The following is a 115,343-nucleotide window of genomic DNA, read 5'->3' as shown; positions in this document are numbered from 1 at the left end:
ACGCCGCCACGGCACCTGCCCCCGTTCAACTGATCGTCCTGAGTTCCGGTGGGATCATGGGTGCGTTCAAGGCTGTTGCCCCCGATTACGAACAGCGCGCCGGCGTAAAGCTGCAAGGCGAGGTAGCCCCATCGATGGGCGCGACGCCCCAGGCGATTCCAAACCGACTGGCCCGCCACGAGCCGGCAGACGTGGTGCTGATGGTGGGTGCGGCGCTGGACAAGTTGATCAAGGACGGCAAGGTCGATCCGAAAACCCGTGTCGATCTGGGTAAATCCTACATCGCCATGGCCGTACGTCATGGCGCGCCACACCCTGACATCAGCACCATGGAAGCCTTCAAGCAGACCCTGCTGGACACAAAAAGCATTGCCTATTCGGACAGCGCCAGCGGCGTTTACCTGTCCCGCGTGTTGTTTAGCCAGATGCACATCGCCGATCGCATTCAGAGCAAAAGCCGCATGATTCCCGCCGAGCCCGTCGGTGAAGTCGTTGCCCGGGGAGACGCTGAAATTGGGTTTCAACAGCTGAGCGAGCTCAAGCCGGTGGACGGCATCGACATCATCGGCCTGATCCCCGACCAGGCGCAGCAGATGACCCTCTACTCCGCCGGCGTCGTGACCATGAGCAAACACCCTGAGCAGGCCAAACAGTTTCTGGAGTTTCTGAGTTCTTCGGCAGCCGCCCCGGCCATCAAAGCCAGCGGGCTGGACCCGATCGCGAAGTAACGAGGATGCCGCAGACCCTTCAGTTGGCGGATGACCTGTGGGAGCGACCGGGGTGGCGCTCCACCTTGCTCGCGAAGAGGCCCGTACATCCGCTAAATAACTTGGCGATTGGAAGAAGGTCTTCGTGAGCAAGCTCACTCCCACAGTGACCGTGTTCGCCGAAGCCCTATCAGCTGCCAGATCACTTGTGGTAGCTAGCTTGCTCGCGAAGAGGCCATTACATCCGCTAGATATTTGGTGGAGGGAAGATCGTCCTCGTAAGCAACCTCACTCTCACACTGGACTGCGTCGTAAGCGCACTGGATGGGCTTATGTGAGCACCAGCTCGATCAACTCACCGCGCACGTCATCACCCTCAATGTGCAGCACGCCAACCGTGATCGGCAGTTTGAACCGTCGTGGTCCGGCGCTGCCCGGGTTGATGAACAGCACGCCATCGCGCATCTGCTGCAAGGGCCGGTGGGAGTGGCCGGTAACCACGACGCGCACCTCATCCGGCAATGATTTCGGCACATCGGCCAGTATGTGGGTGGTGTAAATCGCTACATCACCGACACGCAAAACTGCTTCATAAGGCACGTCGCACGCCCAGGCGTCATCGGTGTCGTTGTTGCCTCGCACCACCGTCAGTGGCGCGATGGCCTTCAACGCTTCGAGAATGTCCGGCTTGCCGATGTCGCCGCCGTGGATCAGGTAATCGCAGCCCTGCAACGCCTCCAGTGCCTGAGGGCGCAACAGGCCGTGGGTGTCCGAGATCAAGCCGACCTTTACGCTCATTGTTCAGCTCCCGGATGCCGACAGGGCAGCCTGTTTCGATTGCACGCGCTTCATGCTGATCATCGCCAGCAACGCAACCACGGCCACCAGTCCGGCGAAGAACTCGCCCACATGCTCCAGACCAAACACCCGCACGCTGAAACCCACCGCCACCACCGGCACGGAAATCGACACGTAAAGCACCACGAAGAACGCGGACGTCACCGCTGCCTTCTGATCAGGCGGGCTGCTGGCGGTCACCGCGCCCATGCCGGCGCGCAGGATCATGCCCTGGCCGATGCCTGCCACCAGACCCGCCGCGATCAACAGACCCAGCTGCGACGTGGCGATGCTAAGCCCCAGACAGATCATGCCGACAATCAGCCCGACGCAACCGAGGGTCATGTGCCGGTCCTTTGGCAGCACCTGCAGCAACGCCTGGCCAATGATCGACGCCACAAAAAACAACCCGATTACAGCGCCAATCAACAGCCCGCCTTGCTCGTGCATGACGTGAATCATCACCGACGGCACCATGCTGGTGAACAGACCTGCCACGCTAAAACCCGCCAACCCGGCGATGGACGCGGAGATAAACACGCTGCGCACTGAGGCTGGAACCGATGGCTTCTGAATACCCAGTTTCAGAATGGCCGGACGCTGCACGGTCTCCCGAATCAGCGCGATACCGACCGTCGCCAGCACGAGCATTACCAAGTGCACGTAAAACACCAGATGCAACGCATCCGGCAGAAATTGTGAAGTAAAGCCGGCCAGCAAAGGCCCGATGCCAAGGCCGAACATATTGGCGGCCGTGGCCACCAGCGTGGCGTTCTTCCAGGTTTTGGGGGCCAGTTCAATGACGGCGACAGTTGCCGTGCCGGTCATGATGCCCGCGCTGAAACCGGAAAAAAGCCGTCCGATCAGCAAACCGCCAATCGAATCGCTGAACAAAAAGATCACCGCGCTAATCGCCCCCATCGCCAGCCCTGCCAGCAACAATGGCTTGCGCCCCAACTGATCGGACCAACTGCCGACCGCCAGCAATGCTGCGATGACGCCCGCCGCGTAGATCGAGAAGATGATCGTTAGCCAGCTCGCGTCAAAGCCGAGCCGTTGTTGATAGAGGGCATAGAGCGGCGTGGGCAGCGTGGTGCCGACCATGGCGATGAGTAACGCGCAGGCGGCAAAGATGAAGTCGCGCGTAGAAGAAGAGGAAGCAGGCAAGGACATGAGCGCTCCGGGCACCGGTATAAACAAGACAGGAGTGTCGCTGATACAGACCAGGCAAGGTAGACCTGAGAGCGTTACCGAGGTTCATGCTGAGGCAATTTTGAAGTATGCGTGAACATATTCATCATCACGTTAAACACTTTGACTTTGCATGCGTCACGCCTATCAGCGCGGATCAGAGGCCCGATTGAGCCATACTGACAAGATAACCAAGACGAAATCGCAGATTTGGAAAACTGCAATACCGATTATCACAAAAGACTTTTACTGAGTAGAAGAAGAACTAAAAGAATGAACTCGTCCGCTGTTTGGCTAACCCGGGAAAGTTCTTTAGAGTCCCGCCCTTAATACTCGCTCAACAGTGAAAAACTTGTGAATAACGATCTACAACTTGTTAAATCAGCATTAACGCGATTCGGCGTCATGCTGGCGCTTACGCTCTTCAGTATCGGCATGGTGTTCATCGACATCTTTATCGCTAAAACGGACATTCTCGAAACCTCGTTCACCGAGGTCAGTCAGGAAGTGATGCTGGCAATCATCGCCGGTCTGTTCTGGCTTTCGGCGCGTCAACCTGGGCAACGTGGCGTTGGCATCCTGATTGGCGGCTTTTTCGCCTGCATGCTGATTCGTGAGCTGGACGGGTTGTTTGACCCCATCAGTCACAGCTTCTGGCTGTGGCCCGCGCTGCTCACCGCTGGCACTTGCGTCTACAAGGTCTTGGGTTACAGGAACGCGTGGCGCGACGTCGTCTCGGGGCTCGCCCGTTTTTCCCTGCGTCCGGCGTTCGGCTTCATCATGGCCGGCCTGCTGGTGCTGATCTTCTCGCGACTCTTCGGCATGGGCTCGCTGTGGCACGGCATCCTTCAGGGCGGCTACGCGCGGCTGGCGAAAACCACCGTCGAAGAAGGCGTCGAGTTGCTGGCCTACAGCATTTGCCTGGGCGGCGCGCTGGACTACTTTCTGGAGCTGCGACGCGATCTTTCGCGCTTTGATGAGCTCACCGAACTGCAGATTTCCGTGCCCGTCAAAACCAGACGTCGCGCTGTCGCCGAGGCAATGGAAACCAGCGTCTGACCCTGGCGTCGGCGCATCGACGGAGGGTCTTCAGGCACTCAGCCAGCGCCCGATAATTTAGCTGTCGGTTCGCCGACGCGCGCCGACATCGGCATCCCTTTCGCGCCCTCCATCGTGCTAGCCTTGGCACTCTTTGGAGGGATGCGACTGCCCCGCAGGTTGTCCCGGATTTCAGGCAGCCAATCGCCCATGAGCAAGAAAACCCCCGTCACCATTTCCGACATCGCACGCCGTGTGAACATGACGCCTGTCACTGTTTCCCGGGCGCTGAACAAACCCGATCTGGTCAAGCCCGCCACCCTGGCGCGCATCCTGGAAGTGGCGCAAGAACTCGATTACGTCCCCAACGCCTTTGCCCGCAGCCTCAAGCGCAGCGAGAGCATGATCATCGGGGTCATTACCGCGTCGGTGGACAACCCGTTCTACAGCGAGATGATCAAGGCGATCTCCCGCGAGGCGAAGACCCGTGGCTACACCATCATGCTGGTGGACACTGACGGCTCCGAAGAACTCGAAGCCAAAGCGGTGGATACGCTACTCAGTTATCGCGTGGCGGGCATAGTGCTGTCGCCGGTGTCAGACGAGCCGGCGTACCAACCGGTCTATCTGAGCCGGCTGAGCAATGGTGACATCCCGGTGGTGCAGCTGGACCGCGCGCTGCCTTCCAGCCCGTTCAGCCATGTGGTGCTCGACAACTATCACAGCGGTCTGAAAGGCGCGCGTTACCTGCTGGCGCAGAGCCCGGCGATGCGTCGCATGCTGGTGCTGACCGGCCCTGCGCATTCGCGGATCTCCGAGGAACGCCTAAAGGGCGTGAAGGCGGCGATTGCCGAGAGCGGCAAGCCGGTGAAGCTGGATGTGTTTGCCGGGGATTACACGCTGGAACCGTCGCACCAAAGCACGCTGGATTACCTGCGCGACCATCCAGTACCAGACGCCATTTTCGGCTTCAATCAGCTCATAACGCTGGGCGCCATGAAAGCCCTGCGCGACCGCGATATCGCCCACCACAGCGTGGCCATCTGCGGTATCGACCGGCTGCCCTTCGCCGACATCTTCGGCATCCCCATCGCCTGCATCGCCCACGATGCCTCGCTGGCCGGAAGCAGTGCGGTGAAAATGCTGATGGAGCGAATCGAGGATCGGCATTTGCCGAAGGCGCAGGTGGTGATTGTCGGGGAGCTGGAGAATGGCGTTGGCCGGGGGCAGTCGTCCTGACACCGCGCTATCGCGAAGCGAACGGTGCTCATGTGGGAGCCGTCCCGCCGCAAATGCGTCGCGATGTCGCGCAGCAAACACGGTCCATGTGGGAGTGAGCTTGCTCGCGAAAGCGTCAGTCCAGCCATTGCATCTCTAGCGGCTGGAAGTCAGCCTTCGCGAGCAAGCTCGCTCCCACAATAAACACGCATTTAATATCCACACAGGTGCTGAATCCAAGCCTTCAACGGCTCGTGTAACCCCCATCAATCGGCAGCGACACGCCAGTGACCATCGACGCCGCGCTGCTCAGCAGGAACAGGATCGGCGCTGCGACTTCTGCGGTTTCGGCGAAGCGGCCGAGGGGGATCGCCGCCAGCGCCGGGTCGCGTTTGCTTGGCTCGCCCCACGCCATCTGCGCCATGGGCGTCAGCGTCACGGTGGGGTTGACGCTGTTGACGCGAATCCCGTAGCGGCCCCATTCGCCACACTGCACACGGGTCATGGCGTCCATCGCGCCCTTTGACGCGCAGTAGCTCAAGTGGTCGTCCAGCGCCACCAACGAAGCCTGGCTGGACACGTTGACGATGCTCCCGGCCACGCCTTCGGCGATCATTTTCTTCGCCACTGCTCCCGCGATCATCGCCGCCGCCCGCACGTTGACCGCCATGACCTGATCGAATGCCGCAGCGCTGACCTCGGTCGCGGATTCCAGTACGGAAATCCCCGCGCAGTTGACCAGGCCGTGCATCACTGGCAAGTCCGCCAGCACTGCGGCCAATGACGGCTGATCGGCCACGTCTACGCGCAAGACCTGACAGCCTTGTCCTGCCAGTTTTTCCAGAGCCGCTGCATCGCGGCCCAGGGCATAGACCTCGGCGCCGCTGGCCAGCAACTGCTGCGCGACCTCCCAGCCGATGCCGCTGCTGGCGCCGGTGACCAGAATGCGCTGGCCGCTGAAATCAAATTGAGCCGTGTTCACAGTCACGCTCCCTGCAAGCGATGCATGATCGGTTTCAGCGCCGGGTACAGCGCCACGTAATCGGCGAACAGTCGCGAGTACAGCGCGACGTTCTCGGCTTGAGGCTCGGCCCGTCGCTCGAGTTGAACCCAGCCTTTGTGGACCTGCGCCTCATCCACCAACCCGACCGCGTGGGCCGCCAGCAAGGCTGCACCGAGCGCCGCCTCGACCTCCTGAACGATGGTGTAGACCGGAAAGTTGGTCACGTCGGCGACGATTTGCATCCACAGGTCCGAGTGGCTGGCACCGCCGACGACGATCAGCCGAGGGTCCAGAGACTGCGCGCCCCGGGTGCCCGCTTCGATGTTGTGCCGAAGGGCGAAGGTCACGCCTTCAAGCACCGCGCGGTAAAGGTGGATTCGGCTGTGATAGAGGCTCAGGCCGACAAAACTGCCGCTGGCTTTAGCGTCCCACACCGGACTGCGCTCGCCCATCAGGTACGGCTGGAACAGTACGCCGTCGCTGCCGGCCGGGATCTTCGTCGCCGCACGTTCGAGAATGACGTGGCTGTCTTCGCCGCTTTCCCTGCCTTGCTGCTCTTCAGCCTGACAGAACTGCTCGCGAAACCAGCTGACCGAGGCGCCGGCGGTGATCGCGCCGCCGAAGATGTAGAGGTCCTTGGCGCCGTTGAAGACGTGGGGAAAACTGACCAGACCGTGGCGGGCATCGACCTGCTGATTGAGGTAGCCCCAGCACATGCTGGTGCCGATCATCGCCACGTGATTGCCGGCCTGAGTAACGCCCGCGGCGAAGGTCGCCATGGCGGCATCGACGCCACCACCGAGCAGCGGAATGCCAGGAGCAAGCCCAAGGCGGTCGGCCCATTCGGGCAACAGGCCGCCGACGACATCACCGGAGTGAACCAGCCGCTCGGGCATCATCGACGCCGGAATACCCAGCGCGTCGAGCATCTCTGCCGACCAGCCCCGGGCCTTTACGTCGTAAACACCACCGATGTTGCCGGCAGAGCTGTGGTCCACCGCGACCTCGCCGGTCAGGCAGTAATTGATGTAGCTGTTGGGCGGCAGCAGGTAACGGGTGTCGGCCCAGACCTGCGGCTGTTTGTCCTTGAGCCAGAGCATTTTGGTGAAGCCGTAATAGCTGTCCACCGAATTGCCGGTGATCGCATACAGCCGCTCGAGATCGACGTGCTGATTGACCCACTCGACCTGTGCCTCGGCGCGGCGGTCCATCCAGATCAGGCACGGGTACAAGGGTTTGATCTGTGCATCGACCGCAATACCGGAGCCGCCGTACAGGCTGCTGACACAGAGGGCTTTGACGCTGTCCATCGGCAACGCGCTTTTGCGCATGCAGGCGGCGACGCAGATTTCCACGGCGTCGAGCCAGACCTGCGGCCATTGCTCGGCCCAGCGCGGTTTGGGTGTGTCGACCTTATAAGCGTGGCTGTGCTGCGCGACGATCCGGCCTTGGCCATCGACCAGCAATGCCTTGGTGCTTTGGGTGCCGATGTCGACACCGATGACGTAATCCATCTGGGTGCGCTCTCTTGTTATTGGTTTACTTGAGGCGTGCCACGGTTCCCTGTAGGAGCAATCGGAGGTTACGACGGTCGCGAAAGCGATTTGTCAGATAAAACCGCATCGCGACCTGCGATTGCTCCTACAGAAAGAGTTGTGTCAGTTGACGGGTTTGAGCAGCACCTTGATCGACTTGGTCGAGTCCGCCAGGGCAAACGCTTCGGCGTAGTCGTCCAGACCGAAGTCGTGGGTGACGATGCCTTTTGATGTCACCAGCCCGCGCTCGAACAGGTCGATGGCAATCGGGTAGCAATACGGGCCCAGGTGAGCGCCGCGCACGTCGAGTTCCTTGCGATCGCCGATGATCGACCAGTCAGCGCTGGTCTCGGCGCCGAACACGCTGAACTCCACGAAGCGGCCCAGCTTGCGGATCAGATCAAGGCCTTGGGTAACGCCGATCGGCACGCCCGTTGTCTCGATGTAAACGTCGCAGCCGTAGCCGTCGGTGAGGCCGTTGATGATCTCTTTCGCGTTGTCGCGGCTCGGATTGATCACCACGTCGGCGCCGAATTTTTTCGCCAGTTCCAGGCGCTCGTCGACCATGTCGATGACCACCAGTTTCTTCGGCGTTTTCAGCGCAGCCACTTGCACCATGCACAGGCCCAGCGTGCCGGCGCCGGCGATCACCAGCACGTCGTCGAGCTGAACATCACCACGGTTAACGGTGTGAATCGAGCAGGCCATCGGCTCGATCAACGCCGAATCCTCCAGCGAAACCGACTCGGGGATGTGATGCACTATCGCGGTCTTCGGGATGCGCATGTAATGCGCCATGCCGCCCTCGGCGACGTCTTTCTGGAAGCCGAAGATGTTGTGCACTTCGCACATCCAGTACTTGCCGGACTTGCAGAACTTGCACTTCTCGCAAGGGACGATCTGCTCGGCGATGACCTTGTCACCCACCTTTACGCCGAAGTGCTCTTCAGCGCCCTCGCCCACCGAATCGACGTAGCCGAAGAACTCGTGGCCCGGCACGACGGGGGCCTTGACCCACGGGCTCTCGCCGCCCCAGAACATCGCAGCACCCGAATGGCATTTGCAGTCACTGGCGCAGATCCCGCAGGCACCGATGCGAATCACCAGTTCATTGGCCCGCGCAACGGGCTTGCTGATCTGCTCCAGACGGTAGTCTTTCGGAGCATGGCAGACGACGGCTTGCATGGTGGTTTTTGTGTTTTGTTCCATGTCGGGTTACCTGTTTTGATGTTTGGATGACGGCTGAGATAGCCGATATCGTTTCAAATTCATCAGTGACTGGGCCGGCCCTATCGCGAGCAAGCTCACTCCTACAATGACCGCGTCGCCCTGTAGGAGTGAGCTTGCTCGCGATGAGGCCAAATCAGTCACCACCAAAATTATTTATGCCGCTGCCGACTGATGAAGATCGCCAGCAAAATGATTCCGCCCTTGATCACGCTCTGCACATAAGGCGAGACGCCCAGCATGTTCAGGCCGTTGTTCAGCACGCCCAACAGCATCGCGCCCACCAGCGTGCCGATGATCACGCCGCGCCCGCCGGCAATCGACGCGCCGCCCAGGACTACGGCCGCGATGGCGTCCAGCTCGAAACCGACGCCAGCGTTCGGTTGCCCGCTCATCAGCCGCGACGACAACACCAGCCCGGCAATCGCCGCCGTCAGCCCGCTGATCGAATACACCAGCAGCTTGAACCGCGAGGCGCGCACGCCGGACAGACGCACGGCTTCTTCATTACCGCCGATGGCATAAACGTAGCGACCGACACGGGTGTGTTGCAGCAGCACCCAGGCGAAAAAGTATGTCGCCAGCATGATCAGAATCGGCACCTGAATGCCGAACAGCGTGCCGCGTCCGAACCAGGCGAACCAGTCCGGCATGCCCGCAATCGGGTAGCCGTCGGTGTACATCAGGCCCAGCCCGCGCGCGATGCCCATGGTCGCCAGAGTGACGATGATCGGCGGCATTTTCAGGTACGCGACGAAGATGCCGTTGCCCACCCCGAAGCCCACGCCAATCAACAACCCGATGAGGATCGCAATCGGCGCCGGCACGCCCGCGACCATCAGTCCGGTGGTCAGCGTGCCGGACAAGGCCATCACCGGACCCACCGACAAATCGATGCCGCCGGTGAGGATCACGCAGGTCATGCCGACCGCGATGATTGCGTTGATCGACACCTGGCGGGCGATGTTTTCCAGGTTCGCGCCGGTGAGAAACTTGTCGCTGGCGAAGATCATGAAGACCGTCACCACCACCAGACCGACGAAGGGGTAAAACGCTGGCGAACGGATCAATCGAGCGAAGTTAAGCTGCATCCGGTTGGGCTGCGCGGTCATGGTTTTAATGGAGGTGCTCACTGTTCAGACTCCCGGTGGCGTGGCGCATCACTTCCTGCGGATTGATGGCCGAAGCCTCAAGCACGTTGACGATAGCGCCCTTGTTGAAAACGGCCACGCGGTCGCACATACCGATGATTTCCGGCAGTTCCGAAGAGATCATGATGATCGCGAAGCCTTGTTCGGTGAGTGTGCGCATCAGGGTGTAGATCTCCGCCTTCGCGCCGACGTCGATGCCTCGGGTCGGCTCGTCGAAGATCAGGATGTCGCAGTGGTGATTGATCCAGCGCGCGATTACGACCTTCTGCTGATTGCCGCCGCTGAGATTGATGACCCGGCTTTCACAGCTCGGCGCCTTGATCGACAGCTGCTTCATCAACTGAGCGGTGGTGGTGTCCTCCTTGTGCCGATCAAGCAGGTGCGCCGCGCCTTCGTACTTGCCCAGGTTGTTCAGGGAGATGTTCTCGCGAATGCTGAAATCCACGATCAGCCCTTCGCTCTTGCGGCTCTCCGGCAACAGGCCGATGCCACTGGCCAGCGCTTGCGCCGGATCATTAAGGTGCGCCGGCTGACCCCGCAGCAGCACATCCTTGCTGACCACCGGCAACGCGCCTATCACGCCCAGCGCCAGCTCCGTGCGCCCGGACCCCACCAGCCCGGCAAAACCGAGAATCTCGCCCTTGTGCAGATTGAAACTGTTGTGCGGGCCGTTGCGGGTGAGCTGGATATCACGCACTTGCAGCACCACTTCGCCTTGAGCGCGGGACTGCTTGGGCGGAAAGCTCGCTTCCAGACGCCGCCCCACCATCATCTCCACCAGCGTGTCGATGTCGCTGTTGGCGACGGTCAGGGCGCCGACATTGGCGCCATCGCGCAGCACGCTGATGCGGTCGCAGACCTGAAAAATCTCTTCCAGATGGTGAGAGATGAAGATCACCGCCACGCCCTGGCTTTTCAGTTCGCGCATGATGTCGAACAACAGCTCGGCCTCGGACGGCGTCAGGGTGGCGGTGGGCTCGTCGAGAATCAGCAAGCGCGCTTCAAGGGCCAGCGCCTTGGCGATCTCGACAAACTGCTGCTCGGCGACGCTCAAGTGCTGCACCGAACAATCCAGATTGATCTTCACGCCGAGGCGGTCGAACAGCGCGATGGCTTTCTCGCGCATCTCGCCTTTTCGCAGCAAGCCGAAACCGTTGACGATCTCGTGACCGAGGAAAATATTCTCCACGGCATTGAGATAGGGGATCAGGCTGAACTCCTGAAAGACAATGCCGATGCCGGCGGCAATGGCCTCGTTGTAGGTCGCGAAATGCTGCTCCGCGCCGTCAATGAGAATGCTGCCTTTGTCCTGATGCTCGACGCCTGCGAGGATCTTCATCAGGGTCGATTTGCCCGCACCGTTTTCGCCGAGCAGCGCGTGAATTTCGCCGCGCTCGACCTGCAGGTTGATCGACTTGAGCGCCTGCACGCCGGGGTAGCTTTTACAGATGTTTTCCAATTGCAGAAGGCAGCTCATGGGCACCTCGTCGCAGCAGAACATCGCTGCGCAACTCACATCAATCCGTGGCGCCCGCCTGGGCAAACAAAACTCAGGCGAGCGGCGCCACCCCCCTTACCAGGTGAAAGTCTTGGCCTTGGCCTGATCCACCAGCAGGATGTCGACCGGAATGGTCGCCGGGACTTGTGAGCCCCACTTCTTGGCGAGCGCCAGACCGAGGGCCAGACGTACCTGGTCGCGAGGGTACTGAGCGGAAGTGGCGATGAACTTGCTGTTGGGCTTCTGGATTTCCTTGATGGCTTCGGGCGCGCCATCGACGCTGGTCAGCTTGACGTCCATGCCACTGGATTCGATGGCCGCCAGGGCGCCAAGGGACCCGTTGTCGTTGACGCTGAACAGGCCTTTGAGATTGGGCTGCGCCTGCAGCATGTTTTCAGTGACGGTCAGCGCTTGATCACGCTCTTGCTTGCCGTTCTGAATGCTGACGATCTTGATGTCTTTGTACTTGCCCAGGGCTTCCTTGCAGCCGCGCACGCGCTCAAGAATCGGCACCACCGCGATGCCGTCGAGAATTCCGACGTCGCCCTTCTCGCCGATGTTCTTGGCCAGGTAATCGCAAGCCTGCACGCCAGCGTCGAAGTTCTTCGAGCCGACGAACGAGTCCAGCGGGCCATTGGCTTGAGCGTCGACGGCAACCACGACCACGCCTTTGTCGTGGGCCTGTTTGACCGCGGACTGAACGCCAACCGAATCCGTCGGGTTGATGATCAGGATATCGATGCCCTTCTGCAGCATGTCTTCGATGTCGCTGATCTGCTTGGACACGTCATGGCGCGCGTCAGTGACCAGCAGCGTTGCACCGATGCTGGCAGTGGCGTCCTGAAGGGCGTCCTTCATGGTCACGAAATAGGGGTTGTTGATCTCTTGAAACGAAGCGCCGATTTTCAGCGGACCGGTCTTGGCGGCGTCGGCGGCTTGAACGTTGATGGCGGTGCCGCAGGCGACAGCCAAGGCGAGGGAACAGAGAGCGGCGGAAAAGCCCTTCTTGAGGCGAGTTGTCATAGCGAAAAATCCCGTTGTTTTTATTGTTTAAGCGGAAATGTCATCGTTAACATTTTCGAAATTAGCAGAGAAACAAGGGGTCCGCAATATCCGCCAGCGATCGTTGGTAAGCCCGTGACGAGTACCGTTGGGGGAGTGCCCGGGACTGGCCCGGCGAGGACGACCCCATGGGATTGAAACCTTCGTCGCGTTGACAAAATTTGCGGGCCCTGTCGATAATCCTGCAAACGTCATACGACAACCGATGACACCATAAAAACAACATTAGAATCAGGGCTTCCCACGATGACTGAATTCAACGCCCAGGCCCCGCTCAATCGCATTTTGCTGACGGGCGCCGCTGGCGGCCTCGGTAAAGTCCTGCGCGAAAGCCTGCGTCCGTTTGCCAAGATCCTGCGCCTGTCCGATATCGCCGACATGGCACCGGCCGCCGGCCCCCACGAAGAAATCCAGATCTGCGACCTGGCCGACAAAAAGGCGGTTCACCAGTTGGTCGAAGGCGTTGACGCCATCGTTCACTTTGGCGGCGTCTCGGTCGAGCGGTCCTTCGAAGAAATCCTCGGCCCGAACATCTGTGGCATCTTCCACATCTACGAAGCCGCGCGCCGGCATGGCGTGAAGCGAGTGATCTTCGCCAGCTCCAACCACGTCATCGGTTTCTACCGTCAGGATGAAGTCATCGACGCCAGCGCTGTGCGTCGCCCGGACAGCTACTACGGCCTGTCGAAATCCTACGGTGAAGACATGGCCAGCTTCTATTTCGATCGCTACGGCATCGAGACCGTCAGCATCCGCATCGGCTCCTCATTCCCCGAAGCGCAGAACCGCCGCATGCTTTCCAGCTGGTTGAGCTACGACGACCTGACCCAGCTGATCGAGCGCGGCCTGTTCACCCCGAACGTCGGCCACACGATCGTTTACGGCGCGTCGGACAACAGCAAGGTCTGGTGGGATAACCGCCTGGCCAATCACCTGGGCTATCAGCCGAAAGACAGTTCAGAGCCCTTTCGCGCCAAGGTCGAAGCGCAGCCGATGCCGGCGTCCGACGACCCCACCATGGTTTATCAGGGCGGCGCGTTCGTGGAGTCCGGGCCGTTTGGCGACGAGTAAGGATCGACGACGACCAGGCCGACTGCGAGGTCGGCCTTCCATAGTAAAAATCCGGGAATGATCATCATGGACGCAGAGCTGATTCTCGATGCACGCAACGCCACGGGTGAATCGCCGGTCTGGAACGCTCAGGAACAGGCACTCTACTGGGTCGACATTCCGGCCCGTCGCCTCCATCGCTGGAGCCCGCAAGACGGTCGCACCACGCACTGGGAAGCACCGGAAATGCTCGCCTGCATTGCTCGCTACGAAGACGGCAGCTGGCTGGCCGGCATGGAAAGCGGCCTGTTCCGCCTTCATCCTCAGGACGATGGTACCGTCACCACGCAACTGCTCAGCGGCGTCAAACACGCCAGCGACAACATGCGCTTCAACGACGGTCGCTGCGATCGGCAGGGCCGTTTCTGGGCCGGCACCATGTTCATGGACATGGCAAAAGCGTCGCCGGTGGGTTCGCTGTATCGCTACAGCGCCGGCCAGGCGGAGCCGCTGACTGCGCAGCTTACCGACATGATCGTGCCCAATGGCCTGGGGTTCAGCCCGGACGGCCGCATCATGTACCTCTCCGATTCCCACCCTTCCGTGCAGAAAATCTGGGCCTTCGATTATGACATCGACACCGGCACGCCTCGCAACCGCCGACTGTTCGTCGACATGAATCACCACGCCGGTCGCCCCGATGGCGCAGCAGTCGATGCCGACGGCTGCTACTGGATCTGCGGCAACGATGAAGGCGTGATCCATCGTTTCACCCCCGAGGGCAAGCTGGATCGCTCGCTCAAGGTGCCCGTGAAAAAGCCCGCCATGTGCGCCTTCGGCGGATCGGGTCTGGACACCCTTTACGTCACCTCGATACGCCCCGGCGGCGACATCAGCGACCAGCCGCTGGCCGGCGGCGTGTTCGCGTTGCACCCTGGCGTCCAGGGCCTCGAAGAACCCCTGTTCAAGGGCTGAACCACACACTCGGCCCCGCTCTGCCGCTCAACCGGTCTGGACATCGTCGAGCGGGTAAAACGCACTGCCATCCAGATGGCCCGCCACGTGGCTTAAAGATCGCAAAGTGGCCCTGACATATCTCGCGACACAACAACGTTACACTCAGCACCCCCTCTGCTCGTGGCCTCTTGCGTCGATCTGTTTCATAAATGGACGAAAAAGTGAGCTTTTCCCGCGAAAATAAACATTTTGAAATATTCTTTCCGTGCACATGGATAAACCTGTGCTAGCTGCTAGGCTTCGGCCTCGCCCGGCTGAAACGGTACATCTCAAGCAGTAGGTCCGATGGGCTTCTCCGTTCCTCGGTCTACGTCATGAGGTTGCCGCCAGATGCCCTACACCACTTTTTCGGAAGCTCAGGTCCAGAGCTTGATCAAGGCCATCGACAGCGACGGATACGCTGTCTTGCCCGGCTGGGCCAGCCCTTCCCAACTCAAAGCACTGCAAGCGCTGGTCGCCCGCACGGTTGCCGACTGCGGCAACGATTACGTGGCACTCTCGGGCCGACAGGCAGTGCAAGGGACGCCGCTTCATGAATGGGGTACATCTCGGGATTTCATCGATTTATGTCGGCGCATTGTGGCGGGCGTCACCGGTGATCGCTCCAGCGAAAATGGCTTGACCCAGACATTACGTTGCCTGACCGGTAGCGGCGGTCGTCGCGAATCGCTGATCTTCCACTACGACTCGTTTGTGCTGACCACCATCATGCCGGTCTGCATGCCCACCAGCGGAGAACGCGGCGACCTGCTGATGCTGCCGAACCGTCGGCCGATCCGCCGCACCTACTTCGCCAACCTGCTGGACAAGGTGCGAGTGGACAACCGCTGGGTGCAGCGCCGTCTCAGGAGCAAAGTCGCCAGGGATGAAAAGGCGTTCACCCGCATCGCCATGCAACCCGGCCACCTGTACCTGTTCTGGGGCTATCGCTCGCTGCACACCAACATGCCCGTGGCCGAAGACGCCCTGCGCGCCACGGCGGTGTTTCACTATCACAACGTCCACGGCAGCAGCTCGCTGGCCAGCCGGCTGCGAAGATCCCTCGGCACCTGGAAGGGGCAGGGTCTGCAGGAGGATGCACCGCAGATGTGAGGTGATCCAATGGCGCAGGAATCTCTTGGGCTTATGACCTTCAGCCCATGACATTAACCTCACGCATAAACTCTCCTTCTATATTTATGCCAAATTGTGATTAGCGGACCGCCGATTTATATCCTTATGATCTGAGCCACAACAGCTCAGATCGAGGTTACGGACATGGCGATTCAGATCAAACCCGTTGCGGGGAAAATCGGTGCCGAGGTGAGCGGCATCAAACTCTCCGCCGATGTCTCCGCGCAGGATTTTGATTTCATCAATCAGGCGCTGCTCACGCACAAGGTGCTGTTCTTCCGTGAGCAGTTTCTCAACGACGAGCAGCACGAAGGCTTCTCCCGCCGTTTCGGCGATCAGGTCCCTCACCCCACCGTACGTTCCGCTGAAAAAAGCAGTGCCATCCTGCATCTGGACGCGAAGGAAACCCGCGCCAACTCCTGGCACACCGACGTCACCTTCGTCGCCAACTACCCGAAAATCTCGATCCTGCGCGGGGTGGTCATCCCGCCCTACGGCGGCGACACGGTATGGGCCAACACGGCAGCCGCCTACGCTGACCTTCCCGACAGCCTGAAAACCCTGGCCGACGGCCTGCGCGCACTGCACACCAATGTCTATGACTATGCGGCGCCCCGAGACACCGGCGAAGCGGGCGTGAAACGCTACCGCGAACAGTTCACCGCCGAAGTCTATGAAACCGAACACCCACTGGTGCGCGTGCACCCCGAAACCGGCGAGCGCAGCCTGCTGCTCGGCCACTTCGTCAAACAGATTCAGGGCGTCAGCAGCAACGACTCGAAACAGCTGATTCGCCTGTTCCACGATCGCATCACCCATCTGGACAACACCGTGCGCTGGCGCTGGAACGAAGGCGACGTGGTGATCTGGGACAACCGCGCCACCCAACACATTGCCGTGAACGACTACGGCCAGGCCGAGCGCGTGGTGCGTCGTACCACTGTGGCGGGCGACATTCCGGTCGGCGTCGACGGACGCGCCAGTCAGGCCATCAAACCCACACCCGAAACCCTCTCGCCCAAAACAGAAGCCGACAAGAAACACCTGGCTGCCTGATTGCACGTCACCTACTTTCCAAGGAAGAACCGTCATGGCAAACGCCAAGCGAACATCTCTATTCAGCAAAACAAGCGTAGCTACCGCACTGGCGGCGCTGCTGATGATGCCCTTGGCCGAGGCCGACGTTCTGCGTATTGGCGTGGCCAGCGCCGGTGGCGGTGATCCGGTCACGTTCAGCGGCTCGCCGTTAGGCATCGTGCGCAACCAGCAGCTCCTCGAAAAAGCCTTCGCCGGCACCGACACCGAAGTGCAGTGGTTCTTCTTCAAGGGCGCCGGGCCGGCCGTCAACGAGGCGCTGTCCAATCAGCAACTGGACTTCGCTTACGAAGGCGACTTGCCCGCAGTAGTCGGCCGTTCCAATGGCCTGGACACCAAATTGCTTGCGGCCATCGGCGTGCGCTCGAATGTGTATCTGGCCGTACCGAAAGGCTCCGACATCAAGACCGTCGAAGACCTCAAGGGCAAGAAGGTCGCTGTGTTCCGTGGTACCAACGGCCATCTGGTTTCGATCAAATTGCTTGCCGATCACGGCATGACCGAGCGCGACCTGAAAGTGATCAATCTGGACAGCGGCAGCAGCCAGGCCGCGCTGGCGTCCAAAGGCGTCGATGCCGCATTCGGCGGTCGCGAGCTGTTCAAGCTGCGCGATCAGGGGCTGGTCGACATCATCTTCGACAACCCTGACAACAACGTGCGCTACACGCGCCAGTGCGCCCTGGTGGTTCGTGGCGATTACGAAAAACAGCACGCCGACAACGTGCAGAAAGTCGTCAACGTGCTGGTCGATGCCGCGCGATGGGAGTCCGAAGCCGGCAACCGTGACGCCGTGCTCAACGAGTGGGCGAAGACCAATGAACCGCTGGCCTCGCTCCAAGCTGACTTCGATCGACTGGATTTGCGCGACAGCGCGTCACCGCTGGTGGATGAATTCCTGCGCGACCGTTATCAAGCCGTCGCCGATCAGGCCAAGGACGAGAAAATGATCCGTCGGCCAGTGAGCGTCGACGGCTGGTTCGACACCCGCTATCTGGACAACGCGCTGAAAGCCAAAGGCCTCGAGCACTACTGGACCGCCTACGGCGCAGACGGCAAAGCCGCGAACACAGCGACGGCGTCTTCGGACAAACCCGTCAACAACGGAGGCTGACGCCATGGCCCGAGCCACCGCTGAAGCGCTTGATCGGCAGCACTTCCCGGCGAAAACCCTGGCGCCGGTCAAGCGCCTGCCCCGTTCACCGTCGCGTGCCCCTCGCCGCGTCCCGGTTGTCAAAACCACCACGGCCTGGCGAACCCGCGCCGCAAATGTCGCGCTGGCCTGGCTGCTGCCCGTCGCGCTGCTGGGGCTGTGGTACCTCGGCACTGAACGCGGCTGGTTGTCGGAGCAAGTACTGCCGCCGCCCGCGTTCGTTTACCAGACGCTGGGCGATCTGGTCAGCAGCGGCGACTTGTGGCTGAACGCTTCCGCCAGTCTGCAGCGCGTGCTGGTGGGCTTTCTGATTGGCTCGGCGCTGGGCATCACCCTGGGACTGGCGATGGGTTTGTCGAAAACCGTGGAGGATTACCTGCTGCCGACCTTCAACGCGCTGGTGCAGATTCCGGTACTGGGCTGGATGCCGTTTGCGCTCTTGTTGTTCGGCATCGGCGAGCCACTGAAATACGTGCTGATTGCCCACGCCGCCCTGGTCCCGGTGACGCTATGTACGCTGCAAGCCTTCCATGAAGTGCCCAAGCGCTTGCTGGAGGTGGGCCGCGCGTACGGGTTCAGCCAACGCCAGATCGTCACCGATATCGTCCTGCCCTCCGCCGTTGCGCCGATCTTCACCGGCCTGCGCCTGGGCTTCACCAAGGCCTGGCTGTCGCTGGTGGTGGTTGAGCTGTTGGCGTCCAGCGAAGGGCTGGGCTACCTGATTGCCTACGGTCGGCAGTTGTTCCAGCTGGATCTGGTCATGGCCGCCGTGGTGGTGGTCGGCACGATTGGTCTGCTGATTGATCGCGGGTTCGAGTTCGTCGAGCGGCGCCTCAACCGAGGCCGCCCGAGCAAGACCGGGAGACTCGCATGAACACACTGACTATCCCGCAAGCCGGCCAGACCCACCGCTATCGAGGGTGGGTCGTGCCGATCGTGGCGGTCGCCGTGTGGTGGCTGGCGTCGAGTCAGGGCTGGAGCAGCTCCGGCCTGTTGGTCTCGCCGCAAAAGGTCGCGGTCACCGCCTGGGAGCAAGTGACCTCCGCGCAGTTCTGGCGCGCGATTTCCGCCAGTCTTGCGCGCGACGTGAGCGGCTTCTTCATCGGCACCACATTGGGCCTGGTGCTCGGTTGTCTGCTGGGGTTTTCACGGCTGTTTGAGCGCCTGGTGGGCCCGAGTTTCAACACCTTCAAACAGATCTCGTTGTTCGCCTGGATCCCGCTGATCTCAGTGTGGTTCGGGCTGGGCGACGTCGCCAAAGTGGTGTTTCTTTCACTCGCCGCACTGGTGCCGGTGGTGGTCAATACGTGCGACGGCTTGCGCAGCGTCTCCCCCGCGCTGCTGGAAGTCGCGAAGGTCTACGGCTTCACCCGCTGGCAGACCATCATCGGCGTCATGCTGCCGGCAGCACTGCCTTCGATCTTCACCGGCATCTACCTGGCGCTGGTCTATTCGTGGCTGGCGACCATCGGCGCGGAATACCTGCTGGTGTCAGGCAGCGGCATCGGCAACACACTGATCGATGGCAGCGAGCACTTCATGATGGACCTCGTGCTGTTCGGCATGATCGTCATCGGGCTGGTCGGTTGGGGACTTAACGTCCTGGCGCGCCTTCTTGAACGGCGCCTGCAACGGCTGTACGGCATCGCCCCGCGCTGAAGCCATCGTCTTCAGCCTCAATCGACTCTCTCGCTTCGCTAAACCGAATTTCTGAAGGAAAGCCCATGTCCGCCACTCAACCGCTTACCGCGCAGCCCGTCGCCCCGGCCATCTCCCCATCGCAGGGCAATGGCCTGCGTCTGGAAAACATCAGCAAGCGCTTCGCCAGCACAGGAGCCGACACCCAACTGCAGGTACTGGATAACGTCCAGCTGGACATCGCGCCGGGGGAGTTCATCACCATCGTCGGCGCCAGTGGTTGTGGCAAATCAACCCTGCTCAGGCTGATCCTCGGCCTGGACGAAGAATTTGACGGCCGCATCCTGCTGGACGACAAGCCGATCAGGGGCACGGGCCTGGAGCGCGGCATCGTGTTTCAGGATCACCGGCTTTTTCCGTGGCTCACAGTTGAGCAGAACGTCGCGGTCGGCCTTAAAAACGCGCCGCTGAGTGCGGCGCAGAAAAATGAGACCGTGCGCGAACATATTCAGCTGGTGGGTCTGCAGGATTTCACCGGGTCGTACCCGCACCAGATTTCCGGCGGGATGGCGCAACGGGTGGCGATCGCCCGGGGACTGGTCAATCGGCCCAGCGTGCTGCTGCTCGACGAACCCTTCGGCGCGCTGGATGCGCTGACCCGTACGCGATTGCAGCGTGAGTTGCAGCACATCTGGCAGCAGGAAAAGATCACCATGGTCCACGTCACCCATGATGTGGATGAAGCGGTTTATCTCGGTGATCGGGTGGTGGTGATGCAACCGCATCCGGGGCGCATCCGGCGTATCGTCGACGTGGACCTGCCACGCCCGCGCAATCGCAGCGACGCGCGGTTTATCGAGCTGCGGGATGACGTGCTCAGCGATTTCGCGGAGCTGTCTTAGCGGGTGAAGACGGCCTGCGACGCAGACGTTATCCGGGCTTCAATCTGACGCATCCACCGACACACGATTGCGCCCGTTCTTCTTGGACTCGTACAGCGCCTGGTCCGCGCGCTCGATGAGCATCTTGTAGTCGTCCATCGGCGAGGTCATGTCCGCTACGCCCAGGCTGATCGTGCAATGAATGGCTTCGCCTTCCTGCATGACGTCCAGCGCCTCGACGGCGGCGCGCAGACGCTCGGCAAACATGGCGCCGCCCTGCTTGTCCGTATCGGGCAGCAGCACCGCGAACTCTTCGCCGCCGTAACGACCCGCGATGTCAGCGTCGCGGATGTGCTCACGCACCACGTCCGCCACCCGCTGAATCACCCGGTCGCCGCATTGATGCCCATAGGTATCGTTGACGCGTTTGAAGTGGTCGATGTCGAACATCACCAGTGCCGCCGTGGTGCCGTAACGCACATGCCGTGCATGCTCCAGACGCAATGCTTCTTCCCAGTGGCCGCGGTTGTACAGGCTGGTCAGGCGGTCGGTGCTCGATAGCTTCTGCAGCTCGCGGTTGGCCGCCTGCAACTGCAGACGGTTTGTCGCCACATCGGTGACGTCGTAAATCACCAGACACACATGGGTGACCACGCCGGTCGTCGACCGCAGCGGAAACATCGTGGTGTTCTGGTACATGAAGTCTTCTTGCCCGGTGATGGGCTGATAGCTCTTGAAGCGAACCAGAAAAGGGCGCTGCTCCCAGATCGTGAACGCTGGGGTGCCGAGGGTAATCACGCTGTCGATCTTGTTTTTCAGCCAGCGCTCGTTGATCTCCGGGAACAACGAAAAGAACGAACGGGTCGCCGCTTCGTAGGACAGTATCCCGGAACGGTTCTCCATGAAGGTGTTCCAGACCTGCACCCGGTATTCCTGATCCAGCACCACCACGCCGACGTCGATGCTCTGCGTCACGGTGAGCAGCCAGTGCAATTCCTTGAAATCGATACGATCGTTCATGAATCAGCTCATCAGGTGGGCGAGTTTCCGCGACAGCAGCTCGACCGAATCTTCGGTGAACAACATCAACAGATCGAAATGGATGTTATGACCCTCCAGGCTGTAACTGATCTCCACAGCCAGGGTCTTCTTCCAGCGCCGCTCGTTGAGCCGGATCAGCTCTTCAATGCCGCTGTGCAATCCCAGCACTTGCGGATGGCCCTGGGAAAATGCGATGTCGAGCTGCTCTGCAATACCGCTCAGACAGGCGCCGATCAGAATGGAGGACAGGTCCAGCAACATTTCCATGTCGGAATAGTCGGCGTCATCGATCTTCATCAACTGCGCCATGTCGGCGATTTCCGAATCATGGAACAACAACAGCGCCTCGCCGGCTATGCCACCACCAATGTAGCCCTGACACACCGCCGTGAGCCGGTCGTTGGCCTGGGCATCGGCCAGCGCCATGTGCAACTCGCCCACTTCCAGCATGTTGACGTTAGGCACCGGCAGTTCCACGAATACGCCCAACACCCGCGCCAGCAAAGCGGCCGCGCGGCCCATCGCGACGTTCACGGTCTCGCGGAATGCGTCGTTAAAACTGATGTCCGCCTGATCGAGGCCAGATGCCGGAGCCAGCGACTGATCGGCGCCCTCCCCCAACAGGCCCAGCTGCCGGAGGGTCTCCTGCAACTGATCGGGATCGGCCGGTTTTTTCAGGAACGCCAGTGCGCCCAGTTCGAGGGTACGGCGTACCGCCTCCTCCTGAACGTCGCCGGAGACGACAATGACGCTGGTCTGCAGGCTTTCCGCGCGGATGGCCGCCAATGTCTGGTAGCCGTCCATGTCCGGCATTGTCAGATCCAGCAGCACAACGCGGCCCAGGCCCTGACGAATCGCCTCGATCCCTTCACGGCCGTTGGTTGCCGTGGTCACTGAAACATCCCACTCGGGCGGCAGGGCCTTAATGAGCTGCTTCCGCGCCATGTTGGAGTCGTCGCAAATGAGCAAGGGAATCGTGGGCATCTACTTCTCACAGCAAAAGAGTTTCAGGCCTGGCCCGGTGTAAGGCAGCGTGACAAAGGGTGAGCAAAGCGTCATGCCAGACTGTAGCTGATGACACGTCATCAAAGCGTCAAACCTGTGGGTAGATTCTCTACCCATTCCACAATGGGCTGCGTGATATGCAATTAATGTGCACAGCTGATCCGATTCATTTCGGATGGATTGAAAAAATCCTTCCATTTGGATATCAAGAAGCGCAGAAGAGTAACGCAGCGGGTGTGGCGAGAATATGTCAAACGCTCTGGCGCTGGTGAAACAGCGAGGAGGATGGGCTGAAATCAGGGCATAAAAAAGCCCCGACGCGGGCGTCAGGGCTTTTGGTGGCCGCATTGCTGCGGCCTTTCGCATGAACCGGGATCAGTCAGCTGACGACTTTCACACTGTCAGACAATTGTTCCGAAGGCTCTACCGAATGGAATTACTCAGCTTTCAGGCCGTCAGCCGAAACAGCCTTCACGCCTTTGATTTTCTTGGTGATCGCAACAGCGGTGGTTTTCTGTGCTTCGGTAACAGCGACAGTCGACGACAGGGATACCACGCCTTTGTTGGTCTCAACCTTGATGTCGGAGCCTGGAATGCCTTTTTCGGTCAGCAGATCAGATTTGACCTTGGTGGTGATCCAAGTGTCAGAAGTAGCTTCTTTGGTTTTGGCGACTTCGTTGGCAGCTACAGTCATTGGAGCTTGAGCAGAGGTCTGAGCCATGGCTACGTTGGCCATAGTCAGAGTCAGAGCAGTGGCGGTAGCAGCAGCAATAGCGAACTTCTTCATACGGGTAACTCCTGTTTTTCTCAGAATCTGCGCCAATCTCATTGGCTGCAGGGTTACCTATATGTCGCAAGCGGTGTGCCAACCTTTGCCCTGAAGGATATTCGTTATAAATCAATGAGTTATGTTTTCATGGATCCACGGTTGTCGTGCAGATTGCCCGCTTTGGGAAAGTTCCGCTTGCAAGATGCATGTTCTGACCAGCTGCCAAGCGACGGTCTGCACCCCTAAGCCATTAATTGCATTCAAAAAAAAGAGCCCCGAAGGGCTCTTTCTCATCAGCTGCGGTAGAGCGGGTTAAACCCCCGACGCCTTGGCAGCTGCTACGTCTTTTATCGACAGCTTGATGCGACCGCGATTGTCCACGTCCAGCACCAAAACTTCGACTTCCTGACCTTCTTTCAAGATGTCGGTGACTTTCTCTACGCGAGCGTCGCTCAACATGGAGATGTGCACCAGACCGTCTTTGCCCGGCAGGATGTTAACGAACGCACCGAAGTCGACGATGCGCTCAACCTTGCCGATGTAGATCTTGCCGATCTCGGCTTCAGCGGTGATACCCAGAACGCGCTGACGTGCAGCTTCAGCAGCTTCCTTGGTTTCGCCAAAGATCTTGATCGAGCCGTCGTCTTCGATGTCGATCGACGCTTTGGTCTCTTCACAGATGGCACGGATGGTCGCGCCGCCTTTGCCGATGACGTCACGGATCTTGTCGGTGTCAATCTTCATCGCGATCATGGTCGGCGCGTTTTCCGACAGCTCGGTACGCGACTGACCAATGATGGTGTTCATCTGGCCCAGGATGTTCAGACGCGCTTCCAGCGCCTGACCCAAAGCGATCTCCATGATCTCTTCGGTGATGCCTTTGATCTTGATGTCCATCTGCAGCGCGGTGACGCCTTTGGCGGTACCGGCTACCTTGAAGTCCATATCGCCCAGGTGGTCTTCGTCACCCAGAATGTCGGTCAGGATGGCAAACTTCTCGCCTTCTTTAACCAGACCCATGGCGATACCGGCAACCGGCGCCTTCATTGGAACACCAGCATCCATCAGGGCCAGCGAAGCACCACAGACCGAAGCCATGGAGCTGGAGCCGTTGGACTCGGTGATTTCCGATACGACACGGATGGTGTACGGGAACACGTCGGCAGCAGGCAGCATGGCCTGAACCGAACGGCGGGCCAGACGACCGTGACCGATTTCACGACGACCTGCGCCACCCATGCGACCACACTCGCCCACCGAGAACGGAGGGAAGTTGTAGTGCAGCATGAACGGGTCTTTTTTCTCGCCTTCGAGGGTGTCGAGCAGCTGAGCGTCACGCGCGGTACCCAGGGTGGCCACGACCAGCGCCTGCGTTTCGCCACGGGTGAACAGTGCCGAACCGTGAGTCTTCGGCAAAACGCCGACTTCGATGTTCAACGGGCGAACAGTCTTGGTGTCACGACCGTCGATACGTGGCTTACCGTTGACGATGTTTTCGCGAACGGTGCGGTATTCGATCTCGCCGAATGCCGCTTTGACTTCGCCGGCGGACGGGCTGCCGTCTTCAACAGCCAGCTTGGCAACAACCTGATCCTTCAGCTCACCCAGGCGAGCATAACGATCGGCCTTGACGGTGATGGTGTAGGCCTCGGAGATCGCTGCGCCGAACTCGGAGCGAATAGCGCCCAGCAGTTCAGTGGCTTCAGCTTTCGGCGCCCAGTTCCAGGTTGGCTTGGCAGCTTCGGCGGCCAGCTCTTTGACGGCCTTGATGACCGACTGGAATTCATCGTGGGCGAACAGCACGGCGCCCAGCATCTGGTCTTCAGTCAGCTCTTTGGCTTCCGACTCAACCATCAGCACCGCTTCTTCGGTACCGGCAACGACCATGTCCAGGCTCGATGCTTTCAGTTGCTCGTAAGTCGGGTTCAGCAGGTAGCCGGTGCTCTCGTGGAAAGCAACGCGCGCGGCACCGATCGGGCCGTCGAACGGAATGCCGGAGATGGCCAGAGCAGCCGACGTACCGATCATCGCAGCGACGTCCGGATCGGTTTTCTTGCTGGTAGAGACGACGGTGCAGACAACCTGCACTTCGTTCATGAAGCCTTCTGGAAACAGTGGGCGGATCGGACGGTCGATCAAACGCGAGGTCAGTGTTTCTTTTTCGGAAGGGCGGCCTTCACGCTTGAAGAAACCACCAGGGATCTTGCCAGCGGCGTAGGTCTTTTCCTGGTAGTGAACGGAAAGAGGGAAAAAGCCTTTGCTTGCGTCTGCATGCTTGGCGCCGACCACAGTCACGAGAACGGTGACGTCGTCGTCAACGGTGACCAATACAGCACCAGAGGCTTGACGGGCAATACGGCCAGTCTCGAGGGTTACGGTCGATTGACCGAATTGAAATTTCTTGATTACCGGGTTCACGGTTTCCTACCTTCTTTGTGGCTCTTGGGGAACTGGTTTCTTGCGAATTCTTGGGCAGCGAGGGGAATCGGACCCTTCGGCAGTCCAGATACAACTAGAGGCTGGGAGGCCGCCACCCCACTGATAAAACCAGCGGAACATGACGACCAACCAACCTCTATCCGAGTCGTTATTAGCGACGCAGACCCAGACGACCGATCAGGGCGCTGTAACGGCTAACGTCCTTACCTTTCAGGTAATCCAGCAGCTTGCGACGCTGGTTTACCATACGGATCAGACCACGACGGGAGTGGTGATCTTTACCGTTGGCCTTGAAGTGGCCTTGCAGTTTGTTGATGTTGGCGGTCAGCAGTGCAACTTGCACTTCTGGCGAACCAGTATCACCAACAGCTTGCTGGTAGTCGGTTACGATCTGAGCTTTATCTTCAACGCTGAGTGCCATGTGGGCATTCCTTTTATCAAGAAACCGCTCCGGGGAGACGGTTTCAACAGGCCGAGAGCTGACTCTCGTATTTAAATGTGAGGAGTGACCATGCCTGTTAACAGCCACCCTCGTACCGCCGTGCCAGGAAACCCTGCCGCGACGGGTCCGGTCACTCTGACCGAATCAGTCGACGCGGCGCAATGCGCCCGTCTTCACTCACTTCACCGATCCCGATGAAGCGTCCTTCATGATCCTGCACCCGCACCATGCCGAACTTCGGCGCGTCGGGGGCTCTCACTGGCTGACCATGCAGCCAGTAAAACGAACTGTGCTCTGAAAACTGCAGCAGCGGCCAATCCAGCAACCCGCTGTCCGATGGCATCAGGAAGCGATCAACCGCTTCATTCCCGCCTTCGGCATGCACCGCTTCCAGCTCTTCCAGCGTTACGGTCTGGGCCAGCGTAAAAGGACCGGCCTGGGTACGACGCAGCTGAGCAACGTAAGCACCGCAGCCCAGCTTTTCACCGATATCTTCCACGAGGGTACGAATATAGGTGCCTTTTGTGCAGTCGACCGCCAAACGAGCGGTCTCACCTTCGCACGCCAATAATTCCAGGCGCGCAATAGTAACAGAACGCGGTTCACGCTCCACCACTTCCCCAGCCCGGGCTAACTTGTATAACGGCTGACCGTCGCGCTTGAGGGCGGAGTACATCGGCGGTATCTGACTGATATTCCCCCGAAATGCCGGAAGCACCGCTTCGATATCCGAACGACCAACGGTCACAGGCCGCGTCTGCAGGACCTCACCCTCGGCATCGGCCGTGGTAGTGGTCTTGCCAAGCTGCATCAGGGTTTCATAACCCTTGTCAGAGTCGAGCAGGTATTGGGAAAACTTGGTCGCTTCACCGAAGCACAGCGGCAGAACGCCGGTGGCCAGCGGATCCAGACTGCCCGTATGCCCTGCTTTTTCTGCGTTGAGCAACCAGCGCACTTTTTGCAGCGCGGCGTTGGATGTGAACCCCAGCGGCTTGTCGAGCAGGATGATCCCGCTGACGTTACGGCGAATACGCTTGACCTGAGCCACGCCTTATTCCTCCGAACCGTCTTGCTTGGGTGCGGTTTGGTGCTGACCATCTTCAGCCACTGCCCGCTCGATCAATGCCGACAAATGCGCGCCACGGGCAACGCTTTCGTCGTAATGGAAATGCAGTTGCGGCACGCTGCGCAGCTTCATCTCACGGGCCAGCTGCATACGCAGGAATCCTGCAGCAGCATTGAGCACCTTGATGGACTGTGCGATTTCTTCGGCGCTGTCCTGCCCCATCACGGTCATGAAGATTTTCGCGTGGCCGACGTCACGGCTGACGTCAACGGCGGTGATGGTGACCAGCCCTACGCGGGGGTCCTTGATTTCACGACGGATCAGCTGTGCCAGCTCGCGCTGCATCTGATCGCCGATACGTTGGGTACGGCTGTATTCTTTTGCCATGTCTTGTTACCTGTCACTGCTGACCCATGGCAAAAGCCATGTGGTCTGAAAGCGGCAAACGCCCGGCCTGGCGAGAGCCGGACCGGGCGTTGCGTTTAGAGTCCATGGCCGACGCTTGGCATTTTCATGCGGCGCAAGCCATGACTCCTGAAGCTCGCGATTTAGAGGCTGCGAGCCACTTGGACCTTCTCGAAGACTTCGATCTTGTCACCGACCTTGACGTCGTTGTAGCTCTTGACGCCGATACCGCATTCCATGCCGGCACGTACTTCGGAAGCGTCATCCTTGAAGCGGCGCAGGGATTCCAGCTCGCCTTCGAAGATAACGATGTCTTCACGCAGTACACGGATTGGACGGTTACGGAAGACAACGCCTTCAATGACCATGCAACCTGCGATCGCGCCGAATTTCGGCGAGCGGAACACGTCGCGGACTTCAGCGATACCCAGGATATTCTCCCGAACGTCGCTGCCAAGCATGCCGGTGAGGGCCTTCTTGACGTCTTCGATGATGTCGTAGATGACGTTGTAGTAACGCATATCCAGACCTTCCTGCTCGACGATCTTGCGCGCGCCAGCATCGGCACGCACGTTGAAGCCGAACAGTACAGCGTTGGAGGCCAGTGCCAGGTTGGCGTCGCTTTCGGTGATACCACCGACACCGCCGCCCACTACACGCACTTGCACTTCGTCGTTACCCAGGCCATTCAAAGCACCCTGCAACGCTTCCAGAGAACCACGGACATCGGATTTGAGGACGATGTTGAGCGTCTTCTTCTCTTCCTGACCCATGTTCTCGAAGATGTTTTCCAGCTTGCCGGCGTGAGCACGGGCCAGCTTGACTTCGCGGAACTTGCCTTGACGGAACAGAGCCACTTCACGGGCTTTCTTCTCGTCGGCAACCACGCTCATCTCGTCGCCAGCGTCCGGCGTACCGTCCAGGCCGAGAATCTCGACTGGGATCGACGGGCCGGCTTCCTTGATTGGCTTGCCGTTCTCGTCGAGCATTGCCCGAACGCGACCGTAATTGGAGCCAACCAGAACCATGTCGCCCTGACGCAGCGTACCGTCCTGAACCAGAACAGTAGCAACCGGGCCACGGCCTTTGTCCAGACGCGATTCGACAACAACACCGCGACCCGGAGCCGACGGCGTTGCCATCAATTCCAGAACTTCGGCCTGCAGCAGAACGGCTTCAAGCAGCTCGTCAACGCCAGTACCCATCTTCGCGGAGACCGAGACGAAAGGTGTCTCGCCGCCCCACTCTTCGGACGTTACGCCGTGAACGGACAGTTCACTGCGGATACGGTCCAGGTCAGCGCCCGGCTTGTCGATCTTGTTGACGGCAACGACCAGCGGAACACCGGCAGCCTTGGCGTGTTGCACGGCTTCGACGGTCTGCGGCATGACACCGTCGTCTGCAGCGACAACCAGAATCACGATGTCAGTCGCCTTGGCACCACGAGCACGCATTGCGGTAAACGCCGCGTGACCCGGGGTATCGAGGAACGTCACCATGCCACGCTCGGTTTCAACGTGGTACGCACCGATGTGCTGGGTGATACCGCCGGCTTCGCCCGCAGCAACCTTGGCACGACGGATGTAGTCGAGCAGCGAGGTCTTACCGTGGTCAACGTGACCCATGACCGTTACAACCGGCGCACGGGAGAACGTCTCACCTTCGAACTTCAGGGACTCGGCCAGGGAATCTTCCAGCGCGGTGTCGCTGACCAGGGTCACTTTATGGCCCAATTCTTCAGCGACCAGCTGGGCAGTTTCCTGATCCAGAACCTGGTTGATGGTGGCCGGAGTACCCAGTTTGAACATGAACTTGATGATCTCGGCCGCTTTGACCGACATCTGCTGAGCGAGATCGCCCACGCTGATGGTTTCGCCGATCTTCACTTCACGAACGACAGGGCCGGTAGGGCTCTGGAAACCGTGCGCGTTGCGCTTCTTCAGCTTGGCCTTGCCGCGACCGCCGCGACGGAAGCCATCGCTTTCTTCGTCGGTAGTACGAGGAGCAACGCGTGGCGTTGGCGCCTTTTCCTTGACCGATGCACGATGCGGGGCGTTCTTGCGATCGCCGTCACCACCGCCGCTGCGACGATTGTTGTCGTCATTGCGTGGTTTGTCGGGGCGACGCTGTTCGTCTTTCTTGCGATCGGCGACAGGCGCAGGTGCCGCAGCCGGAGTTTCCCGGGCTGGCTCGGCAGCTTGCGGAGCCGGTGCCGGCGCTGCAACAGCCTCGGCAGCGGGGGCACCAGACGAAGGCTGACGGCGCGCTTCTTCTTCGGCACGCTGACGGGATTCTTCTTCAGCCTTTTGACGAGCGGCATTTTCTACCGCACGACGTTCGTCCAGCTCGCGCTTGCGTTCGGCTTCGATTTCTTCCGGGCTGCGCTGAACAAAGACTTTCTTTTTGCGTACTTCAACGCTGATGCTTTTGCTGCCAGCAACGCGCAGGGTACTGGTGGTCTTGCGCTGCAAGGTAATCTTGCGCGGCTCTTCCACCTTGGCCTTGTGACCGCTTTTCAGGTGGGTCAACAGGGCTTGTTTTTCAATATCGGTCACAACTTGTTCGGCGGCGTTGTGCGGCAAACCTGCCTCACGCATCTGCTGTAACAGGCGCTCTACCGGTGTGTCGACCGTCTTGGCCAGTTCTTTCACCGTGACTTGCGTCATGCACTTCTCTCCTCAGGCCGCATCTACTTACTCGAACCAATGGGCTCGGGCGGCCATGATCAACTTGCCGGCACGATCATCGTCAATGCCGTCGATGTCGAGCAGATCGTCAATAGACTGCTCGGCCAGGTCTTCGCGGGTAACTACGCCGCGCACCGCCAGTTCCATCGCCAAATCCTTGTCCATACCCTCAAGCGAGAGCAGGTCTTCGGCCGGATGGGCGTCTGCCAGCTTTTCCTCAGTAGCGATGGCTTTAGTCAACAAACGATCCTTGGCACGAGCGCGAAGCTCGTTGACGGTGTCTTCGTCAAAGCCGTCGATGTTGAGCATTTCTTCCAACGGTACGTAGGCAATCTCTTCCAAGCTGGTGAAGCCTTCGTCTACCAGAACCTGAGCGAGATCCTCATCGACTTCCAGCTCGTCGATAAAGTTGCGCAGGATGTCACCGGTTTCCGCTTGCTGCTTGGCCTGGATGTCCGATTCGGTCATCACGTTAAGGGTCCAGCCAGTCAACTGACTGGCCAACCGCACGTTCTGGCCACCGCGGCCAATCGCCTGGGCGAGGTTATCTGCGCCTACAGCGATGTCCATGGCGTGGGCATCTTCATCAACGATGATCGCTGCCACTTCGGCAGGCGACATGGCGTTGATGACGAACTGCGCCGGGTTATCGTCCCAAAGCACGATATCCACACGCTCGCCGCCCAACTCGCCGGAAACAGCCTGCACGCGCGAACCACGCATGCCGATGCACGCGCCTTGCGGGTCAATGCGTTTGTCCTTGGAGCGAACTGCGATCTTTGCACGCGAACCAGGATCACGAGAGGCAGCCATCACCTCGATGAGTCCTTCGGCGATTTCCGGAACTTCAATCCGGAACAGCTCGATCAGCATTTCCGGCGCGGTACGCGACAGGATCAGCTGAGGGCCACGGTTTTCGGTGCGGATCTCTTTGAGCAATGCACGAACGCGGACACCTACGCGGAAAGTCTCCCGCGAAATGATGTCTTCACGCGCCAGCAGGGCTTCGGCATTGTTGCCAAGGTCGACGATGACATTGTCACGTGTAACTTTTTTAACAGTGCCGGAAATGATTTCGCCCAGACGCTCACGGTAGGCGTCCACGACTTGAGCTCGCTCGGCTTCGCGAACTTTCTGCACAATGACTTGCTTGGCAGTCTGCGCAGCGATGCGGCCGAACTCGATGGAATCGATCTTTTCTTCCACTACGTCGCCAACGTTGGCGCCCGGGTGGGTCAGAGCAACTTTGCTAGGCCATGTCTCGATGGCCGGGTCGTCGAGGTCGTCTTCTTCGACGACGGTCCAGCGACGGAAAGTCTCATATGCACCTGTTTGACGATTGATCTCGACACGCAGGTCTACTTCGTCTTCAAAACGCTTTTTAGTGGCCGTAGCCAGAGCTATTTCAAGCGCTTCAAAAATCACATCGGCCGGTACGCCTTTTTCATTGGATACCGATTCAACAACCAGCAGTACTTCTTTGCTCATCGTACGCCTCGCCTTTCGCAAGCCATTGGATCCGCGGGATCCGCTGTATCTGGCACGTCTTAGTCAAACGTGGGAATAATGTTGGCTTTGTCGATCAGATCGATCGGCAACAGAAACTCGTGATCTTCAACCTGGACCACGACGTCCTGCTCCTCCACCCCGCGGAGAAGGCCTTGAAAGTTGCGTCGACCTTCAAACGGCGAACGCAGCTTTATCTTCACTTGTGCCCCGGCAAATTCCGCAAACTGCTCAATGGTAAACAGTGGGCGTTCCATGCCTGGAGAGGAAACTTCGAGCGTGTATTCGGAGCTGATCGGATCTTCTACATCCAGAATACCGCTGATCTGACGGCTGACGATCGCGCAATCGTCCACCAACACGCCGCCTTCTTTATCGATATAGACGCGCAACATCGAGTGACGCCCTTGAGACGAATACTCGATACCCCAGCATTCATAGCCTAGGGCCACGACCACCGGGGCCAACAAGGCCTGCAACTCTTCTAGCTTGCTCGACACCTGAACCCCCTCGTGCATGCTGCAAATAAAAAATGGGCAGAAGCCCAATCATGAAAACGCCTGCGAAAAGCGGCGTCATAAAGTGTCCAGCTAACAAAAAGCCCCTGAAAAGGGGCTCCGCTAAAACTGGTTGCGGGGGCTGGATTTGAACCAACGACCTTCGGGTTATGAGCCCGACGAGCTACCAGACTGCTCCACCCCGCGACAAAGCTGGGGCGGAAGTATACGACCGATCCAAATTTGGGTCAATCCGACACATCCACCTACAAGAAAGCCCGCAACTGCGGGCTTTCTTGTTAATTGGTACCGAGAAGGGGACTCGAACCCCTACACCCTATGGGCACAACCACCTCAAGGTTGCGTGTCTACCAATTCCACCACCTCGGCATTACAACTCTTTTGCAGCCCCAAAAACAGCTGCGAATGCGGTGTTACTTTTGCTCTGGAGTGGCAGGAACATCAGCAGGTACTGCAGCTGGTTTCTGTTGCCCTTCCAGAACCGGAACATCATCTGCTGCCGGCTTTTGCTTCACTTCCAGTACCGCTGGATTTGGCAAACCTACTTGAGTCAGCTGGTGAGCTTTCTCTTTAGCAAAGTAACCTAACCCTAAGCTAGTCATGAAGAAACAGGCGGCAAGTATAGCAGTAAGTTTACTGAGAAAGGTAGAGGAACCTTGCCCACCGAACACAGTATTTGATGCACCTGCTCCAAATGATGCGCCAGCGTCGGCACCTTTACCCTGCTGCAGCAAAACCAGAGCAACAACGCCCAGAGCACCCAGCAGATGAAGAACGACTACGACTGTTTCCAGCATTTTTTCAGTTTCCCGCGGCGCGAATGATCGCACCGAACTCATCTGCATTCAGGGAGGCGCCACCAATGAGGCCTCCATCGATATCCGGCATGCCGAACAGTTCGACCGCATTGGCCGCCTTCACGCTGCCGCCATATAGAAGACGCACACCTTGTGCGACTTCAGAATTCTCTTTCATCAACTGCGCACGAATCGCTGCGTGCACTTCCTGCGCCTGTTCCGGCGAGGCAGTCAATCCGGTACCAATGGCCCAGACTGGCTCATAGGCGATTACCGCATTAACGAAAGCGCCGACGCCAAGTTCTTCGATGATGCTGCCAAGCTGCTGCCCGACAACTTCAAGGGTCTTGCCGGCTTCTCGCTCCTCGAGCGTCTCACCGATACACAGTATCGGCGTCAGACCTGCCGCCTGGACGGCCTCGAACTTGCGATTAAGCACCTCATTGCTCTCGCCCATTATCTGGCGACGCTCAGAGTGCCCGACAAGCACAAACTTGCAACCTGCATCCGCCAACTGAGTCGACGACACCTCTCCAGTCAACGCGCCCTGGCCTGCCTGATGAGCGCAATTCTGCGCACCGACAGAGATCGACTGCCCTTCCAGGCAATCAACCACAAGACTCACGTGCAGGCTAGGCGGGAAGACCGCCACATCAACGCCACCCGGAAGGGCGAGATTTGCAAGACCCTCGATCAGCTCAGCGACGCTGGCGCGGGTACCGTGCATCTTCCAGTTACCAGCTACCATAGGGCGACGCATGCTGTACCTCGTCGGTCAAAGTGGGCGCAGATGTTACCCAACAGTTTCAACACTGGCAAGCCGAAATCAGGCGCAAACTTCAGCAACCAGTTTTGCCAGTTCATCGGCATACCCGCGAACCAGGATTTCGTCCTCGCCCTCGACCATTACCCGCACAAGCGGCTCGGTACCGGACTTGCGCAGAAGCACACGTCCACGCCCGCGCATGGCGGCGGTCACGCGATCACACGCTTCAATAACGGCGGGATGTTTGACCGGATCAACGCCTCCACCCTCGAAGCGCACATTGACCAATACCTGAGGGCATTTTTTCAAACCTGAACGCGATTGTGCGAGGCTCATGCCTGTACGCTTCATCGACAGCAGCACCTGCAGGGCGGCGATGATCGCATCCCCGGTTGTGGTGTGACGGAAGCAGACGACATGGCCCGAGTTCTCGCCGCCCACTTGCCAGTCACGCTCCAGCAGCTCGGCGATGACATAACGGTCACCGACGTTGGCGCGCACGAACGGGATGTCTAGATCCGCAAGTGCCAGCTCCAGCCCGAGGTTGCTCATCAGGGTGCCGACGACACCTCCCTGCAACTGGCCGCGCTCTTGAAGGTCTCGCGCAATGATGTAAAGCAGTTCATCACCATCGACGATCGCGCCAGTGTGGTCGACCATCAGCACACGGTCGCCGTCGCCATCGAAACCGATGCCCAGGTCAGCGCCATGCTCGACAACGGCGGCCTGCAGCGCTCCCATGTGGGTGGAGCCGCAGTTGTCATTGATGTTGAGCCCGTTGGGGGCCGCCGACAGCACGGTTACCTCGGCGCCAAGCTCACGGAACACGTTTGGCGCCACTTTGTACGTGGCGCCATGGGCGCAATCGACAACGAGCTTCAACCCGTCAAAATCAGTACTGGTCGGAACACTGCTCTTACAGAATTCGATGTAACGGCCCGCGGCGTCATTGATTCGCGACACCTTGCCAAGCTTTTCGGACTCCTCGACGGTCATCGGTGAATCGAGCAGTTCCTCGATCATCAGTTCGATCTCATCAGGCAGCTTGGTGCCCTGCCCGGAGAAAAACTTGATGCCGTTATCGTAGTGCGGATTGTGCGACGCGCTGATCACGATGCCCGCCTCGGCATGAAACGTACGCGTCAGGTAGGCAATCGCAGGCGTCGGCATCGGGCCGAGCAGCATCACATCCGCACCCGCAGCGGATAACCCGGCTTCAAGCGCCGACTCGAACATGTAGCCCGAAATGCGAGTGTCCTTGCCAACCAGGATTCGGCACGCGCCCATTTTCCGGAACGCCATCCCTGCTGCCCATCCCAACTTCAGCATGAAATCAGGGGTGATAGGGAATTGGCCTACACGTCCGCGGATACCGTCGGTACCGAAGTATTTTTTAGTGGTCATGGGTGCTCCAGATTTCTTATTTTGCTGATTCAACAGCAGCAATCATACGCACTACGTCAACCGTCTCCGAGACGTCGTGCACACGTAGAATTTTTGCGCCTTTGACCATGGCCATGGCGGCAAGCGCGAGGGCGCCATGCAGACGCTGATCAACAGGCTTGTCGAGCACCTTGCCAATCATGCTTTTGCGAGAGACGCCGACCAACAGCGGACGGCCCAGCGCATGAAGTGCTTCCATGTGCTTGAACAGACTTAGATTGTGCTCGAGGGTCTTGGCAAAGCCGAATCCTGGATCGAGGATGATCATCTCGGGCGGAATTCCCGCCGCGACGCATTGCTCAAGGCGCTCGCGCAAGAAGGCACTGACCTCACCGATCAGGTCAGTGTAGTGGGGATCATTCTGCATGTCCGTAGGCTCGCCGCGCATGTGCATGAGGCAGACCGGCAAACCCGTCGCCACAGCGGCGTCCAGTGCACCGTCACGACGCAGCGAGCGAACATCATTAATGAGCCCTGCCCCCAGGCGCGCAGTCTCACGAATGACGGCCGGCGCGGAGGTATCTACCGAAATGATCACGTCCAGCTCGGCGCTGATCGCCTCGACGACAGGCGCCACACGCTCCAGCTCTTCGACAGGAGAAACAGATCGCGCCCCGGGACGCGTTGACTCGCCCCCTACATCGATCAAGGTCGCACCCGACAGCATCATCGCTTCGGCATGACGTAGCGCCAGGTCGCGCTGCGCGAAACGGCCGCCGTCCGAGAACGAATCGGGAGTGATATTGAGGATCCCCATCACGTGCGTGCGGGATAAATCAAGAACCCGGTTGCCGCAAGGCAACCGGGTCGGGTGAAGCGCAGAAGTCATGTCAGACCTTAGTGTTCAGCAGCTGGGCCGCCAATTGGCGATTCCGGACGCGGACCTACAGGTGCGATCGGGGTGCCGGAATCTCCGGAACCGCCTTCCCAATCGCGGGGCTCGCGGGGTGTGCGGCCTGCCATGATGTCATCGATTTGCTCGGCGTCGATGGTTTCGTACTTCATCAGCGCGTCGGCCATCGCTTCCAGCTTGTCACGATTATCCGTGAGGATCTGTCTGGCCGTGCCGTAGCACTGATCGATGATGCTGCGCACTTCAGAGTCGATGAGACGTGCCGTGTCACCCGACAGGCTGGAGCTTTGACCGCCACCGCCACGACCGAGGTACCCGCCTTCGTCTTCGTCCGAATACATCAACGGACCCAGCTTCTCGGACAGGCCCCACTTGGTGACCATGTTTCGAGCGATCTGGCTGGCCCGCATGATGTCGTTAGAAGCGCCGGTGGTCACGCCATCGAAGCCCAACGTCATTTCTTCCGCAATTCGACCGCCGTACAGCGAGCAGATCTGACTGATCAATGCACGCTTGGAAAGGCTGTAGCGATCTTCCTCGGGAAGGAACATGGTGACACCCAACGCACGACCGCGCGGGATGATTGACACTTTGTAGACCGGATCATGCTCAGGTACGACGCGACCAACAATCGCATGACCGGCTTCGTGATAAGCGGTGTTGCGCTTCTCTTTGTCGGACATGACCATCGATTTGCGCTCGGCGCCCATCATGATTTTGTCTTTCGCCAATTCGAATTCTTTCATCTCGACGATGCGCTTACCGGTGCGAGCCGCGAACAGCGACGCCTCGTTGACCAGGTTTGCAAGATCAGCACCAGAGAAACCCGGAGTACCACGCGCAATCACGCCTGGCTGAACGTCGTCACCCATTGGCACTTTGCGCATGTGTACTTTGAGAATCTGTTCACGACCGCGGATGTCGGGCAAGCCCACGACCACCTGACGGTCGAAACGGCCCGGACGCAGCAGCGCAGGGTCAAGGACGTCTGGACGGTTAGTAGCGGCAATGACGATGATGCCGTCGTTCATTTCAAAGCCGTCCATCTCAACCAGCAACTGGTTGAGCGTCTGCTCACGCTCATCGTGACCGCCGCCCATGCCGGCGCCACGGTGGCGACCTACAGCATCGATCTCGTCGATGAAGATGATGCAAGGCGCATGCTTCTTGGCCTGCTCAAACATGTCACGGACACGGCTTGCACCAACACCGACGAACATTTCAACGAAGTCGGAACCGGAAATCGTGAAGAACGGCACCTTGGCTTCACCCGCGATGGCCTTCGCCAACAAGGTTTTACCGGTACCCGGAGGGCCTACCATCAGCACGCCGCGAGGAATACGACCACCCAGCCGCTGGAACTTGCCCGGATCGCGGAGGAACTCGACGAGCTCGCCGACTTCCTCTTTAGCTTCGTCGCAACCGGCAACGTCAGCCAGTGTTGTTTTCACCTGATCTTCGGACAGCAGACGCGCTTTGCTTTTGCCAAAGCTCATCGGGCCGCCCTTGCCACCTGCGCCACCTTGCATCTGGCGCATGAAGAACATGAAGACGGCAATGATCACGAGGATGGGGAAGCTGGCAACCAGAAGCTGAGTCCAGATGCTTTGCTGCTCAGGTTGCTTGCCTTCGATAACGACGTTGTTATCGACGAGATCGCCAATAAGGCCGTTATCCTGGATAGCCGGTCGGATGGTCTTGAAAGAGTCGCCATCGCTGCGTTTGCCGGTAATGACGTATCCGTCAACGGCAACTTTCTCGACCTTGCCGTCCTTCACCTGCTGGATGAATTCGGAATAGTTGAGGGTCTGCGGCTCGTTAGGACTGGAGAAGTTGTTCATCACGGTCACGAGAACCGCCGCGATGATCAACCACAGGATCAAATTCTTTGCCATATCGTTCAATTAGCTACCCTCTGAAGCAAGCTCCACGCTGGAGCGTGCCTCGCATGATATTTACCGGCCTAACGTACTACAGATCCTACAGGCGTGGCAGGCGGCGTCTGTAACCCTTTGTGAAACTTTGACTACGCGATGTTGGTTACGCTCCCTTGATTAAGCTATTTGAAAAAAGCTATCGCTTGATCAAAGGCGCTCATCGCTCGCCGATCCCTCTATGCCGCGAAACCCGCGACCCAACAAATACTGCTCCCTGGAACGGTCTCGTGACGACAACGGTTTGCGCATCTGCACCTTGTCGAACAGCTTGCGGATGTCCTTGTGGTACACATCAAAGCCCTCACCCTGGAAGACCTTGATCAGGAAATCGCCACCAGGACGCAGCACGCGGCCGGCCAGATCCAGCGCCAGCTCACAAAGGAACATTGCGCGCGGCATGTCCACGGCGCTCAATCCACTCATATTGGGGGCCATATCGGAAATCACAAGGTCGACCTGCGTATTACCAACAGCCTCGAGGATCTGAGCGAGCACTTCGTCCTGGGTGAAATCCCCCTGGATGAAGGTCACGTCGGGGATGCTGTCCATTTCCAGGATGTCCGATGCAATCAAACGGCCCTGACCACCAATCAGACGACTGGTCACCTGCGACCAGCCACCTGGCGCTGCACCCAGGTCGATCACCGTCATGCCAGGACGGATGATCTTGTCCTTCTCCTGAATCTCGAGAAGCTTGTAACTGGCGCGGGAACGGTAACCGTCCCGCTGCGCCATTTTGACGTACTTGTCGTCGAAGTGTTCTTTAAGCCAGTTATGGCTGGTTTTGGAACGTGCCACGGAGCACCTCAAAAAATTAGGACGAGTCGCGATTAACCGGGCGGTCCCGGACTCGCTCGGGTAAACTGGCCGCCGCTTTTTACAAGATCAGACGCAGAGGTCAGATTATGCCGCTCACTCAAGAGCAGAAGAAACAATACAAATCCATTGGTCACCATCTGAAACCGGTGTTGATGGTGGCGGACAATGGTCTGACTGAAGGTGTGTTGGCCGAACTGGAGCGCGCGTTGGGCGATCACGAGTTGATCAAGATCAAACTCAACATCCTCGACCGCGAGAGCCGCCTGGCAGCCATCGCTGAACTGTGCAAAGTCGGTAAGGCCGATCTGGTGCAGGTGATCGGCAAAATGGCGCTGATTTACCGCAAGAACCCGAAGGTAAACAAGCAGCTTTCCAACGTCCACCGCTTCAACTGATCCTGTCGGGTCAGGGCGAATAAGCGCTGACCTTCCGACTCGGCGCTCACCTGGAAAGATGAGCGCAGACTCGGTCAGACCGGACATGCGACCGCCGGTTCGAAAGGTCAGTCAATGACCTTCGAACCCGCTGGCTGAATCACCACCCGCGCAAAGCGGGTGTCGATCATCAAACGTGACGCACTTCCACGATTTCGTACTCGATCACACCGCTCGGTGTTTTCACAGCGACGACATCGCCTTCTTCCTTGCCAATCAACGCGCGAGCAAGCGGCGAACCCACCGAGATCTTGCCCAATTTGAAGTCAGCTTCGTCCTCACCCACGATGTGGTAGGTGACGCGCTCGTCCGTCTCAACGTTCGCGATTTCGACAGTGGTGCCGAAGATCACTTTGCCGGTGTGAGGGATCGTAGTGACGTCGATGATCACCTGATTCTGGATTCGGCCTTCGATGTCGCGAATACGCGCTTCGACCATGCCCTGCTGTTCGCGGGCGGCATGGTATTCGGCGTTTTCCTTGAGATCGCCCAGCTCACGCGCAGTCCCGATGTCCTGGCTGAGCTTGGGACGAACGACCTTGGTCAGGTGTGCGTGTTCTTCTTCCAGGGCGCGAGCGCCCTGAACGGTCATTGGGTACTTGATCATGCTTTGAGTCCTGCGTGTAGATCCTGCAAGCGGCGCACGGTTTTTTCAGGGCCGAACTTCAGCGCTTCACAGATGGCCTCGCCCGCGGCAATGGTCGTGGTGCAGTAAATCTTGTGCTGCAGGGCATTGCGGCGAATGGAGTAGGAGTCGGCGATCGACTGACGACCTTCGGTGGTGTTGATGATCAGCGTGACTTCGTCATTCTTGATCATGTCGACCACGTGTGGACGGCCCTCGGTCACCTTGTTGACGCGGCGAACTTTCAGACCAGCCTCTTCGATCAGACGTGCAGTGCCGGCGGTTGCAACGATGTCGAAGCCCAGCTCGATCAAGCTGCGTGCAACACCTGCCACCAAAGGCTTGTCGTCGTCACGCACGCTGATGAACGCCGTGCCGCCAGTTGGCAGCACTTCGCTGGCGCCCATCTGGGCTTTCGCGAAAGCTTCGCCGAAGGTGTCGCCAACCCCCATGACTTCGCCCGTCGACTTCATCTCTGGGCCGAGGATCGGGTCTACACCCGGGAATTTGGCAAATGGGAACACCGCTTCTTTCACGCTGAAGAAGTTCGGGATGATCTCTTTGGTGAAGCCGAGTTCTTTCAGGGTTTTGCCGGCCATGACGCGAGCCGCAATCATCGCCAGCGAGACACCGATGCACTTCGAAACGAACGGTACCGTACGCGAGGCGCGCGGGTTCACTTCGATGACGTAGATGTCTTCACCCTGCAATGCCAACTGCACGTTCATCAAACCGACAACGCCGAGCTCGAGGGCCATTTTCTTGACCTGCTCACGCATTTCGTCCTGGATGTGGGCAGGCAGCGAATACGGTGGCAGCGAGCATGCCGAGTCACCCGAGTGAACGCCGGCCTGTTCGATGTGCTGCATGATCGCGCCGATTACCACGTCGGTACCGTCGCAAACCGCATCAACGTCCATCTCGATGGCGCAGTTGAGGAAGTGGTCCAGCAGCACCGGGCTGTCGTTGGACACTTGAACCGCTTCACGCAGGTAGCGCTTGAGTTCGTCTTCTTCGTAGACGATCTCCATCGCACGGCCGCCCAGTACGTAGGACGGACGAACCACCAGCGGGTAGCCGATCTTCGCCGCGGCCCGAATGGCTTCGTCTTCGCTGCGCACGGTAGCGTTTGGCGGCTGACGCAGGTTCAGTCGCTCGACCATTTGCTGGAAGCGCTCGCGGTCTTCTGCACGGTCAATGGCGTCCGGGCTGGTGCCGATGATCGGCACGCCTGCCGCTTCCAGTGCGCGCGCCAGTTTCAGAGGCGTCTGGCCGCCGTACTGAACGATCACGCCTTTCGGCTTCTCGACGCGGACGATTTCCAGCACGTCTTCCAAGGTCACCGGCTCGAAGTACAGACGGTCGGAGGTGTCGTAGTCGGTCGATACGGTTTCCGGGTTGCAGTTGACCATGATGGTCTCGTACCCGTCTTCACGCAGCGCCAGTGCAGCGTGGACGCAGCAGTAGTCGAACTCGATGCCCTGGCCAATGCGGTTCGGGCCGCCACCCAGAATCATGATCTTGTCGCGATTCGTCGGATTGGCTTCGCACTCTTCCTCGTACGTGGAGTACATGTACGCGGTGTCGGTCGCGAACTCGGCAGCGCAGGTGTCGACGCGCTTGTAGACCGGCAGCACGTCCAGCTTGTGACGGTGCGTGCGCAGGTTTTTCTCGGTCACACCGACCAGCTTGGCCAGGCGTGCATCGGAGAAGCCCTTGCGCTTGAGGCGATACATCAGGTCGCGATCAATTGCCGAAAGACCGAGGGTCTTGACCTTCTCTTCGTCCTTGATCAGATCTTCGATCTGCACCAGGAACCAAGGGTCGATCATGTTCATGCCGAAAATTTGTTCAACTGTCATGCCGGCACGGAAAGCGTCGGCGACGTACCAGATGCGCTCGGCACCCGGAACCGTCAGTTCGCGCTTGAGAATGCTCATGCTTTCCGGATTGCTCAGGTCCAGCTTCGGATCGAGACCGCTGACACCCACTTCAAGGCCGCGCAGTGCTTTCTGCAAGGATTCCTGGAAGGTACGGCCGATGGCCATGACTTCGCCGACCGACTTCATTTGTGTGGTCAGACGCGCATCGGCCTTGGCAAACTTCTCGAACGCAAACCGTGGCAGCTTGGTGACAACGTAGTCGATCGATGGCTCGAACGACGCCGGGGTCTTGCCGCCGGTGATTTCGTTCTGCAACTCGTCCAGCGTGTAGCCGACAGCCAGCTTGGCTGCCACTCGCGCGATCGGGAAGCCGGTAGCCTTGGAGGCTAGCGCAGAGGAGCGAGAGACACGTGGGTTCATCTCGATCACGACCATGCGGCCGGTGTCCGGGCAGATACCGAACTGAACGTTCGAGCCGCCTGTTTCGACGCCGATCTCGCGCAGGACCGCCAGCGAGGCATTACGCAGAATCTGGTATTCCTTGTCGGTCAGGGTCTGCGCTGGCGCGACCGTAATGGAGTCGCCGGTGTGGACGCCCATCGGGTCGAAGTTTTCGATGGAGCAGACGATGATGCAGTTGTCCTTTTTGTCGCGGACAACTTCCATTTCGTACTCTTTCCAACCGATCAGCGACTCGTCGATCAGCAACTCTTTGGTCGGCGACAGGTCGAGACCGCGGGCGCAGATTTCTTCAAACTCTTCACGGTTGTACGCGATGCCACCACCGGTGCCGCCCATGGTGAAGGACGGGCGAATGATGCACGGGAAGCCCAGCTTTTCGAGGACCGCATTGGCCTCTTCCATGCTGTGGGCGATACCGGAACGCGGGCACGCCAGGCCGATGGATTTCATGGCCTTGTCGAAACGCGAGCGGTCTTCAGCCTTGTCGATGGTGTCGGCATTGGCGCCGATCATTTCAACGCCGAACTTCTCCAGAACGCCTTCGCGCTCCAGGTCCAGCGCGCAGTTCAGTGCGGTCTGGCCGCCCATGGTTGGCAGCAGCGCATCGGGGCGTTCTTTTTCGATGATCTTGGCGACGGTCGCCCATTTGATCGGCTCGATGTAGGTCGCGTCCGCCATGGCCGGGTCGGTCATGATGGTAGCCGGGTTCGAGTTGACCAGAATGACGCGGTAACCCTCTTCGCGCAGGGCCTTGCAGGCCTGGGCGCCGGAGTAGTCGAATTCGCAGGCCTGGCCGATCACGATCGGGCCAGCACCAAGAATCAGGATGCTTTTAATGTCTGTACGTTTTGGCATGGGTTGTCACTCGAATCCTGTGTCAGTCGGCAAGCCGTCTTGAACATCTCAGGTGCCGGGCGGGCTGTCGGATCTGATCCGGCCCGCCGCGGTCACCTGCTCGCTACAGTCGCAAGGCAGCCTTAGCGGCGCTTGTCCATAGCTGTGATGAAGCGATCGAACAGCGGCGCGACGTCAGTCGGGCCCGGGCTCGCTTCAGGGTGACCCTGGAAGCTGAACGCGTCTTTGTCGGTGCGCTCGATGCCCTGCAGGCTGCCATCGAACAGCGACTTGTGAATCGCGCGAACGTTGCTTGGCAAGGTCGCTTCGTCCACCGCAAAACCGTGGTTCTGGCTGGTGATCATGACCACGCCGGTGTCCAGGTCCTGGACCGGGTGGTTGGCGCCATGGTGGCCCAGATCCATCTTGATGGTCCGAGCGCCGGAAGCGAGCGCCAACAGCTGGTGGCCCAGGCAGATACCGAACACCGGAATGTCGGTCTCCAGCACATCCTTGATCGCTTGAATGGCGTAGTCGCAGGGTTCCGGATCGCCAGGGCCGTTGGAGAGGAAGATGCCGTCAGGCTTGAGCGCCAGCACTTCACTGGCAGGGGTTTGCGCAGGTACGACCGTCACACGGCAACCGCGCTCGACCAGCATGCGCAGGATGTTCAGTTTGACGCCGTAGTCCCAGGCAACCACGTGGTACTTCAAGTCCGCTGCGGCGACTTCGGGACAGCTGTCGGACTGCAGGTTCCAGACCGTGGAGCGCCATTCGTAGGTCTCTTTGGTGCTGACTTCCTTGGCGAGGTCCATGCCCTTCAAGCCAGGGAATGCTCGCGCTGCTGCAATAGCGGCTTCTTCGGAGATGTTGTCGCCGGCCATGATGCAGCCGTTCTGAGCGCCCTTCTCACGAAGAATGCGCGTCAGGCGGCGGGTATCGATGCCCGCGATCGCAACGGTTTTATTGGCCTTCAGATAATCGGCCAGTGGCATCTTGTTACGCCAGTTGCTGGCAACCAGCGGCAGGTCGCGAATCACCAGGCCCGCCGACCAGACGCGGTCAGACTCGGCATCTTCCGGCGTTGTGCCGGTGTTGCCGATGTGCGGGTAAGTCAGGGTGACGATTTGCTGGGCATAGGAAGGATCGGTAAGAATTTCCTGATAGCCGGTCATTGCGGTGTTAAACACCACTTCACCAACGGTTTGACCGTCGGCACCAATGGCTTCGCCGCGAAAAATGCTGCCATCAGCAAGGGCGAGTATGGCTGGCTTAGTCAAGAAGACCTCCCGTAATAAAGCCTGAAAGGGCGATCGCAGGTTGTAAAAAAGCGGAATGACGTATAGACACGTCACCCCGCTCTTTTCGTAGAATTATCTGCGCGCTTTTAGTGGACACACTAAAGCTGTAGCTTACAGAAAGAGGTCTTTTTAATCCACCGCTAAAATTGCCCTGAGGGCTGGGGAGTGCGACGGACGTCGCGTAGCGGGTGCGTACGGCTAATAACTGCGGGCAGGATACAGGTAAAGCCCTTCTCCTGCCCGCATTGTCGCTTGTCACATCTCGGACGCCGAAAGACTCAGCGCAGATCAAGTACATCCTGCATGTCGTAAAGACCCGGCGCCTTGCCATCTAGCCACAGCGCGGCACGCACTGCGCCCTTGGCGAAGGTCATGCGACTGGACGCCTTGTGCGTAATCTCCAGACGCTCACCCTCGGCGGCGAACAGCACAGTGTGATCACCTACGACGTCACCGCCGCGGACCGTGGCGAAGCCGATCGTCTCGCGCTCACGAACACCGGTGTACCCCTCACGACCGTAGACGGCAACCTTGCTCAAGTCACGCCCAAGGGCATTGGCAACCACCTCACCCATGCTGACCGCCGTACCCGACGGCGCGTCGACCTTGTTGCGGTGATGAGCTTCGATGATCTCGATGTCCGAATCTTCACCCATCACTCGCGCCGCCACATCCAGCAGCTTGAACGACAGGTTCACACCCACACTGAAGTTGGACGCGAAAACCACGGGAATTTCCCGACTCGCTTCCACCAGCAGATGCTTTTGTTCGACGCTCAAGCCGGTAGTACCAATGACCATCGCCTTGCCCGCCTTACGGCAGAACGCCAGGTTTTTCAGCATGACGTCCGGCAATGTGAAGTCGATCAAGACGTCGAACTCGTCGGCAACCTGCTCCAGATTACCGGTCAACTGAACACCGATGCGCCCCAGCGATGCGAGTTCGCCGGCGTCGGCACCAATCATCGTGCTGCCGGGACGAACGATTGCCGCCGTCAGTCCGGTGAGCGGCGCACGGCCCTGCACCGCCTCGATCAGGTTCTTGCCCATGCGCCCGGCGGCGCCCATCACAGCAATGCGTCGCATGCCCTGCCCCTTAGAGATCGCCGAAGAAGCGCTTCACGCCTTCGAACCAGCCGCTGGCCTTGGGCGAATGAGAACTGTCGCCTTCAAGGGTGGCACGGAACTCTTCGAGCAGCTCGCGCTGGCGACGACCCAGGTTCACCGGGGTCTCGACGGCCACACGGCACATCAGGTCGCCGGCGCCGCCGCCACGAACAGGAGCAACGCCCTTGCCGCGCAGACGGAACTGCTTACCGGTTTGCGTGCCTTCCGGGATCTTCAACTTGACGCGACCGTCCAGCGTCGGCACTTCCAGCTCGCCGCCCAGTGCAGCGTCGGTGAAGCTGATCGGCACTTCGCAATACAGATGCTTGCCGTCGCGCTGGAAAATCGCGTGTTCGCGTACATTGATGACAACGTACAGGTCGCCCGCTGGACCACCTTGCGTCCCTGCCTCGCCTTCGCCTGACAGACGAATACGGTCGCCGGTATCGACACCTGGCGGCACCTTGACCGACAGCGTCTTGGACTCTTCGACACGGCCTTCGCCATGGCAGGAGTCACAAGGGTCGGAAATGATCTTGCCGTTGCCGTGGCAACGCGGGCAGGTCTGCTGAACAGAGAAGAAACCCTGCTGCATGCGCACTTGGCCGATGCCGCCGCATGTCGGGCAGGTCACCGGGGACGAGCCCTTTTTAGCGCCGCTGCCATCGCAAGGCTTGCAGTTGACCAGTGTCGGTACACGGATGCTGACAGTCGTGCCGCGCACTGCTTCTTCAAGATTCAATTCGAGGGTATAGCGAAGGTCGCTGCCACGCTGGGCACCACCGCGACCACCGCCGCCGGCGCGACCGCCGCCGAAGAAGTCGCTGAAAACATCACCGAAGATGTCGGAGAAGTTGGCGCCACCGCCGCCGAAACCGCCGCCGCCCATGCCCTGATCGACACCGGCATGGCCGTATTGGTCGTAGGCCGCGCGCTTGCTGGCATCGGAAAGCACTTCGTACGCTTCGTTGGCTTCTTTGAAGGCGTCTTCCGAAGCCTTGTCACCCGGGTTGCGGTCAGGGTGATATTTCATGGCGAGACGGCGATACGCCTTTTTCAGGTCCGCTTCGCTGGAGCCACGCTCCACGCCCAGTACTTCGTAATAATCACGCTTTGACATAAATTTTCCGCACTCTTGAGGACGTCCGGCATGACCCTCCTGAGTCTGCCGAACTCGTTGAGCCCCTTTCAGGCCCGGACCCAACTCACGTCAATTCAACGATCCTGGTCTTGGTTCAACGGCCTTTGATCGACCGAGGAAAGCGGCTGAACAAGCCGGAGTGCAGGAGCATCCGGCTTTGCCACAAAGCCCGCGATACGGGATCGCGCGCTTGAAAATTTTGGGTGTTCCAGACACGCCAACGCGGGAGCAAGCTCCCGCGCGGCGACATCCTACCAGCGACCACCAGAAAGCGGTCAACCGGCGATCAAGTGAGCCTGCGCTTACTTGTGGTCTTTTACTTCTTCGAACTCGGCGTCAACGACGTCGTCTGCAGGCTTGCTTTCTTCCTGAGCGGCCTGAGCACCGCCTTCAGGTTTTTCGGCCTGCTCGGCGTACATCTTCTGAGCAACCGGCGCGGAGACCTTCGACAGCTCTTCGATCTTGGCGTCGATGGCAGCCTTGTCGTCGCCTTTAACAGCGGCTTCAAGAGCAACCAGTGCAGCTTCGATAGCGGTCTTCTCTTCCGCGGTGACTTTGTCGCCAGCGTCGGAGATCATTTTGCGAGTCGAGTGAACCAGCGCATCGCCCTGGTTGCGGGCAGAGGCCAGCTCTTCAAACTTGCGGTCCTCGTCCGAGTTCGCTTCAGCGTCGCGAATCATCTGCTGGATTTCTTCGTCCGACAGACCGGAGTTGGCCTTGATCACGATCGACTGAGTCTTGCCAGTCGCCTTGTCTTTCGCGCCGACATGCAGAATGCCGTTGGCGTCGATGTCGAAGGTCACTTCGATCTGAGGCACGCCGCGTGGTGCTGGTGGAATCTCGGCCAGGTCGAACTTGCCTAGGGACTTGTTCTGAGCCGCTTGCTTACGCTCACCCTGCAGCACGTGAATGGTCACTGCGCCCTGGTTGTCGTCGGCAGTCGAGAACACCTGCGATTTCTTGGTAGGAATCGTGGTGTTTTTCTCGATCAGCGCGGTCATCACGCCACCCATGGTTTCGATACCCAGCGTCAGCGGGCTGACGTCCAGCAGCAGAACGTCTTTCACGTCGCCGGCCAGTACTGCACCCTGGATGGCTGCACCCATGGCAACGGCCTCGTCAGGGTTCACGTCTTTACGCGCTTCTTTACCGAAGAACTCGGTGACCTTCTGCTGAACCAGCGGCATGCGGGTCTGACCGCCGACCAGGATCACGTCGTTGATCGCGCCGATGTCGATACCGGAGTCTTTCAGCGCAATGCGGCAAGGCTCGATGGTGCGCTGAACCAGGTCTTCAACCAGCGATTCCAGCTTGGCGCGCGAGATCTTCACGTTCAAGTGCTTAGGACCGGTGGCATCTGCAGTGATGTAAGGCAGGTTCACGTCGGTCGAATTGCTCGAAGACAGCTCGATCTTCGCTTTCTCGGCAGCTTCTTTCAGACGCTGCATCGCCAGCGGATCACCTTTCAGGTTCATGCCGGATTCTTTCTTGAATTCGTCAACCAGGTAATCGATCAGGCGGATGTCGAAGTCTTCACCACCCAGGAAGGTGTCGCCGTTGGTGGCCAACACTTCGAACTGGTGCTCGCCGTCAACTTCAGCGATTTCGATGACCGAAACGTCGAAAGTACCGCCACCCAGGTCATAAACGATGACGGTGTGATCGCCCTTCGCTTTGTCCATACCGTAAGCCAGCGCAGCTGCGGTTGGTTCGTTGATGATGCGCTTCACGTCCAGACCGGCAATACGACCGGCGTCTTTGGTGGCTTGACGCTGGCTGTCGTTGAAGTAAGCCGGAACGGTGATGACCGCCTCTGTAACAGCCTCGCCGAGGTAGTCTTCGGCGGTTTTCTTCATCTTCTTCAGGATTTCAGCCGAAATCTGAGGAGGGGACATTTTCTTGTCGTTGACTTCAACCCATGCATCGCCGTTGTCAGCCTTGGCGATTTTGTAAGGCACCATCTTGATGTCTTTCTGCACGACTTCTTCGTCGAACTTACGGCCGATCAGACGCTTAACCGCGTACAGGGTGTTGTGCGGGTTGGTCACTGCCTGACGCTTGGCCGATTGACCTACAAGGATCTCGCCATCGTTGGCATACGCGATGATCGACGGGGTGGTACGAGCGCCTTCGGCGTTCTCGATCACCTTGGCTTTACCGTTTTCCAGAACCGAGACGCAGGAGTTGGTGGTCCCCAGGTCGATACCGATAATCTTGCCCATTTTTGATTCTCCCGAAACTTAAATTTGGTTGCCGCAACTGCATTTACAAATTGCGGTAATTCTTAAACGCTTGGCCTGTAAATGGGGGCCGCTCAGCTAATTTCAAGCCTGCTCGTCAATAGACGGCGAAACAGGCGATGGCGCCTTGCTGACCACGACCATGGCCGGGCGCAGCAAGCGGCCATTGAGCTGATATCCCTTCTGGAACACCTTGAGTACGCTATTCGGCTCCACGTCAGCGCTTTCCTGCATCGCCATCGCCTGATGGTGCTCGGCGTTGAACGGCTGGCCATGAGGGTCAATGGCTTCAAGGTTGTAGCGCTTGAGCGTGTCGTAGAACATTTTCAGCGTCAGTTCGATGCCTTCACGCATCGGCCGTATGCTCTCGTCATCCGAGTTGGACAAGTCCAGACCACGCTCAAGGCTGTCAACGATCGGCAGCAGATCGCTGGCAAACTTCTCAAGCGCAAATTTGTGCGCCTTCTCGACGTCTTGCTCGGCACGGCGGCGGACGTTCTGCAGATCCGCAGCCACACGCAGAGACTGGTCCTGCGCCGCTTTCAGCTGCTCTTCAAGCACTTGCACACGCGTTGCCAGATCATCTTGAGAAGTCGCCGTGTCGGCAGCCTGATCCTGAGCCTGCATGTCCGGGTTCTGTTCGTCAGCCATAAATTCTCTCCTTCTAATTACATCCGTGAGCTCAACTCACGCCTCTGCCCGGCTATATGGGGTCGTAATTCTCGGGTTCAAGGGTTTAGGTGCAGGATCGGCTGAATAACCCTACAAATGTTCTGACATGGGTTCGGTGGCCACGCGCGATGGCGAAAAGCAGGATTGATGCTAAAAATGGGCGATGACCTTTCAAATCGAGCTAAGGCCGGGCATTGTCAGCCCAAAGCAAAACACTGTATAAATAACCAGACAAATTGTTTGGGAGCCGCTCTGATGCTGGTCCACCTGTCCATACATAACTACGCCATCGTTGAACATCTCGATCTCGAACTTGATCGCGGCATGAGTGTGATCACCGGGGAAACCGGGGCCGGCAAGTCGATCATGCTCGACGCGCTCGGCCTCACGCTGGGCGATCGCGCCGACAGTGGCGTGGTAAGGCCAGGTGCCGACAAGGCAGACATTCTGGCGACCTTCGACGTGTCGGATATCCCTGAAGCCAGCGCATGGCTGAAGGAGCGAGACCTCGAAACCGACGGTCCCTGCATTCTGCGCCGCGTCATTACTGCCGAAGGCCGATCACGCGCCTATATAAACGGGACGCCTTGCCCCCAGGGGGACCTGAAAGCCCTTGGCGAGCTGGTGATCGATATTCACAGCCAGCACGAGCATCAGTCGCTGCTGAAGACCGATACCCATCGGCGCTTGCTGGACGAATACGCGGGCGCCACCGACCTTGCACGTCAAGTGCAACTGGCCTCCCAGCGCTGGCGGCAAACGCGCCAGGAGCTTGAGCGCCTTTCCAACTCCGGCGACGAGCAGCGTGCCAAGCATCAGTTGCTGAGCTACCAACTTGAAGAGCTGGAAAGCCTGAGCCTCGGCGAAAACGAGCTCGAACGGCTGGAACAGGAACACACCACGCTGACCAATGCCGAAAGCCTGCTGGGCATCTGCCGGCAAGTTGTGGAGCTGTGCAGTGAAAGTGACTCCGGCAATGCGCTGAACGCACTGACCGCCAGCCTTAATCGACTCAGCAGCGTGAACAACACGCCAGATGCGTTGAACGAAGCGACCAACCTGCTCTCGAGTGCGCAGATTCAGGTCGAAGAGGCCGTCGGCGAGATCAACCGTTTCCTTGATCGCTTCGAAGCGGACCCCGCCCGCCTGCAGCAAATCGAAGAGCGCCTTGACACCATCTATACGCTGGCACGCAAACACCGCGTGCAGCCTACTGAAGTTGCAGCGCTGCACCAGAAGTTGCTCGACGAGATCGAAACCCTCAACGCCAACGACGAAGCAATCGAGAGACTGGAACACGAGGTAGGCTCCTATGCGCGGCATTATCAAGAGAAGGCGCGCGAGCTGAGCGACCTGCGTCACCGTGCTGCGCCGGAACTGGCCCACAAGGTCGAGCATGAAATTCAGCGGCTGGGTATGCCGGGCGGACGCTTCAATATCGAGCTGCGCGAGAACGTAGACAAAGAGCTGTCACCCAACGGGCTGGAGCAGGTTGAGCTGCTGGTCAGCGCCAACCCGGGTCAGCCGCTCAAGGCGCTGGCGAAGGTGGCGTCGGGCGGGGAACTCTCGCGGATCAGTCTGGCGATTCAAGTGATCACCGCACAGACATCTCGGGTTCCGACGCTGGTGTTTGACGAAGTGGACGTCGGTATCGGCGGCCCTACCGCTGAAATCGTCGGTCAACTGCTGCGTCGTCTTGGCGAACGCGGCCAGGTCATGACCGTTACGCACTTGCCGCAAGTCGCCGCTCAAGGGCATCAACACCTGTTTGTACATAAAGTCAGGGAATCAGACGTGACGCGTACAGCGGTGTCCAAGCTGAGCAAGAACGAGCGAGTGGAGGAAGTGGCGCGAATGCTGGGCGGTATCGATCTGACCAAAGAGTCCCTCGCACACGCCAAGAAGATGGTGGTCGCATCCAAATCTTGATGATCTTTACGGCTTAACCCGGGCGGCGCGGATCTGGCAGCATCCCCTGATCGCAAACTGCAGAAACAACAAAGGCGACCCGAGGGTCGCCTTTGTCGTACTTCACAAAAGGCTTACACCTTTTGCTTGCGTACGTAGAGCACCAGATTGTGGTCAACCAGCTCGAAGCCGTGCTTGCTCACAATGGCTTTTTGCAGCTTTTCGATTTCTTCGTCGAAGAACTCGATGACCTCACCGGATTCCACGTTGACCATGTGGTCGTGGTGGCCTCCGTCAGCCAGTTCGAATACCGCGTGGCCGCCGTCGAAATTGTGGCGAACCACCAACCCGGCTGCTTCGAACTGAGTCAGAACTCGGTAAACCGTTGCCAGACCGACGTCTTCGTTGGCCTCCATCAGCGCCTTGTAGACGTCCTCCGCGCTCATGTGACGCTGCTGCGCAGAATCGAGCATTTGAAGGATCTTGACCCGCGGCAGGGTCACTTTAAGTCCGGCTTTGCGTAGTTCGCTATTTTCAACCATGGTCAGCTTTCTCGCAGACGCTGCTTCGCAGCTTCTCTTAATGCAGGTATGATCGGGGTTTACGTTGTCCCAGCCAAGATAGTGGAAGTCGCCCACCGATGCAAAACACCAAGCTCTTGCTAACCAGTTTCACCTTCGTGGGACTGCTCGCACTCGCCGGTTGTTCATTCCCCGGGGTTTATAAAATCGACATCCAACAGGGCAATGTCGTCACGCAGGACATGATAGACCAGTTGCGCCCGGGAATGACCCGTCGGCAAGTAAGGTTTATCATGGGCAACCCCTTGCTGACCGACACCTTCCACCCTGAACGCTGGGACTATCTGTACAGCCTGCAGCCTGGTGGTGGCGAACGCCAGCAGGAACGCGTCAGCCTGATCTTCAATGGCAATGACCAGCTGGCGAGCCTTTCCGGTGACTTCAAGCCGGGTGTCAGCCGCGACGAGGCCATTCTCGGGAAGAGCAGCGACACGACTGTCACCCCCGAAAACCAAGGGACGCAGCCGCCGAAGGAAGAGCCGCCGAAGCCTGGATCGCTGCTTGAGCAGATTCAGAACGACGTCGACAAGGTCGAAACCGTTCCCGTTCCTTCCCAGGAGCCGCTGGACACAAACCCGCGCTGATTCACTGTTTCCCTTGTGGAATCACCCGCACAAAAAAGCCCGGATATACCGGGCTTTTTTACGTCTCTCAATCGAGCCGATGAGAAAATTAAATCGGTTTTTACGCTTTTCTCGCCTCAGCTGCTTTTAAAGCACGCAGACGGCGCACCTCTTTCGGATCAGCCAGCAACGGGCGATAGATCTCAACCCTGTCGCCGGCTTCCAGCTCACGCTGCTCCGGGTCGCCCACGAGCTTGCCGAAGATGCCTAACGGGCACTGTGCGATGTCCAGCTCATGAAAGCGCTCGGCCATACCCGATGCAATAGCCGCAGCGCGGACCGATGTTCCGACGGGCACGTCCAGCGTCAGCAACTCCTGGCGGTCGACGGCGGCATAGACCACCTCGACGCGGATCGTTAGCTCAGCCATGCAACTCTTTGGCTCGCTGGCAGAAAGCATCAACCAAGGTGTTGGCGGCCTGATTGAACAGCGGCCCCAGGGTCGCGCGGACAATCGAACCGCTGTAGTCGAACGACAGGTCGAGGCTGATCTTGCATGCCTTTTCATTCAGGGCCTTGAAGGTCCAGACGCCGTGAAGCTGACTGAAAGGCCCCTCCTCCAGATTCATCTCGATGGTTTGCCCCGGCGTCAGCGTGTTGCGAGTAACGAAGTGCTGGCTCAGGCCGCCCTTTGCAATCTCGACACGCGCACGCATTGAGGTATCACTCTGCTCAAGCACGGTGCCGGCGGAACACCACGGCAGAAACTCGGAGTAGCGACTCACGTCGTTGACCAGGTCGTACAGCGCCTGGGCGGGATATGGCAAAAGGGCGGAACGTTGAATATGCGTAGTCATGTCAGCGTCATTTCCAAAGCTGAGCGGCAAAGACAACCACAATGCCGATCGGCGCCACATAGCGCATCAAAAAGAACGTTAAAGCGAACAGAACCGGGCTGCGTACCGACAACTCGTCGCGCACCGCACCGCGTCCCATCACCCAACCTGCGAATACCACAAAGCACAATCCACCCAGCGGAAGCATGATCCGCGAGGTGAAGAAATCGATGACGCCGAAGAAATCCAGCCCCGACGACGCTCCCCACTGATAGAGGTGGAAGCCGCCGCCTTCGTTCACGAAGAATTTGGCCTGCTTCCAGATGTTGAACGAGAAAACCGTCCCGAGGCCGACGAACCAGCAGATGAACGATAGCCAGAACGTCACCCAGCCGCGGCGAACTTTTGTACGCTCCACCAGATACGCGACCATGGGTTCGAGCAAGGAAATGGCCGAGCTCCAGGCCGCGACCGCGACAAGGATAAAGAACACCACGCCCATGACCGTACCGAAGGCGACGTTACCAAATGCATACGGCAGCGTAACGAACATCAGGCCCGGCCCTTCGCTTGGGTTCAGACCCGCCGCGAACACAATCGGAAACAATGCGAGGCCCGCCAGCAGCGACACGAAGGTGTCGAGCAATGCCACGCCCACCACCGTCGCGCTGATCGAGGCCTCTTTGGTCATGTAGGCGCCATAAATCATGATCGAACCGACGCCCACACTCAGCGAGAAAAAAGCATGACCCATGGCCGGGAGCAGGCCATCAAGGAGCTTCTCTGGGGTGAAGTCGAACATGAAATGCACGCCTTCCATGAAGTGCCCGGTGGTCAGGCTATAGCCCAACAGAATCACCATCAGCACAAACAGCAACGGCATCAGGATACGCAGGCTGCGCTCGAGGCCGGCGTTCACGCCCTTGGCGATGGTGATTGCCGACAGCAACATGAATAACGTATGCCAGCCGACCAGACGCCAGGGATCGGCAATCATCTCGCCAAAATAGGCACCGACACCGTCAGGCGTTACGCCTCTGAAGTCGCCCTTGCCGACATCGATGATGTACTCGAGCGACCAGCCACCGACGACACTATAAAAAGAAAGGATCAATAGCGCGGTGACCATGCCGGCGAAAGCGCCCCATGACCACTTTGACGAATGCCCCGCTTCCAGGGCCAGCGTACGCAGCGCGTTGGCCGGACTCTGCCGTGCGCGTCGCCCGATAAGCGTCTCGGCGATCATCACCGGAATCCCGATCAGGGCGATGCACGCCAGAAACACCAGCACAAACGCGCCGCCGCCGTAGACGCCGACCATGTAGGGGAATTTCCAGATGCTGCCCAACCCTACGGCAGAGCCGGTGGCCGCCAAGATAAACACCCAGCGACTGGCCCAACTCCCGTGAACCGAAACCTTGTCCGTCGACATCGTTGACACGTCCAACACGCAAAAAAGATCGCGCATTGTCCGGGATTCACTCCACCTGCTCAAGCACACAGCTTCAGCGCGCGAGCCCATAGCCGAGACGCCCGTTGATCCCTATAATGCGTCGCCTATGGCTAAGCTCAAGAAACATCCCACAGGGACCATCGCGCAAAATAAAAAGGCGCGTCACGATTACTTCATCGAACACAAGTTCGAGGCCGGTCTGGTCCTGGCTGGCTGGGAAGTAAAAAGCCTGCGTGCCAACAAGGTGCAGCTGGTTGACAGTTACGTGTTGCTCAAAGACGGTGAGGCCTGGCTGATGGGTAGCCATATCTCGCCACTGACGACAGCCAGTACCCACGTCATCGCTGACCCGACACGCACCCGTAAACTGTTGCTCAACAAGCGCGAGCTGGAAAAGCTGACGTCGTCTGTACAGCAAAAAGGCTATGCCTGCGTGGCCCTTGCCCTTTACTGGAAGCAGCACTTGATCAAGTGCGAGATTGCTCTGGGCAAAGGCAAGAAGGAATACGACAAGCGCGATACCGAGCGCGAACGCGACTCCAATCGCGAGCTGCAACGCGCAGTGCGGAACAAGGGCAAGGAAGACTGATTCAGTCTTTCCCGCCGCTTAGAAACGCCGCTCTAACCGGTGGCGCACGGTCCGCGATGGGTCGGGCGCCGTGCAGCATCTTCAAATCCGGTTGCGCCGTTCAGCCCGCTCCGTGCGCTGCACTTGCTGGCGCACTTCTTCCAGCACCTCCTGCACGTACAGCAAATGGCGGCTCGACACTTCTCGAGCATCGTCTGCCCGCCCTTCGATAATCGCCAGGTACAACTCACGATGCTGATCAATCAGCATGTCGCGGGTTTCTGCGCGCTGTTTGTACATGCCGCCGATGTTGGTGACCACGCTGCGCCGCAGCAGATCGAACAGGCCGCGAATGGTGTGCAGCAACACAGCGTTATGGCTGGCTTCGGCGATGGCGAGGTGGAAACTGGCGTCTGCTGCGCCCTCCTCCGCACGACTCACTTCCTCCGCGCGGCTGTAGCAGTCCTGCAGAGCATCGAACGCCTCGCGCAGCCGCAGCCGATCAACATCCGTCGCGCGTATGGCTGCGTAGTAGGCGCAGGAGGCTTCCAGGGTATGGCGGAACTCAAGCAGGTCGCGCTGGGCGTCCGGGCTGCTTTCCAACAGATGAAGCAGTGGATCGCTGAACGTGGACCCAAGACTGTCGACCACGTAATTGCCGCCGCCTTGACGGCTGATCAACAGCCCTTTGGCCGTCAGCTTTTGAATCGCCTCACGCAGCGAAGGGCGCGACACGCCGAACTGCTCGGCCAGCGCTCGCTCAGCCGGCAGACGACCGCCAGAGCGCAACGTGCCCTCCAGAATCATCCTTTCCAACTGCTCGACAATATCGTCGGACAAGCGGCGCTGACGCACCTGATCAAAGCCCATAACCCTTCACTCCACAACCCGACTGCCCCGCCTGGCTTGGCCGCGGGGCGCATATTCTCGCTGATCGCGATCAGACATTCACCCGGCAGATGTAGGAGAAATCTCCCTCTCAGGCGAAGTGCGGATGAAATCCGGGCGAGCTGCTACGAAAGTTTACGCGTCATAAATTGACACACCGTCAGCAAGGCTCCTAACCTAGCGCCAAGACATTGTAAATTGGTATTACCAATTTACAATGCCGGCGAGGGACGGCTTATCGCTGTCCCACGTTGCAGGCACTTCCCGACGGCGGAACGCTTGAGCTGGTGAGCTGTGCGACTCGTTCGTCAGCGCCGGCAGGCCGACAAATACGCAGTTGTCACCTGCAGGAGCCGCGCACGTAAGACATGGACACCGGGCCTAACCAAAAACAATTAGGGGCCTCATACATGCAAACCTGGCAACAGCTCTACACACCTCTCGGCGGCTTGGGCCTTTCGGCGCTGGTGGCTGTCATTCCGATCGTTTTCTTCTTTCTGGCGCTGGCGATCTTCCGGCTCAAGGGGCACGTCGCGGGAGCCATCACGCTGCTGCTCGCCGTACTGATCGCTATCTTCGCGTTCCAGATGCCTGCCGACATGGCCGTCGCGTCCGCCGGCTACGGCTTCCTCTACGGCTTGTGGCCCATCGCGTGGATCATCATTGCGGCCGTGTTTCTCTACAAACTGACGGTCAAAAGTGGCCAGTTCGAGATCATTCGCAGCTCGGTCATGTCGATCACCGATGACCAGCGCCTGCAGGTCTTGCTGATCGGATTCTGCTTCGGCGCGTTCCTGGAAGGCGCAGCAGGCTTCGGCGCACCGGTGGCGATCACCGCAGCGTTACTCGTTGGCCTGGGATTGAACCCGCTGTATGCCGCCGGCCTCTGCCTGATCGCCAACACCGCACCGGTGGCGTTTGGCGCACTGGGCATCCCGATCATCGTGGCCGGTCAGGTGTCCGGTCTCGACCCGTTCAAGATCGGAGCCATGGCCGGTCGTCAATTGCCACTGTTGTCGGTGTTCGTGCCGTTCTGGCTGATGTTCATGATGGACGGTGTGAAAGGCGTCAAGGAGACCTGGCCAGCGGCTCTGGTCGCGGGCGGCAGCTTCGCCATCGTGCAATTTCTGACCTCTAATTTCATTGGCCCGGAACTGCCTGACATTACCTCGGCGCTGGTCAGCCTTGTATCCCTGACCTTCTTCCTGAAAGTCTGGCAGCCAGCCCGCGCGGCCGATGCAAAAATCGTCGGTGCGTCCGGCGGTGCTGCGGTCATGGGCGGCGGCGCCGGTAATGTGGGCGGTTTTGGTCAGCCGCGCACCACCAAAAAATCGCCGTACTCGGCAGGCACCATCATCAAGGCATGGTCGCCGTTCCTGATCCTGACTGTCGTCGTGACGATCTGGACGCTGAAGCCGTTCAAGGCGCTGTTCGCCGCGGGCGGTCCATTGCAGGCACTGACCATGAACTTCCCGGTGCCGCACCTGGATCAACTGGTGATGAAGATGGCGCCGATTGTCGCCAACCCGACGGCCATGCCTGCGGTGTACAAGTTCGACCTGCTCGCTGCATCGGGCAGCGCGATTCTGATCTCGGCGATTCTGGCGATGATCGTGCTGCGCATTACACCTAAAACAGGTTTGGTCACGTTCAAAGAAACGCTGATCGAATTGCGCTGGGCCATCGTGTCCATCGGCATGGTGCTGGCCTTCGCCTTCGTCATGAACTACTCCGGCATGTCCTCGACGCTCGCACTGGTCCTCGCCGGGACTGGCAGCGCCTTCCCGTTCTTCTCGCCATTCCTCGGCTGGCTCGGGGTGTTCCTGACAGGCTCCGACACCTCGTCGAACGCCCTGTTTGGCTCGTTGCAGGCCACCACTGCACACCAGCTGGGCGTCAGTGACGTGCTGATGGTCGCGGCCAACTCCAGCGGCGGCGTGACCGGCAAGATGATTTCCCCGCAATCGATCGCGGTAGCCTGCGCGGCAACCGGGCTGGTGGGTAAAGAATCCGACCTGTTCCGCTTCACCCTCAAGCACAGCATTTTCTTCGCCACGATCGTTGGCTGCATCACCTACGCCCAGGCGTACTGGTTCACCGGCATGCTGGTTCATTAATCAGACGAGCGCCGGGTGTGCTGCTTGCGCGCCCGGCTGTGGCCCCGCTCACTCATCTGCGAGATCCCATGATCATTTCTGCCTCCACCGACTACCGCGCCGCCGCCCAGCGCAAGCTCCCGCCCTTCCTGTTCCACTACGCGGACGGTGGCGCCTACGCCGAGCACACCCTGCGCCACAACGTTTCCGACTTGGCCAGCATTGCGCTGCGCCAGCGCATCCTGAAGAACATGTCCGAGCTGAGTCTGGAGACGACGCTGTTCGGTGAAACCCTGAGCATGCCGATGGCACTGGCTCCGGTTGGCCTATGCGGCATGTATGCCCGCCGTGGCGAAGTACAGGCCGCCCGCGCCGCAGACGCCAAGGGCATTCCGTTCACGCTGTCGACGGTGTCGTTGTGCCCGATTGAGGAAGTCGCGCCGGCGATCAAGCGACCCATGTGGTTTCAGCTGTATGTGCTGAAGGATCGCGGTTTCATGCGCAACGCGCTGGAGCGAGCCAAAGCCGCCGGTGTGAAAACACTGGTCTTCACCGTCGACATGCCCGTCCCAGGCGCCCGCTACCGTGACGCCCATTCCGGCATGAGCGGCAAAAGCGGGCCGATGCGCCGGGTCTTGCAAGCCATGACTCACCCGCAATGGGCGTGGGACGTGGGCATCAACGGCCGGCCCCATGACTTGGGCAACGTGTCGGCCTATCGCGGGAACCCTACAGGTCTCACCGATTACATCGCCTGGCTGGGCAACAACTTCGATCCGTCGATTTCATGGAAAGACCTGGAATGGATTCGCGATTCCTGGGACGGCCCGATGATCATCAAAGGCATCCTTGACCCTGACGACGCACGGGATGCGGTGAAATTCGGCGCCGACGGCATCGTCGTGTCCAACCATGGTGGCCGCCAGCTCGACGGCGCGCTGTCCACCGCCCGCGCGCTGCCCGCCATTGCCGACGCGGTAAAAGGCGATCTGAAGATTCTGGCCGACTCCGGCATTCGCAGCGGCCTGGATGTGGTGCGCATGATTGCCCTCGGGGCCGACACCGTGCTGATCGGCCGCGCGTTCATCTACGCCTTGGCCACCCACGGAGAGGCCGGGGTGAAAAACCTGCTGGATCTGTTCGAGAAGGAAATGCGCGTGGCGATGGTCCTGACCGGCGCCAAGTCAATCAGCGAGATCACCCGCGATTCGCTCGTCCGCGAACTGGGCGCCTGACCGCGCTGCCCCCCGCATGCGGCCCGACAGAGGCCGCAGCGCCACCGAGATGCCCCCACGAGGAAATCGCATGACCTTGCCCGCCGCTTTTCTGGCCGGTGTGAACAGCCTCATTCCTGCCGGAAGACGCTTCGACGACCCGCTCTCGACCTTGGCCTTCGGCACCGACGCCAGCTTTTATCGGCTGATCCCCAAGCTGGTCATCCGCGTCGAATCAGAAGACGAAGTCGTGACGCTGCTTAAACTGGCGCAGGTCGATAAAGTCCCGGTGACCTTTCGTGCGGCCGGCACCAGCCTCTCGGGCCAAGCCATCAGCGACTCGGTATTGATCGTGCTCGGCGACAACTGGAACGGCCGTGAAATACGCGAGCAAGGCGCGCAGATCCGTTTGCAGCCCGGCGTTATCGGCGCACAGGCCAACGTCTGGCTGGCGCCATTTGGACGCAAGATCGGTCCTGACCCGGCGTCCATGCACGCGGCAAAAATCGGCGGCATCGTCGCCAACAATTCCAGCGGCATGTGCTGCGGCACGGCCCAGAACACCTATCACACCCTTGCTGGCATCCGCTTGGTGCTCGCCGACGGCGCCCGCCTGGACACGGAAGATGCCGCCAGCGTCGCTGCATTTAAAGTCAGCCATGCCGAGCTGCTCGACCGCCTCGCGCAACTGGGCCGTGAGACGCGCGCAAACACCGAACTCGCCGCGAAGATTCGCCACAAGTACCGTCTGAAGAACACCTGCGGCCTGTCACTGAACGCCTTGGTGGATTTCGACGAGCCGCTCGACATCCTCAGTCACCTGCTGGTGGGTTCGGAGGGCACGCTGGGTTTCATCAGCGCGGTGACGTACGACACGATGCCCGATCACCCGAGCAAGGCGACGGCGCTGATTGTTTTTCCCGACATCGAAACCTGCTGCAACGCCGTGGCGGTGCTGAAAACCCAGCCGGTCGCTGCCGTCGAACTGCTTGATCGGCGCAGCATGCGCTCGGTGCAGGACAAGCCGGGCATGCCGGCCTTCGTTCGTGAGCTGTCGGACGGCGCCTGTGCACTGTTGATCGAAGCCCGCGCTGCGACGCAGCCGTTGTTGCACGAGCAACTGGCGCAGATCATGGCGTCCATCGCGCACTTTCCGGTTGAGAAGCAGGTTGATTTCACCGAAGACGCGGCCGAGAACGCACGGCTCTGGGCCATTCGCAAGGACACCTTTCCTGCCGTCGGCGCGGTGCGTGAGACGGGTACGACGGTGATAATCGAAGACGTGACCTTCCCCGTCGAGCAACTGGCCATCGGCGTTCGGCGATTGATCGAACTGTTCGAAAAGCACCGCTACGACGAGGCGATCCTGTTCGGCCATGCGCTGGAGGGCAACCTGCACTTCGTCTTCACCCAAGGCTTCAACGATCCGCAGGAGATCGCGCGTTATTCCGCGTTCATGGATGACGTCACGCAACTGGTGGCCGTGGAGTTCAACGGTTCCCTGAAAGCCGAACACGGGACTGGCCGCAACATGGCGCCGTTCGTGGAGCTTGAGTGGGGCAGCGACGCGTACTCGCTGATGTGGCAACTCAAACGGCTGCTCGATCCCGCTGGCATTCTCAATCCGGACGTCGTGCTCAGTGACGATCCGCAGGTGCACCTTAAGCATCTGAAACCCATGCCCGCTGCCGATGGGATCATCGACAAATGCATCGAGTGTGGTTTCTGCGAACCAGTATGTCCGTCGAAAGGCCTGACCCTGAGCCCACGGCAACGCATCGTCATGTGGCGTGAGATTCAGGCGAAAAAACGCGCGAACATCGACACGACCCAGCTGGAACGCGACTATCAGTACCACGGCATCGACACCTGCGCGGCCACCGGTTTGTGCGCGCAACGTTGCCCGGTCGGCATCAACACAGGCGAGCTGGTGAAGAAGCTTCGCGGGGAGCAAGCGCATCACGACAAGGCCGCTAGCTGGATCAGTCAGCACTTTGCGACGGCGTTGAAGGGCGCGCGATTTACGCTGCATGCCGCCAATGGCGCCCGCATGCTGTTGGGCGCACCGAGGCTGGCGAAGATTTCCGGCGCGCTGAGCAAAGCGTCTTCAGGCCGCGTGCCTCAGTGGACGCCAGCCATGCCGCAGCCCGAGAACGCTATTCGGTTCAGGCCGCCGGTTGAAGATCAGCGCCCTCGCGTGGTCTATCTGGCGGCCTGCGTGTCCCGCGTCATGGGGCCTGCGGCGGGCGATCGCGAACAGATGTCGCTGATGGACAAGACCCGAGGGCTGCTGGAGAAAGCCGGTTATCAGGTGGTATTTCCGGAGGACCAGGACAGTCTGTGCTGTGGCCAGCCTTTCTCCTCCAAGGGCTACGCCGAGCAGGCGGAAGGCAAGCGCCAGCAGATGCTTGCTGCGCTGACCAAGGCCAGTCGCGGCGGGCTCGATCCGATCTATTGCGACACCAGTCCCTGCACGTTGCGCCTGGTTCAGGACCTCAAGGAGACCCGGCTCGAACTGTATGACCCGGTACGTTTCATCCGAACCCATCTGCTGGACAAACTGGTGTTCACCCCGCAGCAGGCGCCCATCGCGGTTCACGTCACTTGCAGCACGCAACACCTGGGCGAGAGCCAGGCGCTGATCGACCTTGCACGAATGTGCAGCGTGAATGTGGTCGTTCCCGAAGGCATTCATTGCTGCGGCTTTGCGGGGGACAAAGGCTTTACGACACCCGAACTGAATGCCCACGCGCTACGCTCGCTGAAAGAGGCGGTCCAGTACTGTGATGAGGGGATTTCTACCAGCCGGACCTGCGAGATCGGGCTCACGCAACACGGTGGTATCGACTACCACGGCCTGGTCTATCTCGTGGATCGAGTGACTCAACCAAGAACCGCTTGATGCACACAAATGGGGCGGAGATCGCCCCATAATCCCGAAACATCCAGCAACGTGGCTTTTTCACAGCATTGTGAAAAAAATATAGAACCCCTGCGATGAGCGGCAGTCCATCTCTTTAAGCGCCACAACTCATTCGGCGCTTTTTTCCTCTATCTCGGGCACCGGCAAAATCGGCCGGCGATACCGAGTCAACAGGCTCAAGGAGATACACATGAAGCGCACTGCACTGACTGGACTGTTTCTTACCGCTGCACTGTTGGGTTCCCCGGTTTTCGCTGCTGATGACCTGTGCGGCGCGAACATCGCAGCGCTGAAAAATGCTGAGGCGTCGACCGTTACCAACCTGACCGGCGACAGCAAAACTGACCTTGAAAAAACCGTCGCTGACGCTACTGCCGCGCAGAAACGTGGCGATGACAAGGAGTGCATCTCCATCACTACCAAGAAAATCACCGAGCTGAAAACCGGCGGTGACGGCAGCGACGGCGGTGCCGCGAAGTAATTGCCGGATCGCGACTGGTCCAAGCCCGTCGCGAGCGGAATGTCAGGCGGACGGTCGACGTATCTCATTGATTCGGGTAGACTCCGCCGCCTGACTGCTAGAGCAGCAGAATTGGGGCCGATTAGGATTCGACGCCGGTGATGAAACTCTAGGGGCATGCCGACTTGGTAACAGAAGTCGTAAATCCACTGTTGCAACTTTCTATAGTTGCCAATGACGAAACCTACGGGGAACAAGCTCTCGCCGCGTAAGCGGTGCTAGCCTTCCTTCTGGTAGCTTCGGCTCCAGCAATCACCAGGGGATGCCTGTAAACCCAAAGTGATTGTCATATAGAACAGGATCGCCGTGCAGTACGCTGTGGACGAATCGGCTAAAACTTACACAGCTCGCCCAAAGCACCCTGCCCGTCGGGTCGCTGAGGGTTAACTTAATAGACACGGCTAAGCATGTAGGCCCGAAAGCGGAGTACTGGCGGACGGGGGTTCAAATCCCCCCGGCTCCACCAAATACACATCTAAAGACGTCCACGGACGTCTTTTTTTGTGCCTGAAATCCAGTAAATACGCGGCATCCAGCGCTTTTTCGGTCTTTTGAGAGTTGTTGAGTTCCAGCCATTCGGGTATTCCAGACCGTCCGGTGCTTATCTTTGGAACACCGAATTAGTGCCTGAGGACAATCTCATGCCTGCTCAATACCTCCGCCTCTCCGATCGACAGCTCAAGGGAGTCAAACCGGCGTCCAAGGATTACGTCCTCACAGATGGTGACGGTTTGCAGCTCCGCGTACGCAGCAACGGCTCGTTGCTGTGGAATTCAACTACCGCGAACCAGTGACCAAAAAGCGCATCAAAATCGGCTTCGGGACCTACCCCGAACTGTCGTTGGTGAACGCACGAAAGATGGCAGTCGATGCGCGGGAGCTGCTCGCCCAGGGCATCGATCCGAAGGTGCAGCGCAATACGCTGAATGAAGTCAAGCGCGCAGAAACGGAACACACCTTCGAGAACGTGGCCACCGCTTGGTTCGAACTCAAGAAGGACTCGGTCACCCCTGCCTACGCCGAGGACATTTGGCGGTCGCTCACGCTGCATTTATTTCCAGACCTGAAAACAACTCCGCTTTCAAAAATCAGCGCACCAATGGTCATCGAACTGCTTCGCCCAATCGAGGCCAAAGGCAGCCTCGAGACAGTGAAGCGATTGAGCCAACGACTCAACGAAATCATGACCTATGGGGTCAATTCAGGACTGATCTTTGCGAACCCCCTCAGTGGCATTCGCGCAGTATTCAAGAAACCCAAGAAACAGAACATGGCCGCGCTACGACCCGATGAGCTTTCCGAACTCATGATTGAAATCGCAAACGCCAGCATCAAGCGGATCACCCGCTGCCTGATCGAATGGCAACTGCACACCATGACTCGCCCTGCCGAAGCGGCTACCACTCGATGGGCAGACATCGACTTCGACAAACGCATCTGGACCATCCCGTCGGAGCGCATGAAAAAGCGTCGTCCGCACACCATCCCGCTGACCGAACAGGCACTCGCGTTACTGGAGACGCTAATGCCCCACAGCGGCCATAGGGAATACGTGTTCCCGGCAGATAGAAACCCTCGCACCCACGCCAACAGCCAGACCGCCAACATGGCGTTGAAACGCATGGGCTTCCAGGACCGCTTGGTTAGCCACGGCATGCGCTCCATGGCCAGCACCATCCTGAACGAGCATGGGTGGGATCCGGAGCTGATCGAAGTCGCGCTGGCGCATGTCGACAAGGACGAAGTCCGAAGTGCCTACAACCGAGCGGACTACATAGAACGCCGGCGTCCGATGATGGCTTGGTGGAGCGAGCACATCCAGAAAGCGGCCACTGGCAACCTGTCGGCATCTGCGATCAATCAAACTAGGGACCACAACGTCGTGCCGATACGGTGAGCGCTCACCGGACGCCGCCAGTAACCGAGAATGACTCCCCAGATGGAGTGATGGTTGATTTGGCGACACCGGCGACACCGGCGACAACCCGCGCAATACCTGGCCTGCAGCATGGCGACAAAAGTGGCGACTGTCGCCGTTGCAAGCCTCACTCTTAGGCTTCTCGGCCAAGCCCACGCGAGCGAGAAGGCTCCGCATTCCCACTCGCATGGGCTCTGCGTAATTGCATCTCACTTGACCACCTAATTGCATTGCCACTGACCAGTTATTTGGATTCGCGCTGACCAGCCGTTTGCAGTTGATGGGTGTCAGCGGGTGCCACTCAGTGCGAGTGCGTCAGCCAAGTACTGAAGGGCTCAATCGGCCAGAAGCAGACGTTCAGAAGGTGAAAACGATCCGACTTAAGCTCTCTAACCGAACTCAAAAACATACGGTTACTGGCTTGGGATTTTGGCTCCCGTTTTGAGTATCTACTACCGGCCTCTATACCTCTTTGTAATCATTCAGCCATCGAACTAATACGTCATAATCCGCCAAAGTCACATCCCATTTGCTTGACGTTTCATGTTCGACAAATTTTTTGGCTCCAGATGTAAATGTAGAAGTTGTAACTAAAATTGTTTTATTCGGTCCATCTTTTGTATTTTTCACTCCTTGCAGCGCTCTTACCAATGCTACGCCAATTTTATTATCCTCTGCATAGCGCTTGCACTCAATGAAGTATTTATTTCGAATGCCAAGTGAGTCCGTATGTATTGCAATTATATCTTTACCTCCATCGGCGGTTCTCTGAGTTAAATCGACCTCAAATCCCTTTGCTCTGAAAATTTCAGTTACGACCTCTTCGAACTCTCTCGCTGTGATTTCTCGCACCAGAACCGGACTCATTTGTAATGCGATTACTAGTTCTTGTATTGACTCGTAAAATAGTAGCAGATCCTCCGCGCTGTATATTTCCCTAAGATGCTCGATGCAAGGCTCACCAAGTGTTTCTACACCTTTTGAGTTATTGATGACGAAACTTAATAGACCTTCAGGATATTCTGAAACTTCAAAACTCAGGAAGATCGCATCTTCGCATTTTATGCAATCGAACCCATAAGAAACCTCATAAATATTTTCTTGACCCATGCCTCTTTCTGATCCGCCGACACATTCAATATCAAAGTCCTCAATTGATATCGAATCACTGTAACTACAGCAATCGCAGGTATATTGAATATTTCCAGAAAACTTCCACATTATCCCAATATTCCTTTTGTTTAAATATTCGCCCAGAGTGAGCGGTCCGGATGAGCTACCGAAGGGCGTCGAATCCCTATTCTAATGCTGTGGCAATGGACCAAAATCAGACGATTGCAGATGTAGGCACTAGCGTACACCGGCTTCAAAAATAACGCATTCTTATAGAAGGGCTCTCGGACTGCTTGAAAACCTCACTCGGCCTGATATATATGAATATTTTGCAACATCTTAACAAGTGTAGAGGCTGATTCTTGAACTGGTGTTGGGTTGATATACCACGGACTATCATTTTCATCAGGATTACTAAAATTGAAAAGCAAATATCCGGTCAAAAATTCGTCAAAGCCACCCTCGCCTTCCTCTCCATAAGTTTCCTCGTGATAGTAGCCCTCATCTCGAAATAGTATGTCATTCAAATCGAGGGCAGCAAGATATGCTCTTCGCAAATACTGAAGAGCGAATATTCTCGCAGAGTATAAAGAAAGAGTGTTTAGCTGACTCAAACCTTCTTCGTACGTTATAGGATCTTCGGACTCTAGCTTCTTAAGTGTGCCGTGATAGGTTTGCGCGATTTTATGGGCTTCTTCGTAAAGCTTGATAAAACCTGAAACTCCATTAAGCGTAAATAAGCTGACTCTTGATGAACGGCCAAGTTGGGAGATTTCATTATAGTTTAGCTGGCTGGTTAAGCTTTCACAACCTGAAATGGCTATGGAGCAGGAGAGGCTTTCGCTAGCTTGGTAAATATTTTCGACTGCGACTTTAAGTCGGTTTATATCTAGACCATGAAGGTAAGGGTATTTATTGGTGAGGCTTTGTAAAGCCCCCCACTTAAGTGAAAGCAGGGTGCTTTCTAGAAGGTAGTTTCTGATCTCGGTCCAGCCAATTATGTGAAACCAAGGAAGACGGACAGCCGGCTCGACCGGGAACCGTTTATCTTCGTTTGCCTTCTCTTCTGTTTCACTGTTTTTTTCATCTACCCAAACTTGAAGTGAGGATTTCACTCTGTCATTCGAAATAAGAAAAAAATAATGAGATACAACTCCTTGATATTTTTTGAGCTTAGTAAGTTCTTGTTCTAAGTCGCTGGGGTATAAGCTCTCAACAAGTTTGCATTGCGCTACGGCTAGGCTTGCCTTGCATTTGATGTCAAACCCATATTGTCTGTCTCCTTTCGTGCCTTTATAAGTTACATAGCTAGGGCTTATTTTGTTATGTATCTTTACGTTATGATCTTTCAGTATGAATTTGAAAAGATCTAGACAGATATCCTCAAACTCAGGGTCGCTCTCCGGTGGTTTTACACTGTGAATGCTACTTTGAATTGAGCGCCTTAATGGTTTCATAACTGAATATTCCATTTCAAAATCTTTTGAAAAGCTGTACACGGATTTGAGGTAAAGAGTCGAAACGGGCCAGGTATTCTCCAAACCAATATATCAGGATGATCTCATTGAGCCTTCGATTTTCGGATACCTCCGGGGAATCTGCTCATAGGGGCTACTGCAACCGCCAGCCAGCCAATAAGGCGAGGGGGCAATATAACCAATATTCCGGTCCAATTTCGACCCAAGCCGCTAACTGCGTAGCGTAGAGGTCGCACTGTATGGGTCGGAAACGGTCGTTCCTGAGCGTCCGCTATTGGCGAAGCTGCCGTTCGAGACCGGTTCCTTTTGGCCGTCAGAGTCCCTCAGCTCACCGCCCAGTGAGCCTCCAAGCTAGTCTCTCGCCGCGATGAAGCAATGCTCGCCCATGAACTTCAGCAAGAGCTCAGGGAGCGGTGCCAGTCCGGTTGGGCCACTGCACTGCCAGGCGCCAGCACCGTAGCTGACTCTCAACTCCTGAGAGCCTTGAAGCACAAGTGCGGGTTGGGTGTCGTCATAGGTCTCAGAGTAGTAGTAAGTCATTCCCGGCAATGCACCTTTCGAACGTTTCAGCGCAAGGAACAGAGCGTAACTACTTAGCTCCGCGTGGTACCCGGAAAGGCGCTTGCGTGACAACAAATAGATGTCACCTGATTCTTCACGGTGTATGAGACGTTCCCCGCAATAGTCAATAAGCTGCGGCTCCGCGACGACATACCTCCGCCAATCCGTGCAGACTGCAGTCTCGATGATTTGCTGCAGCGCAGCATTCGCATTGCCTTCGATGCGGTCGAGCAGATTCTGGAACTCGCGCCGACCGATCACCCTCAACCAATTCTCCGACCTGTCACGATAGGTACCAGCATCGGGTTGGCAGAAGGAGAACTTGGAGGATCCACGCCCAATCAGGTAGTCGTCCATGGACAACAAAGCACGCTCAAGAAGGTGGTCTGTGGAGGCGCGCACGCCCTCATCGAGGACGGCTCTAGCTCGCTCCGAGTAGCGGGTAAATGCGTCAAGGTCAAGTGGCCCGTCGGATGGAGTGCTGAAGTCAAGCAGAAACCCAATTTTTCCTTGCAAGTATGGATGTGCCTCCGCTTCAATAAACGAGGCTTCCCGTGTCGGATCTTCAACAATCAGTCCCACCTTGCGCACTTCTTCCTTTGCCTGCTCGCCACTGAAGCCGGCGGGAGGCTCGATCGCTTTGGATAGCGATTCGTACAGATTTCCGACGTGAGAAGCCAGGGCCTGCACCCCTTTGACAGCAAGGATGGCTATGTAGACATCGTCGACACGATGGTTAGCGAGAAGGTTTGAGGTGATGCGATCCCATCTAGACCGCTCTCTCTCCAGTTCAGGCGAGCCTGACTTCGCCGCGGGACTGTCCACCCAAGCAACCACGCAGAACAGCCTTATTAGATCGAGGTAATCGCTGTTAGGTGCCAGTGCTTTCTCCAGCGTTTTCAGATCTGACGCCGAGGCAGTGTCGCAGAAGTGGTCCAATACCACCGAGACGACTTGCGCACTCGAGGGATTGAATGCCCCTTGGGCCTCGAGTTCCCGCAGCGGGATGTAGCCGCGCGCATGGCGCAACTTCGTGATCCATTCTATTGTCGATCTTGATGCGCCATAAGCACGCTCGATTCGATTACAGGAGTCGAAGAATGCCATCACGTACATGAAGCGAAGGTAAAGCTCGTCAACCGCTTGCCCAATGGCTAAGCCCTTTTTCTGGGAGGCAAGGCGCCAGAAAAGGTCCATCCACTTCTGGTCCATTGCTAGATCGAATCTGCTGGCCCAAGGCTCTGACGCCACACTCCTGACAAGCCATGCCTTAAAATGCTCGAAGGGCGTGAGCGGTTTGCCCCGGGCATTCATTTTAATGTACAGATCGTCGGTCAGGCCGAAGCGCTCCAAGTCGAGAAAGTGGAAAGTAATCTTGGGCTGCTGCTCATCCACGAGTCGCGCATACATGCCTTTAGTGACACCAAACTTCTGGGCAATGGAGTTGAGTGTGGTCAGACAAGCCGCGACAGTAGGATCGCTGCGCCACGACAGGAAGAACCAATTGCTGTCGACCAAGTGTGCCGAGAGTTTGCCGTTCCAATGCTTCCCGTCCGCTGGGGGCGCAATGACGGCGTTTGCGAGCGCATCGAAGAACTCAGCAGAACTAGGCCGCGTGGCATAGGTGAACCTAGAGCGTCCGCCTTTTGTCCAGCGCCCCCTGAAATCTTCCAGTTGCCCCTCGCACATTGCGATGTACCAGTGCAGGAGAAACAGAGTTGTTAGGCGCTGCTGGCCGTCAAGTAGCGAGAGCACCCTGCCTGCGCCGTCCTCAAATGTTCCATAGATGAAGTCGAGATCAAGTCCGTACTCGTGCTCACTGTTCAATGCGTCCCACAACGATGTCAGAAAGCCATCCAAAACGTCGGTGGACTGCTTGCGGCCTTGGGCGTAGTCACGTTGGATGATAGGGATTTCAACGCCATCTACGCTTGAGAAGAGCGTCGCGAATGAATGCTGCCGTGCCTCGCTCATGCGCATGCTCCGTTATATGTGAAAAAGCGAACCAGCGAACTACTGAGTGCGTGCTGGTGCTCCTTCGCATCTACTCGACTCCAGACCAGCATTTCGTCGATCTTGGTGCTGTAGTACTTCAGGAAGGCATTTTTTGTACAAGGCGGAACGAAGCGCCCCGCCTTGTCCAGCGCGATGAGTTTGCGCCGCTTGTGAGGGAAGATAGCGTTCCCGTAGCTTCGGTTTGTACCTGCGTCAAGCAATGTCAAGTTACCAATGCTGTTGTCGACTTCAATATCTGAACCCGGATCGTAGCGATCTATGACGTCGTTGAACGCAACTTCAAATGCGGAAGCATCGAAGGGCTCCTTGTCACGCAGCGTCCGCAAGCGCTCAACCAGCTCCTGCTCGGATGTGGGGGGGACACGGCCTACCGCTGCCAACTCGGGCTCGGAGAAGTATTCGACAGCCTGTCCGAGCCAGGCTTTTTGGGCGTCAATACGCTGAGGCATGTCAGACTTTACCGAGCGAATATGTTCCAAGTCCCACTGATCTTTCTTAAAGTGGTCGAAAGGGAACCACGGCCCGCTATCGCCGAGTTCCAGTAACGAAGCGATGTTGAACAGCAGGAGCAGACGGCGGATGGACTCACGATGCGACTCATAGTCCAGCTGCGCGACGTGGTCTTCAACGAACCGGGCCAAATCGCTTTCACCCGCGTTGCTTCGAGATTTACCAAAGACCAGCTTGAACACTTCTGCCTTGAGCGCAGCTCGAAAGGCTGTCTTGGAACCAGAGCTTCGCGCGAGGTCGCGTATCTGTCCCACTTTGACGTCTTGGCTTAGGAGAAAGCCAACAATGTGATACAAGAACCGGTCCCTGAACCACTCGTCGAGTTGCAGAAACATTCGTTTTACTGCGTCCCACTCGCTTGTAACCGCGTCCTGCTTTTCAGTTAGATGCGTGTTGAATGCAAGGAACAGGCTGTTAGTATCCCAGCGATTCGCAACCTGCTGTAATTCGTCGGCCCGTAACCCAAGGACTAGGTCAATCCGATTCGCTTCTTGTTGTCGATTGGCCAAGAAGTACCAAAAAGCCTCTTCCTGCAGACGTCGCTCGATCTCATCCCAGTCCTGGGCAATCCTCAACTGCTGCAATTGCTTGGCGCGTATTCCTTCACCGTCGAAATTGCCACCTCGCAAGAACAGGGCCTTCACAAGCTCCGCGTTCGTGAGCGGGATTTTGCCAACATTCAGGCGCGTGAATACGTCAATCGGCTCGACGGACTGGTCAACCTCGTACCAGATGACTCTGACCTCATTCAGAAAGGCGGCCTCGATGTAGTTCAGCCGGTTGCTCCTAGGCTTGAACCAATCGCGAACGGCTTGGTACGCCTGCCAGATATGGAAAAAATCGATGTTCTCCTCATGTAGCTCTTCGTCGAGGGTGCGCAGATAGCTCGCGCTGTTCTGACGAGTCTCGTAGTTGAGTGCGAACAGAGTCTTGCGCTCGTCAACTACCAAGCGGTTGTTGAAATAGGAGAGGATCAGGAAGATCGTGGTAAGCCGTTGCTGCCCATCAATGAGTTCCCAGTGGCCGTTGCGTTGTGTAACGACGATTGGCTGCAGGCAGTAAAACTCTCCCTGAACCTGCCTTTTCCTTTCTGTGAAAGCGGCCACATCGTCAAGCAACTCAGTAACTTGCCGAGAGGTCCAGCGATAGCCACGCTGGTAAGCGGGGATGAAGAACGACTCGGTCATTAGCTGGCTGACCGAGCGCAGCTGAAGATCACCTGTGCTCATAGGACCTCGTTGGGTAGTTCCCGCATAACGCAAACCGTGTGATTTGAGATGGCCGTCCGTTCCAGGCAGCTCTCCCTTAAATAGCTAAAGCTTGTTCGCTAGCAGACCGATTGAAACCGTGCTAACCCTGGGCCGCGAATTTCCCCAAGGCTGGGGGAAATCGGCAAAATGTTACCATCTGCCGGGCACCTTGAATCGCCCCTAGCATCGTCGACGGCGTGTTCTCTGAGCAGCTCAGGTGTAGAGCGTCCCGGAGTGACGAAGCTTGACGTATTGGGTCGTGACAAACCTGGAGATGGCGGCGACAAAATCCTGCACCAGCAGGTCGTTCAATAGGAAATCCCGCAAGGCGAAGCCGCTCTGGAGGACGTCGAAGCGCGGAAGCGGTGTATCGAGCGCCGCGCCCGACAGGTGCACTAGGTTGTTCCGGACCGCCTGCAGCACTTCGTCGAAATCCAGGGCGAGGTCTTCCGCCGTGACGCAGGCTAGCCGGTTCCGGGCGATCTCCAGCGCTACGCCGAGGCCGCCAACGGTTGGAACTCCGGCCGTTTCCACCGTCGCGGTTGTCCAGTGCTCGTGGAGTGGATTCGGCGCGACGATGTTGAGATCGACGCGCGTTCCGCTAATGTTCTTCAGCACGCGTTTCAGCTTTATCTCTACCGGTGCATCGGCAAACGAGTCGCTGAAATCGGTGACGCCTAATGGCATCGGGTCGTGGAACTTCACGATGTAGGTGCCCGTTGCGGCGTCCGCGGTGACCTGCGCGCGGCTGTAGGCGTAGACGTCCTTTGATACCGCACCGTGCGTGAAGGAATAGCCGTGGCTCGAAAGGACGTCGCGCAGCGTCGCCTCGGCCGCAATCGATAGCAGCGCCACGGCAGCGTCGTTGCGCTTCTGCCGTCGCGCCGTCGCGGCGCTTGAGAGGTAGTTAACGACGTAAGGCGGCACGACAGCGCCCCAGGGACGAGCGAGCCACTCGCAGCTCATGCGCGCCTCCGGTCCATTAGCAGGCAAGCTAACAGGCCACTCCACGATCCAACGCATGTCCGTAGAAAGCGAGATTGTCTCGTCGGGTTGTTCGGTCTCGATACGCAGCCGATCCAGCAGATCTTGCGGCCGGTAGCCCGGAACGCCGCCTTGCTCGTCGACGTCGCGGTAGACCTCCTCGAACAGTTGCAGCGCTATCGCTAGGCCCCGCAGCATCATCGGCGATTGGAAGATCCTCGCAATCTCGTTTCTCTTCCTGCCGAATTCGGCGGGACCGGTCGGCGCGACGACGTGCGAAGGCGTGCCAACTGTCAACCGGTCCATGGCGGCGAACAGCAGGTGTTGCGAGCTGCCCAAGAGTTCGAGCACAGTATCGAGCGTCCGCTCTAGCACCCTGCCGCTGACATGAACGGGGTACTTCATACCGTCTCTCCAAGGTCGAGATCACGCACCAGGACCGAGAGCGCCTGCTCTTTCTGCTGGAGCGACCTTTCGACAACGTCGCGCTCCTCCTTTGCGAGGGCGACTCGCCGGACAATCTCGGCCTGGATCATCTGAGGAGGCACGGGGATCAAAACCTGTTTTAAGGCCTCTAACCTCAGCATCGTCATTACGCTCCCGCCGGCGCCCGCAATCAAGGCCTCATGCACATAACGACTGTTGATCGCGATCGCGAGGTACTCTGGCAGCACGAGTGCGTTGTGCACGCGAATGCGGAAGATGTGCCGGTTGATGGGAAACCGGCCACTCTCGATGAGCGCAGCGGCACCTAAATAGGTGCTCAGCCCGTTCATTACGATGTCGCCTTCGTTGGCGACCGCCTTGGGGTATTGCTGCACCTCGACGTCGTCTGCTCGATCTAGCGGGTCCAGCTGTATCTCCAACGGACGTATCGCGCCTGGCCCAATGAACACGACATCGCCGGCGTCCTTCGAGCGTCGGATGGCGCCGCCTTTCGTCACGAGAGCAAGACTTTCCAGCGAATGATGCTTGAAGGAGGCAAGGGGAAGCTGCCGTTGCGCTTGGCGCGCAAGATAAGGGCCGGCGCTCAGCACGCCTTGCGCAGGTGTCGCCGTCGCGGTCAGGCCGAGGTCGTCGTCCCCGACATCATTATTCTGCATCCACGACCTGAATCGCTCCAAGACATGGGGTAGCCCAGGTAATGACGTGCAGTCGAAGCTGTCCTGGTGCTGGCGACTCTGGGCTTTTGCGAAGAAAAGGACTTCCCTTGAGCCCGCGGATTTGTCGAGCACGACGATACTCGCTGCCACGGCCGAATCGGGCTGGAAGGTGCCGACGTCAATCACGGCCTGCAGCCCATTACGCCGCAGGAGTTCCTGCAGCTGAGACCTGTCAGGATTGCCCAGTGGACCGTTCGGTAGCAGCGCGACGATCCGGCCCGTTGGAGACAGGCGCTTTAGCGCAAGGTGAATATAAGCCTCCGCGCTCGACTGCACACCGCCTTGTCGGTCGCTGAGTCGCTCGTGCCGGACGGTCAGCCCAAAGGGCGGCGCTATGAGGATGCGGTCGGCTAGACCGTCCTGCCGGTGCGTAGGTCGCGTGGACTTGAGCGGATCGCCGATCGAGATCGATGGTTGGTCGGCACCGAACACCAACTGCTGCACGCAGGCCCACATGGCATCAGTCGCATGGCGAGCAAACAGGACCATGTGCGAGGGCGGTGTGGTTCCCGCTAAGCGCACAGCTGCTGATAGGTTGCCTAGGCCACAATGAAGATCGAGCACCCGGTCGCCGGGCTCGATGTCTGCGAGACGCACAAGCAAATCCGCTGTCCAGCGCGGCAATCGGGTGGCTCCCGATGACTTGGGATAGCGGCTCAGGATCTCGTCGAGCAGCGGCAGAGCGTCGGCGGGCGCGAGTTTGTCCAGCGCTGAGGCATTGAGCAGGTCGAGTGCTTCTTCGTAGGTACGCGGCGAGGTTAGGTCCTGTCTGGCGACGAAGGCAAGTGTCTCTTCGAAACCAGTGTCCAATGCATCCGGCCATTCCGACCGGGTCGCGGCGAGCGCCGCCTCGGAATCGGGTCCACCGACCAGCAAATTGCAGAACATCTCGCGGCCGCGTCGCCGCTGCAGGTGCGCATAGAAGATGAGGGCTAAGGCTTCGGGCGACCACCGTTGCTGGCGCGAGAGCTCCAGTATGTTGCGCAAAGTGCGTCTGACTCCCGCTACCTGACTGGCGCGGGACTGACTGTCGGAGCCTCCATAGACCATGTCTCGATAGGTCTTCGGCGTCGCTAGCTGCAAGGGCCGGCCCGATTCGTCAGTCTCGAACCAGAGCATCTGCTGGCCATCGGACACCAGGAAGAAACGCGCCCCAACTTCGATTGCCGCGAACTGGATCTGGCGGATCAGGGCGTCGAATGGAAGTAGCCTGGAGTCCCGAGGCAGTTTGTCGAGGCGCTTGGCCTCACAGACGATCCGAATGCGACCGTCCAGCATCACGACCAAGTCCAAGCGCGCGTTACGACTGGTCTTGTATTCCCGTTGAATCAGTTCGGTGGGGTATCCGAGCTCATGAGTCAGGTAGGCATGGATACGCTGCACTGCCTGGTTTTCATTCATCTTCCTTGCCCTTCCGTTGTCCGTCCTGGCGAGTGATCTACAACGATCGTCCGAGGCCTGGAGGCGGACTTTATCATGTGATCAAACGATATAGCAGTACACATCGAGTGGAATAACTGGGTCAGGATGCTAAGGGTGTGTCGGCATTGCCGGCAACCGATGTCTTGTGCACTCTGCCGCGTTAGAAAGCTCACGGAGCACGTGCGACATCATCAAGCTATGGCCTAGAGATTTAATTGCATGTTGGCAGGAGCACAACTACGCGATATGCATTTTGGCATCCCGTGGCTGTTTCGAGAGTAGTCCACTGGGCAGTTCAACTTCGGCTTGACCCTCGACGCCCATCTGCGCCCACCTATTGTTGTGTAGCAAGGCGAGCATCCGGGGTGATCTACGCCTGGTCACACGGCATCCAACACCGGTAACACGAGTCCGAAGCAGGCCTTGGTGAGTGTCAGCTCCTGGCCGTTCTCCGCCGGTCGTCACTACGGCGTGTGCTGGTCAAATCGAATGCAAACGGTTGATCAGCACGAATGCAATTGACTGGTCAGTGACGATGCACATGGGTGGTCAAGTCCATGCAATGACGCAGGCTCACATTAAAAACCGACGAACGACCACCCGGCTATGGAAAGCCACCGGCCTCCAAGGTCTTCCAGCGCTACCGATTGGCGCAAGATTCGCCCCCAAAATCCGGTTGACCGCAAGCAGAACGAGCGCTAAACCAGAACCGTACCAGCGCTGTCCTCGACAGCACCCAGGTAGCCAGAACCTTTGAGGCTACGCCACATCGTGGTGGTTCTCCCCAAGTGCGATTAGCGTCCGGCGGCTCGCACGGTCACAGCGATGTGATGGATGCCACTTCCTCCAGAATGCCCACTGCGGCAACTCATGCCCCCTCCTGGCTGTTCTGCAGCAACTTATCCGCTTGGCCATTCTTGCGCCAACCTGTTGCCCGTCTCTTTGCCCCCTAAAGAGACGGGCGAATCTCACACTGCTGCAGCCCTGCTCGCATGGGGCTTTGCGGCTTCCCCCCTCGTGACAATCGGCGTGACAAACGCCGAATGCTCACTCGCCACAGCGATGCCGATGATGGTGCCGCAGCCCATGAAATGGACTGCACCTGACTGACAGTCAGGCATGCCCCGGTCATCGCCTCACTGCCTTCACCTGACTCAGGATCTCGCGGCACCGGTCTCGTCAGCCAGTGCAGCCTCCACCCGCCCACCGCTATCGGTGTTCAGGAGGCCAGATCATGAGATGCCCAAGCTCTCGGTCGTAAAGAGCCGCCAGTCCCGCGTTAGTGGACAAACCTCACAGGTCGCAGGGGCCTTGATCCCTGATAACACTCAACAACCGTGGCGGGATGAGTGAGGACGAAGTCGATAATCTCAGGAGAATTTCGATGCAACTGTGCGAAGCGTTCGAACCCCCACAACCATTGCTGGAGTGCCAGCAGGCGCCACTGCCCTACCCGGTCGAAGCACTCGGGGATCTGTTGGGCCCTGCGGTCGAGCGACTGGCCGAGGTGATTGGCGTGCCCTGCGCCATGGCTGCACAGTCGGTGCTGGCTACCGCTGCCTTGGTGAGCCAGGGCCACGCCAATGCCCAACTCGACGGTCGAACCTATCCGCTGTCCCTCTACCTACTGACGGTGGCGTCCTCGGGGGATCGCAAAAGCGCGGTGGACCATCTGGCACTGAAGGCGGCGCGCGACTGGGAACGACAGCAGTGGACCCAGTATGCGGAAAAGCTCAAAGCCTATCGCGCCGCCAGCAACATCATGGCCAAGCCCAAAACCGCAAAGAAACACGCGGAGGCGGAAGGCGGTGAGCAGTCCGAACCGGTACCGCCAAGACTGATCATTGCCGAACCGACCATCGAGGCCATGGTCAAAAGCCTGTGCCATGGCTTGCCCAGCATGGGTTTGTTCAATGATGAAGGTGGCCAATTCTTGGGTAGCAGCACCATGAGCAAAGAGAATCTGCTCAAGGCAATCACCACCTTGTCGATGCTGTGGGATGGCAGCCCGATCGACCGGGCGCGCTCCATGGCCGGAGAAAGCCTGCGGGCCTATGACCGCCGCCTCAGCCTGCATCTGATGCTGCAACCCTACCTGGCCAACCAACTTTTCAAAGACCCGGTGATCAATGGCCAAGGCATCCTGGGCCGTTGTCTGATCAGTTGGCCCGAGCGCCTGGCCGGCCAGCGGCTCTATAGGGCGATCGACTTGAGCCGGGATGCCAAAGTCCAGCGCTACCAGCAGCGGATCAGCGCCCTGCTGCAAAAGCCCTGGTTGCTTCACCAGGATGGCTCACTCAATCCCACCACGCTGGAGCTGACTCCCCGGGCCCGACGGGCCTGGATCGATATTCACGACACCATCGAGTGCCAGTCGGGCGAGTTCGGCGAGCTGGCCGGCGTCCAGCCTGTCGCGAGCAAGGCGGCGGCGAATGTGCTGCGCATCGCAGGTGTACTGGCCATGGTTGAAGAGGCCAGTGCCTTGGACGAAGCACACATCCAGCGCGCCTCCACGTTGATGGATTACTACCTGGCCGAGATTCAGCGCCTGACCGAACAGGAGCCGGTCAATAGCCGACGCGAGGAAGCAGATCGGCTGCTGCGCTGGCTGGTGCAGAAAGGCTGGACCCACTTCACCATCCGCGACGTCAATCGCAACGGCCCTCGTTTTGCCCGCAAGAGCGCTGACCATACCGCCTCTTTATTGGTCGTACTGATCACTCATCGCTGGCTGAGCAGCCGCGACGGAAAAACTTTCGAGGTCCGCCATGTTTCGCCTCAATGACGCGGTGCGCCGCTACCAGGCGCAACATCAACCGCAGCCAGAATCGCGGCGTGTCGCCGCAGCTGTCGCCACCCTGTCGCCACGCGCCAGGCCAGAAACGACGCGGGTTGTCGCCGGTGTCGCCGCTGTCGCCACACCACCATTTGAGCCTGCCAACCTCGCCCTGCTGATCGAGCAACTGCGTGAGGAAGGGGCACTGCTGCAACATCAGAAGAACGCCCTCCTGATCCGCCCGACACGCTGGCAGCAGGTGGACAGACTCAGCCCCCACTGGAAAGCCTTGCTGCTCTTTCTGCAAACAAACGAAAACGGTGATGACGATGGCTCTGGTCGGTCGGCGTGATGGTCGCAACTTTGGCTATGGCCGCCATCTGAGCTACGCCGGCCCACAAGCGCTCAAGGATTTGTTTGCCGGCGGCCACTTCGCCACGGTCAAAGCGCATAGTGATCGCTGGCAGGCGTTTGTGCGTTGGTGTCTATCAGAGGACGGCCCCGGTTACAACGATGCGCGCCAGATCGATCGACAGACGCTGCAAGACTACGCCGCTTACCTGCGCCAGCAGATCCAGCAAGGTGAACTCTGCATCGCTACCGCGCAGAACCGCCTGAGCAGCGTCAACCGCACCCTCGCGGCGCTGCGCGGTGATCAGGACGTGAGGATCGCCAGCCCGAGTCAGGCGTTGGGACAGAAGCGCTCGAACGTACGCACCCGCGCACCGGATGGCCAAGACCGTCAACAGGTGCAACGAGTGCTTGAGGTGCTTGGCGAACAGCACCATGAGCGGGTGGCCGCGATTGTCCTGCTGGCCCGAGCAACTGGCATGCGCCTGCGCGAGGTGATCTTGGCTGACCTGCCACGATTGCAATGCGAAGCCGAACACTTAGGGCGCATCAACATCCAGGACGGCACCAAAGGCGGCCGCTCAGGGGCTTCAGCGCCGCGATGGATCGCGGCTAATGAAGAGGTGAAGGCGGCTCTGCAGTTGGCTCGTCATGCGTCGCCGACCGGCAGCCGCAACTTGCTGGCCCGAGACGAAAGCTACGCCGCGTTCCTGCAACAGACCGTGCTCCCCGCCCGAGAAACGCTGCATGAACAAGGGCTGAAGGGTTTTCATGAACTGCGAGCGGCCTACGCCTGCGAGCGTTACGAGCAGCTCACGGGCCACGCCGCCCCGATCAATGGTGGCCACTGCTATCGCATTGACCGCGACCTTGATCAGCAGGCGCGCCAACAGATCAGCCTTGAACTCGGGCATAACCGGATCGATGTAGTTTCGGCCTACATTGGAGGTCGGGCATGACCAAGCCCTTCGATACGGCGCTGTTCCTGAGCGGCGTACTGACCGGCTCGAAAAACACGCAGCAACGCCACCTGCGGCAAGCCCGAATCATGCAAGCGGCCATTCAACAACGATGGCAGCGAGACAATCCCTGGAGCTGGCAGCTCAAGCATGTGCGCTGGTTTTTCACTCAACACCTGAAAGACCATCCCGACGCTACCCGGTATTACTATCAACTCACCGCTCTATTGATCTGGAAGCGATTAGGGAATGATAGAAAATACTGATCTATCGCTCGAATTTAGGTGATTTTTTATCAAATTATTCTTGGCAATAAACGATGGGATGTATACCCGCTTCTTTAGCGGCATGCACGAACGACGATAAGATCCAGTAGAGCTGGGTTATGTTACCTGCCACACTCTTTCCTTTCTGGATTTTCTTGAACTCCTTCTCAATAATTTTCTTCGATATGAACGAACAGCAGATGATACACCTTCGATTGAATCGATAGTCCTGCCTGATCTTGTAAAGATAGTCCTCAAACTTGCCAGGAATACTTTTTCTCGTGCGATTCAAAAGACCACCGCTATATTTCTTTTGAAGCTTTTCCTTGTGCTTTTTTAGAAACAGCTTCGGATCAACGTCCATATTACCGATGTTTTTGATGGCCTGGCCCACGACATCATGGAGATTACTGGCCGACTTGCTAGGCTTCCCATGTTTGGAGTGTATGAAAGACACGGAAAAATCAGTTTGATTAAAAGTGATGTGATCCGCCCACTCGTTACCTAGATCATCGCAGAAAACGTAGTCGTCAGCACCATGAGCTATCTCAACGATATCAAATACCGAGGAGGAGTCAAACTTAGTTATCTTCTTTGTGATTTCACCTTTCTCAGAGGTCGCTAAGGCTAGCGTAGGTAGGACTTTTAATGTCCGAAGCATTGAAGGGATTTCGTTGATCCCCGCACCATCCTCAAAGCACTGACCCATAAAGTACATGTACCTTGGATCGGAGAATGTGATAGTTGCCAAACTCTGCTTCTTGATGTACGCCTGGAGTGTGATCCGTTTGCCGTTCTGCTCAAAATGAATATTTCGGAGTGCCCGGCTATTGACGGCAATCGAGTGAAGATTCTTTTTGAGTGTGGCCGCCCTAAAGCTACCTAGGAGTTCGTAATCGGGTGCCGGACCAATTTCGTAAACCTGTTCCATTTCCGCAATCAAGGACTTGATCTGCTTAGATGTCATCTCAATAACACGACCATGTTTGGTTGTGTAAAAAACAGGGATACCTTGATCTATTACGTTTTCAACAAAAAACGAATATTCCAGCAGAATTGCGTTTGGCGCACTCGATTTCCAGACTAAATCAAGCTCGATAAATTTTGCGAAATTATCGAGAAAGTCTTTTTCAGTAGAAGGATTATGAATATCGTGCAGTTGTGCCTTAGCCCATTCCACGGCGTGATGTACCGATTTCCGTTCCGATGCCTCGACCACGCGACCGCTTTGCGCGGAAATAGTTTTAGTACGCCCCTTCAATTTAAGCTTAAAGAAGTAGGGTATTGATCTCCCCGCAGCGTGTACAGACATAAGCCCTTTCAGATCTGAAGCTTCAAAGGCACGGCCACGCATTGCTCGATCGGACACAGTCATGTTGCGGGTCGCCATCTTTTGATACTGCGCATCGACGTCGCTAAAAGCAGAGGTCAGCTCACTACTCCGAATTAGCATCGCATGCTTGTCCATGCTTTCCGTTATGCTGGCACAAGACTTTTTGAATATAGCGATACAACCATCTATGGCAATGATCAAAATGAAAGCATAGATCGTATCTTTGAGTGGCTGCTGCCAAAAATGTACATCACGGTCGGTCCTGAAGACGCGGAGGCTATAGGAGAACTTACTGCCGTCTGGAAGCGCATCATCCTGGTCCAAAATGTCCGCGATAAGCGCGCTGCCAATAGTCATATTGGAGCTGGCAGCTTCGAGGATTACCGTGAGCGTAGCCTTAGTAAAAGGGGCCGTAGGGCGGTAGAATTGGGCATTCTGTGTAAGCAGGAGATCTTGCGACATCAAGCACCCTTCCGTGGAAATTCTGATAATGGGTAGCATAATGCCACTTATGACTTGGGGTCTACGGCATACAACTCTCGGCTTCACGTCGAAAGGTTGAGTCCGCCGCCAAAACCACCACTAAAATTTTTAGAATCGACCATCCCTCTGGATACCTGTCGCGTCTGGCAGGAAAATACAGAGCCCCAAATTTTCAGGCTTCTTTGCCGATTGCCTAACGGCGTTGCTTCCTAGCCACCTTCACCCTGCCCTAGGGCACGATCCAAGATAAAAGCACTGCGGGGACGACGTGAAACACTAGTCCTGCTATCGCCTCGGCTTATCTTGCCTACAACTCCATCACCAAAATCCGATCTTCCCCCGTGCCACTATCAAACAAGGTACATTTACGCCCATCGAGCACGATCAGCAGTGCCGGAATGGAGCGACCAGGCCGGCTTGAAAGGGAATTGGGGTTATGGACAAAAAGTCGCTTTCCGAGCGGGACATCTGCAGCAAGTACATCGCCCCAGCCGTTCAGCAAGCTGGATGGGACATGCACAAGCAGGTGCGCGAGGAAGTTAGCTTTACCAAAGGCCGCATTATCGTCCGGGGTAAACTTCACAGCCGTGGCGAAGCACGCCGTGCAGATTTCATCCTCTACCACCAAGCCAACCTGCCTATCGCTGTAATCGAAGCGAAGGACAACAAGCACTCCGTTGGCTCCGGCATGCAGCAAGCCCTGGGCTATGCAGAGGCGCTGGACGTACCGTTCGTGTTCTCCAGCAATGGCGATGGCTTCCTGTTTCACGACCGCAGCGGCACAGGCAGCCAGGTAGAAACCGAACTCAACCTTTACCAATTCCCCAGCCCTTCCGAACTTTGGCACCGCTACTGCCAGTGGAAGGGGCTGGATACAACAGCCCAACACAAGATCGAAGCGCCCTACTACGACGACGGCTCCGGACGCATGCCTCGCTATTACCAGATGAATGCCATCAACCGCACCGTCGAGGCTGTGGCGCGCGGCCAAGACCGTATTCTGCTGGTGATGGCTACGGGCACTGGCAAGACCTACACCGCTTTCCAAATCATCTGGCGTCTGTGGAAATCGAAACAGAAGAAACGCATCCTGTTTCTGGCCGACCGCAACATCCTGGTTGACCAGACAAAGAACAACGACTTCAAGCCCTTCGGCCAAGCGATGACCAAAATCGCCAAACGCCAGATCGACACCTCCTACGAAATCTATCTGTCGCTCTATCAGGCCGTCACCGGCACTGATGAAGAGATGAACATCTACAAGCAGTTCTCCCGCGACTTCTTCGACCTGATCGTGATCGACGAATGCCACCGTGGCAGCGCCTCCGAGGATTCCGCCTGGCGTGAAATCCTCGACTACTTTTCCAGCGCTACCCATGTCGGCCTCACCGCCACACCGAAGGAAACCAAAGAGGTTTCCAGCATCACCTACTTCGGTGAGCCGATTTACAGCTACACCTTGAAGCAAGGCATCGAAGACGGCTTTCTCGCCCCCTACAAAGTGGTGCGCATCGACTTCGACAAAGACCTGCAAGGCTGGCGGCCACCTAAAGGCATGCTCGATAAGAACGGCGAGCTGATCGAAGACCGCATCTACAACCTCAAGGATATGGACCGCACCCTGGTCATCGAGGCGCGCACCCAACTGGTGGCACAGAAGGTCACCGAACTCCTCAAGGCCACCGATCCGTTTCAGAAAACCATCGTCTTCTGCGACGACATCAACCACGCCGAGCGCATGCGCCAGGCCCTAGTCAACCTCAACCCCGAGCGTGTGGCCGAGAATCGCAAATATGTCATGCGTATCACCGGTGATGACCAGGAAGGCAAGGCCGAGCTGGATAACTTCATCAACCCGGAAGAACGCTACCCGGTGATTGCTACCACCAGCAAGCTGATGACCACCGGCGTCGATGCTCAGACCTGCAAGCTGATCGTGCTCGATCAGCACATCAAATCGATGACCGAGTTCAAGCAAATCATCGGTCGTGGAACTCGCATCAATGAGGACTACGGCAAGTACTGGTTCACCATCATGGACTTCAAAAAGGCCACCGAGCTGTTTGCCGACCCGGCCTTCGATGGAGACCCGGTGGTGATCTATGCCCCCGAAGGTGATGACTCGCCCGTACCGCCAGACGATCCGCTTGCCGATGAAGACGGCATCAGCGCAGGCAACGATAACGAGGGTGATGACCTGGATTTCACCGGCGAAGATGAGGGCAAAAAGCGCATCAAGTACGTCATCGACAACGTCCCGATTTATGTCATCGCCGAGCGTGTGCAGTATTACGGCCCGGATGGGCGACTGATCACCGAGTCGCTGCACGACTACACCCGCACCTGCGTACAAAAGCAGTTCGCCTCCCTGGATGACTTCCTTCGGCGCTGGAGTGATTCCGAGCAAAAGAAAGTCATCATCGAGGAGATGGCCGTCCAGGGCGTGATGTGGGAAGCCTTGGCCGAAGAAGTGGAAAAGAAACAGGGCAAGCCGCTCGATCCGTTCGACCTGATCTGCCACGTCGCCTTCGATCAGCCTGCCCTATCACGCCGCGAGCGGGCGGAGCAGGTGAAGAAGCGCAACTATTTTGCGAAGTATTCCGGAGCGGCTCGCCAGGTTCTGGAAGCGTTGCTGGATAAATACGCCGATACCGGCGTCGAGCATATCGAGGACATCAAAATCCTGCAGCTCGACCCTTTCAGTCAGTTCGGTGCGCCCCTCGAACTGGTCAAAGCCTTTGGCGGTAAAGCTGGCTACAACAAGGCTATCCATGAGCTGGAAGACGAACTTTACGCAAGCTAGGGGCTAAACACCGACGACATGCCAAAGCAGTCGCCCCCACTATCCGGTAGAATTTCGCCCCCCTTGCGGTACGCGTTGAGAGAACTTCATGTCCATTAGCTCCACCATCAAGTCCATCCAGGACATCATGCGCAAAGACGTTGGCGTAGACGGCGACGCCCAGCGCATCGGACAGTTGGTTTGGCTGCTGTTCCTGAAAATCTTCGATGACCGCGAGCTTGAATGGGAGCTGATGGACGACAACTACCGCTCGCCCATTCCCGACAGTTGCCGCTGGCGTACCTGGGCCGCCGACCCGGAAGGTATGACCGGTGATGCTCTGAAAGACTTTATCGACAACAACCTGTTTCCCCAGTTGCAGAACCTGCACGAGTACAGCAACACGCCGTCAGCCTTTGTGGTGCGCAGTGTGTTTGAAGACGCCTATAACTACATGAAATCCGGCCAGCTGCTGCGCCAGGTGATCAACAAGATTCAGGAAGGCGTGGATTTCAACAAGGCCCAGGAACGCCACGAGTTTGGCAACCTCTATGAGCAACTGCTGCGAGACCTACAGAACGCGGGTAATGCTGGCGAGTTCTACACCCCGCGCCCAGTCACCGAGTTTATGGTGCGTACGGTCGATCCGAAGTTGGACGAAAAGGTCATGGACCCGGCCTGCGGCACCGGCGGCTTCCTCACCTGTGCCATCGAACACAAGCGCAGCCGCTATGTAAAAACCGCCGAAGACGAACGTATCCTGCAGGCCACCATCTTCGGTGTAGAGAAAAAGCCACTACCGCACCTGCTGGCGACCACGAACATGATCCTGCACGGCATCGAGGTGCCCAACCAGATTCGCCACGACAACACCCTGAGCAAGCCGCTGATCAGCTGGGGGCCGAGTGAGCGCGTGCACTGCATCGTCGCCAACCCGCCGTTCGGCGGCATGGAAGAAGATGGCATTGAAACCAACTTCCCCGCCGCGTTCCGCACCCGTGAAACCGCCGACCTGTTTCTGGTGCTGATCATGCAGTTGCTCAAAGACGGTGGCCGTGCCGCCGTTGTGCTACCCGATGGCTTTCTGTTTGGCGAAGGCATCAAAAGCCGGATCAAGGAAAAGCTGCTGACCGAGTGCAACCTGCACACCATCGTTCGCCTGCCCAACGGCGTATTCAGCCCCTACACCAGCATCAGGACCAACCTGCTGTTCTTCACTAAGGGTACACCGACCAAACAGGTGTGGTTCTACGAACACCAGTACCCGGCCGGCGTAAAGAATTACTCCAAGACTCGCCCCATGCGTATCGAAGAGTTCACCGTCGAAGAAGCCTGGTGGGGCAGCGAGGCCGATGGCTTTGCCACGCGAGTGGAGAACGAATTTGCCTGGAAGGTCGGCGTCAAAGAACTGCAGGCACGCAACTGGAACCTGGACTGCAAGAACCCGCATATCGGCGAACAGATCAGCCACGACCCTGATGAGCTGCTGCGCGACTACGCCGCCCTGCAAGGCGAAATCAGCGAGCTGCGTGACCAGCTTAAGGCGGTGCTGGCCGAAGCCCTGGAGCGCCAGGTATGACTGCGTTGCTGACTGACAACCTGCCGCTGCTGGCCGGTGCGCCCAATGGCATCAAGAAGTTGCGTGAATTGATTCTTGAGCTGGCGGTACGTGGAAAATTGGTGTCGCAAAATCCGAATGATGAGCCTGCCAGCGAGCTGCTTAAACGGATTTCCGAGGAAAAGACTCAGCTGGTCGCCGATGGCAAGATCAAAACGCTGAAGCTGATCGAGGAACTTCCAAATGCGGATGGCTTACCGAACTTACCTAGCTCTTGGCGCTGGGTTCGATTCGGCGAAATCGCTCAGCACAACTCCGGAAAGACCCTAGATAAGGGGCGTAATACCGGCATATCCAGAGATTACATCACGACATCAAACCTCTATTGGGGAAGGTTTGAGCTCGACAACGTTAAACAAATGCTCATACGAGAAGATGAGCTTGATAAGTGCACAGCAACTAAAAATGATCTTTTGATATGCGAAGGGGGCGAAGCAGGTAGAGCGGCTGTCTGGGAGCAACACAAGGAAATATGCTTTCAAAATCATGTTCACCGCGCACGTTTTTATGGCGATGTGTCACCGCATTACGCCCAGAGATTCTTCGAAAAAATAAATGCCTCTGGTGAAATAAATCAGTACCGGAAAGGTATTGGCATTTCAAATATGTCGAGCAAGGCTCTGGCCTCAATTACATTCCCATTACCCCCCCTCGCCGAACAGCACCGCATCGTCGCTAAAGTCGATGAACTGATGGCACTGTGCGAGCGACTGGAAACCCAACAGAACGACGCCGAAAGCGCCCACACACAACTGGTACGAGCGCTGCTCGACAGCCTAACCCAAACCAGTGCTACCTACTTCGCCAACAATTGGGAGCGCTTGGCCGAACACTTCCACACCCTGTTCACCACCGAATCCAGCATCGACGCACTCAAACAAGCTCTGCTGCAACTGGCCGTGATGGGCAAATTGGTGCCGCAAGTCTCTAGTGATGAACCGGCCGACGAGCTACTGGCGCATTTGGCTAAAGATCGAAGTGATTACGCAGCTGTACACAAGATTGCTGTGACGAAGCCAGAGCCAATATCCGAGTACGATCAGAGAGTCTCTCTACCCGCAGGATGGGCATGGACACGCCTCTGCTCTATGTTCAGGGTAATTACAGATGGCGACCATCAATCACCACCGAAATCCACTGACGGAATTGCATTTCTAACTATCGGAAACGTGACCAAAGGACATCTTGATTTCTCAAATTGCCGTTTCGTACCACAGGATTACTTCAATCAAATCGCGCTTTACCGTCGCCCAGAAATAGGCGACATCCTTTATACAGTTGTCGGGGCGACGTATGGCCGGCCCATAGCAGTTGATAGCCCACGGGATTTTTGCGTACAACGCCATATTGCGATCCTCAAAGGTAGCGAACTGCTTAACTCTGCATTTGCCTGTTATTTACTGTCCTCCCCGTGGGTATACGAGCAAGCAACTCAAAGCACGACCGGTACAGCACAACCTACAATCCCGTTGCGACCGTTACGCAACTTTCTCGTCATGCTGCCACCGCTTGCAGAACAACACCGCATCGTCGCCAAAGTTGATCAGCTCATGGCACTCTGCAATCAACTCAAAACCCGCCTAACCCAGGCTCGCCAGTTGAACGAACAGTTAGCCTGCACCCTAGTCGAACGAGCCCTTTCCGAAGACGGCCAACGGGCTACCATTCCCACAGACCGTCAAGTAGCCCGTACCTTGCTCGCAGCAGAAATTACTCATCGACTGCATAGTCAACGTACCTTCGGCCAACGCAAGCTGCAGAAAGTGATTTACCTAGCCGAGCACGTGGCCAGAATCGCAGCCATCCAAGGTGATTACCTGCGCGACGCCGCCGGCCCCCACGATCGCCAGTTGATGAATAAGGTTGAAGGAGAGCTGCAAAACAATCAGTGGTACGAACGCATCGAGCGCGAGACTGTTGGCCATGCTTACCGCCCGCTTTCGCAAGCAGGGCAGCATCGGCAGGCGTATAGCAGCGCCTGGTCGGCCGCTGAGCGCATCACAATTGAGCAGGTCATTGAGCTAATGCGGGACTGGGATACGGACCGTTGCGAAATGACTGTGACGCTCTATGCCGCCTGGAACGACTTCATCCTAGAGGGCCGCCCGGTTACCGATAAAGACATCGTGAACGAAGTCATGCATAGCTGGAACGACACGAAACTGCGCTTTGGCAAAACCGAATGGTTGGCGATACTCGCAGAGATGAAAAAGCACAAAATCCTGATGCCCACCGGCTTTGGTAAGCGCACTAAGGGTGGCATGCTCAGCTTGCCCGGTTTCGAGTAAACAGATGATCCTTTTGAGCACCCTCTGCAAGATACGGGTACGAAGCATATTGCTCGATCCAACCTCTCGCGGCATTCCAATTGGTATTCCAAAGAAATTTACAAACTAACGTTAATTAATTAAATCAAATACCTAATAACCCAATTCAAATTACCCCGGCCCACCAAATTGCAATCTAGACCTGTCTCAGACAGTCTACGAAATACCCCAAGAAGCCCGCCCTGTGCGGGCTTTCTTGTTTCTGCCTGTCCGTCCTTGTTACCCCTATCACGATGTGCGCTGTATCCTTTCGTGTACCTCGGATACAGATTGAAACTGATGGGTACAAGGAAGTGAAAAGGACTGAAATCAAACGGCGCCGCTCTCGGAGACACAGTCAATAGCGAGTTTGGAAGCTGACTCCAAGGAGTACCGCGAGCACGACGGGAACAACGTGTACCTCCGTGTCCGGCCAGACGGGAAGAAGTCGTGGCAGCTTCGCTACAAGAAAGCCGACGGGAAGTGGTCATGGATAGGGCTGGGCAGTTATCCAACGGTCTCTGGATCTGCTGCGCGACGCGATCAAAAATCAATTAAATCAGACAGTTAAATAAATTTGTCACATACGTAACACCAGTAACACCTACATCTAGGTAGACGTGGTAAGCATCATCCAACCCTAAGACCCGTGAGCATGGTCGCCGTCAGCGGCGGATCGTGCATGATCGTTAAACCTGAACAGACATCACCTTGAGTCCAAATAGCCCAGTGAGGTCGAGGGGATCAAGACGAGTCGGGGTCCCTACGGATTTACCACTAGCACGGGATCGGAAACCCGCCGGACCTCGTTAGCGGGAGAACTCCCAGCTTAGTGAACAGGTGAACCGGGTGAACTGCTAGTTCACCTGTGCATCTGCACCACGGAACGGCCGATCTGAGGTCATCATTACCTGTACGGTAAAGATGTACCTTTCTCTTCAAGATCCTTTCAATTTCAACGTTGAAATTTCAGTAAGCTGGTACACCTTCCACTAACAAGATTCTGCGGGTTTCCGACCCCGTGTGACGTAATAATCGCCAGGTTCCCCGGCGCACTTTCAGCTACCGCCTTGCTTTCAAGATCGCTGAAGCCGCCGCAACCACGTGTCCCAAGACTCGACTCTGATAGGAAGTGAGAACGAGCGCTCGAAGTCATGACGTTTTGCGCTTTCTTCTCGGTCGTCCACCGTCCTCCCTCCAATTAATACGGTTCGAATGTTGATGTCTTTTTGAGGGTCAACCTGAAGGGCATGATGCGGGCCAAGGAACGCGTTGTGGACATGCTCGCCCCGCTCTGCACGGATTCGAAGAGAGTGGACGTGATTTCGGAATGGGGTGACGTCTCTATAGATGTGACCCAAGCGGCTTCTCAACTGACCTGCAGCTTGATTGATTTTGTGATTGAACTCTTTGTAATGGTCAGAATTGAGCAGATTGAAATCCGCACCTTTTATCTCGATGAGGATTACGTCCATCCTCGAGCGTCCAGTGAGGAGCACAAAGTCCACAAAACCATCACCTAAGGGAAACTCGGAGAAGCAAATGTATTCGTCATCCGGCTTAGCGTATGCCTCGCCGAATATTGAGAGGTCTCGTTTCAACAGGCCTTGAATGTCCCTTTCGCCCGCTCCAGTGCTGATCAGTGTTTCTATTTCCGCCTTTGAGACCATGCTATCAGCTATCTCCAGTCGACGTTTTATTACCGCATGACTTTCTTGATAGCGGGAATCTACGAACGGATCTCTAGAAAAACGAAGACGATCGGCTTGCGCAATAATACGTCCATTGTCCCAGCTACGTTCATCCACCTCGATGCTAGGACACGTGAGTAAAGTCAGAATCTCTTCGCGACTGATGGTCTCCCACTTCGCTCCGCCTGATGAACTGATGGTGACGATGTCAAACGTGTCAGAAGCTGGGTCTTCCTTTTCATAGTGCTCAACATAAGTCGCAGGACCGATCACGATGCCCATCTGATGCAAAGACTTGATGATGCGCTCCACGGCATTTGTAACTGACTGTCCATCGTTCTTGTTGTCCATGTCGGTCAGCAAAACCACCATCCCCTGCTCATTCAAAAAAGTCCGAACACGACACAAACCGCATTTGAGCCGAGAATCCCCGTCGGGGTAGTTATGGACGATATCCATGGTTTTCATGATTTAGATACTCCTTGTCGAAATGCTGCACCAGATATGGAAAACCTCATTGAAGGTTTTCGCCTCAGGAATTAAAGTAGAGCTCCTAGGGTCAGGAGGGTGATTAATTGGGTAATGATCTCGTTCGTGTATCCCTATGTGTATCCCAAGAAATTGAACCTACCAAATAAACCAATAAATACAGGGCCTTTGAAGCCCTGTTCAAATCCCCCCGCCCCATCAAATCCAAAAAAGAAGACGTCCTTGGACGTCTTTTTTTGTGCCTGAAATGCAATTAACTCAAAAGCCTATGCACTGCTAGTGCACTGCAAAGGTGTAGTGATTTACGGCAGCGCAACAACTCGATGCGCTTGCTGAGCTTAGGATTGAAACCGCCAGCGCCAGCATAAGCGGCAGGCTCATCCGATTCTTCAGAAATGATGGGCCGGGGCGGTATTGATCGGCTAAATAGGATCACCTGTCGAGTTGCGCTTGGGCTTCCTGCTCTTGGTCAATGCAACCTGACAATATTTGGTAGCTCCCGCCTACTGCTTTCGCTACTCGATCACAGTAAGCCAGTATTTTTGGTGAAGCGTTCTTGGCAGGGATCTCAGCCCGGGCATCCGCTTCTTGCTCTCGACAGCCAAGCTCGATCTGAGCACTACCCCCCACTGCATCCGAAACTTTTCCACAGTATTTTTTCATATCGTAATCAGCGGCTTGAGAGAAAGCAGGCAGGCAGATAAGGCACAGGATCAGGGAAAGTTTGCGGTGCACAGTCGGAATCCTTTCGTTGGTGAGACCAGACAGTGCCATCATTCGGCTGGGCATTTCAATGACCAGCTTAGGACCTCACAAAATGAATGTATTACGCAGACATCCACTTGGCGCTGATAGAGTCGGCTGCCTTTGCCCTGACAGGTCCCCCCCCCCGGACAGCCCGATGACCGCTCCAACCAGCAAGGGGTTGCCAGCCTGATCCGGTGCCCCGGCCTCCAAGACTAGCCGCAAAGAGCCGCCCTTGGCTCGAATCCAAAAAGACACCTACTGATGTCTGTTTTGCTTGATGCCAATGGCTATGAGCATTCAGGTGCTCTGGCATCTGTTGGTAAGGGTTGGCGAGGTTTGATAGCGGCGTTAAGCTTTGCCCCTGACATCAATCAAGTCGGCACGACCAGTTGCAGGGAGCAGGAATGGCATTTGATACTTTTTTGTGGATAGAAGGTCTTGATGGCGACTCCTCGGACGCCGAGCATAAAAACTGGATAGAGATATCCGCGTATAACCTTGCCGCTACTCAAGCGGTCTCGAGGACCGCGAGCTCGGCTGGCGGTGCCACAGTAGGCCGCGTTTATTTAAGTCACTTCAGCGTTGTAAAACGAGTGGATATTGCAACACCTAAAATACTCGAAGCCTGCTGCGCGGGGCAGCACTTCAAAAAGATAGTAATGAGCGTGCATAGAGCAGGTGGAGAAAAACAAAAATTTCTGGAGATTGTATTCGAGGAAGTTATCATAAGTGGCATCCACAGCGGAAATATTTTCGACGCTGCGGCCTCGTCATTCCCTGAAGACGTCGTATGGTTTGATTATGCCAAAGTCAACATAGTGTACTCCCAGCAAAGCCGCATAACCGGGCTAATCACAGGGCAAATCTCTGCCGGCTGGGACCAAACCCGAAACAACACTTACGCATAAGGACGGTATAGTGCCTAATATATATTGCTATGACGGCGATTGTGGGCTTACGGCGGATCAGTTGCTCTGGGTGATTGCCGCTGAGACGACAATGGAAGAATTTGGTCTAGACGATGTAGCATCTGCGTTGGCAATCGTTAGCGGGGCTAATGTAATTCCAACTCGGGGGAAGCCTGGGGGCGCGATTCCGAACACTTCCGTAGCGTCTGTCCTTTCCCGACGCGTGCTTAGAAAAACAAAGTTCCCTGGCGGGTATCGGGCACCAACAGTTGTTGGAATGTGGCCGCCCAGATTAAGACGAACCCCTTATCTCGCTGCATTCGTAGGGCGTGCCATACCTGTATTCGGATGGGCTTACACTGCCGCCGAGCTAGGCCTAATAGGCTACAAGACTGTCGTTACCTACAACGCTATTGTGCGCCCTGAAGATCAGGTATTTTGAATGAACAATAATGAAGTTGATTACGAACTGCTCGGCAAAATAATAGAGTGCATTCACGAAACCTTTGAATTCAGCGCAGCCGCATTTAGAGATTTAAGTCTATCCACGGATATCAACCGTGATCTAGGCATCGAAGGCGACGACGCCAACGAGCTGATGCCAGAGTTTTTCCAACGGTTCTCGGTGAACATCGATAACTATGACCCTTACAGATACTTCGTGCCAGAAGGTTTTGACCTGCTCTCTTTCAGACGTGGTAAGGAGAGACAGGGGAAGATACCAATTAAGCTAGGGATGTTGTATCTGGCCGCCAAAACACAGACTTGGAATCCGACTCTGCTGGAGCACGTCAGCTACAGCGATATCCCTTTATACAACAGCAAGACCGACATACCGCTGCCAGGGTATGAGATATAGCGGAAAGGGTCGCTGTCGTGAATGGTATGTACCTCAGACCAAAATTATTTGGCCGCGTAGTCAGATTCTCATCCGCAATCGGATTTGGAGCCCCTAACCCCCCAAAACCAGGCTCCTTCATGAAGCTTCAGATCTCGCGTATCTACAGCGGCTTCGCTTACGGGTATTGCACCTTGGATGCGCCGGAAATGTATGGCGTCCATGACTCGGCTCCGATCGCCGCGGCTGACATGTTGCTTTCAGGGACTGCACGTACCGACCTGCCCTATACGACCTATCAGCAGAATGAGCTCGGGGTCATCCCGGTCAAACGCAAACAGCGTTGATCAGCACACCGTTAGCACTCGCTGGCCTGCCGCGAAGCCTTGGCGATCCCGGAAGCGCGACACCGCGATGGCTCGCCGAATGTCAGCCATAAAAAAGCCCCGCTTAAGTCAGCAGGGCTTCTGGATTCAGCGCGAGTCGATCAAACCCCGCCCTTCCCCGGCAGCGGCTCGTCATTACCGCGGCGAGTGGTTGGCTCTTCAGTCACCGGATCGTTCTCGGTCCGCGCGGGTTCGGTCGGGTCTACCTGCGGATCGGAAACATCGGGCGACTCTTCATTGAAGCCAAGCTCTTTGTCCGGATCCGTGTGCGTGGAGGTCCCTGTAAGCGAAGTGTCGTTAGCCATGATTCAATCTCCTCGTTTACGTGCGAGTTATCCGCACCATGACCATCAGAATCCCCTGAGCCCGCCAAGTGCCCCGGATTAGACGGGCGGTTTCGTTCGCGGCGCCTCAGGTTGAAAGCGGATCTCATCACGCCCCACTTCTGTCGCCGCTGCTCAACGCAAGCGCTGCACCACGACTGCGACAAATGAACGCCCCTCTCAACCCGGGCCTGCGTTGTGACAACGTTTACAACGGCGTAGAATCCGCAACATCTCGTCGCATCTCCCCATACTCATAATATTCAGCTGACCGCATGCACCGCCCAGGCAAACGCCTCGAGCGGTCTTCCTGCTTGTCGGCGTTTTTGTTGGGGACGCGGCCAACCGAATTCTTCAGGAGGGCATTCGTTTTAATGAATACCACTAACGCACACACCGGAAGTTGGCTAAGCGTAATCGCGCTGGCCCTGGCGGCCTTCATCTTCAACACCACCGAATTCGTGCCGGTGGGTTTGTTGAGTGCCATCGGCCACAGCTTCGACATGACCACTGCCCAAGTCGGCCTGATGCTGACGGTATATGCGTGGATCGTGTCCCTGACCTCGCTGCCGATGATGCTGCTGACCCGCAACATTGAGCGGCGCAAGTTGCTGTTGTTTGTGTTTCTGACGTTCATCGCCGCCCATGTGATGTCGAGCCTGTCGTCGAGCTTCGGCATGCTGCTGGTCAGTCGCGTCGGTATCGCAGTGGCCCACGCCGTGTTCTGGTCGGTCACCGCATCGCTGGCTGTGCGAGTGGCGCCGGAAGGCAAGCAGGTTCAGGCCCTCGGCCTCCTTGCAACTGGCACCGCCCTGGCGATGGTGCTCGGCATTCCGCTGGGGCGCATGCTGGGCGAAGCGCTGGGGTGGCGCGCAACGTTCCTGGCGATTGCCATTGCCTCGGGTCTTACCGTTCTGGTGCTGATGAAATCGCTTCCGCTACTGCCGAGCCAGAACTCGGGTTCGCTGCGCAGCCTGCCAATGCTGTTCAAACGCCCGGCGCTGATGTCGCTTTATCTGTTGACCGCTCTGGTGGTCACGGCGCAGTTCACGGCCTACAGCTACATCGAACCTTTCGCACAGATCGTGGCGAAGATGAATGGCGACATGACCACCGTGATCCTGTTGCTATTCGGCGGTGCCGGGATCGTGGGGTCGGTGATCTTCAGCCGTTACAACAACCGTTACCCGCGCGGCCTGCTGATCACCGCGATCGGCGCGCTGGCGGCGTGTCTGATTCTGCTGCTGCCGCTGTCCGGCAATGCCTCGTCGATGGGTACGTTGAGTGTGGTCTGGGGCATGGCGATCATGTGCTTTGGTCTGGTGATGCAGTCCAAGGTGCTGGCGATGGCGCCGGATGCCACGGACGTGGCAATGGCACTGCATTCGGGCATCTACAACATTGGCATCGGCGGCGGCGCACTGCTGGGCAGCGTGGTTATCAGCCAGCTCGGCGTGGCCAACATCGGCCTGGTGGGCGGGATGGTCGCGATCAGTGGCTTGCTGCTGGCGTGCCTGGCGACGCATCGGTATGGCGAAACCATTCGGGCGTAGTGACAAACCGCAGGATTAAAGCAGCAGACACACTTGAGTGCGTTTGCTGCGCCCACCGCGCTCCCCTCCATCATTCCCATCGATAACCAACATTCCCGCGAATGCCTTCCGCTCAAAACTCATGGGCGTACCATCGCCCTCACACCCAAACACGAACCGAGGGCAGGAAAAATGATCGTTCATCTCCTTACTTGCTTGACGCTCGCAGCTCTCACCAGCTACGTCGTCGCCCTCAAACTCTTCGATTTGGGATCGGTCGTCATGACCGCAGACGAAGAGGACAGTCGTGTTGTGGCACCGGCCAACTAAGGCCAAGTAGCTGACACTTATCAGCACCTTTCACGCTTTCAACTTTCTGTTAGATGCGGAGCAATCGACATGACCCGAGACGTCACTTTGCACGTTAGTTTTCCCAAGTTCGGGAAGAACTATTACTCACAACATGTCATCGCCCTCAAGAACAGCCACGGTCTCGTTGAGGACAATCGCTTCGGCGGCTTCATGATGCCTTCGGCCGAGAACCACTTCAGCAATGAGGTGGTGGGCTTCAACGATCAGTTCCGGTTTTTGACTGACGTACTGGCCATGCACTTGCTGGAAGTTGAACAGGCCCGACCTGCACGCCAAGCTCGACAGTCAGCTCAGTCGCGCAGCTTGTAAATAGAGTTTTTGCACATTGCCACCCCTGCAGCCAGGTAACCCCGACCTTGGCGACACGGGTGGCTTTTCTTTTTGGGCATCTGCCTGATCCCTGCCGCGGACGCCAATCGGAGCTTATGTCGGCAATCGATAGTCGCGTTTGCTTTGGCACCCACTGGCGGAAATCCGGAATCTGAGGTCTGATGCGGAAAGCTCGTACAGATAACGAGCCACACACTTACCTCTGCGGAAGCCAACATGAAACACGCCCTGCTCGCCGGCTTGCTCCTGACTGCCTGTGCCCTGCCCTTCGCGGCAACTGCCAACGACGACAACAATCAGTGCCAGATGAACCTGAGCAAGGTCCGTGACGCGAAAGTCGCCAACCCCAATCTCAGCGACGCCGTCAAAAGCGATATCGACACCACCGTGCACCGCGCCGAAGCGGCCTTGGCGCGGCACAACGACGATGGCGGGCGTGAGTGTGTAGCGCTGACGCAGCAAGCGCTGCAAAAGGCGCAGAGCAACTGAGTCGGAGGTGCGCCAGCCGCCCCACCTCTGTCAGCGCTGAAGCTATTTCAACACCAGCATTCGATAAACCCCCGCTTCGCTTTCGATACCGTGGGTGTCATGGGTGAAGCCGGGGAACGACCGATCGAAGCTTTCCAGCGCCCGAAGATAGGCCAGCAACGGCCCGTCCGCAGGCCCTGCGTTTTCCCCAGGCATCAGCAGCGGGATGCCTGGCGGATAAGGCACGATGCCCGTCGCGGCAATACGCCCGGCGGCCTCCTCCAAAGTGACCTGCTCCACCTCGTTCTTGACCAATTTCTCGTACGCTTCCACCGGGCTGAATTCCGCCTTGGGTAACGTGCCGAACGCCTTCGACATGGCCGCCGTGGTCTTGGTCTCTTTCATCGCGGCAAAGATGTCTTCCGCCAGATCTTTCAGCCCCATGCCGGCATAGCGCTGCTGATTCGCGGCCAGCAATTCGGGCAGGCAAAGCTCCAGTTCCAGGTTATTGTCGTAGTCGCGTTTGAAGTCGAGCAACGCGTTGACCAGCGTGCCCCATTTGCCCTTGGTGATGCCGATGGAGAACAGGAAAAGGATGGTGAAGTCCGTGGTCTTCTCGACGACGATGCCCTGATGACCCAGATAAGCGCTGAGCACACAGGCCGGAATGCCGAAGTCCATCAGGTTGCCGTCGTCGCCCATGCCCGGGCTGAGGATGGACACCTTGATCGGGTCGAGCATGCAGTAGCCGTCCTCGATGTCGCCGAAGCCGTGCCACACCTCGTTGGGGTGCAAGACCCAGCAATTCGGATCGGTCTTGAGCCGCACCGGATCGACTTCGTGAAACGGAATCGCCGTAGCCCCGACCTGCACTGTAGGCGGCTGCCAGCAGGAAAAAAACCAGTCGTCCTGGCTCAGCATGTCGGTCTGCATGCGCGAAATGACCTGACGGAACGCCACCGCTTCTTCGATGGATTCGTTGGTCAGAATCTGTCCACTTGGCGCTTCCATCATCGCCGAGCTGACATCGCAGGACGCCATGATCGCGTAATTGGGCGAGGTCGACGCGTGCATCATGTAGGACTCGTTGAACCGCCCGTGGGGAATCGGGTTGCGGCCGTTACGGACATGAATCATTGAGGCTTGGGACAGCGCCGCGAGCAGCTTGTGGGTCGACTGCGTGGCGAACACGGTGGGCTTGGAGGAATCGTGATCCTCCGGGCGGCCGTGCATGGCGAAGCGGTCCTTGTACAGCGGGTTGAACCGCGCATAGCCGTACCAGGCTTCGTCGAAATGCAGCCGGTCAACGCTTTGCCCCAGCAGCTCTTCGACGCGGGTGACGTTGTAGGTCAGGCCGTCGTACGTGGAGTTGGTGACGATGGCATGCACCGGCGTCGGGTCGATGTGGCTTTTGACCAGCGGGTTGCTGGCGATGGCGGCCTTGACGCTCTCGGCGCTCAACGTCTGCGGCAGGATCGGGCCGATGATGCCGAAGCGGTTTCGCGTCGGCACCAGGTAGGTCGGGATCGCACCGGACAGCGTCATCGCGTGCTCGGCGGACTTGTGACAGTTGCGGTCGCACAGGGCGATCTGGTCACGGGTCACGCTGGCCATCAGGATCACGCGATTGGACATTGAGGAGCCGTTGGTCACGTAGTACGTGCGGTGGGCGCCGAACACCTTTGCCGCATAACGCTCGCCTTGGCCGATCGGGCCGCTGTGGTCGAGCAACGAGCCCAGTTCGCCGACGGAAATCGACAGGTCCGAGCGCAGCAGGTTCTCGCCGAAAAACTCGTAAAACGCGCGGCCTGCGGTGCTCTTCAGAAACGCCGTGCCGCCAGCGTGGCCCGGGGTGTGCCAGGAATATTCGTAGCTGCGGGCGAACTTCAGCAGCGCGCCGAACATCGGCGGCAGTACTGCCTGACGATAGCGCTCGATGGCCGCCATGATGCGTCCGCTGAGGAAGCGGCTGGTGTCTTCGGGCAGCCAGATGAAGTCATCGGCGTGCTGCATGACGATCAACGGCACACTCGACGCCGTGCTGCGATCGCTGATCAGAAACACCGGCACACGGGTGTTGCGCTCACGCAAGGTGGTGAGCAGATCGATGCATTCCTTGTGGTCGTCGCTGCTGTCCATTTCCCAACTGAGCAACACACACTGGATCGCCGGATCGGAGCTGAGGATCGACTTCGCATCGCTAAGGCTTTCGGAGGTCAGCACGCTGATGGCGCGGTCTTCCACGTCGCTGATCAACTGGATCAGGGCCCGGCCGAACACGCTGCGTTTGTCGGGCTGGCTGCTGACCAGCAGCGCCAGCATGCCGAGCAAGTGTCTGTTGTCGCTCATGGTCGAGTCTCCAGGTTGGCCAGATTCAGGTTATTGACGGGGATCGGCTCGCCGACGATGTGCTGCGCCGCGACGGTCTGGGTGGGTACGCTGTTGTTCAGCGCTTCGAGCCGGATCAGGCGGGTGTTGACGTAACCGAACAGGGTGTAGCCGACGATGGTCGCCACCCCGCCGAGCATCAACGCTTCGGCACCGGAGCTGTACAGCGCCAGATAGCTGTAGGCGGTCGCGATGCCGGCCACGATGTTGGTGATGAGGGCTTTTTGCGGCGGCACGTTGGAGACCTTTTGCAGGGTCATCAGCGTCGCCATCGACAGGATGTACGGCACCAGGTTGGTGACCACCGCGAGATTGACCAAGGTGTCGAACTGCTTGGCCAGGTCGGGGCTGATGGTCAACAGCGCCAGGGCTGTCTGGATCGCCAGCAGGATCAACATGCTGATGATCGGCACGCCATGCTTGTTGGCTTTGGCAAAGATCGGCAGGAAGTATCCGGTGTCCGCCGAGCTTTTGAACACCTGCGCCACCGTGAACTGCCAGCCCAATAGCGAGCCGATGCACGCGAGGACCATGAGCCCCATGATGATGTCGCCGACCATGGGGTTAAACATCTTGGCGAACACCAGCCCGAACGGCGCTGTTGAAGAAACCAGTTCCGCGTTGTCGACGATGCCGGCGATGACGTTGGTCGACACGATGTAGATCACCGCTGCGCCGAGGGTCCCACCGAGCACTGCGATGGGCACGTTCTTCTCGGGGTTTTCCACTGCATCGCCGTTGGCACAAGCTGACTCAAGACCGAGGAACGCCCACAAGGTAATCGCCACCGAAGCGCCCGCGGCCTCGTACCAGGTCTTGTCGTGGGGGTTCCATCCTGCCGCATAGGTGCTGCTGTCAAACCAGAACCAGCCAATGGTCGAAACCAGCACGACGGGCGCAATAACGCCCCATACGGTTACTGCGCCAATCTTGCCGGTAATACTCGCGCCGCCGAAGTTGGCGAACGTGGTGATCCATAACAGCGCGATGGTGGCGAGACCGACTTCAAGCGAACCCAACTTGATATCGAACAGCGTCTGAATATATCCAACTGCAGTGATACTGATCGCCACGTTGGCAATCAACAACGACAAACCGTAGGTGTAGTTGGTGATGTAGTTACCCGACTTGCCGAACGTATATTCCGCGTACCCGCCCATGCCGCCGGTTTTGCGACTGAGCATGCCGCACCGCGCGAAAGCATAGGCCAGAGCCAGCGAGCCGGTGGCCGTGATTAGCCACGAAAGAATGGAAATGCCCCCGACCTCGGCGAGTTTGGTGGGCAACAACACAATGCCGGATCCCAGCATGTTGACCGCAGTCAACATCGTGAGCTGACCCACGCTCATTTTCTTAGCGACTGACATTCCGTTGCCCTATTTGGAAGAAGTGAGAGGGTTTAGCTATAGCAAAGGATTCTTATTAATCAAGAAACAGCCGGCCACTAGTTGCTGGCGACAAGCCATCTTTGCTTAGGCTATTTATGTTTTGGGAAGGTCGAATAACGTTGGAAAGAACTGTTAGTTCAGAGGGATGGCGGCGTCTGACCGGAGGCAAAAGAGGATAGCGTCAGAAATAACAGGGGCATTGATCTATATCAATTGGGTGAAGAATAGCATCTAGGCCATGAAGATCATTTTTCATGATCAGGGATTGAATGGCCTCACTTTGCAGACGCTAATTTGGAGGCCAATCGAACCATGGGAGCCAGCTTGCTCAATCCCACCTAAGCGGCGTTGGCTGCGCGACTGCGCAGCTGCCGGGTAAACGGAGAATCTGGCACGGCTTTAAACAAACAACGTGATCAGCGCAAAGCCGACGTACCAGACGATGGCCGAGCGGATGAGCAATTCCCACAATACATCCAGGCTGTTGACGCCCTCGACGCCCACCACTGGCGCGGGGACCTCACCGGCGACGCAGCCGACTTTGCTGATCAGGTGAGAAGCGCTGATGTTCCAGTTGAGCAGTTCACTGAGCATCACCCGGCTGACCGCGACGAAGTTTCCGACCAGCGCAAAGCTGGCCGCCAGCAAGCGCACCGGCACCCAGTCAAATGCGTGCCTTGCCTGAGTCGCACGTTCGACCAGCGCCGGGGTTTTGCCGTGTTCCGAAGCAAGGGCCAGCAGGCGGTACGCCAACGCGGCAACCGGGCCGAGCACGAAATACCAGAAAATCACTGCGAAGAAGCCTTGGTAGATCTGCCACAGCAAATACGTCTGAGCGCCACCCAATAGCTGCTCTTCATTCTCGGCCTGGACACCCAGATCACGTTCGGCAACCAGCACCGCTGCTTCCTGATCGCCCCGACGACAGGCGTCCCGAAATGAGCCGAGTGTGGCTTTGACGTCGCCACGGCCCAGGCTGTAAATCAGCACCAGCAAATGGATCGGCAACGCGAGCCAGCCATAGGCCACCGAGCCGACAATCACCAATACCAGGGCGAGGACCACCAAAGGCAGCACAACCGTCACCATCAAAATCCACCACGGCCGTTTGGCCGAGCGTGGGTTGGATTCCAGCCGGCTCAATTGAGTGAGCCATGGCCCGTCGCGCTGAATACGCTGGCGCAGGGCCGAGAACTTCTCGACCCAGACCGCCAGCAGCAAAACCAGAAAACTCATTAGCTGTTCCTCACTTCAAACGTCCAGGGCGGCACGAAACCGCGCCCAGTCAAAACACGGACCCGGATCGGTCTTGCGCCCCGGCGCGATATCGCTGTGACCGCATATGCGTTGCGTCGTAATCGCCGGCCAAGCCGTCTGCAACTGGCGGGTCAGTTCGATCAACGACTCATATTGCACGTCGGTGAAGGGTTGATCATCAGTGCCTTCAAGCTCGATGCCAATGGAAAAGTCATTGCACGTCTCGCGCCCCTCGAACACCGACACACCCGCATGCCAAGCACGGTCGAGGCACGACACGAATTGCGTCACCTCGCCGTCGCGCCCAATCAGGAAATGCGCAGAGACCCGCAGCTCGGCGATGCCTTCAAAGTAGGGGTGTTCTGTGACGTCCAGCCGGTTCTGGAAGAATGCCTGGACCTTGCCGGTCTTGAACTGCGCGGGCGGCAGACTGATGTTGTGGATGACCAGCAACGAGATTTCGTTTTCCGGCCGGGCATTGAAATTGGGTGAAGGGCAATGCTGCGCGCCGTGGCACCAGCCGGTGGCAGGGTCCAGATGCATGGGAAGTCCTTAGGGCGTGAAACGACAGCGCGCAGTATGCCCGCGACTGGAAAGGATGTGGATGGCGAATCAGCCTGGAGGTCACGCAGATTCGCAGGCAGAAGTCGTAGGACCTATCTGGCGCTTAGCCCTTGAGCTTGCGCAGATTACCTAGCACCGACTCCAGCGCGCGGTCGAACAGCAGGGCGTCGTCGAGAACACGAATCGTGCCGCGACGGAATTCCACCGCAAGGCCCATACGGGTTTTCTCAAGGACCTTCATGCCGGTGCGATTGACGAACACGAAGCGCCCGCTCGGCTGCACGATCGCCGCCAGCTTGCAACGCAGCTTGTGGGATTCGTCTTCCTGGATCTCGACCCAACTGCCCAGACGAAGCTTTTCGACCTGCAACAAACCTTCGTCGTCAGCAGGCAGCTGCGTCGACGGTTCGTTCTGAATTTGCTCGCCCGGCCCAACCAGCACGATCTCCTCCACCACCGCCATCATCGTCGGGCCGTTAGCTGACTGGGGCTGATCACCTTCCGCATCACCTTTTGGCGTCCGCGCTACATGGCTGAACGCCTGCACGTGCAACACTTCGAGCTGACTGAAGAATTCGCTGGTGGCAAACGGATCAAAAGCGGCGCTGCTCAAGCCGTCGCGCAGGGACTTCAGCAGCCCCGGCACCAGCTCGAGCAAACGCTGTCGCGCTTCCGGCTCATCATGGGGCTCGACGCTCCAGATCAGATCGTCCATGGCCTGGAGGCCTGAAGCCCACTCGCTCGACTGATCACCGTGCTTCAGGCACGTCAGCAACAGGACCTTGCTCCAGGCCTCCTGCAACAGGCGAACAACTACCTGCGGCAGGGTCTTGCCGAGCAGGCGATCGTTCAACGCCTGCTGCACGCGCTGCCGGGCCAACTCGGCCAATGCGCGACCTTGTTCGGCGTCGCGGGTGCGCTGTTCAAGGAGTTCGCTGCGACGACGTTCGTCACTGGTAAAGGCCAGGAAATCCACCAGCAGTTCAGTGAAGATCGCCGGGTCATCGACAAAGTCGTGGAGCAGGCGCTGGACGATCTGATCGATGCGGGCGTAGAGCGAGTCGCGCTGGGTGTCATCGCGACCACCCCAGCCAAGCGCTGCAGAGGCGATTTCGTTCAGCAGCCGGCGCGCAGGGTGGCTGCCACGGCTGAAGAAACTCTTGTCGATGACCGCAACCTTGAGCATCGGAATCTGCAAACGACCGATCAACGCACGCAGCGAACTCGGCAGGTTGCGGTCGTCGAGGATGAACTCAAACAGCATCGAGATGAGGTTGATAACGTCCTCATCCATTGTGCCGACGACGCGAAACTTACCGCTTCTCGCGCTGACCCGGCTGATCAACTGCTCAAGCTGAGCGCGCAGATCGAAATCGTCGCTCTCCTCAACTTTCGGGACGTACTGTTGCAAGTGGGACAGTAGACGCAGCAAGTCCTGGCTGGAAATTGGGCGCGCATCGGTCACCGAATCAGGGCGCGGCGTCAGATGACCACGCACGTGCACCAGTAACTCCTGCAGCGCGGAAAACACGTCCTGCACGCTTTTATCGAGGCTTTCGGTCGCCTGCAGGATGGCGGCGTTGTCGGCACGCACGGCTTCGCTCGAAAGCGGCACGCTGGCAATACGATCAGTCGAGCGGCGGGACGGCAATGCCTTCAATTCCGGCAATACACCTGCGGAAATTAACAACTGGTTGGCTTCCTCATAAAGCTGATCGGCGTTGCTCAAGGCGTACTTCTCAAACAGCTTGAGAATGATCAGCTTCACCTTGATTTCAACGCCCAGACTGCGCCCGGCTTGCAGGAAATAGTCGCACAGCAGCGTCGGGCCCAACGGATTGGTCTCGTCGGTCAACGGCTGGGGGATGAGTACGTTCAAACGTGTGGTCAGCTGACCGAGGGCGATACCGTCGCGACTCATGACCTTGACCACCATCGCGTCAACCGCAACGGTGCGTTCGAGATCATCGTTATGGACCAGTGCAAGCTTGTCGTAGGAAACGGGCTCGGGCATCGGGGGCTCGGCCACTTCGTACTGGCCCAGGCGCAGGAATGCTTCAAAGAACTTGTCGAGGAAATTGCGCTCGATGCTTTTGCGCTTCAAACGCAAGTCGCGCATGGCTTCAAAAAAGATGTTCTGCTCAGCGTTGTTGTGAGCACGGTCGGCCATTTCGAAAAGCGTGTCGTCGGCATTGTCGAACAGCGTCTGCAGGCTTTCCTTCAGTTGCTGGGCGGCCCGGTCACGAACTTGAAGCAGAACGACGGGCAGCCGAGCGACAGGCGAAGAACCGGGATGATCCGCACCTGCCTTCAAGGGCACCACTTTGTTACCGTCGTTCTGCATCAAGGACTCCTTCACACCGTCGACACAACTGCTTTAACAACAGCTACACCCCGCAGCGAAGGAAGACTCGACTCCATTCGGACGGATCTCAAAATTTTATCCCTTGGGATGTTGCAGGCTAACGTCAACGCTATGACGTCAAATACAAGGCGAAAGTATCAGGTAAATCTGGGCCGCTCGCCAGCGGACTCTTCGCCTTAATTGGAATAATAGAAGGCGGCGAAGGGACATGTGCAGCGATAGACCATCAAAATCACAATCTGTCGCATAAGCGAGGAAAAAACCGACAAAGTGCAGGTTATGCATTCGAGTGGACACCTGGCGTACGTAGGTTGGTACACGCGTCTGCCATATACTCGGCGCACTTAGTCCGTGGAGCCTGATATGCCAAACCTACGTCTTGACGCCCTCACTGCCGAAATCGAAGCCAACGTGCGCCGTGCGTTGCTGGAGGATGTGGGCAGTGGCGACATCACCGCGCAGCTGATTCCGGCGGAGCGACTGGCCAAAGCCACCGTCATTTCCCGGGACGCTGCCGTGATTGCCGGCACGGCGTGGGTCGATGCTGTTTTCCGTCAGCTTGATCCGCGCGTCGCCGTGCATTGGCAGATTGTTGACGGCGATCGCGTGCAGCCTAATCAAGCGCTGTTCCACCTGGAAGGTCCCGCCCGCTCCTTGCTGACTGGCGAACGCAGCGCTCTCAACTTTCTGCAGCTGCTGTCAGGCGTTGCCACCCGCGCGCAGCACTACGCTGACATGGTCGCCGACACTCAGGTCAAACTGCTCGACACCCGTAAAACCCTCCCGGGCCTGAGAATGGCGCAGAAATATGCCGTCACCTGCGGCGGCTGTCATAACCACCGCATCGGCTTGTTCGACGCCTTCCTGATCAAGGAAAACCACATCGCCGCGTGTGGCGGCATTGCGGAAGCCATCACGGCCGCGCACAAAATCGCGCCGGGCAAGCCCGTGGAAATCGAAGTGGAAAGCCTCGACGAACTCAAGCAAGCCCTCGACGGTGGCGCTGACATCATCATGCTTGATGAACTGAGCCTGGACGACATGCGCGAAGCCGTGCGCCTCACGGCGGGTCGCGCCAAGCTGGAGGCCAGCGGGGGTGTGACTGACGCGACGTTGCGCACCATTGCTGAGACTGGGGTTGATTACATTTCTATTGGGACGCTGACTAAGGATGTGAAGGCTGTGGATTTGTCGATGAGGTTGAGCATCTGAGATCGCCCCGGCGTCTTTAAGGTTGAACTGCGACGGGTGCTTAGGCTCTGTTTTTATGGGCGCGAGATCCCTGAGATTGAATTGTTAATCAGACCGATGAGGAAATGACGATGGCTGACGAGAAGCAACCTGTCGAACCTGAAGAAGACGTTCCGGCTCACTCGACTGAAGAAGAAAAGGAGCGGTTGAAGGATTTCAATAAGGACGGGATTCCGCCGGGGATTTGTTGATTGGGGATAGGTGATGCGGGCCGCGTAGATTAGAAGGCGATGCGGCCTCCGCCCTCGTTGCACCTTTGCCACGACAACGGTGCATCCTGCGATGACGGAATGACGCTAGTTACCAAAACGTTGCAAACGTGATTCCGATCAAGATGCACGTGAAGAATGCCTCCCCCCTGATGAAGTTGGCGTAGATCAACAGCTGCATTCCGATCGCTGCCGCGACTGATATTCCTCGTATCACAGAACGATTGCTGGAGCCGTTATCGCCCCAATTTACTGGCGCATCCATCGGCGAGCCAGTGTTCATCCAGTCGTATTCAGACCCTTGAAAAAGCGCGTATAGCAGAAGGCAGGCGGCGTACATGCCGTATACGACGATGCGCGTCAAAATCCTTTTGTATCTCATCGCCTGTTCGTCTCCTTCATCGATTCTTGGCTCTGCAGGCTTGCCAAGATACGGACCCAGTGATCGCACCTCTTGGCGATGCTGTTGGCGCGCTAAGAAAAAACGAACTGTTTCGTAGCTACCATCAATGCGACGACTAGAATGGCGAGCCCTACGGCAACAGTCCAATCAGCTTCCGGCGTACAGGCAAGCCATGAGCCCTTCGATGGATACTTGCCTAGCGTGACCAGCCGCACCAAAGGCCAACCGATCGGAAAGCAGGCAATACGAAAAATCTCTTCGATCAGGGTATCAAACATGCTCGCGCATCCTTTTGCTGGGCAGGGAATAATGACCTAGCCATCGCATTGGGCCATGAGAAGGAATAGCGTTTTCATTTAAGCGCTGCTACTGCCCCATAATCATTCGGTAGCGCCGCTGATACTCTTCATACGAGACGTTTTCCTGCATCAGCTTCTGTACTTGCTCGCGCTGGAAATCCTCCTTGCTCATCGGTTGCGCCGCAGCGGCAGGGTTTGGTGCATAGGACGGGGCACGAACCGGAGCAGGAGCCACCGGCGTGCCAGACCCCAAATAATTCAAAGGCTGCGACACCTGCCCCAGATTGCCCAGGCACTGATACTTTTTCGAAACCTGCCAGGCCGAACATTCGCCAAATCCTCGCCGCGCCTGACAAGTTTGCGTCTTCCCACCGAACGGCTCGGCGTCGGCATAGCCCCACAACGCGCATTTGGACTTGGCGATGGTGTACGCCTGATTGTTGTCGACCACCGGCGTTTCCAGACTATTGAAGTCGTAGGCCACATCGATAACGCCGTCCGCGCGGCTTCCGCCTGTTGCATAGAAATTCTTGTGAGTGGAGCAGGCAGCAAGCGAAACAAACAAGCCAGCGATCAAGACTGCGCGCATCTGGACATCCTTGTGTTGAGAAGGGGCAAAAATGTCCGCGGAATATATCAAAGCGTATCGCTGTGGCGGCAGCTTTCAGCCGACAGATAGCTCCGCTTCTGATGTGAGCACAGGTTGCGCACCACTTCACATCACGAGTAACGCACTGCCGGTTATCAGTAACGCGGCACAACGCAACGGCTTGTGTTGCCGTCTTCCGCATTTAATGCGTCTCAAGACTAACTCTCGGAATGCTTTCGGATTTAGCGGGATCGTCTCGAGGTAGACAAAATTCCGTATCCGCATCACGCCATTTAGTCAGGCGAATTCGTCCTCGCACCGGACGCTAAGCGTACCGACGCCAGCCAATCGGCAAAATACTCACTGTGAGGACGGCATTCCGATGGAGGTTCGCTGGTTGGTGGATTGTTGCAGACGTTCTAACGAAAAAGCCCGGTCTTGAGGACCGGGCTTTTCGTGTTTTTGGTGCCGAAAATAGGAATCGAACCTACGACCTTCGCGTTACGAGTGCGCTGCTCTACCGACTGAGCTATTTCGGCGATATACCACGACTACTTCATTCAAGAATCAATGGATTAATGAATCCTATTCTAAGAGTATGCCGTGAACAAAGCACGCGGACAGGAAAGCGATAGCAACCTGATCCCCTTATGCCCTATTAAATTACTTAACATAACCGTTGGTGACACAGGCTCCACTGTAAGCCCAAGTAGTGTTGGCGCTAACAGTCGGAGTGAGAACGCAAGTATCTGTGGTCTGGATGCCTTTATAAGCCTTCGGCGTAGCCGTAATTACGCCGTCTTTACCAACTGCAATGCTATCCAAGGCTTGGCCAGTCGGAGATGCAGAGATTCCAACCAATGCCAGAGAATTGCACGCAGCAGCGGAGTCACCGTTCTGCTGAATACACAAGGCGACTGCGGTCTTCACCGAGCCCATGGCGCTAGTCACCTCTGTGTAGGCAGCGCGCTTGATATAGTTCTGGTACGCAGGCAACGCTACCGCAGCCAAGATACCGATGATCGCCACAACAATCATAAGCTCTATCAGTGTGAAGCCTTTTTGGGATTTCATTGCTACTACTCCAAGCGTCAATTTAGGTGTTGTACGTATGGGTTAAAGCACAGGGCATGCCAGCTTCGAGGATGGCCCTGAGTAGCACGACGATCTGCCTCGTGCGCTCATTTCTTCGGCTGTAACGCCGCACTAACTGACAATTTTCGTCACTCGAGCGTTGCGCATTTGGCAGCCAAGCCCTACTACGCTATAAACGGTCCAATGTCTGGGTTTGGTGGCTGTAATGTCTGATGTCGTGTTAACCGGTTTGGCCAAGCAACTCGTTGTTGCTGAGTTACTCACTGAAAGCGCTGCTCAGAAGGCTTATGAACAGGCGCGGCGGGACAAGGTTTCCCTTGTGCACCACCTCGTCGAAAACAAGCTCCTGAAAAGCATAACCTTGGCGGAAATCGCTTCGGAGCAGTTCGGCATACCGTTCCTAGATCTCAGCACGCTTGAAAAAGAAAGCCAGCCTAGGGGGCTCATTAGCGAGAAGCTGATACGTCAACATTGCGCGCTGCCCATATGGCGCCGGGGCAACAAGCTTTTTGTGGGGATTTCCGATCCGACCAATCATCAAGCAATCACTGATATCCAGTTCAGCACAGGCCTTACAACTGAGGCGATCTTGGTTGAGGACGATAAGCTCATCAGCGCAATCGAGAAGTTCCTCGACAGCCACTCCGGGATGGGAGACCTCAGCGATGTGGATCTTGGTCTGGAGATTGAGACTGTCGATGAGAGCAAGGAAAAAGCTATTGGCGGACAGGACGCTGACGACGCGCCGGTGGTCCGCTTCGTCAATAAAATGCTCATGGACGCTATTCGCTTAGGTTCATCTGATCTGCATTTTGAACCTTACGAAAAAATCTTTCGGGTAAGACTCCGTACTGACGGCATTCTTCATGAAGTCGCAAAACCGCCCATTCACTTGGCTGGGCGGATTGCCGCGCGCCTTAAAGTCATGGCCAGCCTAGACATCTCTGAGCGTCGAAAGCCTCAGGACGGTCGCATCAAACTGAGAATATCTAAAAACCGCGCCATCGATTTCCGGGTCAACACGCTGCCCACACTATGGGGCGAAAAGATTGTTATGCGGATTCTGGACCCTACCACTGCACAAATGGGCATCGACGCGCTTGGGTATGAGCCTGAACAAAAGGCGCTTTACCTTGAGGCTCTCCGCCAACCGCAAGGCATGATCCTTGTCACAGGCCCGACTGGCTCGGGTAAAACAGTGTCGCTTTATACCGGATTGAATATTCTCAACACTGTCGATATCAATATCTCGACGGCCGAGGACCCGGTCGAAATCAATCTCGAAGGCATCAACCAGGTCAACGTCAATCCACGTCAGGGGATGGACTTCTCTCAGGCGCTGCGGGCGTTTCTGCGTCAGGATCCTGACGTAATCATGGTGGGTGAAATCCGAGATTTGGAAACAGCCGAAATCGCAATCAAGGCTTCGCAAACCGGCCACATGGTTTTGTCCACGCTGCACACCAATAGCGCGGCTGAAACTCTCACCCGCCTACACCATATGGGCGTGGCAGCGTTCAACATTGCGACCGCGATCAACCTGATCATTGCTCAACGCCTCGCCCGGAAATTGTGTCCGCATTGCAAAAAGGAAGTCGAAATCCCTCGGGAGACATTGGTTGCTGAAGGTTTCCCCGAGTCGCAAATCGGCTCATTCAAGCTTTACTCTCCAGTGGGCTGCGAGCACTGCAACGGCGGTTACAAGGGCCGAGTAGGTATTTACGAAGTGGTGAAGAGCACGCCTGCGCTAGAGCGCATCATCATGGAGGAAGGTAACTCGATCCAGATTTCCGAACAGATGCGCAAAGACGGATATGATGATTTGCGCACCTCGGGGCTTCGCAAAGCCATGCAGGGTCTGACGAGTCTTGAGGAAATAAACAGGGTGACCAAGGATTAAGCATGGCGACCAAAGCAGTAAAAGTCAGTGTCTATGCTTGGGAAGGGCTGGATAAGAAAGGGACGAAACTCACTGGCGAAATCAATGGGCACAACCCTGCGCTGGTGAAAGCCCAGCTGCGTAAGCAGGGAATCAACCCGACCAAAGTCCGTAAAAAGTCCGTCTCGATCTTCGGTAAAGGCAAGAAGATAAAGCCCCTCGACATCGCTTTTTTCAGCCGGCAGATGGCGACAATGATGAAAGCCGGTGTGCCGCTTCTACAGTCCTTCGACATCATTAGCGAGGGCCATGACAATCCGAACATGCGCAAGCTCGTCGACGATATCAAACAGGAGGTTGCTGCAGGGCACAGCTTCGCCACGGCGCTACGGCAGAAGCCGTTATATTTCGATGATCTTTTCTGCAATTTGGTTGACGCCGGTGAACAGGCGGGTGCGCTCGAGTCGTTGCTGGATCGCGTCGCGACTTACAAGGAAAAGACCGAATCGCTGAAGGCAAAGATCAAAAAAGCGATGACCTACCCGATCGCTGTAGTTGTCGTTGCGTTTATCGTAACTGGGATCCTTCTGCTCAAGGTGGTACCCCAGTTTCAAAGCATCTTCGAGGGTTTCGGAGCAAAACTGCCGGCTTTTACCATGATGGTGATAGGGCTATCTCAGATTGTGCAGGACTACTGGTGGATTTTGCTTGCAGGGATCGCGCTGAGCATTTTCTTGTTTCGACGTGCCCACAGAACGTCCGAGAAATTTCGGAATGGACTGGACAGGGCGCTTTTGAAAGTACCTGTGATCGGTCCTCTGTTATATAAGTCCGCAGTCGCCCGTTATGCTCGGACTCTGTCGACAACCTTCGCCGCCGGCGTCCCGCTGGTCGAAGCGCTCGACTCGGTCGCAGGCGCGACCGGCAACGTCGTGTTCAAAAACGCCGTCAACAAGGTAAAACAAGACGTCTCCACCGGCATGCAGCTCAACTTCTCCATGCGCAGCACTGGCGTCTTCCCCATGCTGGCCGTCCAAATGACCGCCATCGGCGAAGAATCCGGCGCACTCGACTCAATGCTCGATAAGGTTGCGACTTACTACGAGGACGAGGTCGACAACATGGTCGACAGCCTGACAAGCCTCATGGAACCAATGATCATGGCCTTCCTTGGAGTCATCGTCGGCGGGCTCGTCATCGCGATGTATCTCCCCATCTTCCAGCTCGGAAACGTCGTCTAACCATGCCCCTCCTCGACCTCCTGGCCAGCTCCCCGCTGGCCTTCGTTTTATGCGCACTCGTCTTGGGCCTGCTAGTCGGCAGCTTCCTCAACGTAGTCGTCTACCGCCTGCCCAAAATTATGATCCGCGACTGGAAAATCCAATCCCGGGAAATGCTCGACCTCCCCCCCGAGCCGCAACCAGAAACCTTCAACCTCATCCTCCCCCACTCCCGCTGCCCGCACTGCTCACACAAAATCCGCGCATGGGAAAACATTCCGGTCGTGAGCTACCTGTTCCTCGGCGGCAAGTGCTCCCAATGCAAAGCCCCCATCAGCAAGCGTTACCCGCTCGTTGAATTGGCGTGCGGCTTAATCTCAGCCTTCATCGCCTGGCATTTCGGTTTCGGCTGGCAGGCAGCAGCAATGCTTATGCTGACGTGGGGGTTGTTGTCGATGAGTCTGATCGACGCCGATCACCAGCTTCTGCCGGACGCAATCGTATTGCCACTGTTGTGGCTGGGCCTGATCGTAAATGCGTTTGGGCTGTTCACGTCGCTGACCGATGCGCTGTGGGGCGCGGTCGCGGGGTATCTGGTGTTGTGGTGTGTGTTCTGGCTGTTCAAGTTGATCACCGGCAAGGAGGGCATGGGTTACGGCGATTTCAAGTTGCTGGCCATGCTCGGCGCGTGGGGCGGGTGGCAGATTTTGCCGCTGACGATTCTGCTGTCGTCGATTGTCGGGGCGGTGTTGGGGCTGATTCTGCTGCGCTTGCGCAATGTCGAAACCAGCACGCCGATCCCCTTCGGTCCTTATCTGGCCCTCGCGGGGTGGATCGCATTGCTCTGGGGTGATCAAATAACGACTTCGTATTTGCAGATCGCCGGTTTCAGATGACTTCTCCTGCGTCAAAACCCTGGATTCTGGGCCTCACCGGTGGCATCGGCAGCGGCAAGAGTGCGGCAGCTCAGTGCTTCGTCGATCTCGGCGTGCATTTGGTGGACGCCGATAACGCTGCCCGATGGGTCGTTGAGCCCGGTCGCCCTGCCCTGACGCAGATTGCCGAGCACTTCGGCGCCAGCGTGTTGCAGGCCGATGGAACGTTGAATCGAGCCGCGTTGCGCGAGCTGATTTTCAAGGATCCGCAGCAGCGGGTCTGGCTCGAAAGCCTGCTGCATCCGCTGATCCGCGAAGAAATCCGTCAGTACTTGGCACGCGCTGAGTCGGCTTACGCGATTCTGGTGTCGCCGCTGCTGCTGGAGACTTCTCAGCACCAGATGGTGCAGCGGGTGTTGGTCATTGATGTGCCGGAATCGGTGCAGATCGAGCGCACGGTGTTGCGCGACAAGACCAACGGGGAGCAGGTGCGGGCGATTCTTAAGGCGCAGGCCAGTCGCGAGGAGCGCTTGAGCCGGGCCGATGATGTGATCGTCAATGACCGTGACCCGGCCTGGCTGAAAAGCGAAGTCGAGCGTCTGCATCACTTTTATTTAACTTTGCGTGGAGGCCAATGATGAGCCAACCAATGACCGTCGATTGCCCAACCTGCGGAGCGCCCGTGGAGTGGACGCCGGAGAGTAAATTCCGGCCATTCTGTTCGGACCGTTGCAAGCTGATCGACCTGGGCGCCTGGGCGTCGGAAGAACATGCGATTCCGGTGGCGCCGGACGCTGAAGACGAACTGTTTTCAGGTGACCTCGACCCTCGTCAGCATTGATTTAACTCAGTGGCCGGATGGCCCGCGACCCGCATTAAATCGCAAAAACGAAAAAAGCTTCGCGACCTTAATCGCGAAGCTTTTTTTGTGGCCGAGGGTTTTAGCCCAACTTACGCTGCGGCGCGCCGTGAACCATGGTGTAGGCGTAGTCGACGCCCATGCCGTAGGCCCCGCTGTGTTCCAGGACCAGTTCCATGACCGCTTCGTAGGTTTCCTTGTGAGCCCAGTCGCGCTGGAATTCGAGCAGCACCTGCTGCCAGGTCACCGGCACTGCGCCTGCCTGAATCATTCGCTGCACCGACATGTCGTGGGCTTCTTTGGTCGTGCCGCCGGAAGCGTCAGTGACGATGTACACCTCGTAGCCTTCAGCCAATGCGTCCAGCGTCGGGAAGTTCAGGCAGACCTCGGTCCAGAGCGCGGCGATGATCAGCTTCTTGCGGCCGGTCGCCTTGACCGCTTCCACCAGCTTCTTGTCTTCCCACGAGTTCATCGAGGTGCGCTCGATCGGCTGCTGATCCGGGAACACCGCCAGCAGTTCAGGCCAGATGAAACCGCTGAAGCTCTTGGTTTCGACCGAGGTGTAGATGGTCGGCACGTTGAAGATCTTGGCGGCTTTGGCCAAGCCGACGGTGTTGTTCTTCAGCGTCTGGCGGTCGATCGACTGAACGCCGAAAGCCATCTGCGGCTGGTGGTCGATCAGGATCAGAGCAGCGTTGGTTGGGTTCAGCAGCTCGCGAATGGACATGGGTAGATTCCTTAGTAGTCAGCAGTGAGTTCGATATGGGTTAGCCGCTGCGCTGGTTGCTTGGCGGCTGGCTTGGGAGTGAATTTACGGACTGGCTGCTTAAGGAACAATCCCATAAAATCGGGACTCATTGTTTCCAATTCAGGGACGGTCATGGATCGCATCGAATGCATGCGCGCTTTTGTTGCCACGGTGGGTGCCAATGGCTTTGCCGCCGCGGCCCGCGCGCTCGACGTACCGCGCTCGAAAATCAGTAAGCAGATTCAGGCGCTGGAAGAGGCCATCGGCGTGCAGTTGCTGCAGCGCACCACGCGCAGCCTGCATCTGACGGAAGCGGGCGCTGAGTACTACGACGCGTGTCGGGATGTCATCGCTTCGCTGGACGAAGCCGAGCAACGGGCGCGGACCGGCATGGATGAGATACGCGGCGTGTTGCGGGTCAACGCGCCGATGTCGTTTGGGCTGAGACGTCTGGGGCCGCTGATTCCGCGCTTCAACGAATTGCATCCGAACGTCGAGCTGCAAGTGGTGTTGAGCGATCAGCAGGTGGATCCGGTCAAGGGCGGTTTTGACGTGACGATTCGTATCGCCAGCCTGCCGGATTCGTCGATGATCGCGCGCTCACTGGCCCCGGCGCCGAGGATCATGGTGGCCTCGCCCGATTACCTGGCGCGCGAAGGCACGCCGCAAACGCCGAAGGATCTGGCACACCACAAGTGCCTGAGCTACGGCTATCTGCAGAGCGGCGTGAGTTTGCAGTTGTGCAACGGCAAGGAAACCCAGCGGGTGACTGTGAGCGGGCCATTACACGCGAACAACGGTGACATCCTGGCGCAGGCGGCCGTGGCGGGAATGGGCATCGCGCTGCTGCCCAACTTTATCGTCGAGCGCGCGGTGGCGGATGGACGCTTGGTGCCGGTGCTGTGCGATTGGGAAGCGCCGGCCATTACGGTCAACGCGGTGTATCCCTCGTCCCGGCGGGTGCCGATGAAGACCCGGGCGTTTATTGATTTTCTGGTGGCTGAGCTGTCGGTTGAATCCGGGGCGTTTTGACACTGACCCTTAGGGAGCTCGCTGGCGAAGAAGCGGGTACAACCGCTGATTTTTCAGCGGCTGAAATGCCATCTTCGTGAGCAAGCTCACTCCCACAAGTCCGTGATCTACCCAGAGTTCTCGGGTATGGCGCCGATCCTGTGGGAGCGAGCTTGCTCGCGAAGAGAGAGGACCATCCGCTGAATATCCAGCGGCTGGAAAGCCATCTTCGTGAGCAAGCTCACTCCCACAAGTCCGTGATCTAACCCAGGATTCTTGGGTATGACGCACATCATGTGGGAGCGAGCTTGCTCGCGAAGAGAGAGGACCATCCGCTGAGTATCCAGCGGCTGGAAAGCCATCTTCGTGAGCAAGCTCACTCCCACAAGTCCGTGATCTAACCCAGGATTCTTGGGTA

General features: G+C 57.7%; 96 protein-coding genes, 3 tRNA genes, 1 other RNA gene and 1 pseudogene (1 of these 101 only partly in view). 43 read left to right on the top strand and 58 right to left on the bottom strand.

The features are described 5' to 3' along the window. Nucleotides 1-728, top strand: the 3' portion of a protein-coding gene (locus tag AC07RO_RS20800; RefSeq protein ID WP_192173285.1) for a substrate-binding domain-containing protein. It extends 64 nt beyond the left edge of the window; 728 of the gene's 792 nt are visible here — the last part of the coding sequence; the start codon falls outside the window, past its left edge; it ends in the stop codon at nt 726-728. A 309-nt stretch (nt 729-1,037) separates the two neighbouring features. Here AC07RO_RS20800 and AC07RO_RS20795 read toward each other — a convergent pair whose 3' ends face one another. Then, nucleotides 1,038-1,505, bottom strand: coding sequence for a metallophosphoesterase family protein (locus AC07RO_RS20795; protein WP_495086954.1), 468 nt, complete (start codon nt 1,503-1,505; stop codon nt 1,038-1,040). A 3-nt stretch (nt 1,506-1,508) separates the two neighbouring features. Beyond that, complete coding sequence (locus AC07RO_RS20790) at nt 1,509-2,717, bottom strand: MFS transporter (protein WP_192173287.1); 1,209 nt, start codon at nt 2,715-2,717, stop codon at nt 1,509-1,511. A gap of 423 nt (nt 2,718-3,140) precedes the next feature. On the opposite strand from AC07RO_RS20790, the gene AC07RO_RS20785 reads away from it, so the two are divergent. Beyond that, entirely contained in the window at nt 3,141-3,794 is a 654-nt protein-coding gene (locus AC07RO_RS20785) for a hypothetical protein (protein WP_495086953.1), read from the top strand. Nucleotides 3,795-3,983: 189 nt separating this feature from the next. Continuing rightward, a complete protein-coding gene (locus tag AC07RO_RS20780) occupies nt 3,984-5,012 on the top strand; it encodes a LacI family DNA-binding transcriptional regulator (RefSeq protein ID WP_346627909.1) in 1,029 nt (342 codons plus the stop codon). A 223-nt stretch (nt 5,013-5,235) separates the two neighbouring features. On the opposite strand, the gene AC07RO_RS20775 is transcribed toward AC07RO_RS20780, so the two are convergent. From AC07RO_RS20775 to AC07RO_RS20750, 6 genes are all read right to left on the bottom strand, one after another. Next, on the bottom strand, nt 5,236-5,973 hold the full coding sequence (locus AC07RO_RS20775) for an SDR family oxidoreductase (protein WP_495086952.1): 738 nt from the start codon (nt 5,971-5,973) through the stop codon (nt 5,236-5,238). 2 nt (nt 5,974-5,975) lie between these two features. Next, a complete protein-coding gene (locus AC07RO_RS20770; protein WP_495086951.1) occupies nt 5,976-7,508 on the bottom strand; it encodes an FGGY-family carbohydrate kinase in 1,533 nt (510 codons plus the stop codon). 144 nt (nt 7,509-7,652) lie between these two features. Beyond that, on the bottom strand, nt 7,653-8,738 hold the full coding sequence (locus AC07RO_RS20765) for an alcohol dehydrogenase catalytic domain-containing protein (protein ID WP_495086950.1): 1,086 nt from the start codon (nt 8,736-8,738) through the stop codon (nt 7,653-7,655). Between the two features lie 170 nt (nt 8,739-8,908). Further along, the gene (locus AC07RO_RS20760; RefSeq protein WP_346629532.1) at nt 8,909-9,868 is read right to left on the bottom strand and encodes an ABC transporter permease; all 960 of its coding nucleotides are present in this window, start codon (nt 9,866-9,868) and stop codon (nt 8,909-8,911) included. A 4-nt stretch (nt 9,869-9,872) separates the two neighbouring features. Then, nucleotides 9,873-11,384, bottom strand: a complete 1,512-nt coding sequence (locus AC07RO_RS20755) for a sugar ABC transporter ATP-binding protein (protein WP_192173293.1) — start codon at nt 11,382-11,384, stop codon at nt 9,873-9,875. 96 nt (nt 11,385-11,480) lie between these two features. After that, the gene (locus AC07RO_RS20750; RefSeq protein ID WP_495086949.1) at nt 11,481-12,428 is read right to left on the bottom strand and encodes a substrate-binding domain-containing protein; all 948 of its coding nucleotides are present in this window, start codon (nt 12,426-12,428) and stop codon (nt 11,481-11,483) included. 285 nt (nt 12,429-12,713) lie between these two features. Here AC07RO_RS20750 and AC07RO_RS20745 point away from each other — a divergent pair, with 285 nt between their 5' ends. The 8 genes from AC07RO_RS20745 (at nt 12,714) to AC07RO_RS20710 (ending at nt 20,432) form a co-directional block, all read left to right on the top strand. Beyond that, nucleotides 12,714-13,538 carry an NAD-dependent epimerase/dehydratase family protein gene (locus AC07RO_RS20745; RefSeq protein ID WP_495086948.1) on the top strand — a complete coding sequence of 275 codons (825 nt, stop codon included), beginning with the start codon at nt 12,714-12,716 and terminating at the stop codon, nt 13,536-13,538. A 66-nt stretch (nt 13,539-13,604) separates the two neighbouring features. Continuing rightward, entirely contained in the window at nt 13,605-14,492 is an 888-nt protein-coding gene (locus AC07RO_RS20740) for an SMP-30/gluconolactonase/LRE family protein (RefSeq protein WP_495086947.1), read from the top strand. A gap of 372 nt (nt 14,493-14,864) precedes the next feature. Further along, nucleotides 14,865-15,626 (top strand): hypothetical protein, encoded by a 762-nt coding sequence (locus tag AC07RO_RS20735; RefSeq protein WP_495086946.1) that lies wholly within the window; start codon nt 14,865-14,867, stop codon nt 15,624-15,626. Nucleotides 15,627-15,791: 165 nt separating this feature from the next. Beyond that, nucleotides 15,792-16,703 (top strand): TauD/TfdA dioxygenase family protein, encoded by a 912-nt coding sequence (locus AC07RO_RS20730; RefSeq protein ID WP_282366930.1) that lies wholly within the window; start codon nt 15,792-15,794, stop codon nt 16,701-16,703. A 34-nt stretch (nt 16,704-16,737) separates the two neighbouring features. Further along, nucleotides 16,738-17,853, top strand: coding sequence for an ABC transporter substrate-binding protein (locus tag AC07RO_RS20725; protein WP_495086945.1), 1,116 nt, complete (start codon nt 16,738-16,740; stop codon nt 17,851-17,853). Between the two features lie 4 nt (nt 17,854-17,857). Next, nucleotides 17,858-18,766 carry an ABC transporter permease gene (locus AC07RO_RS20720; protein ID WP_495086944.1) on the top strand — a complete coding sequence of 303 codons (909 nt, stop codon included), beginning with the start codon at nt 17,858-17,860 and terminating at the stop codon, nt 18,764-18,766. Further along, a complete protein-coding gene (locus AC07RO_RS20715) occupies nt 18,763-19,551 on the top strand; it encodes an ABC transporter permease (protein WP_495086943.1) in 789 nt (262 codons plus the stop codon). Before AC07RO_RS20720 ends, AC07RO_RS20715 begins: the two co-directional genes overlap by 4 nt. 65 nt (nt 19,552-19,616) lie before the next feature. Beyond that, nucleotides 19,617-20,432, top strand: coding sequence for an ABC transporter ATP-binding protein (locus tag AC07RO_RS20710; protein WP_495009241.1), 816 nt, complete (start codon nt 19,617-19,619; stop codon nt 20,430-20,432). A 39-nt stretch (nt 20,433-20,471) separates the two neighbouring features. Here the strand turns inward: AC07RO_RS20710 and AC07RO_RS20705 are convergent, their stop codons facing one another. From AC07RO_RS20705 to rlmE, 18 genes are all read right to left on the bottom strand, one after another. Continuing rightward, nucleotides 20,472-21,431 carry a sensor domain-containing diguanylate cyclase gene (locus tag AC07RO_RS20705; protein ID WP_282366940.1) on the bottom strand — a complete coding sequence of 320 codons (960 nt, stop codon included), beginning with the start codon at nt 21,429-21,431 and terminating at the stop codon, nt 20,472-20,474. Nucleotides 21,432-21,434: 3 nt separating this feature from the next. Then, complete coding sequence (locus AC07RO_RS20700; protein WP_495086942.1) at nt 21,435-22,436, bottom strand: response regulator; 1,002 nt, start codon at nt 22,434-22,436, stop codon at nt 21,435-21,437. Between the two features lie 457 nt (nt 22,437-22,893). Then, nucleotides 22,894-23,244, bottom strand: coding sequence for a BON domain-containing protein (locus tag AC07RO_RS20695; protein ID WP_074888508.1), 351 nt, complete (start codon nt 23,242-23,244; stop codon nt 22,894-22,896). Nucleotides 23,245-23,538: 294 nt separating this feature from the next. Continuing rightward, nucleotides 23,539-25,644 carry a polyribonucleotide nucleotidyltransferase gene (gene pnp / locus AC07RO_RS20690; protein WP_346627898.1) on the bottom strand — a complete coding sequence of 702 codons (2,106 nt, stop codon included), beginning with the start codon at nt 25,642-25,644 and terminating at the stop codon, nt 23,539-23,541. 172 nt (nt 25,645-25,816) lie between these two features. Then, nucleotides 25,817-26,086, bottom strand: a complete 270-nt coding sequence (gene rpsO, locus AC07RO_RS20685; RefSeq protein WP_037015114.1) for a 30S ribosomal protein S15 — start codon at nt 26,084-26,086, stop codon at nt 25,817-25,819. 151 nt (nt 26,087-26,237) lie between these two features. After that, nucleotides 26,238-27,155: a tRNA pseudouridine(55) synthase TruB gene (gene truB / locus AC07RO_RS20680; RefSeq protein ID WP_133776826.1), complete on the bottom strand. Its 918-nt coding sequence runs from the start codon at nt 27,153-27,155 to the stop codon at nt 26,238-26,240. Between the two features lie 3 nt (nt 27,156-27,158). Next, the gene (rbfA, locus tag AC07RO_RS20675) at nt 27,159-27,560 is read right to left on the bottom strand and encodes a 30S ribosome-binding factor RbfA (protein WP_037015118.1); all 402 of its coding nucleotides are present in this window, start codon (nt 27,558-27,560) and stop codon (nt 27,159-27,161) included. Nucleotides 27,561-27,721: 161 nt separating this feature from the next. Continuing rightward, complete coding sequence (infB, locus tag AC07RO_RS20670) at nt 27,722-30,244, bottom strand: translation initiation factor IF-2 (protein ID WP_495086941.1); 2,523 nt, start codon at nt 30,242-30,244, stop codon at nt 27,722-27,724. A 27-nt stretch (nt 30,245-30,271) separates the two neighbouring features. Beyond that, nucleotides 30,272-31,753: a transcription termination factor NusA gene (gene nusA, locus AC07RO_RS20665; protein ID WP_495086940.1), complete on the bottom strand. Its 1,482-nt coding sequence runs from the start codon at nt 31,751-31,753 to the stop codon at nt 30,272-30,274. Nucleotides 31,754-31,812: 59 nt separating this feature from the next. Continuing rightward, nucleotides 31,813-32,271: a ribosome maturation factor RimP gene (rimP, locus tag AC07RO_RS20660; RefSeq protein WP_163022007.1), complete on the bottom strand. Its 459-nt coding sequence runs from the start codon at nt 32,269-32,271 to the stop codon at nt 31,813-31,815. 127 nt (nt 32,272-32,398) lie between these two features. Further along, a tRNA-Met gene (locus AC07RO_RS20655) sits at nt 32,399-32,475 on the bottom strand. Nucleotides 32,476-32,572: 97 nt separating this feature from the next. Then, nucleotides 32,573-32,658: transfer RNA gene (locus AC07RO_RS20650), tRNA-Leu, on the bottom strand. A 44-nt stretch (nt 32,659-32,702) separates the two neighbouring features. Continuing rightward, entirely contained in the window at nt 32,703-33,086 is a 384-nt protein-coding gene (gene secG, locus AC07RO_RS20645; RefSeq protein WP_074888489.1) for a preprotein translocase subunit SecG, read from the bottom strand. A 4-nt stretch (nt 33,087-33,090) separates the two neighbouring features. Further along, nucleotides 33,091-33,846 carry a triose-phosphate isomerase gene (gene tpiA / locus AC07RO_RS20640; protein ID WP_192173307.1) on the bottom strand — a complete coding sequence of 252 codons (756 nt, stop codon included), beginning with the start codon at nt 33,844-33,846 and terminating at the stop codon, nt 33,091-33,093. Nucleotides 33,847-33,912: 66 nt separating this feature from the next. Beyond that, nucleotides 33,913-35,256, bottom strand: a complete 1,344-nt coding sequence (glmM, locus tag AC07RO_RS20635) for a phosphoglucosamine mutase (protein WP_495086979.1) — start codon at nt 35,254-35,256, stop codon at nt 33,913-33,915. Between the two features lie 16 nt (nt 35,257-35,272). After that, nucleotides 35,273-36,124, bottom strand: a complete 852-nt coding sequence (folP, locus tag AC07RO_RS20630) for a dihydropteroate synthase (protein WP_495086939.1) — start codon at nt 36,122-36,124, stop codon at nt 35,273-35,275. An 8-nt stretch (nt 36,125-36,132) separates the two neighbouring features. Next, nucleotides 36,133-38,043 (bottom strand): ATP-dependent zinc metalloprotease FtsH, encoded by a 1,911-nt coding sequence (gene ftsH / locus AC07RO_RS20625; protein ID WP_282366985.1) that lies wholly within the window; start codon nt 38,041-38,043, stop codon nt 36,133-36,135. Nucleotides 38,044-38,232: 189 nt separating this feature from the next. Beyond that, the gene (gene rlmE, locus AC07RO_RS20620; protein WP_065987607.1) at nt 38,233-38,883 is read right to left on the bottom strand and encodes a 23S rRNA (uridine(2552)-2'-O)-methyltransferase RlmE; all 651 of its coding nucleotides are present in this window, start codon (nt 38,881-38,883) and stop codon (nt 38,233-38,235) included. A 107-nt stretch (nt 38,884-38,990) separates the two neighbouring features. On the opposite strand from rlmE, the gene AC07RO_RS20615 reads away from it, so the two are divergent. Next, complete coding sequence (locus tag AC07RO_RS20615; protein ID WP_074888472.1) at nt 38,991-39,299, top strand: YhbY family RNA-binding protein; 309 nt, start codon at nt 38,991-38,993, stop codon at nt 39,297-39,299. A 169-nt stretch (nt 39,300-39,468) separates the two neighbouring features. Here the strand turns inward: AC07RO_RS20615 and greA are convergent, their stop codons facing one another. The 7 genes from greA to grpE form a co-directional block, all read right to left on the bottom strand. After that, nucleotides 39,469-39,945 (bottom strand): transcription elongation factor GreA, encoded by a 477-nt coding sequence (gene greA, locus AC07RO_RS20610; RefSeq protein ID WP_122535420.1) that lies wholly within the window; start codon nt 39,943-39,945, stop codon nt 39,469-39,471. Next, entirely contained in the window at nt 39,942-43,163 is a 3,222-nt protein-coding gene (carB, locus tag AC07RO_RS20605; RefSeq protein WP_282366994.1) for a carbamoyl-phosphate synthase large subunit, read from the bottom strand. Before carB ends, greA begins: the two co-directional genes overlap by 4 nt. A 122-nt stretch (nt 43,164-43,285) precedes the next feature. Further along, nucleotides 43,286-44,422, bottom strand: coding sequence for a glutamine-hydrolyzing carbamoyl-phosphate synthase small subunit (carA, locus tag AC07RO_RS20600; RefSeq protein ID WP_495086938.1), 1,137 nt, complete (start codon nt 44,420-44,422; stop codon nt 43,286-43,288). 299 nt (nt 44,423-44,721) lie between these two features. Next, on the bottom strand, nt 44,722-45,528 hold the full coding sequence (dapB, locus tag AC07RO_RS20595; RefSeq protein ID WP_495086937.1) for a 4-hydroxy-tetrahydrodipicolinate reductase: 807 nt from the start codon (nt 45,526-45,528) through the stop codon (nt 44,722-44,724). A 10-nt stretch (nt 45,529-45,538) separates the two neighbouring features. Next, nucleotides 45,539-46,669 (bottom strand): molecular chaperone DnaJ, encoded by a 1,131-nt coding sequence (gene dnaJ, locus AC07RO_RS20590; protein ID WP_495086936.1) that lies wholly within the window; start codon nt 46,667-46,669, stop codon nt 45,539-45,541. A 323-nt stretch (nt 46,670-46,992) separates the two neighbouring features. Next, the gene (dnaK, locus tag AC07RO_RS20585; protein WP_192173314.1) at nt 46,993-48,912 is read right to left on the bottom strand and encodes a molecular chaperone DnaK; all 1,920 of its coding nucleotides are present in this window, start codon (nt 48,910-48,912) and stop codon (nt 46,993-46,995) included. A gap of 102 nt (nt 48,913-49,014) precedes the next feature. Further along, nucleotides 49,015-49,581, bottom strand: a complete 567-nt coding sequence (grpE, locus tag AC07RO_RS20580; protein ID WP_065987614.1) for a nucleotide exchange factor GrpE — start codon at nt 49,579-49,581, stop codon at nt 49,015-49,017. 276 nt (nt 49,582-49,857) lie between these two features. Here grpE and recN point away from each other — a divergent pair, with 276 nt between their 5' ends. Beyond that, nucleotides 49,858-51,531: a DNA repair protein RecN gene (gene recN / locus AC07RO_RS20575; RefSeq protein ID WP_346627892.1), complete on the top strand. Its 1,674-nt coding sequence runs from the start codon at nt 49,858-49,860 to the stop codon at nt 51,529-51,531. A gap of 113 nt (nt 51,532-51,644) precedes the next feature. Here the strand turns inward: recN and fur are convergent, their stop codons facing one another. Then, nucleotides 51,645-52,052, bottom strand: a complete 408-nt coding sequence (gene fur / locus AC07RO_RS20570; RefSeq protein ID WP_065987616.1) for a ferric iron uptake transcriptional regulator — start codon at nt 52,050-52,052, stop codon at nt 51,645-51,647. Between the two features lie 98 nt (nt 52,053-52,150). Here fur and AC07RO_RS20565 point away from each other — a divergent pair, with 98 nt between their 5' ends. Beyond that, the gene (locus AC07RO_RS20565) at nt 52,151-52,675 is read left to right on the top strand and encodes an outer membrane protein assembly factor BamE (protein WP_074888447.1); all 525 of its coding nucleotides are present in this window, start codon (nt 52,151-52,153) and stop codon (nt 52,673-52,675) included. Between the two features lie 100 nt (nt 52,676-52,775). On the opposite strand, the gene AC07RO_RS20560 is transcribed toward AC07RO_RS20565, so the two are convergent. From AC07RO_RS20560 to AC07RO_RS20550, 3 genes are read right to left on the bottom strand one after another with little or no spacing between them, the layout of a single operon-like run. Further along, entirely contained in the window at nt 52,776-53,084 is a 309-nt protein-coding gene (locus tag AC07RO_RS20560) for an RnfH family protein (protein WP_495086935.1), read from the bottom strand. Further along, a complete protein-coding gene (locus AC07RO_RS20555) occupies nt 53,077-53,511 on the bottom strand; it encodes a type II toxin-antitoxin system RatA family toxin (RefSeq protein WP_133776812.1) in 435 nt (144 codons plus the stop codon). Before AC07RO_RS20555 ends, AC07RO_RS20560 begins: the two co-directional genes overlap by 8 nt. Nucleotides 53,512-53,518: 7 nt before the next feature. Beyond that, the gene (locus tag AC07RO_RS20550; protein ID WP_282367005.1) at nt 53,519-54,922 is read right to left on the bottom strand and encodes a sodium-dependent transporter; all 1,404 of its coding nucleotides are present in this window, start codon (nt 54,920-54,922) and stop codon (nt 53,519-53,521) included. Between the two features lie 127 nt (nt 54,923-55,049). Between AC07RO_RS20550 and smpB the strand changes: the two genes are divergently transcribed. Beyond that, nucleotides 55,050-55,532 (top strand): SsrA-binding protein SmpB, encoded by a 483-nt coding sequence (smpB, locus tag AC07RO_RS20545; RefSeq protein WP_065987620.1) that lies wholly within the window; start codon nt 55,050-55,052, stop codon nt 55,530-55,532. An 81-nt stretch (nt 55,533-55,613) separates the two neighbouring features. On the opposite strand, the gene AC07RO_RS20540 is transcribed toward smpB, so the two are convergent. Continuing rightward, entirely contained in the window at nt 55,614-56,381 is a 768-nt protein-coding gene (locus AC07RO_RS20540; protein ID WP_495086934.1) for a GntR family transcriptional regulator, read from the bottom strand. A gap of 428 nt (nt 56,382-56,809) precedes the next feature. Here AC07RO_RS20540 and AC07RO_RS20535 point away from each other — a divergent pair, with 428 nt between their 5' ends. From AC07RO_RS20535 to AC07RO_RS20510, 6 genes and pseudogenes are all read left to right on the top strand, one after another. Further along, nucleotides 56,810-58,516 (top strand): lactate permease LctP family transporter, encoded by a 1,707-nt coding sequence (locus AC07RO_RS20535; protein WP_495086933.1) that lies wholly within the window; start codon nt 56,810-56,812, stop codon nt 58,514-58,516. 68 nt (nt 58,517-58,584) lie between these two features. Then, on the top strand, nt 58,585-59,730 hold the full coding sequence (gene lldD / locus AC07RO_RS20530; RefSeq protein ID WP_495086932.1) for an FMN-dependent L-lactate dehydrogenase LldD: 1,146 nt from the start codon (nt 58,585-58,587) through the stop codon (nt 59,728-59,730). 70 nt (nt 59,731-59,800) lie between these two features. Next, the gene (locus tag AC07RO_RS20525) at nt 59,801-62,611 is read left to right on the top strand and encodes an FAD-binding and (Fe-S)-binding domain-containing protein (RefSeq protein ID WP_495086931.1); all 2,811 of its coding nucleotides are present in this window, start codon (nt 59,801-59,803) and stop codon (nt 62,609-62,611) included. Nucleotides 62,612-62,822: 211 nt separating this feature from the next. After that, complete coding sequence (locus AC07RO_RS20520) at nt 62,823-63,113, top strand: PA2433 domain-containing protein (RefSeq protein WP_192173322.1); 291 nt, start codon at nt 62,823-62,825, stop codon at nt 63,111-63,113. A gap of 113 nt (nt 63,114-63,226) precedes the next feature. Next, nucleotides 63,227-63,618, top strand: a transfer-messenger RNA (tmRNA) gene (ssrA, locus tag AC07RO_RS20515). Nucleotides 63,619-63,793: 175 nt separating this feature from the next. Continuing rightward, nucleotides 63,794-65,049 (top strand): annotated as a pseudogene (locus tag AC07RO_RS20510) (integrase domain-containing protein). A 483-nt stretch (nt 65,050-65,532) separates the two neighbouring features. Here the strand turns inward: AC07RO_RS20510 and AC07RO_RS20505 are convergent. From AC07RO_RS20505 to AC07RO_RS20480, 6 genes are all read right to left on the bottom strand, one after another. Further along, nucleotides 65,533-66,291 carry a restriction endonuclease gene (locus tag AC07RO_RS20505; protein WP_495086930.1) on the bottom strand — a complete coding sequence of 253 codons (759 nt, stop codon included), beginning with the start codon at nt 66,289-66,291 and terminating at the stop codon, nt 65,533-65,535. A 194-nt stretch (nt 66,292-66,485) separates the two neighbouring features. Further along, on the bottom strand, nt 66,486-67,655 hold the full coding sequence (locus AC07RO_RS20500) for a hypothetical protein (protein ID WP_495086929.1): 1,170 nt from the start codon (nt 67,653-67,655) through the stop codon (nt 66,486-66,488). A gap of 357 nt (nt 67,656-68,012) precedes the next feature. Next, nucleotides 68,013-70,196, bottom strand: coding sequence for a DUF262 domain-containing protein (locus tag AC07RO_RS20495; protein WP_304629632.1), 2,184 nt, complete (start codon nt 70,194-70,196; stop codon nt 68,013-68,015). Next, nucleotides 70,193-71,977, bottom strand: a complete 1,785-nt coding sequence (locus AC07RO_RS20490; protein WP_495086928.1) for a DUF262 domain-containing protein — start codon at nt 71,975-71,977, stop codon at nt 70,193-70,195. The genes AC07RO_RS20495 and AC07RO_RS20490 overlap by 4 nt, the downstream gene beginning before the upstream one ends. Nucleotides 71,978-72,211: 234 nt before the next feature. Further along, nucleotides 72,212-73,387, bottom strand: a complete 1,176-nt coding sequence (locus AC07RO_RS20485; RefSeq protein WP_495086927.1) for a hypothetical protein — start codon at nt 73,385-73,387, stop codon at nt 72,212-72,214. Next, entirely contained in the window at nt 73,384-75,546 is a 2,163-nt protein-coding gene (locus tag AC07RO_RS20480) for a type I restriction enzyme HsdR N-terminal domain-containing protein (RefSeq protein ID WP_495086926.1), read from the bottom strand. Before AC07RO_RS20480 ends, AC07RO_RS20485 begins: the two co-directional genes overlap by 4 nt. 1,405 nt (nt 75,547-76,951) lie before the next feature. Here AC07RO_RS20480 and AC07RO_RS20475 point away from each other — a divergent pair. The 4 genes from AC07RO_RS20475 to AC07RO_RS20460 are packed head-to-tail and all read left to right on the top strand — an operon-like array spanning nt 76,952 to nt 79,919. Continuing rightward, complete coding sequence (locus tag AC07RO_RS20475) at nt 76,952-78,352, top strand: YfjI family protein (RefSeq protein ID WP_495086925.1); 1,401 nt, start codon at nt 76,952-76,954, stop codon at nt 78,350-78,352. Beyond that, nucleotides 78,336-78,695 carry a hypothetical protein gene (locus AC07RO_RS20470; protein ID WP_304629625.1) on the top strand — a complete coding sequence of 120 codons (360 nt, stop codon included), beginning with the start codon at nt 78,336-78,338 and terminating at the stop codon, nt 78,693-78,695. Before AC07RO_RS20475 ends, AC07RO_RS20470 begins: the two co-directional genes overlap by 17 nt. After that, entirely contained in the window at nt 78,673-79,653 is a 981-nt protein-coding gene (locus AC07RO_RS20465) for an integrase domain-containing protein (RefSeq protein ID WP_495086978.1), read from the top strand. Before AC07RO_RS20470 ends, AC07RO_RS20465 begins: the two co-directional genes overlap by 23 nt. After that, entirely contained in the window at nt 79,650-79,919 is a 270-nt protein-coding gene (locus tag AC07RO_RS20460) for a hypothetical protein (protein WP_495086924.1), read from the top strand. The genes AC07RO_RS20465 and AC07RO_RS20460 overlap by 4 nt, the downstream gene beginning before the upstream one ends. Before the next feature lie 34 nt (nt 79,920-79,953). On the opposite strand, the gene AC07RO_RS20455 is transcribed toward AC07RO_RS20460, so the two are convergent. Beyond that, a complete protein-coding gene (locus tag AC07RO_RS20455) occupies nt 79,954-81,714 on the bottom strand; it encodes a hypothetical protein (RefSeq protein ID WP_304629622.1) in 1,761 nt (586 codons plus the stop codon). A gap of 457 nt (nt 81,715-82,171) precedes the next feature. Between AC07RO_RS20455 and hsdR the strand changes: the two genes are divergently transcribed. The 4 genes from hsdR (at nt 82,172) to AC07RO_RS20435 (ending at nt 89,012) form a co-directional block, all read left to right on the top strand. Beyond that, nucleotides 82,172-84,538 (top strand): EcoAI/FtnUII family type I restriction enzme subunit R, encoded by a 2,367-nt coding sequence (hsdR, locus tag AC07RO_RS20450; RefSeq protein WP_495086923.1) that lies wholly within the window; start codon nt 82,172-82,174, stop codon nt 84,536-84,538. An 88-nt stretch (nt 84,539-84,626) separates the two neighbouring features. Further along, entirely contained in the window at nt 84,627-86,096 is a 1,470-nt protein-coding gene (locus tag AC07RO_RS20445) for a type I restriction-modification system subunit M (protein ID WP_368957870.1), read from the top strand. Then, complete coding sequence (locus AC07RO_RS20440; RefSeq protein WP_495086922.1) at nt 86,093-88,423, top strand: restriction endonuclease subunit S; 2,331 nt, start codon at nt 86,093-86,095, stop codon at nt 88,421-88,423. Before AC07RO_RS20445 ends, AC07RO_RS20440 begins: the two co-directional genes overlap by 4 nt. Nucleotides 88,424-88,856: 433 nt before the next feature. Continuing rightward, nucleotides 88,857-89,012 (top strand): Arm DNA-binding domain-containing protein, encoded by a 156-nt coding sequence (locus tag AC07RO_RS20435; RefSeq protein WP_495086977.1) that lies wholly within the window; start codon nt 88,857-88,859, stop codon nt 89,010-89,012. Nucleotides 89,013-89,517: 505 nt separating this feature from the next. Here the strand turns inward: AC07RO_RS20435 and AC07RO_RS20430 are convergent. Together AC07RO_RS20430 and AC07RO_RS20425 are read right to left on the bottom strand one after the other, a co-directional pair. Next, nucleotides 89,518-90,600: a Shedu immune nuclease family protein gene (locus AC07RO_RS20430; RefSeq protein WP_495086921.1), complete on the bottom strand. Its 1,083-nt coding sequence runs from the start codon at nt 90,598-90,600 to the stop codon at nt 89,518-89,520. A gap of 453 nt (nt 90,601-91,053) precedes the next feature. Further along, complete coding sequence (locus AC07RO_RS20425; protein WP_495086920.1) at nt 91,054-91,356, bottom strand: hypothetical protein; 303 nt, start codon at nt 91,354-91,356, stop codon at nt 91,054-91,056. 416 nt (nt 91,357-91,772) lie between these two features. On the opposite strand from AC07RO_RS20425, the gene AC07RO_RS20420 reads away from it, so the two are divergent. The 4 genes from AC07RO_RS20420 (at nt 91,773) to AC07RO_RS20405 (ending at nt 93,461) form a co-directional block, all read left to right on the top strand. After that, the gene (locus tag AC07RO_RS20420; RefSeq protein WP_495086919.1) at nt 91,773-92,276 is read left to right on the top strand and encodes an Hcp family type VI secretion system effector; all 504 of its coding nucleotides are present in this window, start codon (nt 91,773-91,775) and stop codon (nt 92,274-92,276) included. 10 nt (nt 92,277-92,286) lie between these two features. Further along, entirely contained in the window at nt 92,287-92,718 is a 432-nt protein-coding gene (locus tag AC07RO_RS20415) for an STM2901 family protein (protein WP_410935800.1), read from the top strand. Next, the gene (locus AC07RO_RS20410) at nt 92,719-93,135 is read left to right on the top strand and encodes a DUF1493 family protein (RefSeq protein WP_495086918.1); all 417 of its coding nucleotides are present in this window, start codon (nt 92,719-92,721) and stop codon (nt 93,133-93,135) included. It abuts the gene before it with no gap. 119 nt (nt 93,136-93,254) lie between these two features. After that, nucleotides 93,255-93,461 carry a hypothetical protein gene (locus AC07RO_RS20405; protein WP_495086917.1) on the top strand — a complete coding sequence of 69 codons (207 nt, stop codon included), beginning with the start codon at nt 93,255-93,257 and terminating at the stop codon, nt 93,459-93,461. A gap of 140 nt (nt 93,462-93,601) precedes the next feature. Here AC07RO_RS20405 and AC07RO_RS20400 read toward each other — a convergent pair whose 3' ends face one another. Further along, nucleotides 93,602-93,805: a DUF6021 family protein gene (locus tag AC07RO_RS20400; protein ID WP_192173349.1), complete on the bottom strand. Its 204-nt coding sequence runs from the start codon at nt 93,803-93,805 to the stop codon at nt 93,602-93,604. Nucleotides 93,806-94,197: 392 nt separating this feature from the next. On the opposite strand from AC07RO_RS20400, the gene AC07RO_RS20395 reads away from it, so the two are divergent. From AC07RO_RS20395 to AC07RO_RS20385, 3 genes are all read left to right on the top strand, one after another. Further along, on the top strand, nt 94,198-95,376 hold the full coding sequence (locus tag AC07RO_RS20395; protein WP_192173350.1) for a sugar transporter: 1,179 nt from the start codon (nt 94,198-94,200) through the stop codon (nt 95,374-95,376). Nucleotides 95,377-95,754: 378 nt separating this feature from the next. Beyond that, nucleotides 95,755-96,036 carry a hypothetical protein gene (locus AC07RO_RS20390; protein ID WP_192173352.1) on the top strand — a complete coding sequence of 94 codons (282 nt, stop codon included), beginning with the start codon at nt 95,755-95,757 and terminating at the stop codon, nt 96,034-96,036. A 237-nt stretch (nt 96,037-96,273) separates the two neighbouring features. Beyond that, nucleotides 96,274-96,546 carry a PA2433 domain-containing protein gene (locus tag AC07RO_RS20385; protein WP_192173353.1) on the top strand — a complete coding sequence of 91 codons (273 nt, stop codon included), beginning with the start codon at nt 96,274-96,276 and terminating at the stop codon, nt 96,544-96,546. Between the two features lie 42 nt (nt 96,547-96,588). Here AC07RO_RS20385 and AC07RO_RS20380 read toward each other — a convergent pair whose 3' ends face one another. The 5 genes from AC07RO_RS20380 to AC07RO_RS20360 all read right to left on the bottom strand — a co-directional run bounded on the left by AC07RO_RS20380 (nt 96,589) and on the right by AC07RO_RS20360 (nt 104,466). Continuing rightward, nucleotides 96,589-98,874, bottom strand: a complete 2,286-nt coding sequence (locus AC07RO_RS20380) for an Orn/Lys/Arg family decarboxylase (protein ID WP_495086916.1) — start codon at nt 98,872-98,874, stop codon at nt 96,589-96,591. After that, nucleotides 98,871-100,280, bottom strand: coding sequence for a putrescine-ornithine antiporter (potE, locus tag AC07RO_RS20375; RefSeq protein WP_495086915.1), 1,410 nt, complete (start codon nt 100,278-100,280; stop codon nt 98,871-98,873). The genes AC07RO_RS20380 and potE overlap by 4 nt, the downstream gene beginning before the upstream one ends. A 420-nt stretch (nt 100,281-100,700) precedes the next feature. Next, a complete protein-coding gene (gene ampE, locus AC07RO_RS20370; protein ID WP_346628401.1) occupies nt 100,701-101,537 on the bottom strand; it encodes a regulatory signaling modulator protein AmpE in 837 nt (278 codons plus the stop codon). Nucleotides 101,538-101,552: 15 nt separating this feature from the next. Further along, the gene (gene ampD / locus AC07RO_RS20365) at nt 101,553-102,101 is read right to left on the bottom strand and encodes a 1,6-anhydro-N-acetylmuramyl-L-alanine amidase AmpD (protein ID WP_495086914.1); all 549 of its coding nucleotides are present in this window, start codon (nt 102,099-102,101) and stop codon (nt 101,553-101,555) included. 124 nt (nt 102,102-102,225) lie between these two features. Then, nucleotides 102,226-104,466, bottom strand: coding sequence for a DUF1631 domain-containing protein (locus AC07RO_RS20360; RefSeq protein WP_495086913.1), 2,241 nt, complete (start codon nt 104,464-104,466; stop codon nt 102,226-102,228). A 384-nt stretch (nt 104,467-104,850) separates the two neighbouring features. Here AC07RO_RS20360 and nadC point away from each other — a divergent pair, with 384 nt between their 5' ends. After that, nucleotides 104,851-105,699 (top strand): carboxylating nicotinate-nucleotide diphosphorylase, encoded by an 849-nt coding sequence (nadC, locus tag AC07RO_RS20355; RefSeq protein ID WP_495086912.1) that lies wholly within the window; start codon nt 104,851-104,853, stop codon nt 105,697-105,699. A 722-nt stretch (nt 105,700-106,421) separates the two neighbouring features. On the opposite strand, the gene AC07RO_RS20350 is transcribed toward nadC, so the two are convergent. The 4 genes from AC07RO_RS20350 to AC07RO_RS20335 all read right to left on the bottom strand — a co-directional run bounded on the left by AC07RO_RS20350 (nt 106,422) and on the right by AC07RO_RS20335 (nt 108,312). Then, nucleotides 106,422-106,628: a hypothetical protein gene (locus AC07RO_RS20350; protein WP_495086911.1), complete on the bottom strand. Its 207-nt coding sequence runs from the start codon at nt 106,626-106,628 to the stop codon at nt 106,422-106,424. Nucleotides 106,629-106,716: 88 nt separating this feature from the next. Beyond that, the gene (gene yecR, locus AC07RO_RS20345) at nt 106,717-107,238 is read right to left on the bottom strand and encodes a YecR family lipoprotein (protein WP_495086910.1); all 522 of its coding nucleotides are present in this window, start codon (nt 107,236-107,238) and stop codon (nt 106,717-106,719) included. A gap of 463 nt (nt 107,239-107,701) precedes the next feature. Continuing rightward, a tRNA-Thr gene (locus AC07RO_RS20340) sits at nt 107,702-107,777 on the bottom strand. A 124-nt stretch (nt 107,778-107,901) separates the two neighbouring features. Continuing rightward, nucleotides 107,902-108,312 carry a pilin gene (locus AC07RO_RS20335; protein WP_495086909.1) on the bottom strand — a complete coding sequence of 137 codons (411 nt, stop codon included), beginning with the start codon at nt 108,310-108,312 and terminating at the stop codon, nt 107,902-107,904. A gap of 226 nt (nt 108,313-108,538) precedes the next feature. Between AC07RO_RS20335 and pilB the strand changes: the two genes are divergently transcribed. Genes pilB through yacG form a run of 5 tightly spaced genes read left to right on the top strand, consistent with a single transcriptional unit; the run spans nt 108,539 to nt 113,148 of the window. After that, complete coding sequence (gene pilB, locus AC07RO_RS20330) at nt 108,539-110,233, top strand: type IV-A pilus assembly ATPase PilB (protein ID WP_495086908.1); 1,695 nt, start codon at nt 108,539-108,541, stop codon at nt 110,231-110,233. Nucleotides 110,234-110,235: 2 nt separating this feature from the next. Beyond that, nucleotides 110,236-111,453: a type II secretion system F family protein gene (locus AC07RO_RS20325; protein WP_495086907.1), complete on the top strand. Its 1,218-nt coding sequence runs from the start codon at nt 110,236-110,238 to the stop codon at nt 111,451-111,453. Between the two features lie 2 nt (nt 111,454-111,455). Beyond that, the gene (locus tag AC07RO_RS20320; RefSeq protein ID WP_495086906.1) at nt 111,456-112,328 is read left to right on the top strand and encodes a prepilin peptidase; all 873 of its coding nucleotides are present in this window, start codon (nt 111,456-111,458) and stop codon (nt 112,326-112,328) included. Continuing rightward, a complete protein-coding gene (gene coaE / locus AC07RO_RS20315; RefSeq protein ID WP_495086905.1) occupies nt 112,325-112,945 on the top strand; it encodes a dephospho-CoA kinase in 621 nt (206 codons plus the stop codon). Before AC07RO_RS20320 ends, coaE begins: the two co-directional genes overlap by 4 nt. Then, entirely contained in the window at nt 112,945-113,148 is a 204-nt protein-coding gene (gene yacG / locus AC07RO_RS20310) for a DNA gyrase inhibitor YacG (protein ID WP_074888353.1), read from the top strand. The genes coaE and yacG overlap by 1 nt, the downstream gene beginning before the upstream one ends. Nucleotides 113,149-113,248: 100 nt before the next feature. Here the strand turns inward: yacG and AC07RO_RS20305 are convergent, their stop codons facing one another. After that, complete coding sequence (locus AC07RO_RS20305; protein ID WP_122535388.1) at nt 113,249-113,893, bottom strand: hydrolase; 645 nt, start codon at nt 113,891-113,893, stop codon at nt 113,249-113,251. A 153-nt stretch (nt 113,894-114,046) separates the two neighbouring features. On the opposite strand from AC07RO_RS20305, the gene AC07RO_RS20300 reads away from it, so the two are divergent. Next, entirely contained in the window at nt 114,047-114,946 is a 900-nt protein-coding gene (locus tag AC07RO_RS20300) for a LysR family transcriptional regulator (protein WP_192173367.1), read from the top strand. The last annotated feature ends 397 nt before the right edge of the window (nt 114,947-115,343 follow it).

This window comes from Pseudomonas sp. GW821-FHT07F05 (genome assembly GCF_059418765.1).
This window is presented reverse-complemented; position numbering and strand designations above follow the sequence as displayed.

Bases quoted from the DNA above. Each gene is read 5' to 3' on its own strand.
- AC07RO_RS20795 (WP_495086954.1), bottom strand. From the start codon at position 1,505: ATGAGCGTAAAGGTCGGCTTGATCTCGGACACCCACGGCCTGTTGCGC.
- AC07RO_RS20790 (WP_192173287.1), bottom strand. From the start codon at position 2,717: ATGTCCTTGCCTGCTTCCTCTTCTTCTACGCGCGACTTCATCTTTGCC.
- AC07RO_RS20785 (WP_495086953.1), top strand. From the start codon at position 3,141: ATGCTGGCGCTTACGCTCTTCAGTATCGGCATGGTGTTCATCGACATC.
- AC07RO_RS20780 (WP_346627909.1), top strand. From the start codon at position 3,984: ATGAGCAAGAAAACCCCCGTCACCATTTCCGACATCGCACGCCGTGTG.
- AC07RO_RS20770 (WP_495086951.1), bottom strand. From the start codon at position 7,508: ATGGATTACGTCATCGGTGTCGACATCGGCACCCAAAGCACCAAGGCA.
- AC07RO_RS20765 (WP_495086950.1), bottom strand. From the start codon at position 8,738: ATGGAACAAAACACAAAAACCACCATGCAAGCCGTCGTCTGCCATGCT.
- AC07RO_RS20760 (WP_346629532.1), bottom strand. From the start codon at position 9,868: ATGACCGCGCAGCCCAACCGGATGCAGCTTAACTTCGCTCGATTGATC.
- AC07RO_RS20755 (WP_192173293.1), bottom strand. From the start codon at position 11,384: ATGAGCTGCCTTCTGCAATTGGAAAACATCTGTAAAAGCTACCCCGGC.
- AC07RO_RS20750 (WP_495086949.1), bottom strand. From the start codon at position 12,428: ATGACAACTCGCCTCAAGAAGGGCTTTTCCGCCGCTCTCTGTTCCCTC.
- AC07RO_RS20745 (WP_495086948.1), top strand. From the start codon at position 12,714: ATGACTGAATTCAACGCCCAGGCCCCGCTCAATCGCATTTTGCTGACG.
- AC07RO_RS20740 (WP_495086947.1), top strand. From the start codon at position 13,605: ATGGACGCAGAGCTGATTCTCGATGCACGCAACGCCACGGGTGAATCG.
- AC07RO_RS20735 (WP_495086946.1), top strand. From the start codon at position 14,865: ATGCCCTACACCACTTTTTCGGAAGCTCAGGTCCAGAGCTTGATCAAG.
- AC07RO_RS20730 (WP_282366930.1), top strand. From the start codon at position 15,792: ATGGCGATTCAGATCAAACCCGTTGCGGGGAAAATCGGTGCCGAGGTG.
- AC07RO_RS20725 (WP_495086945.1), top strand. From the start codon at position 16,738: ATGGCAAACGCCAAGCGAACATCTCTATTCAGCAAAACAAGCGTAGCT.
- AC07RO_RS20720 (WP_495086944.1), top strand. From the start codon at position 17,858: ATGGCCCGAGCCACCGCTGAAGCGCTTGATCGGCAGCACTTCCCGGCG.
- AC07RO_RS20715 (WP_495086943.1), top strand. From the start codon at position 18,763: ATGAACACACTGACTATCCCGCAAGCCGGCCAGACCCACCGCTATCGA.
- AC07RO_RS20710 (WP_495009241.1), top strand. From the start codon at position 19,617: ATGTCCGCCACTCAACCGCTTACCGCGCAGCCCGTCGCCCCGGCCATC.
- AC07RO_RS20705 (WP_282366940.1), bottom strand. From the start codon at position 21,431: ATGAACGATCGTATCGATTTCAAGGAATTGCACTGGCTGCTCACCGTG.
- AC07RO_RS20700 (WP_495086942.1), bottom strand. From the start codon at position 22,436: ATGCCCACGATTCCCTTGCTCATTTGCGACGACTCCAACATGGCGCGG.
- AC07RO_RS20695 (WP_074888508.1), bottom strand. From the start codon at position 23,244: ATGAAGAAGTTCGCTATTGCTGCTGCTACCGCCACTGCTCTGACTCTG.
- rpsO (WP_037015114.1), bottom strand. From the start codon at position 26,086: ATGGCACTCAGCGTTGAAGATAAAGCTCAGATCGTAACCGACTACCAG.
- rbfA (WP_037015118.1), bottom strand. From the start codon at position 27,560: ATGGCAAAAGAATACAGCCGTACCCAACGTATCGGCGATCAGATGCAG.
- infB (WP_495086941.1), bottom strand. From the start codon at position 30,244: ATGACGCAAGTCACGGTGAAAGAACTGGCCAAGACGGTCGACACACCG.
- nusA (WP_495086940.1), bottom strand. From the start codon at position 31,753: ATGAGCAAAGAAGTACTGCTGGTTGTTGAATCGGTATCCAATGAAAAA.
- secG (WP_074888489.1), bottom strand. From the start codon at position 33,086: ATGCTGGAAACAGTCGTAGTCGTTCTTCATCTGCTGGGTGCTCTGGGC.
- tpiA (WP_192173307.1), bottom strand. From the start codon at position 33,846: ATGCGTCGCCCTATGGTAGCTGGTAACTGGAAGATGCACGGTACCCGC.
- glmM (WP_495086979.1), bottom strand. From the start codon at position 35,256: ATGACCACTAAAAAATACTTCGGTACCGACGGTATCCGCGGACGTGTA.
- folP (WP_495086939.1), bottom strand. From the start codon at position 36,124: ATGACTTCTGCGCTTCACCCGACCCGGTTGCCTTGCGGCAACCGGGTT.
- ftsH (WP_282366985.1), bottom strand. From the start codon at position 38,043: ATGGCAAAGAATTTGATCCTGTGGTTGATCATCGCGGCGGTTCTCGTG.
- AC07RO_RS20615 (WP_074888472.1), top strand. From the start codon at position 38,991: ATGCCGCTCACTCAAGAGCAGAAGAAACAATACAAATCCATTGGTCAC.
- greA (WP_122535420.1), bottom strand. From the start codon at position 39,945: ATGATCAAGTACCCAATGACCGTTCAGGGCGCTCGCGCCCTGGAAGAA.
- carB (WP_282366994.1), bottom strand. From the start codon at position 43,163: ATGCCAAAACGTACAGACATTAAAAGCATCCTGATTCTTGGTGCTGGC.
- dapB (WP_495086937.1), bottom strand. From the start codon at position 45,528: ATGCGACGCATTGCTGTGATGGGCGCCGCCGGGCGCATGGGCAAGAAC.
- dnaJ (WP_495086936.1), bottom strand. From the start codon at position 46,669: ATGTCAAAGCGTGATTATTACGAAGTACTGGGCGTGGAGCGTGGCTCC.
- dnaK (WP_192173314.1), bottom strand. From the start codon at position 48,912: ATGGGCAAGATTATCGGTATCGACCTGGGGACCACCAACTCCTGCGTC.
- grpE (WP_065987614.1), bottom strand. From the start codon at position 49,581: ATGGCTGACGAACAGAACCCGGACATGCAGGCTCAGGATCAGGCTGCC.
- recN (WP_346627892.1), top strand. From the start codon at position 49,858: ATGCTGGTCCACCTGTCCATACATAACTACGCCATCGTTGAACATCTC.
- fur (WP_065987616.1), bottom strand. From the start codon at position 52,052: ATGGTTGAAAATAGCGAACTACGCAAAGCCGGACTTAAAGTGACCCTG.
- AC07RO_RS20565 (WP_074888447.1), top strand. From the start codon at position 52,151: ATGCAAAACACCAAGCTCTTGCTAACCAGTTTCACCTTCGTGGGACTG.
- AC07RO_RS20560 (WP_495086935.1), bottom strand. From the start codon at position 53,084: ATGGCTGAGCTAACGATCCGCGTCGAGGTGGTCTATGCCGCCGTCGAC.
- AC07RO_RS20555 (WP_133776812.1), bottom strand. From the start codon at position 53,511: ATGACTACGCATATTCAACGTTCCGCCCTTTTGCCATATCCCGCCCAG.
- AC07RO_RS20550 (WP_282367005.1), bottom strand. From the start codon at position 54,922: ATGTCGACGGACAAGGTTTCGGTTCACGGGAGTTGGGCCAGTCGCTGG.
- smpB (WP_065987620.1), top strand. From the start codon at position 55,050: ATGGCTAAGCTCAAGAAACATCCCACAGGGACCATCGCGCAAAATAAA.
- AC07RO_RS20540 (WP_495086934.1), bottom strand. From the start codon at position 56,381: ATGGGCTTTGATCAGGTGCGTCAGCGCCGCTTGTCCGACGATATTGTC.
- AC07RO_RS20535 (WP_495086933.1), top strand. From the start codon at position 56,810: ATGCAAACCTGGCAACAGCTCTACACACCTCTCGGCGGCTTGGGCCTT.
- lldD (WP_495086932.1), top strand. From the start codon at position 58,585: ATGATCATTTCTGCCTCCACCGACTACCGCGCCGCCGCCCAGCGCAAG.
- AC07RO_RS20525 (WP_495086931.1), top strand. From the start codon at position 59,801: ATGACCTTGCCCGCCGCTTTTCTGGCCGGTGTGAACAGCCTCATTCCT.
- AC07RO_RS20520 (WP_192173322.1), top strand. From the start codon at position 62,823: ATGAAGCGCACTGCACTGACTGGACTGTTTCTTACCGCTGCACTGTTG.
- AC07RO_RS20505 (WP_495086930.1), bottom strand. From the start codon at position 66,291: ATGTGGAAGTTTTCTGGAAATATTCAATATACCTGCGATTGCTGTAGT.
- AC07RO_RS20500 (WP_495086929.1), bottom strand. From the start codon at position 67,655: ATGGAATATTCAGTTATGAAACCATTAAGGCGCTCAATTCAAAGTAGC.
- AC07RO_RS20495 (WP_304629632.1), bottom strand. From the start codon at position 70,196: ATGAGCGAGGCACGGCAGCATTCATTCGCGACGCTCTTCTCAAGCGTA.
- AC07RO_RS20490 (WP_495086928.1), bottom strand. From the start codon at position 71,977: ATGAGCACAGGTGATCTTCAGCTGCGCTCGGTCAGCCAGCTAATGACC.
- AC07RO_RS20485 (WP_495086927.1), bottom strand. From the start codon at position 73,387: ATGAAGTACCCCGTTCATGTCAGCGGCAGGGTGCTAGAGCGGACGCTC.
- AC07RO_RS20480 (WP_495086926.1), bottom strand. From the start codon at position 75,546: ATGAATGAAAACCAGGCAGTGCAGCGTATCCATGCCTACCTGACTCAT.
- AC07RO_RS20475 (WP_495086925.1), top strand. From the start codon at position 76,952: ATGCAACTGTGCGAAGCGTTCGAACCCCCACAACCATTGCTGGAGTGC.
- AC07RO_RS20470 (WP_304629625.1), top strand. From the start codon at position 78,336: ATGTTTCGCCTCAATGACGCGGTGCGCCGCTACCAGGCGCAACATCAA.
- AC07RO_RS20465 (WP_495086978.1), top strand. From the start codon at position 78,673: ATGGCTCTGGTCGGTCGGCGTGATGGTCGCAACTTTGGCTATGGCCGC.
- AC07RO_RS20460 (WP_495086924.1), top strand. From the start codon at position 79,650: ATGACCAAGCCCTTCGATACGGCGCTGTTCCTGAGCGGCGTACTGACC.
- AC07RO_RS20455 (WP_304629622.1), bottom strand. From the start codon at position 81,714: ATGTCGCAAGATCTCCTGCTTACACAGAATGCCCAATTCTACCGCCCT.
- hsdR (WP_495086923.1), top strand. From the start codon at position 82,172: ATGGACAAAAAGTCGCTTTCCGAGCGGGACATCTGCAGCAAGTACATC.
- AC07RO_RS20445 (WP_368957870.1), top strand. From the start codon at position 84,627: ATGTCCATTAGCTCCACCATCAAGTCCATCCAGGACATCATGCGCAAA.
- AC07RO_RS20440 (WP_495086922.1), top strand. From the start codon at position 86,093: ATGACTGCGTTGCTGACTGACAACCTGCCGCTGCTGGCCGGTGCGCCC.
- AC07RO_RS20430 (WP_495086921.1), bottom strand. From the start codon at position 90,600: ATGAAAACCATGGATATCGTCCATAACTACCCCGACGGGGATTCTCGG.
- AC07RO_RS20420 (WP_495086919.1), top strand. From the start codon at position 91,773: ATGGCATTTGATACTTTTTTGTGGATAGAAGGTCTTGATGGCGACTCC.
- AC07RO_RS20410 (WP_495086918.1), top strand. From the start codon at position 92,719: ATGAACAATAATGAAGTTGATTACGAACTGCTCGGCAAAATAATAGAG.
- AC07RO_RS20405 (WP_495086917.1), top strand. From the start codon at position 93,255: ATGAAGCTTCAGATCTCGCGTATCTACAGCGGCTTCGCTTACGGGTAT.
- AC07RO_RS20400 (WP_192173349.1), bottom strand. From the start codon at position 93,805: ATGGCTAACGACACTTCGCTTACAGGGACCTCCACGCACACGGATCCG.
- AC07RO_RS20395 (WP_192173350.1), top strand. From the start codon at position 94,198: ATGAATACCACTAACGCACACACCGGAAGTTGGCTAAGCGTAATCGCG.
- AC07RO_RS20390 (WP_192173352.1), top strand. From the start codon at position 95,755: ATGACCCGAGACGTCACTTTGCACGTTAGTTTTCCCAAGTTCGGGAAG.
- AC07RO_RS20385 (WP_192173353.1), top strand. From the start codon at position 96,274: ATGAAACACGCCCTGCTCGCCGGCTTGCTCCTGACTGCCTGTGCCCTG.
- AC07RO_RS20380 (WP_495086916.1), bottom strand. From the start codon at position 98,874: ATGAGCGACAACAGACACTTGCTCGGCATGCTGGCGCTGCTGGTCAGC.
- potE (WP_495086915.1), bottom strand. From the start codon at position 100,280: ATGTCAGTCGCTAAGAAAATGAGCGTGGGTCAGCTCACGATGTTGACT.
- ampE (WP_346628401.1), bottom strand. From the start codon at position 101,537: ATGAGTTTTCTGGTTTTGCTGCTGGCGGTCTGGGTCGAGAAGTTCTCG.
- ampD (WP_495086914.1), bottom strand. From the start codon at position 102,101: ATGCATCTGGACCCTGCCACCGGCTGGTGCCACGGCGCGCAGCATTGC.
- AC07RO_RS20360 (WP_495086913.1), bottom strand. From the start codon at position 104,466: ATGCAGAACGACGGTAACAAAGTGGTGCCCTTGAAGGCAGGTGCGGAT.
- nadC (WP_495086912.1), top strand. From the start codon at position 104,851: ATGCCAAACCTACGTCTTGACGCCCTCACTGCCGAAATCGAAGCCAAC.
- AC07RO_RS20350 (WP_495086911.1), bottom strand. From the start codon at position 106,628: ATGTTTGATACCCTGATCGAAGAGATTTTTCGTATTGCCTGCTTTCCG.
- yecR (WP_495086910.1), bottom strand. From the start codon at position 107,238: ATGCGCGCAGTCTTGATCGCTGGCTTGTTTGTTTCGCTTGCTGCCTGC.
- AC07RO_RS20335 (WP_495086909.1), bottom strand. From the start codon at position 108,312: ATGAAATCCCAAAAAGGCTTCACACTGATAGAGCTTATGATTGTTGTG.
- pilB (WP_495086908.1), top strand. From the start codon at position 108,539: ATGTCTGATGTCGTGTTAACCGGTTTGGCCAAGCAACTCGTTGTTGCT.
- AC07RO_RS20325 (WP_495086907.1), top strand. From the start codon at position 110,236: ATGGCGACCAAAGCAGTAAAAGTCAGTGTCTATGCTTGGGAAGGGCTG.
- AC07RO_RS20320 (WP_495086906.1), top strand. From the start codon at position 111,456: ATGCCCCTCCTCGACCTCCTGGCCAGCTCCCCGCTGGCCTTCGTTTTA.
- coaE (WP_495086905.1), top strand. From the start codon at position 112,325: ATGACTTCTCCTGCGTCAAAACCCTGGATTCTGGGCCTCACCGGTGGC.
- yacG (WP_074888353.1), top strand. From the start codon at position 112,945: ATGAGCCAACCAATGACCGTCGATTGCCCAACCTGCGGAGCGCCCGTG.
- AC07RO_RS20305 (WP_122535388.1), bottom strand. From the start codon at position 113,893: ATGTCCATTCGCGAGCTGCTGAACCCAACCAACGCTGCTCTGATCCTG.
- AC07RO_RS20300 (WP_192173367.1), top strand. From the start codon at position 114,047: ATGGATCGCATCGAATGCATGCGCGCTTTTGTTGCCACGGTGGGTGCC.